Source organism: Sinorhizobium sp. KGO-5 (assembly GCF_036245905.1).
Lineage (GTDB): Bacteria > Pseudomonadota > Alphaproteobacteria > Rhizobiales > Rhizobiaceae > Sinorhizobium > Sinorhizobium meliloti_A.
On sequence record NZ_BDIZ01000001.1, the window covers coordinates 475001 to 587463 of the forward strand.

Sequence of the window (112463 nt, forward strand, 5' to 3'; positions counted from 1 at the left end):
GGGAGACCACTCTCCAAGCCTAAGTACTCGTGCATGACCGATAGCGAACAAGTACCGTGAGGGAAAGGTGAAAAGCACCCCGACAAGGGGAGTGAAATAGAACCTGAAACCGGATGCCTACAAACAGTCGGAGCCCGCAAGGGTGACGGCGTACCTTTTGTATAATGGGTCAACGACTTAGTGTGACATGCAAGCTTAAGCCGGTAGGTGTAGGCGTAGCGAAAGCGAGTCTGAACAGGGCGTTTAGTATGTCGCATTAGACCCGAAACCGAGTGATCTAGCCATGAGCAGGTTGAAGGTTGGGTAACACCAACTGGAGGACCGAACCCGCATCTGTTGCAATAGATTGGGATGACTTGTGGCTAGGGGTGAAAGGCCAATCAAACTCGGAAATAGCTGGTTCTCCGCGAAAACTATTTAGGTAGTGCGTCGACCGAATACCCTCGGGGGTAGAGCACTGGATGGGCTATGGGGACTCACCGTCTTACTGATCCTAACCAAACTCCGAATACCGAGGAGTACTAGTCGGCAGACACACGGCGGGTGCTAACGTCCGTCGTGAAAAGGGCAACAACCCTGACCTCCAGCTAAGGTCCCCAAGTCATGGCTAAGTGGGAAAGGATGTGAGGATCCCAAAACAACCAGGATGTTGGCTTAGAAGCAGCCATCATTTAAAGAAAGCGTAACAGCTCACTGGTCTAAATAAGGGTCTTTGCGCCGAAAATGTAACGGGGCTGAAGCCATGCACCGAAGCTGAGGCTTATACACTTAGGTGTATAGGGGTAGCGGAGCGTTCCGTAAGCCAGTGAAGGGATACCCGTGAGGGGTCCTGGAGGTATCGGAAGTGCGAATGTTGACATGAGTAACGATAAAGAGGGTGAGAGACCCTCTCGCCGAAAGACCAAGGGTTCCTGCTTAAAGTTAATCTGAGCAGGGTTAGCCGGCCCCTAAGACGAGGCGGACACGCGTAGTCGATGGGAACCACGTTAATATTCGTGGGCCTGGTGGTAGTGACGGATTGCTCAACTTGTCCGGACTTATTGGATTGTCCGGGCGGGGACGCGGTTCCAGGAAATAGCTCCACCGTATAGACCGTACCCGAAACCGACACAGGTGGTCAGGTAGAGTATACCAAGGCGCTTGAGAGAACTATGTTGAAGGAACTCGGCAAATTGCACGCGTAACTTCGGAAGAAGCGTGACCCTTTTCTACGCAAGTAGGATGGGGTGGCACAGACCAGGGGGTAGCGACTGTTTATCAAAAACACAGGGCTCTGCGAAGTCGCAAGACGACGTATAGGGTCTGACGCCTGCCCGGTGCTGGAAGGTTAAGAGGAGGGGTGCAAGCTCTGAATCGAAGCCCCAGTAAACGGCGGCCGTAACTATAACGGTCCTAAGGTAGCGAAATTCCTTGTCGGGTAAGTTCCGACCTGCACGAATGGCGTAACGACTTCCCCGCTGTCTCCAACATAGACTCAGTGAAATTGAATTCCCCGTGAAGATGCGGGGTTCCTGCGGTCAGACGGAAAGACCCCGTGCACCTTTACTATAGCTTTACACTGGCATTCGTGTCGGCATGTGTAGGATAGGTGGTAGGCTTTGAAGCGGGGACGCCAGTTCTCGTGGAGCCATCCTTGAAATACCACCCTTATCGTCATGGATGTCTAACCGCGGTCCGTCATCCGGATCCGGGACAGTGTATGGTGGGTAGTTTGACTGGGGCGGTCGCCTCCGAAAGAGTAACGGAGGCGCGCGATGGTGGGCTCAGAGCGGTCGGAAATCGCTCGTCGAGTGCAATGGCATAAGCCCGCCTGACTGCGAGACTGACAAGTCGAGCAGAGACGAAAGTCGGTCATAGTGATCCGGTGGTCCCGCGTGGAAGGGCCATCGCTCAACGGATAAAAGGTACGCCGGGGATAACAGGCTGATGACCCCCAAGAGTCCATATCGACGGGGTTGTTTGGCACCTCGATGTCGGCTCATCGCATCCTGGGGCTGGAGCAGGTCCCAAGGGTTTGGCTGTTCGCCAATTAAAGCGGTACGTGAGCTGGGTTCAGAACGTCGTGAGACAGTTCGGTCCCTATCTGCCGTGGGTGTAGGAATATTGACAGGATCTGTCCCTAGTACGAGAGGACCGGGATGGACATATCTCTGGTGGACCTGTTGTCCTGCCAAGGGCATAGCAGGGTAGCTATATATGGAAGGGATAACCGCTGAAGGCATCTAAGCGGGAAACCCACCTGAAAACGAGTATTCCCTTGAGAACCGTGGAAGACGACCACGTTGATAGGCCGGGTGTGGAAGTGCGGCAACGCATGAAGCTTACCGGTACTAATCGTTCGATCGGCTTGATCGTTCCCATTGCTTATGCTCATCAAAGATGAGCATCATTCTTCTGTCCTCACGCTGTCGCGATCGCAAGATCGCTGCGCTGCGGACGGCGCGCCGGACAACCGGCGGCTCGGCTCTGCCGGCTGCTGGAATGATCCGGACAAGACATCAAAAAGACGTGTTCAAAAGAAGTCGAGCGTTAAACCGCCCGCTTCACCAGCTTCTCAATTCGGTTTGCGCCCATAAGGCGCAAATCTTGCGCTTTGCCGACCTGGTGGTTCTGGCGGGGTGGCTGCACCCGTTCCCATTCCGAACACGGCCGTGAAACGCCCCAGCGCCGATGGTACTTCGTCTTAAGACGCGGGAGAGTAGGTCGCTGCCAGGTCTGCAAATCGCAAGAGAAACAAGCCGATCATCTTCTCTCACACGGCCGAAACAAAACGGCCAACAGACCGACCTTTTTACTGCGCAAAACTCGGACGGAATAACGAGATTTTGCTGCGCAAAACTCGGATAACGCGGGGTGGAGCAGCCCGGTAGCTCGTCAGGCTCATAACCTGAAGGCCGCAGGTTCAAATCCTGCCCCCGCAACCAAAATTACCTGCGATCCCTAAGAGCCCCCTCATGGGGCTTTTTTGCGTTTTTGGCGCATTTATCGAAAAAGCTTCGCCCTCTCACTCCTCTGCGACCTCTTGTGGATGCGGACGGGTCTCCGTGCCAAGCATCAATGACGAAGGCACGCAGACCTGCTCCAGGGATTCCGTCAAGCTGAATCCTGACCTCAGGTGACGGCGTAACCGCCGTCGACCGGTATGATCGTTCCCGTGATGAAGCCGGCGTGCGGGCTTGCGAGGAAAAGCGCTATGCCCTGCAGGTCCTCCGGCGTACCCCAGCGGGCCATCGGCGTTCGCGCCAGAATCGGGCCGGCGCGTGCCGGATCGTCCTGCAGCGCCTTCGTCAGTGGCGTTGCAATCCACCCGGGGGCAATGGCGTTCACCCGCACGCCCCTCGGGGCGTAGGCGATCGCCAGGGACTTGGTGAGCTGGGCGATGCCGCCCTTGGAGGCCGAATACCCCGGCACCAGCCCGCCGCCGAAGAAGCTTAGCATGGAGGCGATATTGATGATGCAGCCGTTGTTGGCCGACAGCCTGTCCAGCGATGCCTCACAGACGCGCATCGTGCCGTTCAGGTTGATGTCGACCACGGTGTCGAAGACGTCGGGATCACGCTCCTGACCCCGGCGGATGATGCCGGCGCAGTTGACGACGACATCGAGGTCTCCGAGTTCCCCAATGAAGCCCCTGATGGCATCGTTGGACCGGACATCCAGTACGTCGTAGCGAATCGTGCCGGATGGGTCGTTGCTTCGTGCCTGGGCGCATTCGGCGTCCGTTGCGCCCGTGGCGTGAACCGTTGCGCCGGCGTCACGAAAGCATTGAGCGATGGCTCTGCCGATGCCGCCTGTTCCTCCTGTCACGAGGACGGTGCGCCCTTCCGTCCAGCCGCGGGCCCATTCCGCGGTGTCAGCGGATGAACTGATCGACATAATCCGCCCCTAATCCGACCTGCTCGTAGTGAGCGCGGCACATGTCGATCTTGGTAAACACGTCCTCGTAGCCGATTTGGCTGTTGTCCTTGTCGAGATAGACCATGCAGCCCGAGATGTTGAAGAAGGTGATCATCTCGTCGCAATCCTCGGGGACGTTCAGCGTGTGGATCTCGCCGGGCGGCTCGAACACGAAAGAGCCTTCCTCCGCCACCCAGTCGTGCTCGAAGTAGTGCCATTTGCCCTTCATCACCATGCCGAAGACTGGTGCGGGGTGCACATGCCGGGACAGGATGCCCGAGCGGGTGACCTTCAGGAGGTTGCACCACTGCCCTGTCAAGGTGTTGAGAAACATCGGCCGGAAGAAGACGTCCGGGGCCTGAGGCACCCAGACGCGCGGATCGTCCGGTATCGCCTTGATGGCAATTTCCGCCGAGGCTAGCTCGTGGGTAGAGCCCTTCATGAACTTGTACATATTCCCAACCTTTCTTCAGGCTGCGCCGATCTCAGTCACGCCAAGCTTCGCGCCGCATGGGTTCGCGGTGTCAGGCGAGCCTTTCCAGCGCCCGCATGGCCATCGCATGGTCTTCCACATCCGGCAGGCCGCTGATGGCAACGGTACCTGCGATCCCGACGTTCCGGACGCGAACGGGAACGCCGCCACCGCTGGCCGCAAAGTCCGCAGCGGGGAGGCGATAGCGGGCGTGGAAATCCGTGGCATTGCGCTCGCAAAGCAGGCGCATGTAGAGCGAGCTGCGGTTGAACCGTTCGACCACCGCCCGCTTCCGGCGAGCCCACACCAGGTTGTCCGGAGAGGCTCCGGGCAGCAGCGCCGTAAAAACGGCGGTGCCATGGTGGCTGACTTCTATCGCGATCGGCAGGTTCTTCACAGAGGCCGTCTCGCGAATGGCACAGCCGAGCCGCCATGCCAGTTCATAGTCGAAGCCACCGAGCTGAACGGTCTCCTCCTCGGCGATCAGCTCTTCTATCGTCAGTGCCGCTGCCATGGCGATAATCCGGTCCTTGCATTTTTCTTTTCGGCGAAGCGGCTCGGCCGCTCCGTCGCGCCTGAGCCTTGTTGCGTCTTTCGGTCAGTCGGCCGTCTGAGCTTTGCGCCAGGCGACGTATTCGTCCTGCACCGCTTCCGTGAGCGGGTAATACTTGCGCAGATCGCCCCCCTGTGACAGGCGAAACCGGGCGAACTCTTCCCACTCGGCGTGTTCGCTCGAACGCGCGATCACTTCGACCGCAAGCGCGCCCGGCACGACAATCACCCCGTCGTCATCGGCCACGATGATGTCGCCCGGCATGACCAAAACACCGCCGCATGCCACCGGCACGTTGACCGCAAAGGGGATCAGCCCTGTCTGGGCGTGATAGTTGGGTGTCACACCCCGCACCCAGATGCCGAGATCGAGTTCCTTGGCCTTGGCGGAATCGCGGATGCAGCCGTCCACGACGATGCCCGCGCCACCACGGCCGGCCAGGAAAGTCAGCATCATCTCGCCGAATATACCGCTTGCCATGTCGCCGCGGGCGTCGACGACCACCATATCGCCGGCCTGGGCCGGATAGAGGACGTGGCGATGCAGCTGCAGTTCGGGATTGTCGTATTCGTTGGAGCCGTAAAGATCCTCGCGCTTCGGCATGCACTGCAGCGTCAGCGCCGGACCAGCTACCGAGCGGCCGTACTTCAGGGGAAGCGGCCCGCGGATCTGCGGGTCTCGGATCCCCATGAGGCTCAGTTCGCTGCTGGCGGTTGCCGTGCCGATCAGAGCCAGGGCGTCGCACAACTCACGTGCCGGTCGGTTGATGTCTTTGATTTCTGCGGGAGACTGCATGTCATGAACCTCGAAGTGGGAATTTGAAGGCGGCGATCAGACCCAGCCGCCGTCGATGATGTAGTTCTGGCTGGTGATCACCCGCGCGTCGTCGGATGCCAGGAAGAGAGCGAGCTTGGCGACATCCGCCGGCATCAGCCGTTGCTTGAGAGCCTGGCGTTCCTGACGCATGGCATCCGCCTCCGGCGTCAGCCAGAGATCCAGTTGTCGCTGCGTCATGATCCAGCCTGGCGTGACGGCGTTGACGCGGATGTTGAACGGGCCAAAGTCCCGGGCGATCGACCGGACAAGCCCGATAACGGCCGACTTGGAGGCGGTGTACAGCGCCATGCCGCCAAATCCGGCCATCCACGAGATCGAACTCATGCAGATGATCGCTCCGCCGCCTGCCGCCCTCATGTCGGGCAGCACCGCCTGCGAGGCGAAGAACTGGTGCTTGAAGTTGGTGGCGATGCGATCGTCGAAATATGCCTCTGTCACATCCTCCGTCGCATGGCGTTCGTCATGCGCGGCATTGTTGACGAGAACGGTTATCGCTCCCAGCTCAGTTCTGACGGTCTCGATGCCGGCGCGGAGCGTTTCCGTGTCGCGCAGGTCAAGGGGCACGAAGTGAACCTGGCTGCCCTGCGACGTCAAAGCATTGGCTAGAGCCGTGCCGGCCGTCTCGTCCCGATCCAGAAAACCAACCTTGGCTCCCTGCTGGGCGAAGGCTTCGACCAGCGCTGCGCCGATACCGCTTGCGCCCCCGGTAACCACGACCGTCTTTCCCTTCAGGTCCGGATAGATCGCCATCGTCACGCCGCCTCCCGGAAGTCGATGCGCTGCCCGCTCTTGCCGTCGAAAAGCTGGATACGCTCGGGGAGGAGGGAGACATGCAGGATCTCGCCGGGCTTACGCAGGATTCGTTCGCGGAAGACGCCGATGATGTCGTGGCCGGCAAGCCGCAGGAGAACTTGTGTCTCCGCGCCGGTGGGCTCGATCGTGATGATCTCGGCCGCATGCCCGTTCGCGTCGAGCAGGAGATGTTCGGGACGGATGCCGAGCTTCATCTCCCCTCCCTCGAATTCCGTCACCGGAAAGGGCAGGGCAATGCGGGTGCCGTCGTCGCCGATGAAGCCGCCGCCGCTCACCCTGCCGCCGATGACGTTCATCGCAGGGGAGCCGATGAAGCCTGCAACGAAAAGGTTTGCCGGGTAATCGTAGAGTTCGAGGGGAGATCCCACCTGCTCCACGACCCCGCCATGCATCACGACGATCTTGTCGGCCATGGTCATGGCCTCGATCTGGTCGTGAGTCACGTAGACGGTCGTCGTATTGAGCCGATGGTGGTTCTGCTTGATCTCCGACCGCATCTGCACCCGCAGCTTCGCGTCGAGGTTGGACAGCGGCTCGTCGAAGAGGAAGACTTCCGGATTGCGCACCATGGCGCGGCCCATGGCGACGCGCTGGCGCTGCCCACCGGACAGCTGACGCGGGTAGCGGTCGAGATAGTCGACGAGGTTGAGCATGGCCGCAACCTTGGCGACCCGGCTGCGGATCTCCTCCTTGGGCGCGCGGGCAAGCTTCAGCGAGAAGCCCATGTTCTGCTCGACCGTCATGTGCGGGTAGAGCGCATAGCTCTGGAAGACCATGGCGATGTCGCGCTCCTTCGGCTGAAGGGAATTGACGACGCGGTCGCCGATGGAGATTTCTCCTGCCGAGATGTCCTCGAGCCCGGCCAGCATGCGCAGCAAGGTCGACTTGCCGCAGCCGGACGGGCCGACGAGAACCACGAATTCGCCGTCGGCTATGTCGATTGACACGCCATGCAGCACCTCCAGGGCGCCATAGGATTTCCGAACGTTGTTGATCGATACCGGTGCCAATTGCAGTCTCCTGTCAGGGCGTCTCAATCATCCCAGCGGGGTGATTTGGCCGGATTGATATGCCGTGCGGAGCGGTCCAGCATGCGGATCCGCGCGATCTCGTCGGCGGTGAGGTTCACGTCTTGCGATGCGAAGTTGTTTCTCAGATTTTCAAGGCTGGAGGAGGCAGGGATGACGGCGTGGCCTTCCGCCATGAGGAAGGCCAGCGCGACGGCAGCGGCAGTGACGCCGTGGGTCTCGGCGATGGCCTTCAGCAGCGGGTCGTCGTTGACGGCTCCCTTGTAGAGGGGCTGGTAGGCAGTCAGCGCCAGTCCCTTGCTGCGGCAGTGGTTCACGAGCCGTGGTGCCTGCAGGTAAGGGTGGATCTCGACCTGATCCGTGGTGATCGTATTCTCGCCCAGAAGAGCGAAGGCCTTGTCGAGGAGAGCGATCGGGAAGTTGGAGACGCCGATATGGCGGGTCCATCCGCGTTGCCGTGCTTCGGCCAGCGCCAGCATGTAGTCGTCGAACGGCACCTCATCATTCTGGGATGGCCAGTGAATAAGCAGCAGGTCGACCTGGTCGGTACCGATCGTCTCGAGGCTCTTCTCGACGCTCGGCAGGAAATCGGCTTTCGACAGATTGGTGTCTGCAACCTTGGTGGTGACGAAGAAGTCGGATCGCGGCAGCCCGGAACGGCGGATGGCTTCGCCGACGCTGCTTTCGGTATCATAGCTTTGGGCCGTATCGATGTGGCGATAGCCGATCTCGATCGCCGACAGGATCGCCCGGATGCCCGCGTCGCCCGTGCGTCCGAATGTACCGAGGCCAAGTTGGGGGATAGGGGAGGTATAGGTCATTGCATTCCTCTCTCAGCCCTTTGTCGCGCCGGCGGTCAGGCCACCGACAAAGAGCCGCTGCATGGATAGAAACAGGATGGCAATCGGCAGGGTCATCACCACGGAGGCTGCCATGACGGCGCCCCAGTCGGTGTTGAACTCCGTCGAGAACTCCGCAAGCCCGATGGGCAGCGTCTTCACCGAGGAGTCGGTGGCAAAGCAGAGCGCGAAGATGAACTCGTTCCAGGTCGTGACGAAGGCGTAGACCATGACGGAGGCGAGACCGGGCAAGGAGAGGGGAAGCGTGATGCGGAAGAGGCACTCCAGGCGGCTGGCGCCGTCGATGATCGCTGCTTCCTCCAGTTCGACGGGAATGTTCTTGAAGTAGCTGGTGAGCATCCACACCGACAGCGGGAGCGTGATGATCATGTAGACGAGGATCAGGCCCCAGTAGGTGTTGACCAGATTCAGCACCCGAAGCGTGACGAACAGGGGCACGATGATGGCGGCCGTCGGCAGGAGCTGGCCCACCAGCACGAAGGACTGGAGAAGCGGCTTTCCCTTGAAGTTGAAGCGGGCAAAGCCGTAGGAAGCAAAGATCGCGAGCACCAGCGCGAGTGCCGTTGATCCGACGGAGATGACGATGCTGTTGAGGAAGTAGCGCGGGATGTTCGATTCAAACAGGACTGTGCGATAGTTATCCCATGTGGGGGCCGCGGGCCACCAGATCGGCGGAACCGTGTAGAGCTCGCGCAGCGTCTTCACCGAAGACAATACCATCCACCAGAAGGGGAACAGGCAGACCAGGACCAGCAGAACCGAACCGAAGAGGATCAGCCAGCCCGGCAGGCCTGGGCGCTTGAGGGTCTGAAGCTTGTTCAACGCGCTTCCTCCGGGTTGGAGGCCAGCGTCCGGATGTAGATGAACACAACCACGATCGCGACAGCAAAGAACATGACGGAAAGGGCCGCCGCCTGTCCGAACTGGACGCTCTCAAAGGCTGTCCTGAAGATCTGGATCGGTGTGATCAAGGTCCGGTTCGCCGGTCCTCCGCGGGTAATGGCATAGATAATGGTGATGTGGTTCAAGGCCCAGATGACCAGGAGAAGCGTGACCGCGACGATCACCGTCCGAACCTGGGGCAGCATGACGTAGCGGACCTCTTCCCAGAAGCTTGCCCCATCGATGCGGGCCGCTTCGTAGAGATCGTTGGAAATGGACTGCAGCCCGGCCAGGACCATGATGGCGACGAAGGGAAACATCTTCCAGATGTTGATCGCGATCATCACCGGCATCACGGTGCTGCCGTTCGTCAGCCAGCCGACCGGCTCGTCGATCAGACCAGGGCTCGTGAGCATGTAGTTGATGATGCCGAACTCCGTGTGGAGCATCCATGCCCAGGTGGTTGCGGCAACGATGCCCGGCACCACCCACGGCACCAGGGTCACAGAGCGGACGACGGCCCTGCCGCGAAAGTTCTGGTTCAGCAGGATTGCCGTCAGGACGCCGAGGATGACCTGAAAGACGATGGACCCGAACACCCACCAGAGGGTGTTCCAGAATGCCGTCGGCGTGGCGCGCGCGGACAGAATGCGCCGGAAGTTGTCCAGCCCGACATAATTTCCGGCATTGTCCGTGACGCTCAGCAGCCCGGTATAGGCGACCGGATAAGCGATCAGCATGCCCAGCACCATGAGCGCGGGTAAAACGAACAGGTACCCAGTGGATTGTTTCTGCATCCGATTTCATTCCTGATTACAGGACGGGAAGGCGCCGGCAGGATGCCGAGCGCCTTCCGGACGGGAGGGATCTAAAGAAGCCCTTCGATTTCTTCGGCGGCGCCATCCATGGCGGTCTTGACGTCCTCGTCGCCGAGGAGGATGCGCTGGATCCCATCGAAATAGGCCTGGGATATCTGGACCCAGTTCGGATGGGCCGGCACGGGCCGTCCGAACGGGAGCATTTCCTTGAAGACCTGCAGGATCGGGTCGTTGAAGCGTTCGGCTTCCATAGCAGACAGGCGGGCGGGGAAGGTGTCGGTCAGAACGGCCTGGTTCTCCGCCTCGGCAAGGAAGCCCAGGAGCTTCTTCGCGTCGTCGGGGTTCTTCGCCTCGCTAGGAATGACAAAGCTCCACCCCCCGAGGATCGCTGCCGTCTTCCCGTTGTCGGGATGGGGAACAGGGATTACGCCGATGTCGATATTGGGGTTTTCCTTGCGGATAGACTGGATATCGAACTGACCGGACTGATACATCGACACCGTCTCGGCGATGAACAGCCGGCGGTTGGCGGTGCCGTCATTCTCGAGCGTCGACGACGGCGAAATGCCTTCCTTCAGGAAGTCGGTGTAGAAGGTCACGGCTTCGATGGATTCCGGGCTGTTGACCAGGACCTGCTTGCCGTCATCCGAGATGATGCCGCCACCCAGCATCCACATGAAGGGCAAGGACCGGAAGATGGTGTTGCCGACTTCTCCGCCGCCCGTGATCGCAAAGCCGGACTTCCCGTTGGTCGTCAGTTTCTTGGCAGCGTCCTTGAAGGCGGTCCACGTGGTCGGCGGGTTTTCGGGATCGAGACCGGCCGCCTTGTAGTCGCCCTTGTTGATGATCACGGCATGGGTTTCGATCCGGTATGGAATGCCCCACAGCTTGCCATTCCAAGTGTCGTATCCCAGGGCGGCGGGAATGTAGTCCTCGCGATCGGTCAACACCTCGTCGACGGGCAGGACCAGGTTATTTTGAGCGTAGCCATTCACCCAGCCATGCTGCACGTCGATGACGTCCGGCGCAGCTCCCGACTGCAGGGCCGTCAGGATGCGCTGCGGCAATCCGTCGGTGGTGGTGATTTCAAGTTTCACTGTCACGTCCGGATTGGCAGCCTGAAATTTCTCCACGAGATCCCGGGCGCGGGCCTCGTTGAAGTTCGGCGTCCACCAGACCACTTCGCCAGCCCAAGCACCGGCCGACATGGCCAGAAACGACGCTGTTGCGGCCATCGCCAGCTTCATAGTCAACGTTTTCATGTTTACCTCCCAACTGAATCCGTTGTCTGTTTTCCAGCCGTGTGGCTGGAATGATCTATTCCGCAGCCGCCGAGGGTTCCTCGGCCCGATGGCCGGCGGATCCGGAAGAGCTTCTGGTCAAGGCGTCTGCGTGTGCGACAAGCGCCTTCATGTAGCCGATCGTGTAGGCATGTCCGGCGTGCCATGGGGCCGGGCACTCGAGTTCCGGAACGTGATCAGGAACCAGGATCCCGTCGTATCCTTCCTCGTGGAGCACGCGCACGATGCGGGCCATGTCGACGTCACCGTCGTCCACGAAGGTCTCCACGTAGTTCGGCACCTTTCCGCGGACATTGCGGAAGTGGACATAGGCGATGGCGTTTCGACGGGCAAAGCGGCGGGTCGCCTCATAGACGTCGCCATCGGGCATTTCCGCCAACGAGCCGACGCAGAATTCCAGCGCATTGGCCGGGCTCTCTACGAGCGAAAGAAGCCGGTCGTACTTGGCGTGGCTGTTGACCAGCCGCGCGGTGCCGCGCAGGCGTTCGACGGGCGGATCGTCCGGATGCGCGGCCAACCGGACGCGAGATTCTTCCGCTACCGGTAAAAGCTTCTCCAGGAACCAATGAAGCCGCGACCAAAGTGTGGCCTCGTCAACCGTCTGAGGCTTTGCCCCGGGAACGGCCAGGCGGTAGCGCATGTTGCCGACCATGCCGTCGGGGACAGGGCTTTCAGCGTCGAATTCATCGATGGCGAAGACGGCCGTCACCGCATTGCCGCGCGCCACCGGCTTGCGCTGCCATCCCCACACGCCGGCGATGGAAAAATTATATCCGAGAACAGGTATGCCAAGACGCCCCATGTTCCTGACGAGGTCCTGAAGGTCCTGCATCTGCGCATCCTTCTTCGGACCGTCGAGCAGAATGTCGGACCAGAAGTTGGGCGAGATGTTCTCGAGGGCGGCGACCCTGAGGTTGTGTCGCGAGAGCATCGCCACCAGGTCCGTCAGGCGATCATAGGACCACAGAGGCGCATCGATGCATTCGCCGTTGATCGGGCCGACGACGCCACCCGCGGCATAGGCGCTCGCGTCCGCGTTCCGTCCATAGTCGGTGAGGTGGACGACGACGTCTTCCACTCCGAGCTGACTGGCGAAACGGGCACCCGCTTCGCTCAGAAGCGGCCCATACAATGAGATTCCGACCTTCAAGCAGCTCTCCCCCCGTTGCTGCTTAAGTGAGTTCATATTTGAACTGCACTTGTTCTAAATATAACTATGTGGCGAAGGGGAGCCGGTGTCAACTCCCTTTCCCGTGACTTCTATTCGCTTTCGTCCGCCGCGAATGTGTGAGCGCCCGTCGCTACGCCGGTCGTGTTCATGGACCCATCGAAGAGCGGAACATTGGTTGGCTGATAGGCAAAGCGCTCGCAGGCTTCCTCGATCAGTTCGACGCCGAGACCCGGCGCTGTGGGCGCCAGAATTGCCCCTTTGTCGAACTGCAGGGTTTCCCGGACGAGTTCCTTGCGCCAGGGGACATCCATCGATACGGTCTCGAAGACCGAGAAATTCGGCATGGCGAGCGAGGCGTGCAGCGTCATGGCGTTCATGATCGGCCCGACGGGATTGTGAGGCGCGACAGGAATGAGATGCGTGTGCGCCAGATGCGCAACTCGTTTCGTCTCGCCCATCCCGCCGGCGTGCGACACGTCGGGCTGCAGGATATCGACAGCCTTCTTGGACAGGGCCTCGAGAAATTTCCCCGGTTCGTACCAGCGTTCGCCGGCAGCGATCGGCACCGGGCTGGCGGCACGCACTTCTGCCAGCGCATCGATGTTTTCCGGCGGCGTCGGCTCTTCGACCCACGTCAGATCGAAGGGTGCCAGTGCCCGGCACATGGCAATCGCCGTCGGGACATTGAGGCGGCCGTGGACGTCGAGCATCAGATTGACGTCGGGCCCCACCGCATCTCGGACGGCCTCGACAATCTCAATCGTCTGGCGTCGCTGCCGACGGTCCATTTCAAGATCCGCGGTATCGAAAGGATCCCATTTCAGGGCCCGGTACCCCATAGCGACTGCCTTGCGGGCATTGGCGGCGTATTCCTCGGGCTTTGTTGCACCGAAGAACCAGTGGTTGGCGTAGCATTCGACACGATCACGGAATTTGCCGCCGAGCAGTTCGAAGACAGGAACGCCGAGCGCTTTGCCCTTGATGTCGAGGAGGGCGGCCTCGATGCCACCGAGCGCCGTGCGGAAGACGGCGCCCGTTCGCCAGTAGCTGTCCCTGTGGAGCTGTTCGATGATGGCATCCACGGCAAAGGGATCGCGGCCGACGAGGACCCGTTCCAGCTCTTCCAGAGCCGCGACGACGGTCTTCGTCTTCCATTCCAGGGTTGCCTCGCCGACGCCCTCGATCCCGTCGTCGGTGTAGAGCTTGACGAAAACGAAGTTCGTCCTCTGGGCGTTCGCGACAAATACTTTCTGGGCCGTGATCTTCATGGGCGGTTCCTGCCGGGTTGGGCCAAGGCTTCCTGCAGCATGGCGCGATAATCCTCCGCCGACGGAGGAAGAGGATTGGTGGCGTGGCTGTGATCGGCAAGCGCCCGCTCGATGACCCAGTCGAAACATCCTGGGGTGACGCCCATGGCCGCCAGGCCGGCGGGCATGTTCAGTCGGCGGTTCAAGGGTTCCAATTCGCCAGGCACGTCGGCGTCTGCCGGAAGTCCCATGGCTGCCCGCAACCTGTTCAGCTTGTCACCGACCGCGGGAGCATTGAAGCGTACGACGATCGGCATGAGGATGGCGTTCAGCGTGCCATGATGAAGTCTGGGCTCTTTCAGGCCGCCAAGCGCATGGCTGAGCGAATGGACGGCGCCGAGACCCTTCTGGAAAGCCAGACCGCCATGGAGTGCTCCGAGCATGACCTCGCTGCGGGCTGTGATATCGCCCGGCACGGCGAACGCCTGGGGAAGATTTCTCCAGATGCGGCCCGCGCCATCCAGCGCGATCGCTTCCGCGGTCGGATTGAAGCGCGGCGAAAACAGGGTTTCGATGCAGTGGGAAAGGCCATCAAGTCCCGTCGCCGCGGTGAGGGCCGGTGGCAGACCGAGCGTGAGCAGCGGGTCGCAGATGGCGCGCCGCGGGATGAGGTGCGGACTGATGAAACCAAGCTTGCGGCCGTCGTCCAGGGTGAGCAGTGCCGCGCGCCCGACCTCTGCGCCGGTGCCGGCCGTTGTCGGGATGGCAATGACCGGCGCGACGGTTGGTCGGATGCGCTCTACGCCGCCGTAGATGGCGGCGTACTGCTCCAGCGATCCCTCATGCGTTGCCAGGAGCGCGACGCCCTTTGCCAGGTCGATCGGCGAGCCGCCGCCGAGGGCGATCACGCCGTCGCAAGAACGCGCGCGATAGACCTCGAGCGCATCGGAGACGGCAGCTTCCGTCGGGTTCGAGGGCGTCTCGAGATAGGAGGCGGTCACCTCAGGCGTCAAAGCCTGCACCTTGTCGGCCAGCCCCGAGAAGGCCAGGCCCTGGTCGGAAATGAAGAGCGGCCGAGATATTCCGAGCTCAGCCATGGCTGCGGGGAGGCCTTTCAGCTCTCCCGGGCCAAAATCGATCGCCGTCAGATAGTTGATCCTGGGCATGATCAGTTCCCCCGGAGGCGGGCAATCGCCTTCGCCTGCATTCCGTCCGAGGCCATCTCCATAAGCTCAATGCGATGCCCGTCCGGGTCCACGATCCAAGTCTGCCAATTGCCGTCGGCGCCCTGGACCTTCGGTCGGAAGAGCGGAATTTCAGCGGCTTCAAGCTCGCGGACGGTCTGATCTATGCTCGGGACGGAAAGACACATGTGGTTGTATCCCACGGCCTCCGCTCCTGGAGCGTCTCCGCCCCGGCCCTCCGGAAAGACCTCAAGATATTGATCGTCGGTGATGCGCAGATAGACCAGCCAGAGGCGCCCGTCGCGGTCGAGGCGCAGAAGCTCCGAAAAGCCCAGCTTGTTGATGTAGAAATCGAGGGTGCGGTCGATATCCTGCACCCTTATGGCGACATGGGTAATTGCGGAAACGGTCAGCATTCTGAGCCCCTGTACTTGGCCAATGAGGGAGGGTGCTGGTGGTTTTCATTTCGCTGGGGTGTTTTGTCGCCGTGCGGGTGCACTTTCGCGGCATGTCAGCGTGAAACCGAATTCGGACGTCCGCCTCCTTCGGCTATCCAAATATGAACTTTGACAGTTCATATATGTATGCTAATGACGGACTGAGTTTTGTCAACAGGGCAGGTGCCGATGAGCGAAGCCGCAGAAGATGGCGTGAGCAAGCACACGATCCCGGTCATAGACCGGATGATGGATGTGCTGTGCGAGATCGAACGCAAGGACAGGGGACTTTCGATCAGCGAATTGACGGAGGCGCTCAAGCTTCCCCGAACGACCATCTACCGGATTCTCAACTCGCTGCAGCAACATGACATTGTCTACCGTGATGACACGGGCAGCTATCACCTGGGACGCCGGCTGCTGTCGCTTGCAGCCCATGTCGGCGTCCGGGCGACGGAGTTCGACCTTGCCGCCCTCTGCCAGCCGTATCTCGACAAGCTGGCCGCCGAACTGGGCGAGGGGGTCAAGCTGAGCATCCTCGATCAGGAGGGAATCCTTGTTCTCGCGACAGCCCAGGGCAAGCGGGAGTATGCCCTGACAGTGGCGCCGGGGCAGCGCATGCCCATCCATGCCGGCGCGGCGAGCAAGCTGCTGCTCGCCTATCTGCCGCCAGAAGACCTGGATTACTGGCTCGCGCGTCCGCTCGTTGCCTTCACCGCTAAGACCATCACGGATCCCAAACGGCTGCGCAGCGAACTTGCCCGCATCAGGCGCCTCGGATGGGCGCAGGACAAGGGGGAGAACGCCCCCAGCATCCAGGCTTTCGCAACGCCGGTGTTCACGCGCAGCGGCAGGATGCTGGCGGCGGTCAGCGTGCCGTTCCTGGCCGGCACCCAGCCCAGCCGCATGGAGGAGATCCGCCTGGCTGCGATAGAGACCGCCAAGGCCATCAGTGCCGTCATTCCAGTCTGAATTGTGCCTTGGGGGGAGCCCGCATGAAAATCGTCGACATCAAATGTGCCGTCATCGGCAAGAGCCCGATCGTCCGGATCGTTTCGGACGAAGGCATATCGGGCTTCGCCCAGGCGGAAACCTGGAAGCCCTACCTGAAGCCGCACATCATGGCCTTCCGCGATGCGCTGATCGGTGAAGACCCCACCCTCGTGGAGAGGGTGATGCTGAAGATTCGCCAGAGAGGCGGGTTCAAGCCCTGGGGGAGTGCCGTCAGCGTCATCGAAATGGCGCTCTGGGACCTTGCCGGAAAGGCGGCGGGCCTGCCCGTCCACAAGCTGCTTGGTGGGAAGGTGCGTGACCGGGTGCGGGTCTACAACGGCTCGATGCGATTTCCCTTCGCCGGCCATGAACCGCAGGATTATGCCGACGACATCGCGAAGATGATGGCCCTGCCGGAGGGCTTCACCATCATCAAGCAGCCGATCGGCTTTCATTCGCCGATGAAGCGCGAAGTGCCGAACTTCTACTATGGGGAGCCGAGCGCCAGCCCCTTTCACGGCGCTCTCGATCGGGGTCCAGTCACGGAAAAAGGCCTCAAGCATCTCGTAGACTGCGTAGCGGCCATGAAGGAGGTGGCTGGCGACACGGTGGGGCTGGCGCTGGACTGCGGACCGGGCTGGATGCTGGCGGACGCGATCCGTCTGGCGCGGATGCTCGAACCCTTCAACCTCCTGTGGCTCGAGGATCTCCTGTCGGGGGACTACACGCCCTGGGTCAATGCGGGCGTCTACAGGGAACTCACCCGATGCTCGACGACGCCTATTCATACCGGGGAGCAGATCTATCTGCGCCAGAACTTCAAGGACCTGATCGAATCCCACGCCGTTCACGTGATCGGACCGGACCCCGCCGACGTAGGGGGAATCGCTGAACTGAAATGGATCGCGGAATACGCGGATCTGCATGGCATCACCGTAGCCCCCCATGGGACCGCGAACGGGCTGCTGGGGCTGGCGGCCCTGGTCCAGGTTTCTGCGACCCTCCCCGCCAATTTCATCGCCTTTGAATACACGACGGCGGATCCGGAGTGGTGGACGGATCTGGTCGATGGGTTCCCGGCTCCGATCGTGACCAACGGCATGATCGACGTTCCGGATCGGCCGGGCATGGGCGTGGAGATCATCGCCGACCGCGCCAAAGCCTACCTGTCGCCGGAAGACCACGCCTTTTTCGATTGAGGAGCAGACCGATGCACAAGATCGGTATTCTAGGCGCGGCCGGCATCGCGCCGCGATCCATCATTCAGCCAGCGCGTCGTCGTGACGACTGCGTCATCGATGCGGTCGCCTCCCGGCGTCGCGCCGCTGTCGAGGACTATGCGCGGCTGCATGGGATCACGAAGGGTTATTCAAGCTATGACGAGCTCCTGTCGGATCCGGACATCACCATCATCTACAATGCTCTGCCGCCGGCCGCGCATGCCGAGTGGTCGATCAAGGCGCTGAAGGCCGGCAAGCATGTGCTCTGCGAAAAACCTCTGGCGATGACGGCCGACGAGGCGGAGGTGATGGTCGAGGCAGCCGGGACTGCCGGGAGAGTGCTGGCCGAAGCGTTCCACGACCGTTACCATCCCGTCTTCCTGCATCTTCTTGCGCGCAAGGCATCGCGAGCGCTCGGGGAGATCCGCGCGTTGCGGGCGGAATTCCATGTCGATATCCCGTTCGATCCGCACAACATCCGGCACGACCCGGCGCAGGGTGGCGGAGCCATGATGGATCTCGGATGCTATCCGCTGCACTGGCTGCGCAGCTTCATGGGCCAGGAGCCCGAGATCCTCTCCGCGCATGCCGAGCTTACGCCGCTGAACGTCGATCAGCGGATGGAGGTGGCGATGCGCTTTGCAGGCGGGGTTGAAGCGCAACTGGTTGCTGACATCGCCAGCCCGCCGTTTCGGGGATTGCTTCGGGTCGAGGGCGAGTTCACGTTAGCTGCCGGCACCACCTACGACTACCAACTGGCTGCATTCGTGGACGCGGTAAACAATGGGGCTTCGCTGCCGACAGGCGGCCAGGATGCCATCGGCAACATGAAGGCGCTGGACGCGATCTATATTGCCTCCGGGCTTCGCGCAAGTTAGCGCGGCTGATACTGATGTTGCCTGCCACGTCGCGTTTAAGGTCGAGTTACGGCGGCTGTCTGCAGGGTCGCTTTCAGCATAGCAATACGGGGCGTTCAATCCTTCCGTAGTGCAGCCCCGAGGACCGCCACTTTCCATCTATTTGCCCGGTTGAGCGCCCGGAAGGTTATGGTTAGGTTCGGGGCATGGGGATGCTCAAGGATATCGGCGGACTGGCGGCATTGACGGCGCGCCTTCTTGCGCGTTTCTGGCCGCAGCTTCTGCTTGCCGCGACGCTCGGATATATCGCGCGTGTCCTGCTCCTCGAGGCTGCGGTCGGCGTCGGCCTGAAAACCCCCCTTGGCGGAATGGTAACGCTGTCGCTTGTCGTCCTCGTCAAGCTGCTGGTCGTCATTGCGATGTTCGCGATCCTGCGTCCCGGCCTGCCGGTGCTCGCCGCGTTGCGCGGCGTGGCGCCAGCTGCCGGCTCGACGAAGAAGGAACGGCAGTTGAATCGCCTTCTGGTGATTGCCTCCGCAGCCATCTTGCCGTTCTTCGCCTATTACGCCGCGTGGGGCTTCCTCGGCGACACGGTGCGCGAGTATTCGCGTCTCGCCCTGGATCGGGTGGCGCTGGGAGAACGGTTACAGATTTTCGAGCTCCTGCGCTCGCGCAGCCTGATTGCGGCGATCCTCGCCTGCTGGTTCGTGCGATGGCTTGCCAAGCGCGCCAACGGGCGCCTGCAGTTGCCGTGGCTGCGTTTCGTCATCGTGGCGGCGGACGCGAGCTGGATCTTCATCGGGCTCTATGCGCTGGACAGATGGAAGGACGACTTCATAAGCTGGCTCGGCGCGGGCGCGTTTCTCGATGCGGTGGAAGCCGGCATCGCCGGATTTTCCATGGAAGCACACGCGGCAGCGGGCGGCACTGCGGTGGAGTTCCAGGAACCTGGATTCGTCACGCAGGCGCAGGAACTGTTCTTCTACGCCCTCCTGCCGCTCGTCTGGCTCGTAATGGCTGCCATCGTCTATGGCTACGACGTTTCGGCAAAACCCGTCGCCGCTCCGTCGCCGCCCGCTCGCGCCACCACGCTACGCAAATGGCTGGCCGATTTCGCCGCCCACTTCCTCGGAGGCTATCGGACCCGCTACCGGCCGGTCTGGGCCTGCCTGCGCACGGTGCTCGGCGCCGGTCTCGGGACGTTGCTCGCCTTCGTCGTGCTTTACCGCGCCACCAGCTGGCTCCCCGCCTGGGCGTGGTACGGCGCAACCCGTCATCTCGGCCCGCACGACCTCGAAACCTGGCAGCGGATAGGCGACGTCCTGGCCGTTCTCGTCGGCAGTCCGACCGAGCTCGACGGCGGAATCCTTTTCGGTCCGGTGCGGATCGCCCTGCTGGCCGCCATGCTGGAATACGCAATGTCCCGATCCGGCGAAGCCGGCGACGCGCAGGCTTATGGTACCCGGAAAAGCGTTATTTCAAGAGAATCGGAGGCGAGCCGGTCAGGGCAAGCGACAGGGTGAACCCGTCTGCCTGCCGCGGCACGAGAAAGAGCTCGACCACGCGAAGCGACGCCTCGCCGGCCTCACCGATCGTCAGCGTCGTGCATTGCGGCCTGTCGGCAATTGCCGGATCAGCCTGGCGTAAAAGACGGCCGGGCAGCGGCAGCGGGTCCCAGCGGCGGCCAGCGCCATCCGTCAGCGAGAGCGCGCAGGGCAAGGCCTGCTTCAAGACGTCCGCTGCCTGGACCGAGACGTCGATTTCCGCCAGCATGAGGCTCGTGTCCGGCAAGGTTCCCGGCAGGCGGCGCAGCGATGTGAGCCGCCAGCTGCCGCCGGCGCCTTGCCCGCTGCCGTCGCGCTCGACGGTCACAGGTGGTTGCATGCGCGGTTGCAGCCATGCGGCGAATTCGCCCCGGGACCCGACGAGGACCGCGAGCGGCACGGCGGCGAGCAGCGATACGAGGCTGATCCAGTAGCTCGTTCTCTCCCGTGACGAAGCCGGTGCGCTCATTGCTGAAACTCCAGCGACCAGGGCATGATGCGGCCGCCGCGTGCAAGGGTGAGGGACTCGTGCCTGCTTTCCGGCGGCACGCTGTCCATGGCGATCTCCACCTGCTCGGACAGGGGAGTCAGCGCGGTCTCGGCGACCAGCAGTGTACCGCCCTCGATCTGGTCCTCGGGCAGCTCGAATATCAGCAGAACCGGGCGTGGAATCCCGGGCTCCAGGCGCTCGGCACCCAACAGCCCGAGCGAACTGCCGATGCGCGTGCTCATGGCAAAGCGCAGGCCGGAAGGGCCGCGCCACGCAGCCGAGGTCAGCGATACCGATCGGTCTTGCGCCTTCGCCGCCGCTTCGACGACAAGCCATTTTCCGGAGGTGGTGTAGGTACGCGGCTCGCCGAAATGCGAAGCGACCAGTTGGCGGGCGAGATGCACCTTGGCGACCCCGAAGACGAAGCGTTCGGCCTGCGCCGGTTTTCCCTGCGCGGCCGGCACCGCCACGGGCGACAGGATTTCGCTGTAGGAGGGCGCCGAGTGCTGCATGCCGTAGAGCGCCGCCGTCGCCAGGAGCAGGGCGACGATATTTGCGAAGGCCTTCATTGCCTTGCCCTCGCCGCTTCCTGCTCAACAGTCAGGGACACCACCGCCACCGGATCACCGTCGAACCAGTTGGAGGCGCCATAGAGATTGTCGCGTTTCTTGTAGATCTGGCTCCCGATCAGCAGGTTCAGCTCACGCGGCGGCATTTCCCCCGCCGGCCATTCCCATACGGCGGTCAAACTCTCCGGCATGCCCGGGTGCAGGCCGGGGCTGAACGCCTTGTCCCGTGTCAAATAGAAGGTGGGGGAAGCAAGTTTCGCCTCCAGGCCGGCAAAGGTGAGCAGTTTCGCCGGCAGGTGGGCGGTCGCCGCCGAGCGGTTGCCGGCCTCGAAATCGACAAGCAGGAAAGTTTTCGGCTCGGGCGGTCTCCTGCCGGAAGGGGGGACATCGCTCACGCGGGCTCCGGCGATCGTCACATGCCATCGCCCGGTATCGACCGTCTCGCCCGGCCCGGCGGCGCGCAGGGGTTCGGGATTGGCGGCGCGATAGATCGCCGCTCCGTAGGAGATCGCACTGGCCGCCAGAGTGCCGATACTGGCGGCGGCCAGCGCAATGAGCCGTTGCCGGTAGCTCCGTCGTTGCTCGTCCATCGCGACACCCGATCCGCAGCCGTTCACAAGTCGACCCAAGCCCGCGGAGAAAGCTAGAACAATTTTCGCCAAGGCGCCACGTTCTCGATTCGATCCCGCTGCCCAATCGGAATTCAACGCACGCTAGCATGATCTGTGCCCGATTCGGTCACCACGGCGTCCATCCGGATGTCATGCGCCTGAGGATAAATAGTCCTTATCCTCGACTGTGCGAAACCAACGCCCAGCACGCGGCGCGTCGCCGCCATTGCCGCCAGTGTCCGGTCGTAATAGCCCCCGCCATAACCAAGCCGATAGCACGACGGATCAAAGCCCACGACCGGGGCGACGACGATATCGGGGGTGCATGAAACAGGCTTGGCCGGGACGGGTATGTTCCAGATACCACGGACGAGTTTGTCGCCTGGCCGCCAGATGCGAAACTCCAGAGGCTGTCCTTTTTCGACCACGACCGGGAGCGCACATCGGCCGCCGTCATCGGCTATTTGCCGCATCAGCGGTCTGAGATCGGGCTCACCCCGAAACGGCCAGTAGACGCTGACCACACGCCCGCGCACCTGTCCGATCTCGGCAAGTAGACGGCTGACGATCTGCGCTTCGCAAGCGGCCCGAAGGTCGGGAGATATGGCCAGGCGTTGCGCGATGAGGCGAGCCCGTTCGCTTGTCCGCCACCGCCTGACATCGGCACAGATCGACCGGTCGGATGTCAGGCCCGCATAGGCCGGGTCGAGTTCGTGCATCAAGCAGGGTGGCGACGCAAAAGTCGGCGGAATATCATCGTCGATGTCCATCCCTGTCTACCTCCTCAATCGATCTTCGCTCAACAGGCGCCCAATCCAAGTTCAAGTCCTTCCAGAAGATCGTCAATGTGTTCCAGCCCGATCGAAAGTCTGAGAAGCTCGTCGCGAATACCCGCGCTCTCTCTGGCTTCAGCCCCCATGTCGAGATGGGTCATGGTGGCCGGATGAGCTACGAGACTTTCGACCCCTCCAAGCGACTCGGCCAATGTGAAGCAGCGAACATGTGCCAGGAACCGCCGAACGGCGGGAACGCCCCCTTCAAGTTCGAAACTCATCATGGCGCCGAAGCCGCGCTGCTGCCGTCTTGCGACTTCGTGGTCTGCGTGATCCGGAAGCCCCGCGTAGTGGACGTGCCGCACCGCAGGATGGGCGTCGAGATATTCGGCGATCGTCATGGCGCTGCGTTCTTGGCTGGACATTCGCGCAAACAACGTTCTCAGCCCGCGCAAAGTCAACCAGGCATCGAAAGGTGCAGCGACTGCCCCGGTGACGTTGGCCCAGCGCTTGAGATCACGTGCCTCCTGTGGCTCGGCAGCGATCACCGCACCGGCGATGACGTCCGAATGCCCGTTCAGGAATTTGGTCGCCGAGTGAATGGCGTAATCGGCTCCGAGAGAAAGGGGCTGCTGGAGAGCGGGGGAGAGAAACGTGTTGTCGACGGCCACGGCGGAGCCTGCCGCCTTGGCGAGACTGGACAATCGGGCAATGTCGGTGACGCGCATCAGGGGATTGCTGGGGCTCTCGATGAGGACGAGAGCCGGAGCATCCGCTAGTGCGGCCTCGAATCCGCCGAGATCCCTCTGGTTGGTAAGCCGGAATGTGAGGTGCCCCAGATCGGCACGCGCCTTCAGCAGTCGCAATGTACCGCCATAGCAATCATGTGGTGCCAGCACGAGATCGTTTCGCCTCAAGCGCCCTAACAGGAGGTCGAGCGCGGCCATGCCGCTCGGCGTGACGACCGCGCCGGCGCCTCCCTCGAGCTTCGCAAGTGCTTGCGCCAGCAAGTCACGGGTCGGATTTCCAGAGCGGCCGTAGTCATAGGCGCGCGGCGTGTCGAAACCGGCGAACTCGTAGGTGCTGGACAAGTATAGTGGCGGCACCACGGAGCCGAATGCCGGGTCGGTCGCGACCCCGTGGGCTGCAGCCGTGGTTTCGGCTCTGTCAGAGGATTTTCGCTCGAACATCGGCAGTAGGGCCCTTCATCAGATGGCAGCAAAGCAGCGTGGCTGGTCGGGATCAGCCGAGGCACGCGGACCAGGATGGCAAGCGGGAATTCCGCTGACAAACGAATTGAATTGCTGGTTAACCGCAAATATTCTGCACTTATTTGATGAATGCGTGCCGCCGGCAGTCAGGCTGACGTGGCGACGCTATTTGCGCGGGGCGAAGATGGACATCAGCATTGCGCGTACGTTCCTCGAGGTGGTCAAGACAGGAAGTTTCGTGAATGCCGCTGCCAATCTGAACATCTCCCAGACCGCAGTCAGTGCGCGAATTCGCGTGCTCGAGGAACAACTCGACAGGCCCATGTTCATTCGGAACAAGGCCGGTGCCAGGCTGACCCCCGCCGGAGAGCAGTTTTTCCGTTTTGCGACGAGCCTGGTGCAAGTATGGGAGGCGGCGCGAACCACGGTCGCTTTGCCCCCGGGGCGCGAGGCCATGGTGACGATCGGTGCGGAGCTCAGTCTGTGGGATCCACTGTTGAAGCATTGGCTTTTTTGGATGCGCCGCGAATGCCCCAGCGTGGCCATTCGAACGTCGATCGACAGATCGGAGCGGCTGATGGAGCTCGTGCAGGACGGTTCACTTGACGCGGCGGTCCTTTATGGAGCGCCAAATCGTCCAGGCACGCTTACGGAGCTGCTTTTCGAGGAAAAACTCGTTTTCGTCCGCACGACGGCCATGCCGCAGCCGCCCGGACCGGAAGACCTCGTTGGCATCGATTGGGGAGAGGATTTTGCCGGCAGCTATAGGGCGGCTTTTCCGGGCGGTCCGAGTCCGGTGGTGGCGATCAGTTATGGGCCGCTTGCTCTCGACTACATTCTGGCAGTCGGCGGATCCGGATATTTTCGGCAGGGCTTCGTTCGGCCCTATCTTGCGGACGGCAGTCTCGAGCTCGTTCCCAACAGTCCGGAATTTGCCTACCCCGCTTATCTCGTTTCCTCAGCTAAGGCAGATCGGTCTATGCTGGATCGCATTCGGGCGGGATTGAGGGCCGCCGCATCCAGTGCCGGCGTCTGAAGCGGGTCGGAGAACTCGCGTCGGATCAAATCACCTTCACCGATAGTTGCGGCGAACAGCCGAAAGGATATCCGATGAAACCAATCAATATTTCCGAGAAGCTGGCTCTGTTTTCGAGCCATTGGGATCCGCACGTCGTGTCCGATTACAACGACAACGATGTCATGGTCGTCAAGTTTAAAGGGGAATACCCATTTCACAAGCATGAGACCACGGACGATTTCTTCTACGTCCTGGAGGGCGAAATGATTATGGACATCGAAGGGAAACCCTCTCAGGTGGTCAGAGCTGGCGAGCTGTTTGTGGTTCCGAAAGGCGTTGTGCATCGTCCCCGGGCAGAGACGGAGGTCAAGGTTCTTCTAATCGAGCCAAAGGGAGAACCCAATTCGGGTGACTCGGACCGGGCACCGGCGCCAAAAACACGCATCTAGCGCCCGGACGGCCTGGTCCTGCATATAATATCCACGGCTCGACGCCTCAGATACCCTGCCCGTTGCCCTGCATTATTTCGGACAGACCATTATGCGAGAGACTTTTGGCCAAAGTCGCGAGCAGATCGGTCTGGGATATGATGCCCACAACCTTGCCGCCGTCGTCGAGAATGACGACGGCGTGTGTCGCCCCGTCCGTCAGGCGGGGGAGCAGGCCGATCGCAGGGTCGGATGGCCTGGCGGTAGCTGCCGCGCTTATCGGCAGTTTGCTGCCGGGCTCTTTGCCGGCGAGCTCCCGCAGGCCCACCGTACCCTGAAGCTTCTCGTTCTCGTCAAGCACTGGAAGTGTACGAATGTCGTGCTTCAACAACAGGTATCGTGCATGCTCGGGGGTCGTGTCGCCGGGCACGGTTACGACGTCGCGGGACATGATGTCGGCACAAGTCAACTCTCCCCTCTGTCGGACGAGGGCCTGCAGTTCGACTTCCCTCAAGAGGGCATCGATGTCCTCCCGGCTGATATCGAGTGTTTCATTCAACCGCGCGATTGCCGAGTCTATGTCCTCGGAATTGAAGCCGACACGAAGCGCAGGTGGGGGATCCGCCGTCGCATGTGTATTCACCGGCGCAATTCCGGGTCGATGAGGATATTGGCGGCGGGCCAGCCTATGAAACACAATGCCCAATCCGACGAGGATCAGGGAGTTGATCGCAACGGGTATGAACGGGAACCAAAAACCTGAGCGCGCGACCGCGGCTCCACCGATGACAGCCGTCAGCGCGGCGGCGCCTCCTGGCGGATGAAGCGATCGCGTGAGCGACATCGCAAGAATCGCCAGAGCGACTGCGAGGCCGATGGCAAGCATCTGGTCCGTCACGATATAGGTCACGGAGACGCCGATCAGGGCGGAGATCGTGTTCCCGCCGATGATCGACCAAGGCTGCGCGAGCGGACTGGCCGGCACGGCAAAGAGCAAGACGGCAGAGGCGCCGATGGGCGCAACGATCAGCGGCAGCTGGGGGTCGTCCCCAAAAACGAACCCGCATACCAGGCCGGTGACACAAATCCCGATCAACGCTCCGATACAGCCGATCAAGCGCTCTTTCAGCGTTGCACCCGCCAGAATCGGCGAGAACAGCTTGAATCTCGGCAAACGGCCGGACTTTCGAACTTCGTGTGGCGGAGGGGGGACAATCATTCGGGAGCGTCGGATGCAGTTGCTTATTTTTCGAAGCTTATGTGCCTATAAAAAGGGCGAAGCAATAGCACGGACGGATTTCTGTGTGGTTCCAGCGACATTTCGGAAATGGGCCAGTGTGACCGGGCGCGATGACGCGGATCGAGGAGAAGTGCCTCGGCGTAGCGATCCCTATCGCATCGCGCGATGTTCGTTCGCTGCTGCGGCCCATTCCAGGAGAGGCTGGAAGTTGGCACGTAAATTGCTGCCCTAACACGACCACAGTCGGTACGGGTGCAACTTGGATTTCTTCGGCTTCTCCTCTTCTGTGCTGATTTGGCTCGCTCTAGGCTTGAGCGGCCCTGCGTTTCTTTCCGCTTTTCGCCCTGGATCCCTTAACTGGGAATCCGCGGCCGAGACGACTGTCGGAGCCGCGGTTTTCGTCGGAGCATTGGGTCTGTATCTCTCTGCCGGAAGCGTTCTTGCCGCAGCGGTCGTCTCTCTCGCAGCCCTCGCAATCGCCCCCATGTTTCGCGTGAAGAGTCGACGGTTGCCGATGCTGGCCGTTTCGATTCTCTGCCTGGGCATGTATCTCTAGAGAATTTCCTTTCTCACTTCGCGTGCGCCGGTGGAAACCATTTTCCTCACGCCGCAACGCCCGGAGGTCTACTCGGGCGGGCTCTCGCCGTCGCATTGCCCCTTGGTCCAACTTCTCATGCCCGTACGTCCGACCGATAATCTGGCCGGCTTACGTGTGCCGGCACTCGAGCTTGGGAACGGTTTCCAGCTCCAGGGAGCTGTCACGGCAAGGCCACGCCTTGATGTGCAGGGATGCAAGCCGCGCATCGGAAAACACCTATTTATCTATTCAGGAGCAAAGCATGAGCCCTCCAGATGCCGAAAAGCGCGAGAAAGTGCAGGATTCCTTGTCTTTAGATCGTCGAAGCCTCCTGCTCGGCGGCACGATGCTTGCTGCAGCTGCCGCAAGCGGTGTCACGGGCGTTGGCACTGCAAAGGCTCAGCAACAGCCGGCAGCTTCCGGCGGGAAACAGCCCAACATTCTCGTCATCTGGGGAGATGACATCGGTACCTGGAATATCAGCCACAACAATCGTGGCATGATGGGTTACAGGACCCCGAACATCGACCGGATTGCCCAGGAAGGCTTGTCGTTCACGGATTACTACGGTCAGCAAAGCTGCACAGCGGGTCGGGCCGCCTTTATCGGCGGCAACGTCCCCGTTCGCACCGGCATGACGAAGGTGGGTCTACCGGGTGCGAAGGAAGGTTGGCAAGAGAGCGACGTGACGATGGCCACCGTCCTGAAAAGCCAAGGATATGCCACGGGTCAATTCGGCAAGAACCACCAGGGCGACCGCGACGAACACCTCCCGACCAACCACGGTTTCGATGAGTTCTTCGGCAATCTGTACCACCTGAACGCCGAGGAAGAGCCTGAGAACCGCGACTATCCGAAAAGCACGGACTTTCGAAAGAATTTTGGCCCGCGCGGCGTCATCAAGGCCAGCGCGGACGGAAAGATCGAGGACACCGGGCCGCTGACGAGAAAGCGGATGGAAACGGTCGATGCCGAAACCCTCGCTGCGGCCCGGGATTTCATCTCACGTCAGCATGAGGCGCAGAAGCCGTTCTTCGTCTGGTGGAACGCCACGCGGATGCATTTTCGTACGCATGTGAAAGAGTCCAATACCGGGATATCGGGACCGAGCGGCGACGAGTACCATGACGGGATGGTCGAGCATGACATGCAGGTCGGCGAACTGCTGCAGCTTCTGGACGATCTCGGCATCGCCGAAAACACCGTCGTCATGTACTCCACCGACAATGGGCCTCACTACAATACATGGCCGGATGCCGCCACGACGCCCTTCAGAAGCGAGAAGAACTCGAACTGGGAAGGAGCCTATCGCGTTCCGACCTTTGTGCGCTGGCCCGGTCGCTTCCCGGCCGGAAAGACGTTGAACGGTATCGTCTCGCACGAGGATTGGCTGCCGACCTTCGCCGCCATCGCGGGGGCACCGGACATCAAGGAAAAACTTCTTGACGGGGTCGATCTGAACGGCCGTCATTACCGCAACTACATCGACGGCCACAACCAGCTCGATTATCTGGAAGGCAAGGTCAACGAGTCACCGCGTCGTGAGTTCTGGTACGTGAACGACGATGGTCAGGTCGTGGCGGCGCGTTACGACGATTGGAAAGTTGTCTTCCTGGAAAATCGGGGCGAAGCCTTCGGTGTCTGGCGCGAACCCTTCACCGAGCTGCGTGTGCCGCTGCTCTTTCACCTGCGCCGTGATCCCTTCGAGAAAGCGCAGCACAATTCGAACACCTACAATGATTGGTTCCTGGAGCGCGTCTTCGTCATCGTGCCGATCCAAGGCATGGCAGCGAAGTTCCTGCAGACGATGAAGGATTATCCTCCCAGCCAATCGCCTGGTTCGTTCAATCTGAGCAAGATCGAAGCTGCTTTGCGCTCAGCCGGCGGAGGCAAATAGCTAAATGAGCCAGCGACGGTCCGATCCCTTTGGCGGACCGTCGCTGGACTATTCGTCGAAGGATTTACACCGCTCGGTGGGACCGTATTGATCGACGGTACTGGGCGCGGGCTCAGCCGGATATCAGCTTCGAGAGCTGGTCGGACACCTTCAGGCCGGACGCTCTGTGAGCTGCAATCACGCTGTTGGCCATTAACATGGCGATGGTCATCGGCCCGACGCCGCCGGGGACCGGCGTAATAGCCGATGCAAAAGGTGCGCACTCCGCGAAGGCGACGTCGCCGACCAGCCTCGTCCTGTTCTCCCCCTTCTCAGGTGCGGGAACACGATTGATCCCGACATCGATGACGGTGGCGCCCGGCTTCAACCAGTCCGCTTTGACCATCTCGGGCCGGCCGACCGCAGCGATCACGATATCGGCGTTGCGGCAGATCGAAGCCAGATCGGTGGTGCGGGAATGGGCGATCGTTACGGTCGCATTGGCATTCAGCAGCAGCTGTGCCATCGGCTTGCCGAAGAGATTCGAACGACCGATGACCAGCGCATTCAGGCCGGAAAGATCGCGACCGTGTACGCGGCGCACAAAGACCATCGCGCCTGCCGGGGTGCAGGAGATCAAGCCGTTCTCCAGATCGCCGGTTGCGAGCTTTCCGGCATTGGCGACATGCAGGCCGTCGACGTCCTTTTCGGGCCGGATCGACTGAATGATGGCATCTGCGTCCAGATGTTCCGGCAAGGGCAGTTGCACGAGAATGCCATGGATGCAGTCATCGCCGTTCAGTTGATGCAGCAGGTCCGCAAGCTCCTGCTGCGTCGTTTCCTTCGGCAGCGTATGCTGGACCGAAAAGAAGCCGCACGCCTTGGCCATGCGGCTTTTTGCGCCGACATAGGCATGACTTGCGGGATCGTCGCCGACGATAATGACGGCAAGTCCGGTTTTCTTGCCCGTCTGCTGCTGCAGCTCGGCATTTGCGTCTTTTATCGCGCCGTTGATGGAAGCCGCTACGGCCTTGCCGTCGATGATCGTCGCCATGTTCGCTATCCGACAGTGGGGTTCAGCCAAATTCCAGGCCCATTCGGGCAAGGTCGTCCCAAAGACTCTCTGCAAAGCCGCGCAGCACGATGATCTCGAAGGTTTCCGCTCCGACGCGGGTGACATGGGCCGCGATATGGCCGATCAGCGTCACCGCGCACTGCCCGATCGGGAACGCGGACGGATCGAGGTCGAGCGCCGTGCCTTTCGAAAGCGCGCGATGCGCCATCTTTCCCTCGATCCGGATGCGGACGCGGCCGTGGCTCTGATCGACACCGGTGGCGCGCGGTTCGAGGGCGGCAAAGAGGCTCTTCATTTCCTGATGCGGGATAGGTGCGTCGCTGATGATGAACCACTGGTCGGGCGAAACCGGGCGCAAAGCGTGCGGAGCCGCGTCGGTGAACCTGCCGAGAAAGGGCACGATGTCCTCCTGACCCGGCCGGGCGAGAACATGGATGATCGTGCCTTCCGGAAGTGGCGAGAGCCTGAAATCGGCGAAAGCGACCGTCTGCTTGCTGCCGAGCGCCGGGCGAAGGGTTGGACGGAATTCAGACATGGAGCCTCTCGTTCTGAGGGTCGAAGAAAACCGGATTGCAGAGACGTGCAGGCGTGGATTCTCCGTGAAGGCCGCTCCAGACCAGCACCTCTTCGCCGTGACGGTTGCGGCCGTTCTTGACGAGCGCCAGCGCGATGGTGGATCCGACATGCGGAGAATAGGCGCTGGAGGTGACATAGCCCTCGTCGTTTTCGAGGGTGGCTGCCGCCCCCTTGGCGAGAATGTGCGAGCCGCTGCGGAACGACTGCAGCGGATCGAGCGGTACGAGGCCCACCAGCTGCGGCCGGTCGGGCGCAGTCAGCCCCTCCCGCTGAAGCATCGCCTTGCCGACGAAATCCGGTTTGCTGGCCGAAACCATTTTCCCGAAGCCCAGATCGGCCGGCACGACGGTCCCGTTGATCTCGTTGTGCGTCACATGGCCCTTTTCGATGCGCAGAACGCTGAGCGTCTCGACGCCGTAAGGCATGATGCCGTGATCCTTCCCCGCCTCCAGGAGTGCATCGGCGACGCTTTCCCCGTAGCCGGCCGGAACCGCAAGTTCGTAGGCGAGCTCGCCGGAGAAGGAAATGCGAAAGAGGCAGCCGTGAAGGGCGCCGCCAAACAGCGAAACCTCCTTCGCTGCAAGATACGGAAACGCCGCGTCGGATATATCCTCGTCGACGATCTTCTGCAGGATCATGCGTGCTTTCGGACCGGCAATCGCCATTTGCGCCCAGTGGTCGGTGATGGAGGCAAGACGCACGTCCAGTTCCGGCCAGAGCACCTGCGCACAGAATTCGAGGTGGTTCATGACGCCGGCCGCATAGGCGGTGGTGGTCGTCATGAAAAAGCGGTTCTCCTCGAGTCGGCTCGTCGTGCCGTCGTCGTAGATGAAGCCGTCCTCGCGCAGCATGAGCCCGTAACGCGCCTTTCCGACGGGCAGTTTGAGGAAGGCGTTGCAGTATACGCGATTGAGAAATTCGGCGGCGTCGCTTCCCGTTATCTCGATCTTGCCGAGCATCGAGACGTCACAGAGTCCGGCATTCTTCCGTACGTTCAGGACCTCTCGCTCGACGCTCTCCCGCCAGGTCCGCTCACCGTTCAGCGGGAACCAGGAGGATCGATACCAGAGACCCGTCTCGACGAAGACGGCACCGTGTTTCTTTGCCCAGTCATGAAGCGGCGACTTGCGGACCGGCTGGAAATGATGGCCCGTATGCGCGCCGGTCAGCGCACCGAAGGATACCGGCGTGTAGAAAGGGCGGAAGGTCGTCGTCCCGACCTCGGCGGGCGAGACGCCGCGTGCCTTGGCGATCAACCCGATCGCATTGACGTTCGAGAGCTTGCCCTGGTCCGTGGCCATGCCGGTGGTGGTGTAGCGCTTGGCAAGCTCGACATGGCTGTAGCCTTCGCGGACGGCCAGACCGATATCCCTGAGATGCACGTCGTTCTGGAAGTCGACGAAGGCCTTGTCCTTGACCCCGGGGATCGACCACAGCGGGGTAGGGGAATGTCTGCCTTCGTCGCCCTCGACCTTGGGAAGGGCGACCGGCGGGCAGGGCAGACCGAACTCCTTGACGATGGCTTCAGCTCGTGCGGCGCCTTCCCCGAGGCAGGCAGCGAGGCCCGTCGTCGCTGCGGCACCGCCTGCAGCCTCGAGCCCCTTCAAGCTCCCGGGCGCGAGAAACGCCGCCTTTTCCGCAGACCAGACGGGCTTGCCGCCTCGGTGGCAGGCAAGGTGGATGACCGGGTCGAAGCCGCCCGCCATGGCGAGCGCATCGACCGCGATCGTTTCCGTTCGACCGCCGTGATGAACTTCGATCGCCGAGATCGCCTTGCCGCCCTTGGTGCCGCACACGACCGCTTCCCGGACGAGGCGCGCTTTGCCGCGATAGCCGACGCCGGCCGCAGGGCGGCTGTCGACGATGGCGACAACGTCGACGCCTGCGGCTTCGAGGTCCTGCGCGAGCGCATAGCCGCTGTCGTTGGTGGTGAAGATGGCGGTCGCCCGGCCCGGGGCGACGCCGTAGCGGTTGAGATAGGCGCGCATCGCGCCTGCCATCATCACGCCCGGCCGATCGTTGCCGCCGAAGACGAGCGGGCGCTCTTCGGCACCTGTCGCAAGCAGGGCCTTTCCGGCAACGATCCGCCACAGCCTCTCGACGGGCAGATGGCTGGCGGGCTCCCGCACATGCTTCTGCACGCGCTCGACCGCGCCGAAGACGTTGCCGTCATACCAGCCGAAGGCGGTCGTCCGCATCAGGACCCGGACATTCGGCATCGACCGCAATTCGTCGCTTGCGTCGCGGGCGAAATCAGCCGCCGCCTTGCCGCCGATCGTCGCTGTATCGGACAGGAGCGAGCCGCCGGGCAGCGAGCCCTCGTCGACGAGAATGATCCGTGCGCCGGCGCGGCCGGCGGTAAGTGCAGCGGCCAGCCCCGTCGGGCCGGCGCCGATGACCAGCAGGTCGCAATGCGCCCAGCTCTTCTCATAGGCGTCGGGATCCGCTTCGTAGCTTGCCTTGCCGAGGCCGGCAGCCTTGCGGATGACCGGTTCGTAGAGCTTCTCCCAGAGCGGCGCCGGCCACATGAAAGTCTTGTAGTAGAAGCCGGCGCCGAGGAAGGGTGACAGTAGACCGTTCAGCGCACCGATATCGAAGTCGAGCGAGGGCCAGCGGTTCTGGCTCCGCGCCTCGAGGCCCTCGTAGAGCTCCTGCATGGTGGCGCGCGTGTTCGGCTCGGCGCGGCCGCCGCGGCCAACCGTGACCAGCGCGTTCGGTTCGGCGGCCCCCGCCGTCAGGATCCCGCGGGGCCGGTGGTATTTGAAGCTGCGGCCGACGAGCATCCGCCCGTTCGCAAGCAATGCCGAAGCGAGCGTGTCGCCTTCGAGGCCCTGCAGGGGGCGACCGTCGAAGGTAAAGGAGAGCGGGGCGTTGCGGTCGACGAGACCGCGTTTCGGCAAACGGTAGGAGCTCATTTGCGCGCCTCCGATCGAGAGCGGTCGGCCGCATGGTCGCACGCCGCAATCTCATGCGTCACGGTGTCCCGGGCAACGACGAGCCAGCGGCGGCACCCGGACGTGTGGTGCCAGTATTCCTCGTAGGCGCCGCGCGGGTTGTCGCGCAGATAGACGTAGTCGAACCAATCGGCCGGTTCCGCGTCAGCCGCCGGTCGCGACAGGGCCGCGCCCTTGATGGTGAATTCTTCCTTGGGTCTTCGCCCGCAATTCGGGCAGGGCACGAGGCTTGCCATTTCGGATGTTCCTTGGTGCGCGAAATCAGTGAAGGTTGGGCTGAGCGCCCTGTCCCTTTTCGTCGATGAGGAAGCCGCGCTCGAAACGGTCGAGACGAAAAGCTGCGGCGGTCTTCTGTGGCGCGCCCCGGGCGAGAAGGTGGGCGAAGCAGAATCCCGAGGCGGGAGTGGCCTTGAACCCTCCATAGCACCAGCCGGCATTCAGGTAGAGATTGTCTATCGGGGTGCGGTCGATGATCGGCGAGCCGTCCATGCTCATATCCATGATGCCGCCCCAGGAACGCAGCACGCGCACACGGGACAAGGCCGGGATCATCGCCTTGCCGGCTTCCGCCACGTGTTCCACGGTCGCGAGGTTGCCGCGCTGGGCATAGGAATTGTAGCCGTCGATATCGCCACCGAAGACCAGGCCGCCCTTGTCCGATTGCGAGACGTAGAAATGCCCGGCGCCGAACGTGACCACGCCGTCGATGAACGGCTTCAGGCCTTCCGATACGAAGGCCTGGAGCACGTGGCTCTCCAACGGCAGGCGCAGTCCGGCCATTTCGGCGACCTGCGAGGAATTGCCTGCCGCCGCCAGCGCCAGCTTTCCACAGCCGACGAAGCCGCGGTTGGTCTCGACGCCGATGACGCGCCCGTTTTCCCGCCTGATCCCGGTCACTTCGCAATTCTGGATGATGTCGACGCCGCGGCTGTCTGCGCCGCGAGCATAGCCCCAGGCGACGGCATCGTGACGCACGGTGCCGCCGCGGCGCTGCAGGAGCCCGCCCTGAATGGGGAAGCGGGCATTGTCGAAATCGAGGAAGGGCAGCATCTTGCGCACGGCCGCCCGGTCGAGAAGGTCCGCGTCCACCCCGTGCAGCCGCATCGCATTGCCGCGCCGCGTATAGGCGTCGCGCTGAGCGTCGGAATGGAAGAGGTTGAGAACGCCCCGCTGCGAGACCATGGCATTGAAGTTGAAATCCTGCTCCAGCCCCTCCCAGAGCTTCATGGAGAGCTCGTAGAACGGATTGTTGCCGGGGAGCAGGTAGTTCGAGCGGATGATGGTCGTGTTGCGGCCGACATTGCCCGAACCGATATAGTTCTTTTCCAGCACCGCGACATTGGCGATGCCGAATTCCTTTGCGAGATAGTAGGCCGTCGCCAGGCCATGGCCACCGCCGCCGACGATGATCACGTCGTAATGGGGCTTCGGGTCGGGCTGGCGCCATGCCGGCGTCCAGTTCCGGTTGCCGCGCAGACCGTTCAGGAGGATGGAAAGTGCTGAGTAGCGCATGGATGCCGCCCCAAAAGTAATCCAAGGGGGCAGGTTAACATCCCGATCCTCCGGAGACTTGCAATTTTGGGACTTTCCGATGTAGGAATCGGTCATGACAGCATCTTCCGACAGCAAGAACGTGCAGAGGATCGGATTTTTGCTGGTGCGCAATTTTGCCCTGATGAGCTACGCGTCGGCGACGGAGCCCCTGCGTGCGGCCAATCTTCTTGCCGGCCGGCCGCTCTACCAGATCGTCCCGCTTGCGCAGGGAGGAGGGACCGTCTCTTCATCCTCCGGGCTGTCGGTCGGCTGTGCGGATCTGGAGAGTGAAGCGGAAGCCTGCCATACCGTCTTCGTTTGCGCGGGCGGAGAGCCAACCGACTGGGCGGATACGTCTGCATCCCACACGACGCTCCGGCGGCTCTCGCGCCTCGGTATTCGCGTCGGCGGCATATCGAGCGGAGCCTTCGTGCTCGCCGCTGCGGGACTGCTCGACAACCGCGACTTCACCATTCACTGGGAGCACGCGCCTGCGCTGAAGGAAGCATTTCCCCATCTCAACCCGAGACATGCGCGCTTCGTGCTGGACGGTGGAATTGCCACCTGCGGCGGCGGGGTGGCGCCGCTCGACATGATGCATGCGATGATCGCCGAACGCCTGGGAACCGACTTTGCCCGCCGGGTCAGCGACTGGTATCTGCACGCGGCCGTCGCCGAGCCGGCGGCGCCGCAGCGCGGTTCGGCCGCAGAGCGGTTCGGTACCAATCATCCCGCCCTGCTTGCGGTTCTCGAGAAGATGGAAACGGCGATCGAACGGCCGCTCGACCGGACCGCCATGGCGCGTCTCGCCGGGGTGAGCCCGCGGCATCTCGACCGGCTTTTCAGGGAGCATCGCGGTGCCGGCTTTCTCGACACCTACCGGGAGATCCGGCTGCGGCACGCCCGCCGGCTCCTGCAGCAGAGCCCGCTCTCCATCCCGGAGATCGCCTACGCCACGGGCTTTTCGAGCCCCGCACATTTTTCGAATGCGTTCAAACGCCTGTTTTCGGAGACTCCGGGAAGCCTGCGCCGCCGCAACGGTTCATGAGCTGACGCTTCTGATATTGCCTAGTAAGAAAAAAATATTCTCCACAGTTGATGGTCCCGCGGCTGCGTGCTAGCATCGTTCCATGCACGAATGGAGGGACTACGCGAATGTGCGGCATTGTTGGTTTGTTTCTGAAAGACAGCAGGCTCGAGCCGCAGCTTGGCGAGCTTCTTTCGGACATGTTGATCACCATGACGGACCGTGGTCCGGACTCGGCCGGGCTGGCCATTTACGGCTCGGCTACCGAGGGGAAGGCGAAGGTGACGATCCAGTCTGCGAAGCCCGAGATTGACTTCGCAGACCTTGAACGGGACCTCGCCGAAGCAGGCGTGCCGGCACGCGTTGCCGTCAAGAGCACCCATGCGGTCGTTGGGATCGCAGCCGCCAGGCTCGCGGATGTCCGTGCCGTTCTCGCCGCGATCCGTCCGGATGTACGCATCATGGGCGCCGGCGACAGTGTCGAGATCTACAAGGAAGTCGGCCTGCCGAAGGATGTCGTCGCACGGTTCGATGTGCGCTCGATGGGCGGTTCGCATGGCATCGGCCACACCCGAATGGCTACGGAATCGGCCGTGACCACACTTGGCGCACACCCGTTTTCCACCGGGTCGGATCAGTGCCTCGTGCATAACGGATCGTTGTCGAACCATAACAATCTGCGCCGGGAACTGATCCGTGAAGGAATAGCCTTCGAGACGCAGAACGACACGGAGGTCGCTGCCGCGTACCTGACGGCGGAAATGGCCAAGGGCAAGGATCTCGGACAGGCCCTGACCGGCGCGCTCGAGGACCTCGACGGTTTCTTTACCTTCGTCGTCGGTACCAAGTCGGGCTTCGGCGTCGTGCGTGACCCGATCGCGTGCAAGCCGGCGGTCATGGCTGAAACGGATCGCTATGTCGCATTCGGTTCCGAATACCGGGCGCTGGTCAATTTGCCGGATATCGAGAGCGCGCGCATCTGGGAGCCGGAGCCCGCGACCGTTTACTTCTGGGACCATCAGAAGGCCGCCTGACGGGTATTTCGGCCCCTTTCCAAGGATTTTTCAAGTATGCCTGTTATTGATCTCGCCACCACGCCGCTGCGTGAACTCAATAGGTCCCTCCATAATATTCAGCAGGGCTCGAACGATCTGTCCTTCGAAGTCGCCAATCCGCGCGGAAGCCATGCGGTCGCTGTCGGGATCGACGGTCCCGTCGTGGTCGATGTGAACGGCTCCGTCGGCTACTATTGCGCCGGCATGAACGACGGCGGAACGGTCACGGTCCATGGCTCGGCAGGCCCGGGTGTCGCGGAAAACATGATGTCCGGCACAGTCGTCATCGAGGGCGATGCCAGCCAGTATGCGGGCGCGACCGGCCGCGGCGGCCTGCTCGTGATAAAGGGCAACGCGGCGTCGCGCTGCGGCATCTCGATGAAAGGCATCGATATCGTCGTCCATGGAAATATCGGCCATATGTCGGCTTTCATGGGCCAGTCGGGCCACCTCGTCGTGCTCGGCGACGCGGGCGATGCCTTGGGTGACAGCCTCTACGAGGCCAAGCTCTTCGTACGCGGCACGGTCAAGAGTCTCGGCGCCGATTGCATCGAGAAGGAGATGCGTCCGGAACATCTGCAAAAGCTGGCCGAGCTCCTGGAAAAGGCCGATGTCAAGGATGTCCGTCCGGAAGAGTTCAAGCGCTACGGCTCGGCCCGCAAGCTCTACAATTTCAACATCGACAACGCAGACGCGTATTAAAGGCAGGGACCAGTATGAGCTATCACAACCCCTATACCCCGCCGCGCAAGTCCGCGACTTTCGACGACTATACGCTTGCGGAAATCCGCCGTGCGGCTGCGACGGGCATTTATGACATCAGAGGCGCCGGCACCAAGCGCAAGGTTCCGCATTTCGACGATCTTCTCTTTCTCGGCGCGTCGATCTCGCGCTATCCGCTCGAAGGCTATCGCGAGAAGTGCGACACCTCGGTCGTCCTGGGAACGCGCTTCGCGAAGAAGCCGATCCATCTGAAGATTCCGATCACCATCGCCGGCATGAGCTTCGGAGCGCTTTCCGGCCCCGCCAAGGAAGCACTCGGACGCGGTGCGACGGCTTCGGGAACGTCGACCACCACCGGCGACGGAGGTATGACGGATGAGGAGCGCGGTCATTCTCAGACGCTCGTCTATCAGTATCTGCCGTCGCGTTACGGCATGAACCCGAGGGATCTGCGCCGCGCGGATGCGATCGAGGTGGTGGTCGGGCAAGGGGCCAAGCCCGGTGGCGGCGGCATGCTGCTCGGCCAGAAGATTTCCGACAGGGTCGCCAACATGCGCAACCTGCCGAAGGGCATCGACCAGCGCTCGGCCTGCCGTCATCCCGATTGGACCGGGCCGGACGATCTCGAGATCAAAATTCTCGAACTGCGCGAGATCACCGACTGGGAGAAGCCGATCTACGTCAAGGTCGGCGGTGCGCGGCCCTATTACGACACGGCGCTCGCGGTCAAAGCCGGTGCGGATGTCGTCGTGCTCGACGGCATGCAGGGCGGGACCGCGGCGACGCAGGACGTCTTCATCGAGAATGTCGGCATGCCGACGCTTGCCTGCATTCGGCCGGCCGTCCAGGCGCTCCAGGATCTCGGCATGCACCGCAAGGTACAGCTCGTCGTGTCCGGGGGTATCCGCTCCGGCGCGGACGTCGCCAAGGCGCTGGCACTTGGAGCCGACGCGGTGGCCATCGGCACCGCGGCGTTGGTCGCCATCGGCGACAACGACCCGCACTGGGAAGAAGAATACCAGAAGCTCGGCACGACGGCCGGCGCCTATGACGACTGGCACGAGGGCAAGGACCCCGCCGGCATCACGACGCAGGACCCCGAACTGATGAAGCGCCTCGACCCGGTCGCCGCCGGCCGGCGGCTGGCCAACTATCTGAAGGTGATGACGCTCGAAGCACAGACCATCGCCCGTGCCTGCGGCAAGAACCACCTCCACAATCTCGAGCCGGAGGATCTGTGCGCGCTGACGATGGAAGCCGCAGCCATGGCCCAGGTGCCGCTTGCGGGAACGAGCTGGTATCCTGGCAAAGGTACCTTTTGAATGAAAGGGTTAAGGGCCGCACTTGAGAGGGTGCGGCCCTTTCGTTTGAAATTGAGTGTCGGAATCCAAAAGGGGAACAAAGTGACACTGGATCTCTCCACATTCGCCCGGGAAAAGGGCGTCAAATATTTCATGATCAGCTACACCGATCTCTTCGGCGGGCAGCGCGCCAAACTGGTTCCCGCAGAGGCGATCGCCGACATGCAGAAGGGCGGCGCGGGCTTCGCAGGCTTTGCCACCTGGTTCGATCTCACGCCTGCACATCCCGATCTCTTCGCTCTCCCCGATGCGTCCGCGGCCATCCAACTCCCCTGGAAGAAGGATGTCGCCTGGGTGGCGGCAGACTGCGTCATGGACGACGCGCCCGTGGAACAGGCACCGCGCGTGGTGCTGAAGAAGCTCGTCGCTCAGGCCGCCCAGGAAGGTCTTCGCGTCAAGACCGGCGTCGAACCGGAGTTCTTCCTGATCTCTCCGGACGGATCGAAGATTTCCGACACGTTCGATACGGCGGAAAAGCCTTGCTATGACCAGCAGGCGATCATGCGCCGCTACGACGTGATCGCCGAAATCTGCGACTACATGCTGGAACTCGGATGGAAGCCCTACCAGAACGACCATGAGGATGCGAACGGCCAGTTCGAGATGAACTGGGAGTATGACGACGCGCTCCGGACCGCCGACAAGCATTCCTTTTTCAAGTTCATGGTGAAGTCGGTCGCCGAGAAGCACGGGCTGCGCGCGACCTTCATGCCGAAGCCGTTCAAGGGTCTGACGGGCAACGGTTGCCATTGCCACATTTCGGTCTGGGATCTGGAAGGCGAGGTGAATGCCTTTGCCGACAGCAAAGCGGAGTTCGGCCTTTCAGCCGAGGGACGCCACTTCCTGGGCGGCATCATGAAACATGCAAGCGCGCTCGCCGCGGTTACCAATCCGACGGTCAACTCCTACAAGCGGATCAACGCGCCGCGCACGATCTCCGGCGCAACCTGGGCGCCAAATTCGGTGACCTGGACCGGCAACAACCGCACCCACATGGTGCGCGTTCCCGGCCCCGGCCGTTTCGAGCTGCGCCTTCCGGACGGCGCCGTCAATCCCTACCTCCTGCAGGCGATCATCATTGCGGCCGGCCTTTCGGGCGTTCGCTCCAAGGCCGATCCCGGCCGTCACTACGACATCGACATGTACAAGGACGGCCATAAGGTAACCGACGCGCCGAAGCTTCCGCTGAACCTGCTCGACGCATTGCGGGAATACAATCGGGACGAGGAGCTGCAGGAGGCCCTGGGACGCGAGTTCTCCGCCGCCTATCTGAAGCTGAAACAGGGCGAGTGGAACACCTATTGCTCGCAATTCACCGAATGGGAGCACCAGACCACGCTCGACGTGTAGCACCAGGGCTTTTCCGTCAGCTTGAAAGAACCGGATCGTTTCGTTGTTGAAAGACAGTCAAACGATCTTGGAAACGCCTCGACCGACGTCCCGGCCGTGAGCTGCAGGTCGCTTCAGCTCTTCCGGGCCATCACCGTGCGGATGCGCGCACGGCGGTAAGCGTCGGGGATCGAAAGGGCCCAGACGAAAATGCCGCCTGCATGCCGCCCGATGAAGGAGCGGTCCGGTGGCGTCGTCATGTAGGTGATCACCGAAAAGAAAACGACGAAAAAAGCGAAGGCCAGGCCCCGAGCCGCATCGCGCAGGGCGACATGGCCGGCCCCGGGCAGCATCGTGGCCAATATCAGCACGAGATAGGGATTGATCGGCTTGGCCACGGCGGCCTCCTCAGCACTTTGAAACTGCGCACTCCCGGTCCGAAAACCGCTGAATACCTTCTGGAATCGCTCCCGCCGACGGCGGCAGCGAATAAGCAGGCTCATCGTCCGCCAGCGAGCCGCTCAGGGCCTCTGCTTCGGCGATCGTCCGGCGTATCGTCTCGGGCGCAATGGCCGTGATTGAAAACCGCGCCTGCCGCAGCAGCAGATGGGCGCCGCGTTGCCCCTGAGCCGCCTGGCGGACCAGCCGCACGCCGCGTGAAGTAATCGCGGCCTCCTTGAGCGTGAGATCGGCGAACAGCTTGCCGAACATGGCTGCGGCGCGTTCGACCTGCCGACGCGAAGCATTGCCGTCGCCGCGCATCAGGAGGGCGGCGTCGCTGGGCGGCGGGATCAACAGATGCGGCATCTCGTGCACGAGCGAGTAGAATTCGGCGCCGGTCGGCCGCGCCAGCGCACCGATCTTCGGCCTGGCACAGGGGCTGGTTTCGAGCAGGGTGAGCTTCAGCCACAGTTGCGGCAATCGTCGGCAGACCAGCGTGTCGGGGACGAGTTCGACCCGTACCTGCCGCCCGTCGTCCAGCCTGCCGGCGAGGATCGGAAAGTGATCTGCGCCGTGGGTTATGCGGGCTCCCGGAAAACGCCGCGCCGCGTCGTCCAGGAGGCCGCGGCGCGCGGTAATGGCCGCCCGATGGTCGCGGACCGCGCGAACGCTCATCCATACGCCGGAAGCTATTGCGAAGGCAGAGAAGGCAATTGTGGTGATCATACGATCGCCCTGGCTTGGTCGCCGGCTTCTGCGCGGGAAGCGCTCCGGACAGTTTCGTGAGGGTGGGCGGCGCGCGCCGAACGGGCAGTGCGCGCCCCTTGAAGGCCGGCGGCTCGCAGGCGCCGCCGGCCCGACCCGATCAATAGCCTTGTGGCTTTGGCCACGGCATCGTGAACTGATCGCCGCGGCGTACGAACTTGTAGCGCCGGAAGTGAAACCACAGCGAAGCCACGATGTAGAAGCACATCATCGCGCTGAGCTGCGTGCCGTAGCCCAGGAACACGGCGAAATAGGCGGTCGAGCACAGAATGAGCAGCACGACCGTGGGTAAAGGATGAAACGGGTGCACGTAGCCGCGCTTGATCTTGCCGAGCGGCCACTTGTTTCGGAACATCACCATGTTGAAGGTCATGAAGGTGTAGCCGAGCAGGCCCGACAGGATCGAGAAGGTCACGACCTGGTCGAGCGGGGCGCCGAGCGCGAAGATAAGCGCGATCGGGACCAGGAATACGATCGCTCGATAGGGCGTGCGGTAGACCGGATGGACGGCACCGAACCAGCTTGGCAGATAACGGTCACGGCTCATGGAGAACCAGGCGCGGGAAGCGTCATTGATGCAGCCGTTGGCGGAGGCGAGCGTGGCGAACGCCGTGCCGACGAAGAGCAGAACCATCAGTCCGGTGCTGCCGGTGACGCGGGCGGCGTCGAACAAAGGCGTGCCGGCCTGGCCGAGATATTCCCACGGCATCAGGCCGGAGCAGATATACCAGGTCATGGTGGCCGCGATCAGCAGCGTCATGATGCCGGCCATCGTGCCGTAGGGAAGCGAGCGCGCAGGAGAGCGCACCTCCTCGGCCGCCTGGCAGGTACCCTCGATACCGAGATAGTACCAGAGCCCGAAATGCAGCGATGCCACGATGCCCACCCAGCCATAGGGTAGCGGATCGGAGGTGATGGCCGAAAAATCGAGCGGCACCGCCGAGGCGCCGAACTGCACCGATACGAACAACGCCACGATTGCAAGGAAGGCGATGGCGGTGATCACCAGGTTGAAGGTCAGGGTCGCGAGCACGCCGCGATAGTTGAGCCACGCCAGGAACATGATGGCGAGAACGATGAAGGGTTGCTGGTTGAGCCCGGCCTGGCCCTGCATTCCGGCCACGGTGTCGAGCAGGAAGCCGACGGTGATGGCGTTGGCGGCTTCGAGCATGGTATAGGCCATCACAAGGAAGAGGCCGACATTGAAGGCCATCAAAGGGCCGACGATGTGCTTGGCCTGAGCGTACTGGCCGCCGGCCGCGGCGACCGTCGAAGTCACTTCCGAGTCGATCATGGCGACGCAGGTGTAGAGCAGGCCGGCCACCCAGCAGGCCAACAGGCCGGCGATCATGCCGCCTTTGCCCACTGAGAAATTCCAGCCCATATATTCGCCGACGAGCACGATGCCGACGCCGAGTGCCCAGACGTGCGCAGGCCCGAGCACCCTCAGCAGGCGCAGCCGGTCCGGCTCGGCTACGGCGGATGTAGTATCGTCCATTTGCCGTCCTCCCCTCAGATCTCGTGGCGCTCTGCCGTCGCCTCGATCTCGCCTTCGCGAGAGGAGATCAGCAGTTCGTTGTCGTACGTGGTGTCGATGCGAACGAGATCGGCGAGCATCAGCACGCCGAACAGCGCCGAAAGCGCCCAGGCCGCGTATTCGAGTATGTCCCACATGGCCGCCGCCTCCCTAGCGTCGTTTCGTGCCGAAGCGTTCTTCGATCACTTCGCGGTACTCCCTGTCGGAAAGCCGGACCACCATCACGAAGTAACCGATGACGAGCACGGCCATGACGACGAGCGAGGCCCAACTGAAGCTATAGTCGAAGCGCGCGGTGATGATGTCGTTGGCGGCCGCCGGATCGGTGATGCCGAGCGCGGCCCACTGCTGCTGCTCGGTGGCGTTCTGGCCGAGCGCTTCCCAGGTCGGATCGGCGATCGGATCGGGCACCTTGGCCGCGCCCGCAAGGCCAAGATAGAGCGGTATGTAGAGGGCTCCGATGGTCAGCACCAGCAACGTGATCACGTCGAAGATCTGGCCTGCAAAGCTCTGTTTCGGAGGTTCGTATGCCATGATACCTCCTAACGGCTTTGCGGGCGCATCTCGTCGAGATGCTTGAGATCGAGGCTGTAGATGAAGTGCTTGTCTTCTTCGTAATGGCGCAGCATGGCAATGATGGCGGCTGTGTTGAAGAGCAGCACCAGGCCGCAGGCGACCGTCAGGATGACGGCGATGGCCGGCGTTGCGATGTAGGGCCAAACGGTAAACAGCGCGAAGAGCAGGGTGCACCAGAGGACCACGACGAAGGCCGTAAGGCAGACACGGTCACGTCTGTGCATTGCATCGATACGCTGGCTGAAGCTCGCATCTTCGCCAAGCTTGCTTAGTGTCGCTTCCATTCGCTTTCCTCCTCCAATGGTTCTTCCTCCGGGTAGTTTTTCGTTCCTTATAATTTCGGTGCCGGGAGCCGGCCTTTTTCTGCTTAGAAAAAATATTTGCCTAACAGGAATGTCAGGCAAAGCGAGACCACTGTCAAGTGACGCCGTCCCGACCGAGCCGGGCCCGGGCGATCGAGCGACAGTGAGGCGGGGGGCCGATGGACGCGCGGGCGCATTCCAGCGTGTTCGCGGTCACGCCCCGTTACGCGCAACACATCGCCGGAGCAGGCATAGGCTGCAGCGAGAGTTGATCTTCTACTCAGGGCAGAATACTTCCTCGGCCGCGCGCTTATGGCGTTGTGGAAGACCCAGAAATATTTACTATCAGTAAAAACAAGGCGAGATCGGCATGGGCAGGGAAAACGCGGAAAAGCATCGGAACTCGAAGAAGAACGGCAAGGCGTCCGTGGGCGCCGACGGCGCGCGCAAGACGGCGGCAGAGTTGGCGCGTGTCACGCCGCTTACTCAGGATCCGCATGCCATCCGCGATACTCGTGAAAAGGTGCTGGAAGTCGCGATCGGTCATGAGGTGCGTGCCTTCCGCAAGAAGCTCGGCATTACAGTAGCCGACGTCGCCTCCGCGACCGATATTTCGGTCGGCATGCTGTCGAAGATCGAGAATGGCAACACATCGCCGTCGCTCACGACTTTGCAGACGCTGTCCCGGGCACTCGGCGTGCCGATCACCGCCTTCTTCCGCCGTTTCGAGGAGGAGCATAGCGCCGTGTTCGTCAAAGCGGGGGAGGGCGTCGACGTCGAGCGGCGCGGCACCCGCGCCGGCCACCAGTACAACCTCCTCGGCCATATCGGATCGAACACCTCCGGCGTCGTCGTCGAGCCTTATCTCATCACGCTGACCGAAGACTCGGACGTCTTTCCGACGTTTCAACACGATGGTCTGGAGTTCCTCTACATGCTGGAAGGCGAGGTGGTTTACCGGCATGGCAACAATCTTTACCGCATGACTCCGGGGGATAGCCTGTTCTTCGACGCCGACGCGCCGCACGGGCCGGAAGAACTGACCACGCTGCCGATCCGGTATCTGTCGATCATTTCCTATCCGCGCGGCCGCGGAGAGGACTGAGGAAAGCTTCTGCTCATCCTTTTCGCCTACGCGCGATTTCCCGCCAAGCTGCGAAAGCAAAAGTTGCCTCAGGAGAAATATATATTCCTGAAGATTGATTCCATCGATCTGCTCTGGTAGCAATTTGCGGCGTCGGCAACAGGGATGGATCGACACCCGTGCGCGCTACCAACGGCGAGGGGAGAGAAATGAAGATGCAGAATTTCGTTCTGACCGTATCCTGCAAGTCGACGCGCGGCGTGGTTGCGGCGCTATCGGGATATCTGGCCGAGCAGGGCTGCAATATCGCCGACAGCTCGCAGTTCGACGATCTGGGTACCGGCAAGTTCTTCATGCGCACCAGCTTCATCTCGGAGGAGCGGGTTGGCCTTGCGGCTCTCAAGGAAGGGCTGAAACCGATTGCCTCGAAGTTCGAGATGGAGACGGCGCTCCACGAACAGTCCGAGCGCATGAAGGTGTTGCTCATGGTGTCGCGCTTCGGCCATTGCCTGAACGATCTTCTCTACCGCTGGAAGATCGGCGCCTTGCCGATCGACATCGTCGGGGTCGTCTCCAACCACGTCGACTACCAGAAGGTGGTCGTCAACCACGACATTCCCTTCCACTGCATCAAGGTGACGAAGGAGAACAAGCCCAAGGCCGAAGCCCAGCTGATGGACGTCGTCGAGCAGACCGGCGCCGAGCTGATCGTTCTTGCCCGCTACATGCAGGTGCTTTCCGATGCGCTCTGCAAGAAGATGTCGGGGAAGATCATCAACATCCACCACTCCTTCCTGCCCTCGTTCAAGGGGGCGAACCCCTATAAACAGGCCTATGAGCGCGGCGTGAAGCTGATCGGCGCGACGGCCCATTACGTCACCGCCGATCTCGACGAGGGTCCGATCATCGAGCAGGATATCGCCCGCATCACCCATGCGCAGTCGGCCGAGGATTACGTCTCGATCGGCCGCGACGTCGAAAGCCAGGTGCTGGCCCGCGCCGTGCACGCCCATATCCACCACCGCTGCTTCATCAACGGCAACCGCGTCGTCGTCTTCCCGCCGAGCCCGGGTTCCTACGCGTCGGAACGGATGGGCTGAGGCCGATAGAGGCCGAGACCGGCTTGCTCCAACCCGCCATTACCGCCCATCGCATCAGAGGCACGCTCTGCATCGGACCCGTGATCGAAACATGGAAAAAGGCCCGCTTCGGCGGGCCTTTCGTGATCGTATGTCCGGCCGCGGAAGTGGGTCTTTCAGACATTGTCGCCTTCGGTCGATGTTCCCTGTGCCGTGCCGGCGCTGCCGGCGCCCCATTTCCAGCCACTGATCGACGGCATGTCCTCGCCGTATTTTTCGATATGGTGCCTGTGGTCGATCAGCCGCTCGTGGATCGCCTGCTTGAAATATGCGGCGCGGGCGCCGAATTGCGGCAGCCGGTCGATGACGTCCTCGACCAGATGGAACCGATCCAGATGGTTGAGCACCACCATGTCGAAGGGCGTCGTCGTCGTCCCCTCTTCCTTGTAGCCGCGGACATGCAGATTGGCATGGTTCGTACGGCGATAGGTGAGGCGGTGGATCAGCCAGGGATAGCCATGGAAGGCGAAGATGATCGGCTTGTCCTTGGTGAACAGGGCGTCGAAGTCGCGGTCCGGCAGGCCGTGCGGGTGCTCCCCCGACGGCTGCAGCTTCATCAGATTGACGACGTTGATCACCCGTACCTTCAATTCCGGCAGGTGCTCGCGCAGCAATTGCACTGCGGCGAGCGTCTCCAGCGTCGGAACATCGCCGCAGCATGCCATGACCACGTCCGGCTCGCAGCCCTTGTCGTTGCTTGCCCATTCCCAGATGCCGAGGCCTTCGGTGCAATGCTTCACCGCCTGGTCCATGGTTAGCCATTGCGGAGAGGGCTGTTTGCCGGCAACGACGACGTTGATGTAGTTGCGGCTCCTCAGGCAATGGTCCGTCACCGACAGCAGCGTATTGGCGTCCGGCGGCAGATAGACGCGGATGATGTCCGCCTTCTTGTTGACCACGTGGTCGATGAAGCCGGGATCTTGATGGCTGAAGCCGTTATGGTCCTGGCGCCAGACATGCGAGCTCAGGAAATAGTTCAAGGAAGCGATCGGGCGCCGCCACGGGATTTCGTTGCAGACCTTCAGCCATTTGGCGTGCTGGTTGAACATCGAGTCGATGATGTGAATGAAGGCTTCGTAGCAGGAAAAGAAGCCGTGGCGTCCGGTAAGCAGATAGCCTTCGAGCCAGCCCTGGCATTGATGCTCGCTCAGGACCTCCATCAGCCGCCCGTGCGGCGACAAATGGTCGTCTTCCGGATAGATGTCCGCCATGAAACAGCGATCCGTGACTTCGAGCACGTCCTGCCAGCGGTTCGAATTGTTTTCGTCCGGACTGAACAGGCGGAAGTTCCCGGACTTCAGGTTGAGCTTCATCACGTCGCGCAGATAGCTGCCCATCACGCGGGCCGACTCGGCCGTGGCCGTTCCGGGGCTCTGAACCGAAACCGCATAATCGCGGAAGTCGGGCATCTTCAGGTCGCGCAGCAACAGCCCGCCATTGGCATGCGGATTGTCGCTCATCCGGCGGCGGCCCGTTGGGGCAAGCTCCGCCAGTTCCGCCGTCAGCCGCCCTTCACCGTCGAAAAGCTCCTCCGGCCGATAGCTCTTCATCCAGCCTTCGAGGATGCGGACATGCTCCGGCTTGTCCATGTCCCCCATCGGCACCTGATGCGATCGCCAGTAACCCTCGCATTTCTTGCCGTCGATTTCGGCCGGGCAGGTCCAGCCCTTGGGTGTGCGGAAGACGATCATGGGCCAGGCAGGGCGTTTCAGATTGCCGTTGACCCGGGCGTCGGTCTGAATGCGCCTGATATCGGCAAGCGCGCTATCGAGCGCGCCCGCCAACTGCTGGTGCACGTCTGCGGGGTCATGACCTTCGACGAAAAGCGGCGCATAGCCCATGCCCTCGAAGAACTTCTGCAGCTCCTCTCTGGGAATGCGTGCGAGAAAGCAGGGATTGGCGATCTTGTATCCGTTGAGGTGCAGGATGGGCAGGACGCACCCGTCGCGCGCCGGGTTCAGGAACTTGTTGCCGTGCCAGCCGGTCGCGAGCGGACCCGTTTCGGCTTCCCCGTCGCCCACGACGCAGGCGACGATCAGCTCCGGATTGTCGAAGGCGGCACCGTAGGCATGGCTCAACGCGTAGCCGAGCTCGCCGCCCTCGTGAATGCTGCCAGGCGTTTCCGGCGCGACATGGCTCGGGATGCCGCCGGGGAAGCTGAACTGCTTGAACAGCTTCCGCAGGCCCTCGGCGTCCTGGCTGATGTCCGGATAGACCTCGCTATAGGTGCCCTCCAGATAGGCGTGGGCGACGAGCGAGGGCCCGCCATGCCCGGGCCCGATGACATACATCATCTCGAGATCGTCGCGCTTGATCACCCGGTTCAGGTGGACATAGAGCATGTTCAGGCCCGGCGACGTACCCCAATGGCCGAGAAGCCGCGGTTTGATGTGCTCCCGCTTCAGCGGCTCGCGGAGAAGCGGGTTGTCGAGCAGGTAGATCTGGCCGACGGAGAGATAGTTCGACGCCCGCCAGTAGGCGTCCATCCGCTGAAGTTCATCTGCGGAGAGCGGATTGGCGGATAATGGATCATGGCCGGAAACGTCACCTGCCGTCCTGGGGGAAGTCATGTATTCCTCCTGAAGCGAGAGCTCGGATAGCGACGGCGCAACGAGCTGCCGAAGCTGCCGCTGCAGAATCTATGGCGGTGCGGCGTCAGGGCAATGCCGAGCAGCGGCGGGGATGGAGAACCGTGCGGAACCAGTTGCCTAACCCGGCAGCTTCGCCGCCGCATGACGCCCGCCCTGATAGCGCACGCCGTCCGAAGGCGCCTCCTCACGCTCTTCAATCGCGTGCCGGTAAGGTTCGCTGCTGTCCTGCGGGCGCCAGCCGAGGAAATCCGCATGTCCGTTTGACCACCAGACGTCGCGGTTGGCGGAGACGCCGTAGAGCACCAGATGGCCGATTTTCGGGGCATCGAGAAGCCTGCGCACAAGCGCCAGGAAGTCGCGCGGGCTCAGCCAGGTGGAGAGCATGCGGCGGTTCGTGGGTTCGGCAAAGCAGCTGCCGATCCTGAGGCAGGCGGTTTCCATGCCGTATTTGTCGAAATAGAGCCGGGAAAGATCCTCGCCGAAGCACTTGCTCACGCCGTAAAGGCTGTCCGGCCGCCGCGGCGACAGATCGTCGAGCGTCTCGCCGACGGGATGGAAGCCGGTCACATGATTGGTGCTCGCAAAGAGAACGCGGTTCACGCCGGCCTTTCGCGCCGCCTCGTAGAGATTGTAGGTGCCGAGGATGTTGGCCTGAAGAAGAGCGTCGAAGTCGGACTCCACCGAGATCGCACCGAGATGCAGGATCGCATCGCAGCCGCGCACGAGTCGGTCGACCGCCTCGCGCTCGGCGAGGTCGCAATGCACGACTTCCTCGCCTTCTCCGGCGGGAGAAAGCGTGGCGACATCCGAAAGGCGCAGAACATCGGCGCAGCCCTTCAGTCCCTCGCGGGCATAGCGGCCGAGGCCGCCTGCGGCCCCGGTTATCAATAGTCGCGTCGTCATGCGTACAACCTGCTTCGCACGGATCGTGATGACTTCGGCTCCAATGACCAGTCGTCACGGTGATCAATGAATCTCGGGTTCGGGCAGCTTATGGGGCGATTGCAGGAAGGTGAAGTCGCAGCCTTCCGGTGCCTGCTGGATATTCTCCGCATGCATCTTCAGATAGCCCCTCGAATAATCGCGCTCCGGCGGCCTCCATTCGGCGAGCCGGCGTTCGATCTCGGCCTGGTCGACCTCGAGCGTGATCGTGCGGCGATCGACGTCGAGCGCGATGATGTCGCCGTTGCGGACCGCTGCCAGCGGGCCGCCGACATAGGCCTCCGGCGCCACGTGGAGGATGCAGGCGCCGTAGCTGGTGCCGCTCATCCGGGCGTCGGAAATGCGCACCATGTCGCGCACGCCCTCTTTCAAAAGCTTCTTCGGGATCGGCAGCATGCCCCATTCCGGCATGCCCGGTCCCCCGACCGGCCCGGCATTGCGCAGGATCATCACCGTGTCGGCTGTGACGTCGAGATCCTCGTCGTTCACCGCTCTCATCATAGCGTCGTAATCGTCGAAGACGAGGGCCGGGCCGCGGTGTTCGAGCAGGGCAGGGTCGGCGGCCGCGGGCTTCATCACGCAGCCCTGCGGCGCGAGGTTGCCTTTGAGAATTGCCGTGCCGCCGCGCGCGGCCACCGGCCTGTCCAGCGGGCGGATCACCTCCGGCAGATGGACCTCGGCCTCGTCGAGAGCGCCGCCGATCGTGCCGATCACATTGCGTTCTCCGGTATGCAGGAGCGGCTTCAATTGTTTCCAGAGCGCGATCAGACCGCCGGCATAGTAGAAGTCCTCCATCAGGAATTCACCGGTCGGCCGGATGTTGCAGAGAACGGGGACTTGGGCCGATACGCGGTCGAAATCATCGAGCGTCAGAGGAACGCCGCAGCGCCGCGCGATCGCGATAAGATGGATCATCGCATTGGTCGAGCCGGCCATCGCCATGTGCACCGCGAGCGCATTCTCGAATGCCTTCGCCGTCATGATGTCGGACGGCTTCAGGTCCTCGAAGACCATCTCGACGATGCGCGCGCCGGAAAGCGCGGCCATTCGCGCATGGCCGGCATCCGCCGCGGGGATGGCGGAGGCGCCGGGCAGGGAAAGCCCCAGCGTGTCGGCCAGCGCCGTCATGGTCGAGGCCGTGCCCATCGTCATGCAGGTGCCGAAGGAGCGGGCGATACCGCGCTCCATTTCGCTCCATTCGTTCTCGGTGATGCGGCCGGCTTCCTTTTCCGCCCAGTATTTCCAGACGTCCGATCCGGAACCCAGCATCCGGCCGCGATAATTGCCGCGCAGCATCGGCCCGGCCGGCACGAAGATCGTCGGCAGGTCGACCTGGATCGCTCCCATGATCGTTCCCGGCGTGGTCTTGTCGCAGCCGGCAAGCAGTACGACGCCGTCGACCGGATGCGAGCGGATGAGCTCCTCCACCTCCATCGCCAGGAAGTTGCGGTAGAGCATCGTCGTCGGCTTCACATAGGTCTCTGCCAGCGACATGGCCGGCAGCTCGATCGGGAAGCCGCCCGCCTGCCAGACGCCGCGCTTGACCTCCTCCGCCCGAGTCCTCAGATGCGCGTGGCACGGATTGATGTCGCTCCAGGTATTGATGATCGCGATGACGGGCTTGTTTGCGAGTTCCGCATGGTCGTAGCCCATCTGATAAAGGCGGGATCTGTGACCGAAGGCGCGAAGGTCCTTGACGCCGAACCAGCGAAAGCTTCGAAATTCCTCCGGCTTCTTGCGCCCGGTCATCGGCAGCCTCCTTTGCATTTGCGGGTGGGTCGGCTAGATTGCGCCTGTACAGAAAAATGACAGGTGAAGGCAGACCCTTGAACGACGTAACGTTGAAACTGAAACCGGCGCGGCGGGAGCGGCTTGCCGATGTTCTCTACGGGCAGATTCTCGAGCAGATCGCCAGCGGCCAGATGGCCGAGGGGGCCAAGCTGCCGTCCGAAGCGCATATCTGCCGCGACTTTCAGGTTTCCCGTCCGGTCGTGCGAGAGGCGCTGATGCGGCTGCAGGCCGACGGCCTCGTGGTTTCGCGCCAGGGCATCGGCACCTTCGTGAAATCGCGTCCGTCCGACAAGCTCACCAGTCTCGCCGCCTCGGCCGAGATCGCGATCTATCTCAGGGCTTTCGAGCCCCGGCTCGCGCTCGAGACGGAATGCGCGGGGCTTGCCGCGATGCGCCGGACCAAGGCTCAGCTCAACCAGATCGGCGAGGCGCTGGCGGCGCTGGAAGGCGCCTTCGCGCGCGGGGAAACCGGATGGGAAGAGGACTTCGCCTTTCACCACGCGGTAGCGGAAGCTGCGGGCAACGAACTTTTTCCACGCCTTCTGGAAGAGCTGCGTGACATTCTCAGCGGCTCGATGCGCATGGCGCTCGGCCTGACGCGGCAGGGCTCCGATGACCGCCGCCGCCGTGTCCTCGAAGAACACCGCAAGATCTACTCTGCCATTTCGGGCCAGAACCGGGATCTCGCCCGCCTTTACATGCGCTACCATCTGACGGAATCGCGCGCCCGTATCACCGGCTCCCATGGCGATCTCTGATCCGGTCATGCTCCGATCCACTTCAAGCGCTCGCCGGTAGCCCGGCTCGACCATTTGCGGACACGCTTTCCGCCTTCGGGCGACACGCTGCCGCGGCGCACCGCGCCGAGCGGCAGGCCTTCAGGGTCGCGGGTTACGAGGGGCGTTTTCATGCAGATCTCCCGGCCGGTTTCTTGTATTTTTATTTTACAAGTTGAGCGAGGGCAAGAGCAATGATAGAGCTGGCAACTGCGGCAGCGAATTCAAAAACGGGAGTTTAAGCGCCTCTGAGTACATCTTCTGGCAGCGGCCCGGGCCCATGGTGTGAAACATGTCTTTCGATTTAACATTTGAGTGTCTTCTGGATTCGCGTTGCGACGTCGCCGAAAGCCCGGTTTTCGATGAGCGCCGGAACTGCCTGTTCTTCGTCGATATCGGCCGCAGCGCCCTTCATCGCGTCGAGCTTTCGGGCGCCGGCCACGTCGAATGGACCGTCGAGGGCGGCGCCTGCAGCGCCGGCCTCGCCCGCTCCGGACGCCTCGTGCTGGCGCAGCGCGATCGCGTGGTTCTGTTCGATCCCGATGTCGGCGCGATCACCAGGGAAATCGCCGCGGTCGAGCCGGACATTGCGGATACGCGCCTCAACGACGGCAAGGTCGGACCGGACGGCGCCTTCTGGGTGGGGACGATGCACGATGTGCCCGACCGCCGGCCCGTCGCGTCGCTCTACCGCGTCTCGCCGGACGGCGCGGTGGAACGCAAGGTGGAAGGCATCGTCTGCTCCAACGGCCTTGCCTGGAGCGGCGACGGTGCCCTTCTGTTTCACTCGGATTCGCGCGGCGCCTGGGTCGACCGCTGGCAGTTCGACCCCGCAACGGGCGCGCTTTCCGGGCGCCGGCGGCTGGCAAGCCTGGACGAGGCGAGCGGCCGACCGGACGGAGCCGCAACCGACGTGGAAGCCCATTACTGGAGCGCCGGCGTGTCGGCGGGCGTCGTCAATCGCTTCTCGCCCGAAGGTCGCCTTGTCGGGGCGCATCGCTTTCCGGTGCCGGCGCCGACCATGCCCTGCTTCGCCGGAGCGGACCTGAAGACGCTTCTCGTCACGTCGCTGCGGCCAGCCGGCATCGGCGAGAAAAACCGCTCCGGCGGCATTTTCGCCGCAAGAAGTCCCGTGGCGGGTGTGGCCGTCCACCGCTTCGACGATCGCCGGATTTGAGGCTGGCGTCTGCGGTCTGATCAGCGCTCCGGAATCGGCGGCAGTTCGGGCGCATCCAGACCCCTGAAGGGATCGCGCCAGGCATCGATCTCCTCGAGCCGGTCACTCCAGCGGCAGATGTTGGGATAATCGCCAAGCGGCAGTCGGGCGGCATCGTTGAAGGGCAGAAAGCTCGCCATTCGGAAATCCGCATGGGATACGGCGTCTCCGACCAGCCAGTTCCGCCCGGAAAGCTCCATATCGAGTATCGCCGCTGCCGTACGGAACCTGCTCAGCCCCTCCTCGACCAGCTGCTGGTCGATCGGGCCGAGCCCATAGCGCTGCTTCGTGCCGCGCTCGAACTGCACCATGTCGCAAGCTCTTACGAAGTTTTCCTTGCCCCAGCTGATCCATCGGACCATGTCGGGTTCGTCGTCGCCCATGCGCCAGAAATCCGATTGCACCTTGCGGGAAAGCCGGCAGGCGATCGCGTCGGCCTCCCAAAGGCTTTTTCCGGCCTCCACGAGTATCGGCAGCGAAAGGTTGGGGTTGAGCGGCCGAAACAGCTCCGCCTGCCCCGGCGCGAAGGGTGAGGCGAATTCGAACTCAACCTCGGCTGCGAGATGGCGTGCCACCGCGACGGCAAGCCTCGGGTTGGGATTGCGGCTGTAGAACAGTTTCATCGCATGGCCCTTCCGTCGGCGCCGAAGACGTGGCAGCGCGACGGGTCGAAGTGGACGGCGAGATTGGAGCCCCGCTCGACCTTCTGCTGCCCCTCCAGCGCGACGGTCAGCTGCTGGCGATCCGGCGTGATCCCGTAGAGCATGGTTTCGCCGCCGAGATTCTCGACGATCTCGACATTGACCGAAGCGAGCTCGATACCGCCCTCGCGCGCGGAAAGATGCTCCGGCCGGATGCCGAATGTGACGTCCTGCCCCTGGGTCGCACCGTTCAGGCGACGGGGGAGGCGGATCGTTCCGCCGCAGACCTCGATCGCCGTTTCGCTTTCGGTGACGTCCGCGATCCGCGCCTTGAGGAAGTTCATCTTGGGGCTGCCGATGAAGCCGGCGACGAAGCGGTTGACGGGATTGTTGTAGAGATCGAGCGGTGCGCCCACCTGCTCGATCCGGCCGGAATTCAGGACGACGATCTTGTCGGCCATGGTCATGGCCTCCACCTGATCGTGCGTCACATAGATCATGGTGTTGCCGAGGTCCCGATGAAGCCTTGAGATCTCCACGCGCATCTGCACGCGGAGTTCGGCGTCGAGGTTGGAAAGCGGCTCGTCGAAGAGGAAGATCCGCGGCTCGCGCACGATCGCGCGGCCGATCGCCACGCGCTGCCGCTGACCGCCGGAGAGCGCCTTCGGCTTGCGGTCGAGCAGCTTTTCGATCTGCAGGATCTCGGCCGCCCGGCGCACCTTCGGCTCGATTTCGGCCTTCTTGAAGCCGGCCGTTTCGAGGCCGAAAGCGAGGTTCTTGTAGACCGACATGTGCGGATAGAGCGCATAGGACTGGAACACCATGGCAATGCCGCGCCTGGCGGGTGCCACTTCGTTCATGCGGTCGCTGTCGAGCATCAGCGTGCCGCCGGAAATCTCCTCCAATCCGGCGATCATTCTGAGCAGCGTCGACTTGCCGCAACCGGACGGACCCACGAAAACGGCGAACTCGCCGGGGTCTATGGTCAGGTCGATGCCGTGGATCACATCGAGCGCGCCGTAGCGCTTCTCGACCTTCTGAAGAACGACGCTCGTCGCCATGTCAAAGTTCCTCCCTGCGGCCCTCTATCGGGTATTCGCACGCCAATCGGCATATTTCGGGCTGTCCGGGCCGAGCGGCAACTCTATTTCGCGGCCGGTATCGGCGGATTGATAGATCGCGGTGACCAGTTCCAGCGCGCGGCGCGCATCCTGCGTCGTCACGGGCAGGGGTCCTCTGCCGCTCAGGAAATCGTGGAAATGCGCCATCTGGGTGGTGAAGCGCGGCAAGACCGGACGCCAGTCGCCGGTCACTTCGTCTATCCGCGCCTGCACTTCGTCATTTGCCGCGATGATCTTCCACGGATCCTTACCCGGCGCATAAGGTTCGTGGCTGCTCTCGAAGGTGACGTTCTCGAAATGCAGCCTTAGCCGGCTGATCTGCTCCTGAGAGCCGAGCGTACAGGAAAGCGAAACGAAGGCGCCGTTCTTCATGAGCAAGCTCGCGGAGGCGCAGTCCTCGACCTCGATGTCGTTGACCCGGGTCGCGACCCGGCCAAACACGCGCGCCACCGGGCCGAGAAGATGCAGCATCATATCGTGCAGATGCAGCGCGTGGGTGACGAGCACGCCGCCGAGCTCCGTCGCCCACTTGCCCCTCCAGGGGACGGAATAATATTCGGGCGTGCGCAGCCAGAAAGTCTCGACCGAGCCGACATAGGGCTTGCCCGCGATGCCGGCCTCGATGATGCGCTTGGCTTTCTCGATGCCGTCGCCGTAGCGATACTGGAAGATCGGCATCAGCACGCCACGTGCCTGCTTCTCGGCTTCCATGATCGCATCGACGCCCGCGAGCGATCCGGTCAGCGGCTTTTCGCAGACCACGTGCTTGCCGGCGGCAAGGGCCGCCAGCACCTGTTCGAGATGGATGCCTGGCGGGGTGCAGATGTCGATGATGTCGATTCCATCGTCGGCGAGAAGTTCCTCGAAGGAGCGGGTCCGCTGCTCGATCCCGAACTCGTCGCCCACTTCGTTCATCCGTTCCTCGTTGAGGTCGCAGAGAGCCTGGACTCGGAACTTGTCCGGGTGCGGCTGATAGCCCTCGACGATATGCGAACGCCCGATGCCGCAGCCGATGATGGCGACTGTCTTCACGCTCATGTCAGTTCCTGTCCCCGTTCTGTTCGGCGATCGCCTGCGCCTGAAGCGCAAGCTCCATGGCCTTGAAGCAGCGCTCCTGCGGCATCGCGGTTTCGGTCCTGTCGCGGATGTCGGCGAGGAACTGACGCCCGAAGGGCAGGTCGACGCGGGAGCAGTCGATATGTTCGACGCCGTTGCGGTCCGCGAGAAACAGGTGGTTGCCGCCTTCGCGCCCGGCGAGATCGACCGCCTTGCGGACCTCGATCGTTCCGGATGTGCCCACGATGAAGAGCCGGCCGTCACCCCAGGTCGGCATTCCCTCCGGGGTCAGCCAGTTCACATGGATCATGCCGGTGGCCCGCCCCGTCGCGAGGTGGATGCTGCCCGTATCCTGCAGTTCGGGAGCGTCGGGAACGCTCCGGTTGCCGACGCTCGCCGAAAGCACGGTCGCGTCGTCGACGCCGGTGAAGAACAGGAACTGCTCGCACTGGTGCGATGCGATGTCGGTCAGGATGCCGCCATAGTCCGCGCGGCGGAAGAACCAGTCGGGCCGCGTCTCGCGGCGCAGCCTGTGCGGGCCGAGGCCGACGATGTGCACCACCTCGCCGATCGCGCCGGCGGCGACGAGCTCGCCGGCCTTGACCGTGGCCGGGCTCTCGAAATGCTCCGAATAGAGGATCGAGAAGATGCGGCCCGTCTCGGCCTGGACCCGGCGCAGCTTGGCGAGCTGGTCGAAGCTCGTCATGCCCGGCTTGTCGACAAGCACGTCCTTGCCGTGCTGCATGGCACGGATCGCCAGTTCCGCGCGCTCGCTCGAAACGGCGGCCGAGACGATGAGGCCGATGCTCTCGTCCTCGAGGATTTCCTCTGCCGTCGGGATGCGCGGGGCGTCTGCGTAGACGGCGGAAAATTCCGTGGCCAGCGCATCGTCCTTCTCGTGGAAACCGGCGAGGCGGGCGCCGGCCCGAAGCAGGCAGTCGACCTGGCCGTAGATGTGATTGTGGTTGAGCCCGACGGCAGCGAAACGCAATTCGTCCATGATGATTTTCTAGCTCCGTCGCTCAGCGTTTCATGCCGGTGGTGGCGATGCCCTCGATCAGAAGGCGCTGGAAGAAGAGGAAGAAGAAGAACACCGGCACGAGCGAGAGCGTCGACATGGCGAAGAGCCCGCCCCAGTCGGAGGTGCTGCTCGAGTCGACGAAGGTCCTCAAGCCGAGCTGGATCGTGTAGCTGTTCATGTCGTTGAGGTAGATCAGCGGCCCGAAGAAATCGTCCCAGGTCCAGATGAAGGAGAAGATGGCGGCCGTCGCCAGAACGGGAAGCGATAGCGGCAGCATGATCTTCCAGTAGATGCGCCAGGCGCCGCAGCCGTCCATCATCGCCGCTTCGTCCAGTTCGCGCGGGATTCCGCGGAAGAACTGCACCATCAGGAAGATGAAGAAGGCATCGCTGGCGAGAAACTTCGGGACCACCAGCGGCAGGAATGTGTTCACCCAGCCGAGATCGAGGAAGAGGACATATTGGGGAATGAGCGTCACGTGATAGGGGATCATCATCGTGCCGAGCATGATCGCGAACCAGAAATTCCGCCCCGCGAAGCGCAGCCTTGCGAAGGCATAGGCCGCGAGCGAGCAGGCGACGACATTGCCGACGACGGTGAGCACCGCGATGACCAGCGAGTTCCAGAAGAACCGCCCGAAGCTGACGTCGAGCCCGAACCAGCCGCGCAGATAGGAGGAGAAATCAACCGAGGAGGGCCAAAGCGACGTGGAGGCGAAGATCTCGTCCTCCGGCCTGACCGATGCCGAGATCATCCACAGGAGCGGATAGATCATGGCGATCGAGGCGGCGATCAGGGCGGCGTGAACGAGGACCGATCCCACAGGGCCGCGGCGGCCCGTCGCGTCCGGCGGCGCGGCGGTTACCGAGCTCATGGTCGCGTCAGTCATCGTAGTGCACCCAGTAGCGAGAGGTGAGGAACGAGAAGGCCGTGAACAGCCCGATGATCAGCACGAGAATCCAGGCAAGCGCCGAGGCGTAGCCCATGCGGAAATTACCGAAGGCCTCCTGGTAGAGGTAAAGAGTGTAGAACAGCGTCGAATTGATCGGACCGCCGGTGCCGCCGGAAATGATGAAGGCGGGAGTGAAGGCCTTGAAGGCGTCGATCGTCTGCACGACCGCGTTGAAGAAGATCACCGGCGTCAAGAGCGGCAGCGTGATCTTGTAGAACTGACGGAACTTGGACGCCCCGTCGAGGCTCGCCGCCTCGTACATGTCCGTCGGGATCTGCCGAAGGCCCGCAAGGAAGATGATCATCGGCGATCCGAACTGCCAGACGCTCAAGACCACGAGCGTCCATATCGAATAGTCCGGGTGAGAGATCCAGCTCGGCCCCTCGATGCCGAACTGGGCCAGCAGGCTGTTGATCAGGCCGTCGCCGGCGAAGAGCTGTCGCCAGAGCACGGCGATCGCGACGCTGCCGCCAAGCAGCGACGGCAGGTAGAAGATCGCCCGATAGACGGTGAGCCCCCGGACGCCGCGGTCGAGAAGGATCGCGACGAGCAGCGCGAAGGCGAGCTTGAAGGGCACCGAAAGCACGACATAGAGAAAGGTCACCTTGATCGCCGCGGCGAATTTCGGGTCCGCCGTCGCGATGCGCACGTAATTGGCGGTGCCGATCCATTCCGGCGCGCGGATCAGGTCGAAATTGGTGAAGGAAAGATAGAGCGAGGCGATGGCGGGCCCGAGCGTCAGGCCGAAGAAGCCGATGAGCCATGGCAACAGAAACATGTAGCCGGCTCCATGGCTTGCCCATGTCCTGGCCAGGCGGCCCTGTGCGGCCGGGCGCGATGACGCGCCCGTGCCGACTGCGACAGCGGTGTCCTGCACGGCCGCCATCCTCCTTAACCTCGTGCAAGGATTTGGCTGACCTCGTTCACCAGCGTCTCGCCTCCTTGCTTGGCGTCGAGCTGACCGAAGCCGACCTGTTCGGCGACGTTGCGCAGAGCGAATTCCGCCTCGCCGGCACCGCTGGGCGGCGGCGGCGGCAGATCGCCGGCAAGCGCTCCGAGGCCCGAGACATAGTCGAGCATGGCGCGGCCGAGCTCGTCGAGCGTCGACGCCAGTTTCTCGCGTACGGCTGCCGATTCCGGTACGCCGCGCTCGACGCCCAGGATTTCGGCGGCTTTCGGGTCCTTGACGAAGAAGTTGACGTATTTTGCGCCGAGTTCCGGGTCCTTGGTCTGGGCCGAGACCGAGAAGAACATCGACGGCTTGCGATAATGGCCGCCCTTCGCATCCTTGTCGATCAGTGGATGGCTTCTCAGCGCCAGTTTGTCCTTGTTTATGCCCTGATAGGCGACGAACTGATTGGAGTGCGCGAAGGAAGCGGCCGCCTTGCCGAGCGATAGGGGGCTCGTCTCCACATTGTACTGGTCGAGCGCCTGGATGTCCGGCGGGACGCAGGCCTTGTCCTCGCGCATTTTCTGCCACATGGCGAACCATTCGGCCGCATCGTTCGCATCATAGGCGATCTTGCCGTCCGCGGTGAACAATGCCTTGCCGCGCTGGCGCAGCCAGTTTTCGAACAGCGGCTCGACCGCGCTGCCGTCGGAGAGGCCATAGAAACCCTTGCGCTTGCCGGCCTTGGTGATCTCGGCGCCCGACCGCGCCATCTCTTCCCAGGTCGTCGACGGCGTCGGAAGTTCGATGCCGGCTTCCTCGAAAGCGGCGGCATTGACCATCATCGCTGCCGAGTTGGCGCCGAGGCTGATGCCGTAGAGCTTGCCTTCGACGCTGCCGCCCTTGATCTGCACCTGGTCGAAATCCTCGACCTTGAGCACGGAACCGAGATAATCGTCGAGGGGCGCGAGCGCGCCGCGCCGGGCATATTCGACGATGTAGCGATAGTCCATCTGGATGATGTCAGGCGCATTGCGCCCGGCCACCTGGGTGGCAAGCCGCGGCCAGTAGTCGCTCCAGCCGAGGAATTCGCCGTTGATGGCGACGCCCGCGTTCTGTTCCTGGAAGAGCTGATTGACCTTGTTCGTGCGGTCGGCACGGGCCTGTGAACCCCACCAGAGCACCCGCAGCCGCGCCTCCTGCGCAAAGGCGGGCCCCAGTGCGGACATCGAAAGAAGTGCCGCCCCTCCCGCGAGTACGTTTCGCCTGCTGATCTTATGCGTCATCTGTTCCTCCTCCCTTCGGAACGCCTCCACAACGTTCCGGCCTCTTGCAACAAATAACTATTTGGTTACAAGTTATGGAGAAGCAGTGATCCTGTCAAGCAGTTGTGTGCCGAACTGTCATTGGCTTGTAAATTATTTTGACAAAGTTGCACCGAAGGCCGTTAAAGGCAAGAGGTTGCGGAGGTTGCGCGTGATGGACAAGATAAGAGGCGAGGCGAAAGGGAGGAGCGGGTCCGGGGGACGGGCGGAGCGGGCGCTTCAGCGCGACCCCGAGCGCACGCGTGCCTCGATCCTCGCCGCCGCGACCCGGGAGTTCGCCGAAAACGGCATAGGCGGCGCCCGCGTCGATTCCATCGCCGAGAGGGCCGGCATCAACAAGCGCATGCTCTACCACTACTTCGGCGACAAGGAACAGCTTTATCTCGCCGTGCTGGAAGAGGCCTATGTGGGGATAAGAACGGCGGAAAAATCCCTTAATCTCAGCGACTTGGAGCCCGAGCAGGGAATTGCCGAGCTCGCCATGTTCACCTGGGGCTACTTCCTGGAGCATCCGGAATTCCTGAGTCTCCTCGGCACCGAGAACCTGCACCGGGCTCGCTGGCTGCGTCAGTCGACGCGTCTAAAGGAGCTGCATTCGAGCTTTATAGACAAGCTCTCCGACCTTCTCCGGCGCGGCAAGGGCGAGGGGCTCTTTCGGCCCGATGTCGATCCGCTGAACCTCTATCTGACGATCGCCGCCCTCGGTTATTTCTACCTTTCCAACCAGTACACGCTCTCGACGATCTTCGGTCGCGACCTCATGGACAAGAGCAATCTCGACGTCTGGAAGCGCCATATCGTCCATGTCACGCTGGCGTCGATCCGGCGCTGATCCAGCACATGTCGTTTTTTTTGTTGACAAGTGCGATTCTCCTCTGCCACAAAGTAACCGATTAGTTACTGGCTTGGGAGGGCTGGTTCTTCCCCTCACCGGCCTCTCAGGGAGGAACGGCATGCCGCGTTTGGGTATAATATTGCACGGTGTCACCGGCCGCATGGGCTACAACCAGCATCTGGTGCGCTCGATCCTGGCCATCCGTGATCAGGGCGGGATCACGCTCCAGTCGGGCGAAAGGCTGGAGATCGATCCGATCATTGTCGGCCGCAATCGCGACAAGATGGAGCAATTGGCCAAGCGCCATGCCATCGCCCGCTGGTCGACCGATCTCGACGCGGCGCTTGCCGATCCGAACGACCAGATATTCTTCGACGCCGGCACGACGCTGATGCGTGCCGAGCTCATCGGCCGCGCGCTCGACGCCGGCAAGCACGTCTATTGCGAGAAGCCGATCTCCGACGATCTGAGGACGGCGGTCAAGCTGGCGCGGAAGGCGCGCACCTCCGGGCTCAAGCATGGGGTCGTGCAGGACAAGCTGTTCCTGCCGGGCCTTCGCAAGCTGGCCCTGCTGAGGGAGTCGGGCTTTTTCGGCAAGATCCTCTCGGTGCGGGGCGAGTTCGGCTACTGGGTGTTCGAAGGCGATTGGGGCGTTCCGGCCCAGCGGCCCTCATGGAACTACCGGAAAAAGGACGGCGGCGGCATCATCCTCGACATGCTCTGCCACTGGCGCTACGTGCTCGACAATCTCTTCGGGGAAGTGAAGGCCGTCTCCTGCCTCGGCGCGACTCATATCCCAAGCCGTATCGACGAACAGGGCCGCGCCTACGACTGCGACACCGACGACGCGGCCTATGCCACCTTCGAACTCGAAGGCGGCATCGTCGCGCATATCAATTCCTCCTGGGCGGTGCGCGTGCGGCGCGACGATCTGGTGACGTTTCAGGTCGACGGAACCCATGGTTCCGCTGTCGCCGGACTCACGAAATGCTGGACGCAGCACCGCGTCAACACCCCGAAACCGGTCTGGAATCCCGATCAGCCGCAGACGATCGATTTCTACAGGACATGGGACGAGGTGCCGGATACGCAGGCCTTCGACAACGGCTTCAAGGCGCAATGGGAAATGTTCCTGCGCCATGTGGCGGAGGACGGCCCGTGGCCCTATGGGCTCGAGGCTGGCGCCAAGGGCGTACAGCTTGCGGAACTCGGCCTCAAATCCTGGGCGGAGCGCCGCTGGCTCGACGTTCCGGAATTGGAGCTCTGAACCATGGTCAGCATCAAGCTTCCAATCGAAGGCAGGCTTGCCAGCTACGACCTCACGGGTCGGCCGGTGCCTTTCAAAAGGCGTGACGCCAAGGCCTTTTCCAGGGTCGCCTTCGCCGCCGCCCATGTGGTCGCCGACCCGCTCGCCGACAACGATCCCTGGCTGGCGCCGGCGATCGACTGGGAGCGCACGCTTGCCTTTCGTCACCGCCTCTGGGATCTCGGTCTCGGCGTTGCCGAAGCGATGGATACAGCCCAGCGCGGCATGGGCCTCGGCTGGCCGGAAGCGCGCGAACTCATCCGCCGCTCGCTTGCCGAAGCGCGCGGCCGTCAGGGCGCGCTGATCGCCTGCGGCGCCGGCACCGACCATCTGGCGCCTGGGCCGGACGTGTCGATCGACGATATTCTCCGGGCCTATGAGAGCCAGATCGAGGCGATCGAGGCAGAAGGAGGCCGGATCATACTGATGGCGAGCCGGGCGCTTGCCGCCACGGCGAAGGGCCCGGAGGACTATATCCGCGTCTACGACCGCGTTCTCACGCAGGTGAAGGAGCCGGTCATCATCCACTGGCTCGGCGAGATGTTCGATCCGGCGCTCGAAGGCTACTGGGGCAATGGCGACCACATGGCGGCGATGAAGACCTGTCTCGAGGTTCTCGAGGCGCATGCCGCAAAGGTCGACGGCATCAAGATTTCGCTCCTTTCCAAGGAGAAGGAGATCGTGATGCGGCGGCAACTGCCCAAAGCCGTGCGCATGTATACCGGCGACGACTTCAACTATGCCGAACTCATCGCCGGCGACGAGGAAGGGCATTCGGATGCGCTGCTCGGCATCTTCGACGCCATCGCGCCGGTGGCTTCGGCGGCGCTGGAAGCGCTGGGCAGCGGGCGAAACGGCGAATTCTTCGAATTGCTGGAGCCGACGGTGCCGCTCTCGCGCCACATCTTCAAGGCGCCGACGCGTTTCTACAAGACCGGCGTCGTCTTCCTTGCTTATCTGAACGGCCTTCAGGACCATTTCGTCATGATCGGCGGACAGCAGAGCGCCCGATCCCTCGTCCATCTCGCCGAGCTTTTCCGCCTTGCCGACAGAGCCGGGGTCCTGGCCGATCCGGAGCTTGCCGCCGCCCGCATGCGGCGCGTGCTCGCCGTGCACGGCGTCGAGTGAGGCTTTGCGATGACGCAAGCCCCGCGCGTCAGGCTGGCCGAAGCGGAGGTTTTCGAGCGGCCGGTCGAATTCCGTTTTCCTTTCCGCTTCGGCTCAGCGCGCGTTGCGAGCGCGCCGCAGGCCTTCGTCCGGGTGCGGGTGGAGGATGCGCGCGGCCGGTCCGCCATCGGCTGGGCGGCAGAGATGATGATGCCGAAATGGTTCGACAAGAACCCAGGTCTTTCGCCGCAGGATAATGTGGAGCAGCTGCGTGCCTCCTTGCGTCTGGCGGTCGAAGGGCTGACCTCGCTGCAGGCGCAGACCCCCTTTGGACTGCACGCGGCTGCCGAGGGTGATCACCACCGGGCGGCAGCCGGGCATGGCCTGCCAGCCCTTGTCGCCTCCTACGGCCTGGCGCTCCTTGATCGCGCCATCCTCGACGCGGTGTGCCGCATGACCGGAGCAAGCGCCGCCGAGGCGGTCAGAGGCAACCTGCCGGGCATCACCGACGCCACCGCGCCCGATCTGGGAGGCTTCGACCTTGCGCGGTTCCTCTCGCGCCTCGAACCCGGCCCGAGGCTGGCCGTTCGCCACACGATCGGCCTTGCAGACGCGCTGACGGCGGCCGATTTCGCGCCCGGGCAGCGGCTGGAGGACGGCCTGCCACAGACGCTGGAAGAGGTGATCGCCGCCTATGGCCACCGCTATTTCAAGATCAAGGTATCGGGGCGCCCGGCCGAAGACACCGAGCGTCTGCTCGCCATCGCCGCCATTCTCGACCAGGGCGTCGATGCGTATCGGGTGACGCTCGACGGCAACGAACAGTTCGAAAATGCCGATGCCGTTGCCGATCTCCTCGACCGGATCGCCGAAGAGCCGCGGCTCGAAAAATTGAGCGCCTCGGCGCTCTTCTTCGAGCAGCCGATCGCTCGCGCCGAGGCGCTGTCGAAACCGGTCACGGAAGTCGCCCGGCGGATGCCGCTCGAAATCGACGAGTCCGATGGCGATATCGGCGCGTTTCTCCGCGCTCGCGCGCTCGGTTATGCCGGCATCTCCTCGAAGTCCTGCAAAGGCTTCTACCGGGCACTCATCAACCGCGCTCGCGTGGAGATGTGGAACGCCGAAGCCGGGACCGCATGCTGTTTCATGTCCGCCGAGGACCTGACGACGCAGTCGGGCCTGGCGCTCCAGCAGGACCTCGTGCTGGCAGCGCTTGTCGGCGCCGGCCACGTCGAACGCAACGGTCACCACTATGTCGACGGCATGGCCGGCGCCCCGGCGGCAGAGCAGGCCGCCTATCTCGCCCGCCATGGCGATCTCTACGAAAGAGCTTCCGGGCGGGCGCGGCTGGCGATCCGCGGCGGCGAAATCACCTTTTCCACCGTCTTGCGGTCCGTCGGTCTCGGCTCATCCGTCGAGCCGGGCTGGGCGGCGACGGTGTCCTGAAATCGGGAGGAAAACATATGCTGGTCGAAGGGCTTTCCATCAATCTGGCGACGATCCGGGAGCAGTGCGGCTTCGCCGAAGCCGTGGATATCTGTCTAAAGCACGGCATCACGGCGATTGCGCCCTGGCGCGACCAGGTGGCGGCGGTCGGGTTCGACGAGGCCGTGCGTATCGTCCGCTCCAACGGTCTGAAGCTCACCGGGCTATGCCGCGGCGGCTTCTTTCCGGCGCCGGAAGCGTCAGGACGCGAAAAGGCGATCGACGACAACAGGCGCGCGGTGGACGAGGCAGCGGAACTCGGCGCCGATTGCCTGGTACTGGTCGTCGGCGGCCTTCCGGGAGGTTCGAAGAACATCGACGCGGCGAGGCGGATGGTTCTGGAAGGGATCGCGGCGGTGCTGCCGCATGCGCGCGCGGCCGGCGTGCCGCTTGCGATCGAGCCGCTGCATCCGATGTATGCCGCCGACCGCGCCTGCGTGAACACGCTCGGACAGGCTCTCGATATCTGCGACACCCTTGGCCCGGGCGTCGGCGTGGCGATCGACGTCTATCACGTATGGTGGGATCCCGATCTCGACGAGCAGATCGCGAGGGCCGGCAAAATGCAGGCGATCCTCGCTCATCACATCTGCGATTGGCTCGTCCCCACCAAGGACATGCTGACGGATCGCGGCATGATGGGCGACGGCGTCATCGACCTCAAGGGTATCCGGCGCCGGATCGAGGCGGCCGGCTTCCACGGGGCTCAGGAGGTCGAGATCTTCTCCGCAGACAACTGGTGGAAGCGTCCGGCCGAGGAGGTGATCGCGACCTGTGTGGAACGCTACCGGAACTGCTGCTGATATGCTGGGGCAGGATGTGTCTCCTACGAAATATGACAGGGCAAAATATGACAGGGATTGCGTGAGGGTATGATGGACAACAAGCGTCGCTTTGCGCTGGTCGGCACCGGCAACCGCGGAACCACCATGTGGGGCAGGGATCTTCTGGCCGGCTGGCGCGGCCTCGTCGATCTGGTCGCCATTGCCGATACGAACGCGCTGCGAGCCGAGCGCGCCCGCACGATGATCGCCACCAATGCGCCCGTTTACGGCAATGTCGATACCATGCTTGCCGAAACGCGCCCCGATCTCGTCATCGTCTGTACCCCGGACGACACGCATGACGATATCGTCGTGCGCGCCCTGGAGTCCGGCGCCGACGTCATCACCGAAAAGCCGATGTCGACCACGGTCGAAAAGATCCGCCGCATTCTCGACGCGGAGAAGCGGACCGGGCGGCGGGTGGACGTTTCCTTCAACTACCGCTTCGCGCCGACCGCAGCACGCATCAAGGAACTCCTCAATGCCGGCGAGATCGGCCGCGTCACCTCGGTCGATTTCCACTGGTATCTCGATACGCGCCACGGCGCCGATTATTTCCGCCGCTGGCATGCCTATACGGAACGATCGGGCAGCCTCTTCGTGCACAAGGCGACACACCATTTCGATCTCCTGAACTGGTATCTCGACAGCGATCCGGACGCGGTCAGCGCCTTTGCCGACCTGCAGATGTACGGCCGCAAGGGACCGTTTCGAGGTCCTCGCTGCAAGCTCTGTCCTCACAAGAGCGAGTGCGACTTCTACCTCGATCTCGAAGCCGATCCGTTTCTCGACTCGCTCTATGAGGAACCTTCCGAAATCGACGGCTATTTCCGCGACGGCTGCGTCTTCCGCGAGGACATCGACATCCCCGACACGATGGTCGCGAATATCCGCTACCGCAACGACGTCCACGTCTCCTATTCGCTCAACACCTTCCAGCCGATCGAGGGCCATCATATCGCCTTCAACGGTACGACGGGCAGGATCGAGCTTCGCCAGTACGAGGACCAGCCGTGGGAGACGCCGGCCGAGGACATGATCCTGCTCGTCCGCAACTTTCCCAAGGGCAAGGCGGCGATCGAACGGATCACGGTGCCGCATTTTCCCGGCGGGCACTATGGCGGCGACGACCGGCTGCGGAATACGCTCTTCGCGCCGGATGCGACGGATCCGCTTGGACAGCGCGCAGGTGCGCGGGCCGGCGCCATGTCGGTCCTTTGCGGCATTGCGGCGCTTCAGAGTTCGCGTACGGGCAAGATCGTCAGCCTGGCCGATCTGATGCCGGAATTGTTCACCGACGGGCAGGCGGAGCGCAAGCTCGCGGCGAATGCCGGGTGGACCGCGCATTTTCCCTCTTGAACCTCTAGTTGCTAGAGGACTTAGCCTGCTTCCGGTTTCGTAAGGAGCATGGAATGACAGGCATATTTCGGGAAACGAGATTCCGCGTCGATGGGATGGATTGCGCGTCCTGCGCGACCAAGATCGACACGGCCGTCAGGCGGGTTGCGGGGGTCGAGGACGTGAATGTCTCGGTGGCCGCCGGCACCATGACCGTCCGGCATGTGGCGCGCGACGATATCGGCGCCCAGGTGATGCGGAAGGTCGGCGGCCTCGGCTACGGGCTTACGCCGCTTGACGTTGCGACGGAACGGCAGCCGGCTCAGAGCGAGCACGCCTGCTGCGGCCACGGGCAAGTTGCAGGCGGCCCGCACCACGATCACGGCCATCCGACAATCCTTCCGGCAGGCACGAAGCCGTCGTCCCATTTCAGGGCGCCCTTGCCATGGTGGCGAACGGCAAAGGGCAGGCTCACGCTCGCCTGCGGCGTTGCCCTTGCCGCAGCCTATGCCATCGGCCAGTTCGTTCCCGGTACCGAGCCCTGGATTTTCATCCTCGCCATGCTCGTCGGCCTGGTGCCGATCGCGAGACGCGCGCTCATGGCAGCACTTTCCGGCACGCCTTTCTCGATCGAGATGCTGATGACCATTGCGGCAGCCGGTGCCGTCTTCATTGGCGCCGGCGAGGAAGCGGCCATGGTCGTCCTCCTGTTCCTGATCGGGGAACTGCTCGAGGGTGTTGCCGCGGGCAAGGCACGGGCGAGCATACAGGCGCTGACGGCGCTCGTGCCGAAATCGGCGCTCCTCGAAGAAAACGGCAGGACCGTGGAGGTCCCCGCCGAAAGCCTGGCCCCTGGCGCCATCGTCCTCGTCCGTCCCGGCGACCGGCTTCCCGCCGACGGTATCATCGTCTCCGGCGAGAGCGGCGTCGACGAGGCGCCGGTGACAGGCGAGAGCACGCCCGTCCTGAAGGAAGCCGGCGCGAACGTCTTTGCCGGAACCGTCAATGGTGACGGCGCGCTGCGGGTGCGCGTCACCGCCGCCGCAGCCGACAACACCATCGCGCGCGTCATCAGGCTTGTCGAAGAGGCGCAGGAGAAGAAGGCGCCGACGGAGCGTTTCATCGATCGCTTCTCCCGATATTACACGCCGGGCGTGGTGCTCGTCGCGGCATTGGTCGCGATCATCCCGCCGCTCGCCCTCGGCGGCCTGTGGCAGGACTGGATTTACAAAGGGCTCGCGCTTCTCCTGATCGGTTGCCCCTGTGCCCTCGTCATCTCCACGCCGGCCGCGATCGCCGCGAGTCTTTCGGCAGGTGCACGCCGCGGTCTTCTGATCAAGGGCGGTGCCGTCCTCGAAAATCTCGGCAGGATCACAGCCGTCGCCTTCGACAAGACCGGAACGCTCACCGAAGGCAGGCCGAAACTGACCGACATCGTCGCCTTCGGCAGATCGGAAGCGGAGGTGCTCGACTACGCCGCTGCGCTCGAACAGGGATCCAGCCATCCGCTGGCCCGTGCCGTCCTGTCGCGTGCCGAAGCCGATGGATTGGCGCTCCTTCCCGTCGAAGGCGCCCGGGCCATCGGGGGCAAGGGCGTTGCCGCTTCCGCAGACGGCGTGGAGCTTTTCCTCGGCTCGCCCGAGGCGGCCCGGGAGCGCGCACCGCTGGCGGCGGATGAACTGGCTCGGATCGAAGCCCTGCAGGATGAGGGGAAGACCGTCTCCGTGCTCGTCGTCGGCGGGAGGGCAGCCGGAGCGCTTGCCATGCGCGACGAACCGCGTGCGGATGCCGCGGCGGGCCTGAGGGCGCTCGCCGCTCAGGGGTTGCGGGTGGTGATGCTCACCGGCGACAACCGGGCGACGGCCGAGGCGATCGCCGGCCGGCTCGGGGGCATCGAGGCGCATGCAGGGCTTCTTCCCGAGGATAAGCAGCGCATCGTAAGCGGGCTCAAGGCCGAAGGCCTCGTCGTGGCGAAGGTCGGCGACGGCATCAACGACGCGCCGGCTCTGGCGGCGGCGGATGTCGGCATCGCCGTTGGCGGCGGCACCGACGTGGCGCTGGAAACGGCCGACGCGGCCAGCCTTCATGCCCGCGTCTCGGACGTCTCGGAGATGGTGAAGCTGTCACGGGTGACGATGCGCAACATTCACCAGAACATCACGATCGCACTCGGCCTCAAGGCCGTGTTCCTGGCGACCACCATTGCCGGCGTGACGGGCCTCTGGCCGGCGATCCTCGCCGATACCGGCGCGACCGTCCTGGTGACGATCAACGCATTGAGGCTGCTGCGTTAGCTGGCCGGGATTTAACCCGCGGCCTTCCGCAAGGCCCCCAAACCCTCCCCTCAAGGGGGAGGGAAGCGCCTTCACGCACCCGCGCCATGGATGCAATCTCCCTGTGTATATTCGCGCTGGACTCTCACCGGCGATCCTATGAGAGTATAAGGAGATTTCGTCGCCCAGGCTTTCGCGCCTGAAAATCGATGATAAACTTATACCAAATGGTAAAAAAATTGTCGGCACGGTTTCTGCGATGAGCCGAAGCGGGCAAAAAGGGGATCGCAGGCCAATATGAACAATATTGCCATCGAATTGCGTGGAATAGACAAGAGCTTCGGGCTGGTCCACGCCAACAGGAACATCAATCTCAAGGTTCGCAAGGGCACGATCCACGGCATCATCGGTGAAAACGGTGCCGGCAAGTCGACGCTGATGTCGATCCTCTATGGCTTCTATCAGGCCGACCACGGCGAGATCCTGGTCGACGGCAAGCCTGTTACCATTCGCGATCCGAATGCGGCGATCTCCGTCGGGATCGGCATGGTCCACCAGCACTTCATGCTGGTCGAGAACTTTACCGTGCTCGAAAACGTCATGCTCGGCGCCGAGGACAGCCAGATCCTCAACAAGGGCATCGCCAAGGCGCGGCAGGAACTGAAGCGGCTCGAGAAGGAATATGCGCTCGAGGTCAATCCGGACGCCCTGATCGAGGAGCTGCCGGTCGGCCTTCAGCAGCGCGTCGAGATATTGAAGGCGCTTTATCGAAGGGCCGATATCCTGATCCTCGACGAACCGACCGGCGTCTTGACGCCGGCCGAGGCCGATCACCTGTTTCGTATCCTCGGCCAGCTCAAGGCGCAGGGAAAGACGATCATCCTCATCACCCATAAGCTGCGCGAGATCATGGCGATCACCGACGAGGTATCGGTCATGCGGCGCGGCGAAATGGTGGCGACGCGCACGACGCGTGAAACCTCGGTCGAGGAACTGGCCGAGCTGATGGTCGGTCGGCGCGTGCTGCTTCGTGTCGAGAAGGGCGAGAGCAATCCCGTTGACGTGAAGCTCGCCGTCCAGGGGCTGACGGTCAAGGACAGCCGCGGCGTGACCATGGTCGATAACGTCTCCTTCGAGGTTCGTGCAGGCGAGATCGTCGGCATCGCCGGCGTGGCCGGCAACGGCCAGTCGGAACTGCTCGAAGCGATCGCCGGCATCCGCAAGGCCGCCTCCGGGACGGTTCTCCTCAACGGCAAGCTGGTGGACGTCACCGGGAACGCGGACCCGGCGAAACTGCGGGATCGCGGACTGGCGCATGTGCCGGAAGACCGGCATCACGTCGGGCTCGTGCTCAAGTTCGAGGAATGCGAAAACGCGATCCTCGGTTACCACCATGACCCGCGCTTCTCCAACGGCATGTTCCTGAACATCGATGCGATCCGCAAGGATGCCGAGGAGAAGATTGCCAAATATGATATTCGCCCGCCGAATGCACGGCTGAGGACGGCCAATTTCTCCGGTGGCAACCAGCAGAAGGTCGTGCTTGCGCGCGAGATGGAGCGGGATCCGGACGTCCTCATCATCGGCCAGCCGACCCGCGGAGTCGACGTCGGCGCGATCGAATTCATCCACAAGCGGATCATCGAGATGCGCGACCAGGGCAAGGCCGTTCTGCTGGTTTCGGTCGAGCTCGACGAGATACGTTCCCTTTCCGACCGCATCCTTGTGATGTTTGCCGGACGCGTTGTCGGCGAACGCAGCCCCGAGGCGACCGAAGGCGAGCTCGGCCTGCTGATGGCCGGTGTCGAAGGCCGCAAGGAGGCCGCAGAATGAGTACGCCCTATGCGAAACTCCCGGTATGGGTGGAATATGGCCTCATCCCGCTGATCAATCTTGCCGTCGCCTTCCTCGTCGCCGGCCTCGTCGTTCTCCTCGTCGGCGAAAACCCGCTCGAAGCCGCCTACCATCTCATCAACGGCGCCTTCGGCCGCGGCGAATATATCGGCTTCACGCTCTATTACGCGACGACCTTCATCTTCACCGGGCTCGCGGTGGCGGTCGCCTTTCATGCCGGTCTTTTCAACATCGGCGGCGAGGGCCAGGCCTATGTCGGCGGCATCGGCGTGGCGCTCGCCTGCCTCTGGCTCGACCAGACTATGCCCTGGTACGTGGTCTTCCCGCTCGCCATTGTCGGCTCCGCCTTCTTCGGCGCGCTCTGGGCGTTCCTGCCCGGCTGGCTGCAGGCCAAACGCGGCAGCCATATCGTCATCACCACCATCATGTTCAATTTCATCGCCTCCAGCCTGATGGTCTATCTGCTGACACGCGTACTGAAGCCGCTCGGCTCGATGGCGCCGCAGACGCGCACCTTCGCCGAAGGTGGGCAATTGCCGAAGCTCGACTGGCTGCTGTCGATCTTCGGCCTCAATATCGGCACGGCGCCGTTCAACATCTCGTTCCTCCTGGCGCTGGCGGCCGCCTTCGCGGTCTGGGTGCTGATCTGGCGCACCAGGCTCGGCTACGAGATGCGCACCATGGGCCATAGCCCGTCTGCCGCGCGCTATGCCGGTATCAGCGAAAGCCGCATCACCGTCGTCGCCATGATGATATCAGGGGGCCTTGCCGGCATGATGGCGCTGAACCCGATCATGGGCGAGCAGTTCCGCATGCAGCTGGATTTCGTGCAAGGCGCCGGCTTCGTCGGCATCGCGGTCGCGTTGATGGGGCGCTCGCATCCGGGCGGCATTATTCCCGCCGCGATCCTTTTCGGCGTGCTCTACCAGGGCGGCGCCGAGATCGCCTTCGAGATGCCTTCGATCTCCCGGGACATGATCGTCATCATCCAGGGTCTCGTGATCCTCTTTGCCGGGGCGCTCGAGAACATGTTCCGCCCGGCGATCACGCGCGCCTTCGCGATGCGCGGCCAGCGCGCGGCCGCCGTCGTGCAGACCAAGGGAGCCTGAAATGGACTTCTTCCACGTTCTCGTCGTGCTCCTGGAATCGACGATCCGCGTCTCCGTGCCGCTGGTCTTCGCAGCCCTTGCCGGCCTGTTCACCGAGCGCGCCGGCGTCTTCGACATCGGCCTGGAGGGCAAGATGCTCGGTGCGGCCTTTGCCGCCGGGGCGGCGGCAGCCGTCACGCAGTCCGTCTGGGTGGGGCTCGTTGCGGCGATCCTCGTTTCCGTGGCCCTGTCGCTCGTCCACGGCTATGCTTCGATCACCCAGCGCGGTAACCAGATCGTCTCGGGTGTGGCGATCAACTTCATCGTTGCCGGTTCCACCGTGATCCTGGGAGAGGCCTGGTTCCGGCAAGGCGGCCGCACGCCGGCGCTCGCCGAAGGCGCGCGGTTCCAGACGATCAACTTCCCCGACGCGGACATGATCCGCGAAATTCCCGTCCTCGGGCCGGTCTATGCGGACCTCCTGTCCGGCCATTTCCTGCTCACCTATCTCGCCTTCGCCATGGTGCCGATCAGCTGGTGGATTCTCTACCGCACCCGTTTCGGCCTGAGGCTGCGCGCCGTCGGCGAGAATCCGGGCGCGGTCGATACCGCTGGTATCTCGGTGATCTGGCTCAGATACCGGGCTGTCATCTGCTGCGGCATTCTCTGCGGCTTTGCCGGCGCCTATCTTTCGCTGGCGATGACGGCGGGCTTCGTCAAGGGCATGACGGCGGGCAAGGGCTATATCGCGCTTGCGGCGCTGATCTTCGCCAAATGGCGGCCGCTCAACGTCATGTTCGCCTGCCTGCTCTTCGGCTTCCTCGATGCGCTCGCGATCCGTCTGCAGGGCACGCCCTTGCCGCTTATCGGCCAGGTTCCGGTGCAGCTCATGCAGGCCCTGCCCTATATCCTCACCGTCATCCTGCTTGCCGGCTTCATCGGCAAGGCCATTCCGCCGAAGGCGGGCGGCGTACCCTATGTGAAGGAGCGCTAATCATGTCCAAGGACGAACTCTTTGTCGCGGCGCGTGAAGCCATGGCGAAGGCGCATGCGCCCTATTCCAAGTTTCCGGTCGGCGCCGCCATTCGCGCCGAGGACGGCAGGATCTATACGGGCGCAAACATCGAGAACCTGTCCTTTCCGGAGGGCTGGTGCGCCGAGACGACGGCGATCAGCCATATGGTAATGGCCGGCCAGCGCAAGATCACGGAGGTCGCGGTTGTGGCCGAGAAACTCGCGCTCTGCCCGCCCTGCGGCGGCTGCCGTCAGCGGCTTGCGGAATTTTCCGGCGCGAGCACCCGCATCTATCTTTGCGACGAAACGGGGATCAGGAAGACGCTGGCGCTCTCCGACCTGCTGCCGCACAGCTTCGAGACGGAGATTCTCGGATGACGGCGGCGGCGGACTTCCTCGGGGGCAAGCTCGGAGCGCTTGCGCCCCGCTACGGGATTGTGCTCGGTTCCGGCCTCGGCTCGCTCGTCGACGCGGTGGCGGAGCCGCTGCGCATCCCCTATGCGGAGATCCCGGGCTTTCCGGTGAGCGGCGTTTCCGGCCATGCCGGCGAGTTCGTGGCGGGCAGGATCGGCAACACTCCCGTCGCCGTGCTTTCCGGTCGTGCCCATTATTACGAACGCGGCGACGCCAGTGCCATGCGCGTGCCGATCGAGACGCTGAAGCGGATCGGCGTCGAGAACCTGATCCTCACCAATTCCGCCGGTTCGCTGCGCGAAGACATGCCGCCGGGCTCGGTCATGCGCATTGCCGATCACATCGCCTTTGCCGGCGCCAATCCGCTGATCGGCGTCGAAAGCGACGAGCGCTTCGTCGGCATGACGAATGCCTATGACGCGGCGCTGGCCATAGGGATGGAGGAGGCCGCCGAACGCCTCGGCATCCCGCTCGCGCGCGGCGTCTATATGTGGTTCTCCGGGCCGAGCTTCGAGACGCCGGCCGAAATCCGCATGGCCCGTATCCTCGGTGCCGATGCGGTCGGCATGTCCACGGTACCGGAGGTCATTCTCGCCCGGTTCTTCGGACTGAAGGTCGCCGCCGCCTCCGTCGTCACCAATTTTGCCGCCGGCATGACCGGGGCGGAACTCAGCCATGAAGAAACCAAGCAAATGGCACCGCTCGGCGGCACGCGGCTGGCGGCAATCCTGAAAGAGATGATCGCGAGCGAAGGCTGAACGGCCATGCTTCCGCAGGAAATCATACGAAAGAAAAGGGACGGCGATCGGCTTGATCCGGCGGATATCGCCGGTTTCGTCGCGGGTGTGACCGATGGCTCGGTCTCGGAAGGGCAGGCGGCCGCCTTCGCCATGGCGGTCTGGTTTTCCGGAATGAATCGCGACGAATGCGTGGCGCTGACGCTGGCGATGCGCGATTCCGGGGAAACGCTCGACTGGAGCGATCTCGCACGTCCCATCGTCGACAAGCACTCGACAGGCGGCGTCGGCGACAATGTCTCGCTGATGCTGGCACCGATCGTCGCCGCCTGCGGTGCGGCCGTGCCGATGATTTCGGGCCGGGGGCTCGGCCACACCGGCGGGACGCTCGACAAGCTCGAATCGATTCCCGGCTATGACATCCAGCCATCGCCCGAGCACTTTCGGCTGGTGGTCGATGAGGTCGGCTGCGCCATCATCGGCCAGACCGCCGATCTCGCGCCGGCCGACAAGCGCCTCTATGCGATCCGCGACGTGACGGCCACGGTCGATTCGGTGCCGCTGATCACCGCATCGATCCTTTCGAAAAAGCTCGCCGCAGGGCTCGGGTCGCTGGTCCTCGACGTCAAGCTCGGCAATGGCTCCTTCATGACGGATCCCGCCGAAACCGAAGTCCTGGCGCGTTCGCTGGTCGAGGTCGCCAATGGCGCGGGCGTGCGCACCTCTGCGCTGATCACCGACATGAACGAGCCATTGGCGGACGCGGCCGGCAACGCGCTCGAAATAGAGAGCTGCCTGGCCTATCTGCGTGGCGAGAAAGCGGGAACCCGCCTCGATCAGGTCGTGATGGCCCTGGCTGGCGAAATGCTCGTTGCAGCGGGTATTGCGGCGCATGAAGCCGAAGCCGAAGCCATGGCGCGGCGCGTCCTGGAGAGCGGGGAGGCGATGGAGCGTTTCGGCCTCATGATCCGGCGGCTCGGCGGACCTGGCGATTTCGTGGATCGCCCGGGCGCCTATCTTGCCGAGGCGCCCGCGGTCCTTGCCGTGCCGGCGGGTCGGAATGGCTATCTGGCGTCCTGCGAGACGCGCGAATTGGGAATGTCGGTCATCGCACTCGGCGGCGGGCGCACCCGCCCGGATGACCGGATCGATCATCGCGTCGGTTTTACCAGCCTGAGACCGCTCGGGACGAAAGTCGAAAAGGGCGAGCCGATCGCCTTCGTCCATGCTGCCGACCGAAGCCAGGCCGAGGCGATCGCAAAGCGGGTTGCCACGCTCTATGCGATCGCAGACGAGGAGCCGGCGCAACGGCCTGTGGTCGTTTCGAAGCTGAGAGCGGGGTGAGGAAAAGCGTGTGCGGTTTTCCGCCCGCATCCCGCGCCTTATCGGACTCGTTGACGCGATGCAGCGTCGTTTCCGAGGCGGCAGGACGGCAGACCGACAGCGCTACTTCGTTCCGTACATGCGGTCTCCCGCATCGCCGAGGCCCGGCACGATATAGCCCTTCTCGTTGAGATGGCTGTCGATCGAGGCGGTGAAGATCGGTACGTCCGGATGGGCGCCCTGGAAGTTGCGAATACCCTCCGGGGCGGCAAGGAGGCAGAGGAAGCGGATGTTCCGCGCACCGCGCTCCTTGAGCTTCTCGATGGCCGCGATCGAGGAATTGCCGGTGGCGAGCATCGGGTCGACGACGATGACGAGGCGCTCGTTGATGTTGTCCGGCGCCTTGAAGAAATATTCGACCGCCTGCAGAGTCTCGTGGTCCCGGTAGACGCCGATATGCGCAACGCGCGCCGAGGGTACCAGTTCGAGCATGCCCTCGAGCAGGCCGTTGCCGGCGCGCAGGATGGAAGCGAAGACGAGCTTCTTGCCCTCGAGCACCGGCGCGTCGGTTTCCACGAGAGGCGTCTCGATCCGTTCGGTCGTCAGCTCCAGATCGCGCGTGACCTCATAGCAGAGCAGCGTCGAGATTTCCTTGAGCAGCCGGCGGAAGCCCGCAGTCGACGTTTCCTTCTTGCGCATGATGGTCAGCTTGTGCTGCACCAGCGGATGACCGATCACCGTTACGCCGTCCATGGCTCATCTTCCCCGCGAAAATTGGCTATCCACCCTCTTTTCCATGGAAAGGGCGGGGGCCGCAAGAGTGTAGGTGGAAGTTGTGCAGCTCCGCCCGCTCATCCGCGCAACTAGACATGCAACGCGGTCAGCAACCTCTCTCGCGTGGGCTCGTCCACGAAGGCGGCTTCAATCGCGGTCTTCGTCATCCGGTCGATCTCGCTGTCGGAGAAGCCCATCGCGTGGAAGGCGATGTCGTATTCCTGCGCGAGCGACGTGTGGAAGAAGGGAGGATCGTCGGAATTGAGCGTCACGCGGACGCCGGCTTCGTAAAGCCGCCTAAGGGGATGCGAGGCAAAGTCCGGGAACACCTGAAGCGCGACATTCGAACCGGGACAGACTTCGAGCACGACGCCCTCGTCGGCAAGGCGCTTCACGAGATCGCCGTCCTCGATCGCCCTGACCCCGTGGCTGATCCGGGCCGGGCGGACATGGTCCAGCGCATCACGCACGCTGAAGGCGCCGGAAAGTTCACCCGCGTGGATGGTGAGACCGAGGCCGGCATCGCGGACGGTGTCGAAGGCGCGGGAGAATTCGGCGACGCTGTGCATGCGCTCCTCGCCGGCCAGATTGAACCCGGTCACGAGCGGATGCCGGCGCATCGCTGCATATTCGGCGGTTCTGATGACCGAGTCGGGACCGAAATGGCGGATCCCGGTGATCAGCATGCACGATTCGATGCCGGTCTTCGCCTTCGCCGCCTCCATGCCGGCGGTGAGGCCCTCGATATAGGCGTCGGCGCCGAGCCCGATCGCTTCGCCGTGGTCGGGCGAGACGATGATTTCGCTGTAGATCGTGCCCGCTTCGGCGAGCTCCGTCAGATAGGTCTCGGCGAGAAGCGCATAATCGCCCTCGGTGCGAAACAGCGAGGCGACGGCGTCGTAGCACCTTACGAAGCTGGTGAAATCCTCCCAGACATAGGCCCTGTCGCGGATGATCGCGCTGGTGTCGACGCCGTATTTGCGCGCCTGCCTCAGCGCCAGTTCAGGCGGCGTCGCGCCCTCGATATGGCAATGCAGTTCGGCTTTCTTCAGATGAGCGGTCAAATGAGGCTTCTCCCATGTGGGCCGGCGCCAATGCCGAGATGTCTTGCGACGGTTTCGCCGACATGGGCGAAGCTGTCGGCGATGCCGAAGGAGCGGCTGCGAAGCGTCGGGCCGAACATCAGCACCGGCACGCGCTCGCGCGTGTGGTCGGTGCCGCGCCAGGTCGGATCGCAGCCATGGTCGGCGGTCAGGATCACCATGTCGCCGGGTTTCAGCCGGCGGTCGAGATCGGGCAGGCGTGCATCGAAGGCTTCGAGCGCGGCGGCATAGCCGGGCACGTCGCGGCGATGGCCGTAGAGCATGTCGAAGTCGACGAAATTGGTGAAGACGAGCGCCCCGTCTTCGGCCTCTTCGATGGCTTCCAGACTGGCGTCGAACAGAGCCATGTTGCCGTTGGCCTTGGTAAGCCTGGTCACACCCTGATGGGCGAAGATGTCGCCGATCTTGCCGATCGCGTGCACCGTGCGCCCGGTCTCCTGCAGCCGGTCGAGAACGGTCGGCTCGGGCGGCGGCACCGAATAGTCGCGACGGTTGCCCGTGCGCGTGAAGTTGCCCGGGTCGCTGCCGACGAAGGGCCGTGCGATGACGCGGCCGATATTGTAGTCGTCGACGAGCCGGCGGACGACCTCGCAGAGGTTCAGCAGGCGCTCCAGCCCGAAGGTCTGTTCATGAGCGGCGATCTGGAAGACGGAATCGGACGAGGTGTAGCAGATCGGCTTGCCGCTCCGCATATGCTCTTCGCCGTGGCGGGCGATGATGTCGGTACCCGAAGCATGGCAGTTGCCGAGAATGCCGGGCACATCGCCCTCGCGACAGATCGCTTCGACCAGTTCGGGAGGGAAGGCGTCGCCTTCGGCCGGAAAATAGCCCCAGTCGAAGGTCACCGGTGTGCCGGCGATTTCCCAATGACCGGACGGCGTGTCCTTGCCGCGCGAGACTTCGCTTGCAGCGCCGTAGATCCCGTAGACGCGTTCCGGGAGCGCCATGCCGGCGGGCAGCCGCCCGGTCGCGAGCCGCGCCGCATGCATGAGGCCGAGCGCCGACATGTTGGGCAGATGAAGCGGCCCTTCCCGCAGACCCGCCCGGTCGGCCGCTCCCGCCGCGCAGAATTCCGCGATATGTCCGAGCGTATCGGCGCCGAGATCGCCGAAAGCCTCTGCGTCCGGCGCATTGCCGATGCCGAAGGAATCGAGGACGAAAAGGAACGCACGCGCCATGAAACACCCTGACTGATCCCGAGCGCGAGCGCGATAAGCGGCGAGCCGGTGCCATTAAGATTTTCGCGGCCGTCGCCGCACAATCCGGCAGAAATAGCGCGCCGCCTTTTCCATTGCAATTGATGCATGCCGTCCAGGACCCAGGCGGCGTGAGTACCGGGAGGGAAGCCTCAGCAATCGGTGCAGTTGATGGTCGTGCCGAAGCGCTGGCGGTAGTAGGAGGTCCTGGACAGCGGGATCGTGCCGCCGGCGTCCGAGCCGAACAGGGAAAGCTGGTGGTTGACGACGAGTTCGGTGCGCACGACGAAGGCATTCACCGCGTCGAGATCCGCCGGAACGCTGACCACGGAATTGACCGCATAGGGAACCGTCGCACCGTCGCTCGCGTCCGACCAGCCCCGGGACCAGGCGACCTTGCCTTCGGTCGTGCCGTTCACCTGGATACCGGTGATCTTGAGGTCGTAGTCGGAGCCGTCATAGGGCACCAGCATGTTTTTTGCGACGTTGCGCATGTCGTCCAGAAAGGCCTTGGTCACCTGCTGCTCCTGGGTGACGATGTCGCTCACCGCACTCGAGGCCCGCCCGACCTTGCGCGCCACGGTGAAGCCGAGCGAAAGCTCGAAAGCGCCGATATACGCCGCGATCAGAAGCGGCGCGACAATGGCGAATTCCACGGCACCGGCGCCGCGCCGGTCCCGCAACAGTCCGTGGAAGACCCCCCACAGCTGCCGTTTGCATGCAGGAAGGCGTTCCATGGCGGCCTCAATAGTTTTCGTTGCGGAAGGTGGCGGTCGAGACCATCAGATAGTCGCGCGGCATGCTGTCGCCGGCGGGTCTGAGTTTGGTCACCAGGGGACGAACGAGATCGGTGATCACGGTCCAGCGGTAATAGGCGCGCACCATGGTGTAGTCGTTCGGGCCGCCGGGTGCGAACGTAAAGCCGCTGGTGTCGAGATCGGAGCCGATCCGCGGCACGGCTTCCGGAAAGACACTGAGATCGGCGGGAAGCTTGCGGACGTCGAGATAGAGTTTCGAGGCTTGCGTCGCCTCGGTCGCCGAGCAGGTCATCATAATCGCGATTTCCTCGCAGAAGGCCTGGCGGAACTGGGTTTCTGTCGTGAAGCCGGGCTTGCCGGTATCGGTAGTGATTTCACCCGTGCGGATTTTCCGCGCCAGCGTATCGGTCGCATTGGCCAGCAGTTGCTCGCCGGCAAAAGCGACGAATGTCTCGATCGAGGCGAAGACGACGATGAAGAAGGGCAGTGCAAGGATCGCGAATTCGATCGCCGTCGCACCTTTCCGGTCGCCGATGAAGCGCCGAAACAGGCCGCGCGGGGAGCGAGCCCGGGGAGTGGATGCTTTCTCGTCGATCGACATCGCGCCGTTCCATCATGTCAACTGGTTGGCGCAAAATACACGGCGACTGTTGAAGATTCGTTTTCGAGGACCCGGAGAATTTTAGTGGTTCTGAAGCTGAGGGCGGAAGGGCCCCTCATCCCGCTGCCGCGACCTTCTCCCCGCACGCGGGGAGAAGGGACAAGCGGCTCGCTTTGCGGCTCAAGTCCCCTCTCCCCGCGCGCGGGGAAGGGTTAGGGTGAGGGCAGGGCGAATTTCCCGGTCTTAATTGCCGCTCGAAGCCGAGGCCTGCCGTTCCGCACGCTCGCAATTGGGCGTGCAGGAGAGAACGGTGCGGACGGTCTGTTTATAGACGCGCACCGTGTTGCCCTCGTCGATCGATACGAGGATGCGCTCGTCGACCATGGCGTTGCCGTCCTGGTCGAGAATGACGAGATTGGTGGTGCCGAAATTGCGCCCGGTCAGCACGATGGTCTTCGCATCCGCCACGGTCGCGTCCGCAACCTCCGCATTGCCGATGATCACCTTGCTGACGGGCCGGTCGAGCTTCAGCACACGGGCGTGGTCCATATAGACGCGCATCATTTCTTCAGCTGCGCGGGCGCCGCCCGGTGCGGCGATCGCCAGAAGTGCAGTCGTTGCAAGCAGTGCGGCCCGTGGGGTCGCTGAGGGCGTGTTCATGGCGCGTCCTGACGGTCTATCTGCCGCATCTTGGCGCCTTTTGGTGAATGAATGGTTACGCCGATGCGGCGCAATTTAAGGCATCCATTTTCCGCACATTTACCCAGGAAAAAGCGAGTTTCCTTTAACCTCACGATAACCGGTTTCCTTAAGCGGAAAGCAATTAGCCCCCGCTAAATTCAGGGTATCCGATCAACGGCAACAGTTTGACGGACGTGCTGAACAACAAGTGAAGTTTGAGGAGAATAGTCATGAAGACCATTTTTGCACGCCTGATGAAGGATGAGTCCGGCGCAACCGCAATCGAATACGGCCTGATCGCAGCTCTGATTTCGGTGGCGCTGATCACCGGTGCCACGACGCTCGGCGGCGCACTAGACACGCAGTTCGATAACCTGAGTACGTTCCTTAACGTCGATCGGGCCGGAGAATAATCGAGCCGCGAATATGTCGGGCCGTCTTCGTCCGAAGGCGGCCTTTTCTTTGCCGTAGCCAGGTGGAAGCTAAACGAAGACAAGAGGAACTTGGATGGTCGACGCAGCCATCTTACTGCTTTTTCCATTTCTTCTCGCACTGGCGGCGTTCTCAGATTTACTTACGATGAGAATTCCCAATCATGTTTCGGCGGTCCTCTTTGTCTCATTTCTTCTGATAGGGCCCCTTATGGGCTTTAATCTTGCGCAGATAGGCCTCCATATCGCCGCGGCGGCTGCTGTCTTTGCCGTCTGCTTCTGCCTTTTTGCTGCAAACGTGATGGGGGGAGGGGACGCGAAGCTCTTGACTGCCAGTGCCATCTGGTTCGGCTTCAACGCCTCGCTCGTTGCTTTCCTTTTGTATGTCTCGGTTTTCGGCGGGCTGTTGACACTGCTCGTCCTGTTCTTGCGCAGCCAAGAGAACCTGATCCTTGCCGCCCGCATCCCGGTTCCGCGCCTGCTGCTGACTGCGAACAAAATTCCTTACGGCATCGCCATCGCTTGCGGCGGATTTGCTGCCTATCCCTCGTCACCCCTGATGCAGGCCGCCTTTGCGCAGCTTCCCTGACACGCCTCCACCTCAAGGCTGGAGCGTAGCCTTCCGTTAACCATCTGCATAAGCATTCCATTAACCATAATTACACCAATTCCTGATCAACCTGATCCCGGGCAATTCTTGGGGGTTTGGGGCGATCATGAAACCGGTGCGCATTATCATTCTGGCGGTGGCCGTCGGCTCGGCTGCCTTGGCCGGGCTGTTGGCGATGAAGCTCACCCGCGCGCCCGCCCCGCAGACGGCGGAACCCGTCATCGAGCAGGCACCAACCATCAATGTGCTGGTCGCCGGTAAAAGCCTGCCGGTCGGCTCCCGTCTCGGTGCCGATTCCATCCATTGGAAGGCCTGGCCGAAGGATGGTGTCGCCGAGGGCATGATAACGGAGGAAAACCGTCCCGCCGCCGTCGAAGATCTTGCCGGCGCCGTCGTCCGCCTGCCGATCTTCACCGGCGAGCCGGTCCGCCAGGAAAAGATCGCCGACGCATCGAACCGGATCATGTCGTCGCTGCTGCCCGCCGGAAAACGCGCCGTCGCCACGGAGATCACGGTTGCGACCGGGGCGGGCGGCTTCATCCTGCCGAACGATCGTGTCGACGTGATCATGGTGCGCAAGTCCGACGGGGATTTCTATCTGACCGAAACGGTGCTGAGCAATGTCCGTGTGCTGGCGATCGACCAGCAGATCGAGGAGAAGGAAGACGGCTCTAAAGCGGTCGTCGGTACGACCGCGACGCTGGAGCTGACGCCGGATCAATCGAAGGTCATGACGGTCGCGCAGCAGATGGCGGACCGCATCTCGCTGGCTCTGCGCAGCGTCGCCGACGCGCAAGAGCCGGATACCACGGCAGCCGATTACCTCCTCAACGGCGACGGCCGGCCGAGCATTCAGGTCATCAAGTCGGGCTCCATCGTCAAGGGCGACGGTGTGGCCCTCCAGAACCAGAAGTAAGGCGGGGCGCAAGGTGAAACCGATCGCAAAAAAGTTTCGGGCGTCTGTCGCAGCCGGCCTTTCCTTCTGCCTGACCTTTTCGGGTATGGCGCTGCCGACCCTCCCGGCCGCCGAGGCCGCCTCCTCCTCGGTGGTGAGGATCGTCGATAGCGGCCCCGGCGCCCGCAAGACAATCAATCTCGGTCTCAACAAGGCGGTCGTCGTGGATCTGCCGAGCGACGCCCACGACATCCTCGTCGCCGATCCCTCGCTCGCCGATGCGATCACCCGCACCTCGCGCCGCATCTATCTCTTCGGCAAGTCCGTCGGCCAGACGAACATCTTCGTCTTCGGCCCGGGCGGCGAGGAGATCGTCAGCCTGGAGGTCGCCGTAGAGCGCGACGTCGCCGGTCTCGAATCCAATTTGCGTCGCTTCATTCCCGATGCGGATATCAATGTCGAAATCATCTCGGACAACGTGGTGCTGACAGGCACGGTGCGCACGCCGCTCGACTCGACCAGGGCCGTCGATCTCGCACGCGCTTTCCTGAAGGGCGGCGAGGCCACCACGCGCAACATCACCGCCCAGGGCAATAACGGCGATGCCGATATCTTCGCCGAGGATCGCCAGAGCTCGCAGATCGTCAATCTGCTGACGATCGAGGGCGACGACCAGGTGACGCTGAAGGTCACCGTCGCCGAGGTCAGCCGCCAGGTGCTGAAGCAGCTCGGCTTCAACGGCCGCGTCTCCGATGGCGAAAGCGGCATCAGCTTCCGTAATCCGGCCAATCTCGGCGACGCCATCGGCGTCGGTACGAACGCCCTTATCAAGGGCTCGATCGGTCCCACCACCATTTCGAGCTACATTAACGCGATGGAACAGGCCGGCGTCATGCGCACGCTCGCCGAGCCGAGTCTTACGGCGATTTCCGGCCAGGAGGCGAAGTTCTACGTGGGGGGCGAATTCCGGCTCGCCGGCGTGCAGGAGGTCTCGACCGATGACGAGACCGGCCAAACCACGGTCGAGCGTGAGGTCAACGACGTGGAATACGGCATCCGGCTGAACTTCAAGCCGGTCGTTCTCGGCCCCGGCCGCATCAGCCTCCAGATCGAGACCGATGTCTCGGAGCCGACCTATGAGGGCTCGGTGGTCACCGGCAACAGCATGACGGCTATTCCCGGGCAGACCTTCCTCGGCATCCGCCGGCGCGAGGCCTCGACCAGCGTCGAACTGCCGTCCGGCGGCTCGATCGTTATCGCCGGCCTCGTCCAGGACAATATCCGCCAGGCGATGTCGGGCCTGCCCGCCGCCTCGAAAATCCCGATCCTCGGCACGCTGTTCCGCAGCAAGGATTTCCAGCGCAGCGAGACGGAACTCGTCATCATCGCCACGCCCTATCTCGTAAGGCCGGTTGCCCGCAGCGCGATCTCGCGCCCGGACGACAACTTCAATCCGGCGAACGATCTCGAAAGCTTTTTCCTCGGCCGCGTCAATCGGATCTATGGACGCCCCGAGGCTCAGCCGCCGGCCGGCCGCTATCACGGCAATGTCGGTTTCATCTACAAATAGGCCGGCCATGAAGAAGCGAAGCGCAGCTCGAAACAGTCCCGAAAGGCAGCCTCCGATGGCCCTGAACCGCTTTCCGTATCGCCTGGCCCTGGGCGCGCTCGTCGGCCTGCTGCTGGCTGGCTGCGCCAACAAGGACAGGCTCGCGACCGGTGCTCTTCCGGACGATTACCGCACCCGCCACCCGATCGTGCTGACGGAGGGCGAGCGGACGATCGACATTCCCGTCGCCTCGGGCGACACGCGGCTCACCCAAGGGACCCGCGACGTCATCCGCGGCTTTGCCGCCGAATATCGGAATGCGTCGAGCGGCGTCATCCAGATCATGCTGCCGCGCGGATCGGTGAACGGCCATGCCGCGCAGATCGTCCGCAAGGATATTCGTCGCGTGTTGGCAGCGGGCGGCGTGTCACCGAAGAAGATGATCGAAACCACCTATGACGCCTCCGTGACGGGCGATGCCGCACCGATCCGCCTGAGCTATGTCGCGATAACGGCGCAGACCGCACCCTGCGGCGCGTGGCCGGAAGATCTGGCGCTGAACACGCTGGAAAACCGCAACTACTACAATTTCGGCTGTGCCACCCAGTCCAATCTCGCCGCTCAGATCGCCAATCCGACGGATCTCGTCGGCCCGCGCCAGATGTCGCCGATCGACGCCGAGCAGCGGGGCCAGGTGATCGACAGCTGGCGCGGCACGGAAAAGGGCGACGGCGGAACCACGATCGTCTTCAACTGAAACGGGCCTTCAAGGAAAAGCGATGAACGCGATTGAATACACGATCGAAAGCGGCGCTGCCGGCGATTGGCCCGCGGACGGGTCGCGCCCCGGCGACCTCGAACAGCTCCGGCCCCTGCCGCGCATCTCGATCCACGCCTTCTGCGAAAGCGAAGCGGTGCAGCGACTCATGGAGCGTTGCGGCCAGGACCGCCGTATGGCGAAGGTCAGCCTTCGCATCACCGGTGGCGGCATCGCCGCCGCCGCGACCACTTTTACCAGCGTCTCGACGCCCAATCTGATCATTCTCGAAACCGCGGCCGAGACCGGCTCGCTGCTTTCGGAGCTGGCGCCGCTCGCGGAGGTCTGCGATCCGAGCACCAAGGTCATCGTCATCGGCCGCCATAACGACATCGCTCTCTATCGCGAGCTGATCCGCAACGGCATTTCCGAATATATGGTCGCGCCGGTCGGGATGGCGGATATGCTGAGCGCCGTCTCGGCGATCTTCGTGGATCCGGAGGCGGAGCCGCTCGGACGCAGCCTTGCCTTCATCGGCGCGAAGGGCGGCTGCGGCTCGTCGGTCATCGCCCATAATTGCGCCTGGGGCATTTCCAATCTTTTCTCGACCGAGACGATCCTTGCCGATCTCGATCTGCCCTACGGAACCGCCAATATCGACTTCGATCAGGACCCCCCGCAGGGGATCGCCGAGGCGGTATTCGCACCGGATCGGCTGGACGAGGTCTTTCTCGACCGGCTCCTGACCAGATGCTCCGATCATCTGTCGCTGCTCGCCGCCCCCTCCATGCTCGACCGCGCCTATGACTTCGAGACGGGTGCGTTTCAGCCGATCCTGGAAGTCCTCCAGCGCAGCGCGCCCGTATCCGTTCTGGACCTGCCGCATGGCTGGACCGACTGGACCCGCTCTGTGCTTTCCGCGGCCGACGAGGTGGTCATCACCGCCGCCCCGGACCTGGCAAGCCTCAGAAACGCGAAGAACCTGCTCGATGCCTTGAAGAAGTTGAGGCCGAACGACAAGGCACCGCATCTCGTGCTCAACCAGGTGGGCGTGCCCAAGCGTCCGGAGATCGCTCCCGATGAGTTCTGCGCGTCGCTGGAGATCGAAGCCGCAGCGATCATTCCGTTCGATGCGGTCCTCTTCGGCAATGCCTCCAACAGCGGACGCATGATCGGGGAGGTCGACCGGAAGTCGCCGGCCGCCGAGACCTTCTCCCAGCTGTCCCACCTCTTGACCGGGCGCACCACCGTCAAGAAGGCCAGACGGGGCGGCCTCGGCAAGGTTCTGGCGAAGCTCGGCAGGCGGCGGTAGCGGACTATTTCCGATCCCGCACCCGAAGGGGCGGGGATCGATGAAGCAACTGGAATGAAGTGATGTTTGGCAAACGCGGAAATGAAGGTTCTGGCAAGGGTGGTGCGCGCGGCTTCTCGCCAGCGCCCCCGATGCCCGCCGTCCAGCTGGTACCGGTGGAGCGTGCCGCCGCGCCCGTTCTCGGCGAAACGATCGCTGCGCCATCCCGCCCGCAAGCGGCAGCGCCGCCTCAGCGGCGCCGAGCGCCGAGGGCGGAAGATTATTACGACACGAAATCGCAGGTCTTCTCCGCGCTGATCGATACGATCGATCTGTCGCAGCTCTCCAAGCTCGATATCGAGAGCGCCCGCGAGGAAATCCGCGACATCGTCAACGATATCATCACCATCAAGAACTTCGCGATGTCGATCTCCGAGCAGGAGGAACTGCTCGACGACATCTGCAACGACGTGCTCGGCTACGGACCGCTGGAACCATTGCTCGCGCGCGATGACATCGCCGACATTATGGTCAACGGCGCCGGGCAAACCTTCATCGAAGTGGGCGGCAAGGTCGAGGAATCGGAGATCCGGTTCCGCGACAACGGGCAACTGCTGTCGATCTGCCAGCGCATCGTCAGTCAGGTAGGCCGCCGCGTCGACGAATCGAGCCCGATCTGCGATGCGCGTCTGCCGGACGGGTCACGCGTCAACGTCATCGCGCCGCCGCTCGCGATCGACGGTACGGCGCTCACCATCCGCAAGTTCAAGAAGGACAAGCTGACGCTGGAGCAGCTGGTGCGCTTCGGATCGATCACGCCCGAGGCGGCCGTCCTGCTGCAGATCATCGGCCGCGTCCGCTGCAACATCGTCATTTCCGGCGGCACCGGCTCCGGCAAGACGACGCTGCTCAACTGCCTGACGCGCTATATCGACAGCACCGAGCGGATCATTACCTGCGAGGATTCGGCCGAATTGCAACTGCAGCAGCCGCATGTCGTCCGGCTCGAGACGCGCCCGCCGAACATCGAGGGCGAGGGCGAGATCACCATGCGCGACCTCGTGAAGAACTGTCTGCGCATGCGCCCGGAGCGCATCATCGTCGGTGAAGTGCGCGGCCCGGAAGTCTTCGACCTGCTGCAGGCGATGAACACCGGCCATGACGGTTCGATGGGAACGATCCACGCAAATACCCCGCGCGAATGCCTGAGCCGCATGGAATCGATGATCGCCATGGGCGGCTATACCCTGCCGGCCAGGACCGTTCGCGAGATCATCTCCGGCTCGGTGGACGTGATCATCCAGGCCTCGCGCCTGCGGGACGGATCGCGCCGGATCACCCACATCACCGAAGTCACCGGCATGGAAGGCGACGTGATCATCACCCAGGACCTGATGCGCTACGAGATCGACGGCGAGGACGCCAATGGCCGCATCGTCGGCCGCCATGTCTCCACCGGCATCGGCCGGCCGCATTTCTGGGACCGGGCCCGTTACTTCAACGAGGACAAGCGGCTCGCTGCGACCCTCGACGCGATGGAAAAGCAATAGGCGAAACGGCTGCGGTCCCGCCGCTCCGAGTAAAGGACAGACCGAGCGATGTTCGGCATAGACATCACCGTCCTGGGACTGGCCGGCCTCGTCGCCCTGGCGGCGGCAGCACTCGCCTATGGTGTGCTCTATCCCCGTATCGAGACCGAGAAAAAGGCGGAGGGCCGCCTGCGCCGGGTCAGCGCCTCGGAGACGGACCGCACCAAGATCAAGGCGGCGCGCGACCGCGTCAACGAGATGTCGAAGCGTCGCAAATCCGTTCAGGATTCGCTGAAGGACCTCGAGAAGAAGCAGCAGGAAAAATCCGCCAATGCGGCGCCTTCGATGAAGAAGCGTTTGCTGCAGGCCGGCCTTTCGATATCGATCGCGCAGTTCTATCTGTTCAGTGCGCTTTTCGGGTTGCTCGCCTTCCTTGTCGTCCTCCTGGCAGGGGCCGGACTGATCATTGCCGCAGGCGTTGGCCTGATAGGCGCGGCCGGCCTGCCGCGGTGGATCGTCGGCTCCATGGTCAAACGCCGTTGCAGAAAGTTTCTCGACGAGTTTCCGAACTCGCTCGATGTCATGGTCCGGTCGATCAAGTCGGGGCTGCCGCTGAACGACGCCTTGCGGCTGATCGCGAGCGACGGGCAGGAGCCGGTCAGGACCGAATTCCGCCGTGTCGTCGAATCCCAGCAGGTGGGTCTCAACGTTCCCGAAGCCTGCGCCCGCATGATTCACAGCATCCCGCTGCCGGAAGTCAACTTCTTCGCGATCGTCATCGCCATTCAGGCGCAGGCGGGCGGCAATCTGTCCGAGGCGCTCGGTAATCTCTCCAAGGTCCTGCGCGAACGCAGGAAGATGAAGGCGAAGGTCAGCGCGCTGTCGATGGAGGCCAAGGCGTCCGCCTGCATCATCGGCGCGCTGCCCTTCATCGTCGCAACCCTCGTCTATCTGACTTCGCCGGACTACATGATGATTCTCTTCACCGACCCGCGCGGCCACATCATCATGGGCGCTTCCGCCGTTTGGATGAGCATCGGCATCTGGGTAATGCGCAACATGATCAACTTCGACATCTGAGGATCCCGTGGCCGGCTGGATAGAGACGCTTACCGATCTGAACATCATCGTCGCGGCGCTCGTCTCGATGGCCGTGCTCGCCACGTTCTATTCGCTCGTGGCGCCCTTGCTCGAAAGGGGAGACCTCACGAAGCGGATGAAGTCGGTCGCCACCGAACGGGAGCAGATCCGCGCCCGGGAGCGCGCCCGGCTCAATGCCGAGGCGACGACCGGCAGGGCAAGCCTCAGGGCACAGCACAACACCTCGGTCCGGGAGATCGTCGAGCGGCTGAACCTCAGAAAGGCTCTGGTGGACGACAACACCGTCAACCGCCTGAAGACGGCCGGCTATCGCTCGCAGAACGCGCTCAACACCTTCCTCTTCGCCCGCTTCTGCTTGCCGTTCCTGTTTCTGACCGTTGCGGTTCTCTATATTTTCGTGCTCGGAAATTTCGCCGACAAGCCGATCATGGTCAGGGTGTCCTTCGCCATCGGATTCGCCTATGTCGGCTTCTACGCGCCGAACATCTTCATCGCCAATGCGATCTCCAAGCGCCAGCAGTCCATTCGCCGCGCCTGGCCGGACGCGCTCGATCTCCTGCTCATCTGCGTCGAATCCGGCGTCTCGATGGAACTCGCCATGCGCCGCGTCGCCGACGAGATAGCCGTGCAGTCGCAACCGCTGGCGGAGGAACTGGTGCTGACGACCGCGGAACTCTCCTTCCTGCCCGAAAGGCGCATCGCGCTCGAAAATCTCGGCCTGCGCACGGGTCTCGATGAGGTGAAATCGGTGACGCAGGCGCTGATCCAGGCCGACCGCTACGGCACGCCCGTCGCTCAGGCGCTGCGCGTTCTGGCGCAGGAGAGCCGCGACCAGCGCATGACCGCCGCCGAGAAAAAGGCGGCCGCACTGCCGCCGAAGCTGACGGTGCCGATGATCCTGTTCTTCCTGCCGGTCCTCGTCGCCGTCATTCTCGGCCCCGCCGGGATACAGGTGGCGGACAAGTTTTAGGATGGAAAGGCAAAAGTGGCCTACCCGCCCTTGAAAGGGACTGCCGCCTTTACCGGCTGTACTGCCTCACCCTAGCCCCTCTCCCCGCGGAGAGAGGGGACTCGGAGAGGGCGGCATATCCCTTCTCCCCGCCTGCGGGGAGAAGGTCGCGGCAGCGGGATGAGGGGCGCGTGCCGCCACCCCGGCGGGCGGCGGTGCCGGCCGATCGACCTTCAATCCGCCTTCGCCTCATCCGCCTTTGCCAGCTGCTTCCACGCGCCCTGCTGAGACAGCATGGAGCGAAGATAGGCGACGTTGGCCTCCGCCTGCTCGGCTGTCAGTTCCTGGCGGGCGATGGCTTCCGCTTCCTGAAAGCGGCCCTGCAGGCCGACGGCAAGCGCGAGGTTCTGGCGCACGCTGCTGCCGGCATCCGGTTGGCTCGCCGCGGATTTGAGGTAGGTCTCGGCCGTCCGCAGATCCTTCGAGAGCAGATAGGACATGCCCAGATTGGAAAAGACCGAGGGCTCGTTGGGCTTGAGGTCCAGAGCCTCGCGATAGCGCAGCCGTGCCTCGGCGGAACGGCCGAGCTGGTCGAGGATGGCGCCTTCCGCGGATTTCAGCTTCCAGTCGGGCCGGTCCGGCGTCTGGGCCCGGCTGATCGTTGCGAGCGCCTGTTCCAGCTGACCCGCTGCGGCCTGGGCCTTGCCGTAGGCTCCGAGCACCTCGCGATCCGCCGGATGGTAGATCGCCACCTGTTGCATGACGGCAAGCGCCTGTTCGTTGCGGCCCGTCATGCGCAGGAGATTGGCGTAGTTGAGCCCGGCCTCCCGGTCCTTCGGATTGCGCTCATAGGCCTTGCCGATGCGTTCGGCGGCGGCAGCGAGTTCGGTCGCGTTCATCGACTGCGCCGGCCTCGTGAGCTTCGGGATCGATCCGGTCGTCAGCTCCTTCCTGCCCTGTTGTCCGGCGCAGGCGGAGAGCGACAGCGCCACCATCGCAACGGCAACCCCCGTTGCGAGGCGGCACAGGGATAAGGAAAAAGTGTCTTGCATCGTCATCGAAGCCCCAGCCATCCAGTCCTGCACCGGAACTCCAGACAAAAGCGGCGCAACTTTCACTCCAGCAATAATCTGTTAACCCTAACGGAGCGTTAATCGCACCTGTTCGCATCCGCCAGTCGAGGATTCAAATGGCTCCCTATCAGTTTATCGAGCGGCCATCGCCGTTCAACACCAGCAACGGCAAGACGCTGCCGATCTTTGCGGTGACGCCCGCGCATATCGAGACGGGGAGCATCGATCCGATCGCGCTCGATTGGGCGAAGAAGGCCGGCTTCAAGGCGGAATCCGGCGCGGTGCTGCTGATCCCCTCGGCCGATGGTCATCTCGGAGGCGCGCTGTTCGGGCTCGGCGCCAACCCGTCCGACACGCCCTTCCTGACCGGCAAGCTCGCCCGGGCGCTCCCGGCCGGCAAATGGCACATCGAAACGGCGCCGCTCACCGCCAATCGGCTGGCTCTCGGCTACGGCCTCGGGTCCTACCGCTTCGAGCGCTACAAACCCTCGAAGACGGACGCGCCGACGCTGCTCATTCCGGCCGATTCGGATGCGACCGATATCAAGCGGCAGCTCGCCGGCGTTTTCCTGGCGCGCGACCTGATCAACACCCCGACCAACGATATGGGACCGGAAGCGCTGGAAGCCGCATTCCGGGCGCTGGCCGCCCATTACAAGGCCGACGTCTCGGTGATTTCCGGCGAAGCCCTGCTGACCGAGAACTTCCCGCTCGTCCACACGGTCGGCCGCGCCAGCGCCGAAGCGCCGCGGCTGCTCGAAATGCGCTGGGGCAGGAAGGGCCACCGGCAGGTGACGCTCGTCGGCAAGGGCGTCTGCTTCGACACCGGCGGGCTGGACATCAAACCGGCGTCCTCGATGCTGCTCATGAAGAAGGACATGGGGGGCGCTGCGAACGTCATGGGCCTTGCGCTGATGATCATGGATGCAAAGCTCAAGGTGGATCTGCGCGTGATCATTCCCGTGGTCGAGAATTCGATCTCGGCGAATGCCTTCCGTCCCGGCGACATCTACAAGAGCCGCAAGGGCCTGACCGTGCAGATCGACAACACCGACGCGGAGGGACGGCTGATCCTCGCCGATGCTCTCGCCTATGCGGACGAGGAGAAGACGGACCTCGTCATCGACATGGCGACCCTGACGGGCGCCGCCCGCGTGGCGCTGGGGCCGGACCTGCCGCCTTTCTTCACCGACGACGATGACCTCGCCCATGATCTTGCCGAAGCGAGCCTGACCGTGGACGATCCGGTCTGGCGGATGCCGCTCTACAGGGGCTATGACAAGGATGTTTCCGCCCGCATCGCCGATCTCACCAACGCCCCCTCGGGCGGCATGGCCGGCTCGATCACGGCGGCGCTGTTCCTCAAGCGTTTCGTGACGAACGCGAAAAGCTGGGTCCATTTCGACATCTTCGGCTGGGCACAGTCCGAGCGCCCGCATTCGCCGATCGGCGGTGAAGCTCAGGCGATCCGGGCGCTTTATCATCACATCGGCAGTATAGCGGGGTAGCCGTTCGCGCAATCGAGCCGTAAAGAAACGCTTGCGTAACGATCGCGGGCTATGCTCCCGGACTCGTGATCCACGCAGGAGTTTCCTTTGCCGGTCGAACTTACCCCTTCTCAGGCGCTGGGGCTCTGGCATGCCGTGTCGCTCGAACAGGTGCGCGTCGACAGCCGCGATCTGACCTTGCGCCAGATGGCGATCCTGTTACAGATTTACCTGGTGCCGCCGCCCCATACGGTGCGCGGCCTCGCCGCGGCGCTCGGGGTGACGAAGCCGGTGATCACGCGCGCGCTCGACACCATGGGTGCGCTCGGCCTCGTCGACCGGATCCGCGACGAGCGCGACAGGCGCAACGTCATCATCAAGCGCACCGTCGAGGGCGCGCTTTATCTTGAAAAGTTCGGCGATCTGATCATCGATCAGGGCCGGAAAATGTGAGCTTATCCATGTCCGAGGTCCTCGACCGCCGCCTGAATGCCTATCGCGAGGATCTCGCGGAGGAACGCCTGCGCGGCATGGTCGAGGCAAAGCGTTTCGTGGAAGGCACGCCGGCGGCCGTATCCGTGCCGGTGACGCCGCTGCGGGCGCGGCCCGAGGCCGGCTGCGGTACGGATACGGAGCTTCTCTATGGCGAGACGGTGCGCGTGCTCGACGTCGCCGACGGATGGGCGTGGGTGAAGTCCGACCTCGACGGCTATGTCGGCTACGTACCGGAGGATGTGGTGCAGCCCCCGCAAGCGCCGGCGACGCACCTCGTGGCGGTGCCGAGGACCTTCGTCTATCGCGGCGCGGATCTGCGCTTTCCCCAGGCCTTTGCCCTTTCCATGGGAAGCCGGATCGCCGTCGCCGGTGAGGCCGAGACGCGCGGCACGCGCTATTTTCTGCTGGATGGCGGGCTGGCGATCGTCGCCGATCACTGCATCCCCGCAACCGGCGCGCTTAAGGATGATTATGTCGCAATCGCGACCCGCTTTCTCGAAACGCCCTATCTCTGGGGCGGCCGCTCCGGCTTCGGCATAGACTGTTCCGGCCTCGTGCAACTCGCGATGCAGATGGCGGGGCGCAATGCGCCGCGCGATTCCGACATGCAGGCAAGCGGACTCGGCCGCCTCATCGAGCGCGAAGATCTCACGCGCGGCGACCTCGTCTTCTGGAAGGGCCATGTGGCGATCATGGAAGACGAGAAGACCCTGGTGCATGCCAACGGACACACGATGACGGTGGCGCGCGAAGGTCTCGAAGACGCCATCCGGCGCATCGCGTGGCTCTACGCCCAGCCGACGGGATACCGTAGGCCCTGATCCCTGGATCGTCCGGCTCTTGAGCCGCGGCCGCCCCTCATCCGCCTGCCGGCACCTTCTCCCGCTTGCGGGAGAAGGGAATCGCGGATTCGCCTTCGCACCATCTCCACACGCAGGCGCGCCGTGGCGCACGTCCCCTCTCCCCGCATGCGGGGAGAGTGTTAGGGTGAGGGGCTGTCGCTGCGCGCCGCGCAATCAATAGCCGGCTACCTTATCCACCACATGCTCGAGGGGCAGCCCGCGCTCGAAGCGCGCGATCTGGTGCTCCACATGCACAAAGAGCGCCCTGACGTCGGAAGAAGCGGCGACATGCGGCGTCACATAGACATCCGGCATGTCCCAGAAGCGGCTTTCCGGGGAGAGCGGCTCCTGTTCGAAGACGTCGAGCGATGCGCCTCCGAGAACACCGGAATCGAGGCAGTCCAGAATGTCGGCCTCGACCTGACTGCCGCCACGGCCGGCATTGATGAAAACGGGCGCTCCGAACGGCCCCTTCCGGCTGAGCTTGGCGAAGAGGGCGGCGTTGAAGATACCCCTGGTATCCGGCGTCAGCGGCAGCAGGCCGACGAGAAAATCCGTCCTGCCGAGAAATGCGTCCAGTCCGGCGGCGTCGTAGGTCTCTACACCCTCGACCACCCGTTTGCTTCGCGACCAGCCGATCACCTTGAAGCCCATCACGGCGAGCTTGCGGGCGGAGTCCTGGCCGAGCACGCCCATGCCCATGATGCCGACCGTCACGTCGGCTGCTTCCGGCTGGCTGAGGTCACGCCATTCGTGCTTCTTCGCCAGCGCATCGTAGGCGCGGTGCTGGCGAAGATGCAGGAGGCACTGCATCACCACCCACTCGCTCATCCGCGTTGTCAGCGACCGGTCGACGAAGCGCACCAGCGGCACGTCGGGCAGGCCCGGCAGCGTCAGCACGTGGTCGACGCCGGCGCCGCCGGAAAAGACCACCTTGAGGTCGGGGGCGCGGGAGAAGAGGTCGGGCGCGGATTTCCAGACCACCGCATAGTCGATGCCGGAGAGGTCGCGCCCCTGATGCGCCGGGTCGGCGAGATCGATCACCTCGCGGCCGGGAAAGGCGCCCGCAAGGGCGGCTTCGACCTCCTCGGGGATGAATTTCAGGTCGACGATTACGGGGCTTTTGGCGGACATGACGCAACTCTACTGATGAATGGCGGCGAGATTGACCGCTTCGAGGTTGAAGGCGGCGGCCATCAGCGCCTTGGTATAATCTTCCGCCGGCGCCTCGAAGATGCGCTCGGCGGGTCCCTGTTCCACGACCTTGCCGAGCCGCATGACGATCACTTCGTTCGCGAGCGCGCGCACGACCCTGAGGTCATGGCTGATGAAGAGATAGGCGAGATTGTGCTTGCGCTGGAGATCGCGCAGGAGATCGACCACCTGGGCCTGCACGCTCATGTCGAGGGCGGAGGTCGGCTCGTCCAGCATGACGAACTGAGGTTTCAGCACCATCGCCCGGGCGATCGCGATGCGCTGGCGCTGGCCGCCGGAAAATTCGTGCGGATAGCGCCAGCGCGTCGCGGGATCGAGGCCGACCTCTTCCAGTGCTGCGGCGACGCGCTGATCGCGCTCGCCGTCCGTCAGCGCCTTCTCGTGGATCTTCAAACCCTCGCCGATAATATCGGCGATCGACATGCGCGGGCTCAGCGATCCGTAAGGGTCCTGAAACACCACCTGCATCCGGTTTCTGAGCGGCCGCATCTCGCGGAAACTGTAGGCGTCGATGTCTTGCCCTACGAAGGCGATGCGGCCCTTGGACGAGATCAGTCGCGTCAGCGCAAGGCCGAGCGTCGTCTTGCCGGAACCGGACTCGCCGACCACGCCCAGCGTCTGGCCGGCGCGGAGCGTCAGGTCGATGCCGTCCACCGCCTTGACGTGGTCGACCACCCGGCGCAGGAAGCCCGCCTTGATGGGAAACCAGACTTTCATGTCCTTGGCTTCGATCACGATCGGCCTGGAGGCGTCCGAGGGGGGCGGTTCGCCCCGCGGTTCGGAGGCAAGCAGGTGGCGGGTATAGGCGTGCTGCGGATTGGCGAAGATCTCGGCGGTCGGTCCGGTCTCGACGATCTTGCCCTTGGTCATGACGCAGACCCGATCGGCGATCTTGCGGACGATGCCGAGGTCGTGGGTGATGAACAGCATGGACATGCCGTGCTCGTCCTTGAGCGACTTCAAAAGCTCGAGGATCTGCGCCTGCACCGTGACGTCGAGCGCCGTCGTCGGCTCGTCGGCGATCAAGAGCTCCGGCCGGTTGGCGAGAGCCATGGCTATCATCACGCGCTGGCGCTGGCCGCCCGAAAGCTGATGCGGGTAGGCGCCGAGCCGCTTCTCCGCTTCGCGAATGCCGACCTGCTCGAGGAGCTCCAGCGTTCTCGCGCGGGCGGCCGCACCCTTGAGTTGCTGATGGATATCCAGGATTTCGCTGATCTGCTGCTCGATCGTGTGCAGCGGATTGAGCGATGTCATCGGCTCCTGAAAGATCATGGTGACGTCGTTGCCGCGGACATGCCTGAGCTCGTCGTCACTCGCCTTCAGGAGATCCTTCCCGTTGAAGAGGATTTCGCCGCTCGGATGGCTTGCGGCGGGGTAGGGCAGGAGCTTCAGGATCGAGTTGGCGGAGACGGATTTGCCCGAGCCGGACTCTCCGACCAGCGCCACGGTCTCGCCGCGCCTGATGTCGAAGGAGATGCGGTCGACAGCAAGCGACGTTTCGCCGCCCTGGTGGAAGGCGACGGAGAGGTCGCGCACGGAAAGGAGGGTATCTGTCATCGTCGCGCTCACCGGAACGTCTTTCTCGGGTCGAAGGCGTCGCGCGTCGCCTCGCCGACGAAGATCAAAAGCGACAGCATGATCGACATGGCGAAGAAGGCGGTCAGACCCAGCCAGGGCGCCTGCAGGTTGGACTTGCCCTGCGCGATCATCTCGCCGAGCGACGGGGAACCCGGAGGCATGCCGAAGCCGAGAAAGTCGAGCGAGGTGAGCGTGGTGATCGAGCCCGAAAGAATGAAGGGCAGGAAGGTGAGCGTCGCCACCATCGCGTTCGGCAGCAGGTGACGGTACATGATGGTGCCGTTGCCGACGCCGAGCGCGCGCGCCGCGTTGACATATTCGAAATTGCGGGCGCGCAGGAATTCGGCCCTGACGACGCCGACGAAACCGACCCAGGAAAAGAGCAGCATGATGCCGAGCAGGATGAAGAAGCCCGGCGGCAGGATGGCGGCGATGATGAGCAGGATGTAGAGCACCGGCATCGACGACCAGATCTCGATGAAGCGCTGCATGAGCAGATCGGTCCAGCCGCCGAAATAACCCTGCACGGCACCGGCCGAAACCCCGATCACCGCCGAGGCGATGGTCAGCGCGAGACCGAATAGGACCGAGATGCGAAAACCGTAGATCATCCGCGCCATCACGTCGCGGGCCTGGTCGTCGGTGCCGAGCCAGTTCAGGTTGCCGGCTATGCATCCGGGGTCGTGGACCCCTTGCGGATAGGCGGAGCAGCGCTCTTCTTCGCTCATCAGCCAGAAAGGGGGCGTCGGCGCCGAATGGGGGATGCTGGAGTTGACCGTCTGGTAGGAATAGCGGATCGGCGGCCAGACCATCCAGCCGTTCGCCTCGATCTCGTCGCGGACGAAATCGGACCGATAGTCGGTCTCGGCGAGGAAGCCGCCGAATTTCTCTTCCGGATAATCGATCAGCACCGGAACCAGGATCTCGCCCTTGTAGGAGGCGAGGATCGGCTTGTCGTTGGCGATGAATTCCGCAAACAGACTGAGGCCGAAGAGGAGAAGGAAGAGCCAGAGAGACCAGTAGCCGCGGCGGTTGGCCTTGAAATTCTGCCAGCGGCGGCGCCCGATCGGCGTGAGCCAGCCCTTTTCCGGCGCGCCGGCATAGGCGGTAGCGGTGCTCATCAGACGTCCCTCCGCTCGAAATCGATGCGCGGGTCGACCCAGGTGTAGATGAGGTCCGAGACGAGGCTGACGACAAGGCCCATCAGCGAATAGATGAAGAGGGTTGCGAAGACGATGGGATAGTCGCGTTTTACGACCGCGTCATAGCCGAGCCGCCCCAGCCCATCGAGCGAGAATATGTATTCGATGAGCAGCGACCCGGTGAAGAAGGCGGAGATGAAGGCGCCGGGAAAGCCCGCAATGATGATCAGCATCGCATTGCGGAACACATGTCCGTAGAGAACGCGCCGCTCGGTCAGGCCCTTGGCCCGCGCCGTCGTCACATATTGTTTCTTGATCTCGTCGATGAAGGAATTCTTGGTGAGCAGCGTCGTGGTCGCGAAGGCGGAGAGCAGAAGCGTGATCAGCGGCAGCGTCATGTGCCAGAAATAATCGAGGATCTTCTCGTACCAGGGAAGCTGGTCGAAATTGTCGGAGACGAGGCCCCGCAAGGGGAACCAGTCGAAGAAGGATCCGCCCGCAAAAAGCACGATCAGGAGAATGCCGAAGAGGAAACTCGGCACCGCATAGCCGACGATGATGATGCCGGAGGTCCAGACGTCGAAGGTGGAACCGTCGGAGACCGCCTTCCTGATGCCGAGCGGGATCGAGATCGCATAGGAAAAGATCAGGATCCAGACCCCGAGCGAGATCGAAACCGGCATTTTCTGGATGATGAGGTCGATGACCGGCGTATTGCGGAAGAAGCTCTCGCCGAAGTCGAAGCGGATATAGTCCCACATCATCGTGACGAAGCGCTCGAGCGGCGGCTTGTCGAAGCCGAACTGCTTTTCGAGCTTGGCGATGAAATCGGGATCGAGCCCTTGCGCCCCGCGATACTGCCCGCCGTCGCCACCGCCGCTGGGCACGAGGTCGCCGGCATTGCCGGAAAGCCTGTCGGAGCCGGCCGCGTTGGTGAGGTCGGAGATCACCTGCTCCACCGGCCCGCCCGGCGCGAACTGCACCACGGCGAAGGAGATTGCCATGATGCCGACGATCGTCGGGATCATCAGCAGAAGCCGGCGCAGGATATAGGCACCCATCAGGCGAACCTCGGCAGAGTGGCGCCGCCGATCGTCGCGATCCGCGAGGCTCTGGCTTGCCGTTTATGTCGTCTCAATGGCCCAACTCCCTGGCGTGGTCGAATCCGCCGGCTCGTTTCCGTATTTGAGTGATTCGGTATCCGCATTTGGAATCGACCGGAGCCCCGAGCGCAAGTGCTTCATTTGCCGACGGCACTCTTGAACCACCATACGTCGGGGAAGCCGATGGAGTATTTCGGTAGTTCCGCGGGGCGCTCGAACTTGTCCCAATAGGCGATGTTCGCCTTGAGCTTGTAATAAAGCGGTACGACGTAGTTGTGCGCGAGGAGCACGCGATCAAGCGCTTTGGTGGCAGCGACGAGCGTTTCCCGGTCCTCGGCGAAGATCACGCGTTGGATCAACTTGTCGACGCCCGGGTCGGCGATGCCTGCATAGTTTCGCGAGCCTTCGCGCGAGGCGGCGCTGGATCCCCAATAGTCGGCCTGCTCGTTGCCCGGGCTCAGGGTCTGGCCCCAGACCTGCCAGGTCATATCGTAGTCGAAGGTCCGCTCACGATTTGTATATTGCGAGGCATCGACCGTGCGTACGCGCGCCTCGATGCCGATTTTTCTGAGGTTCTGGGCGTAGGGCAGGGCAGCGCGCTCCAGTGCGGGACTGCTCAAAAGGATCTCGAAGGAAAAGGGCCGGCCCGTTGCCGTATCGACCATGCGATTGCCCTTGAGCTCGAAACCGGCCTGCTTCAGGAGTTCGATCGCCTTGCGCAGGTTGGCGCGCGCCTGCTGTGGCGTGCCGTTTACAGGGTTTGCATAGGGAGTGGTGAACACTTCCGGCGGAACGAGGTCTTTCACCTCGTTCAGGATTTCGAGTTCCTTGCCTTGCGGCAGCCCGGAGGAGGCAAGTTCGGTACCGAAGAAAAAGCTGTCGACGCGCTGATACTGGTTGAAGAAAACGGTGCGATTTAACTCTTCGAAGTCCAGCGCATAGTTCAGGGCCTGCCGTACCCTCTCGTCGTCGAAGGGCTTGCGACGCATGTTGGGGACCATGGCCTGCATCACGCCAGTCGCGCGGAAGGGGTTAGGCACTTCCTCGCGCTTTACCTTTCCTTCCTTCGCGGCCGGAAAATCGAAGCCGGTCACCCAGCGCACGGCCTGATTTTCGACCCAGTAGTCGACGTTGCCGGAGCGGAAGGCTTCGAATTCGACATCGCGATCGCCGAAAAAGGAATAGGTGATCGAGTCGAAATTGTTCTGGCCGACATTGACGTTGAGCGAGGCGCCCCAATAGTCCGGCCGCCGTTCATAGCGGATCGTGCTGCCGGGAGAGAAGGATGCGATGCGATAGGGACCGGAACCCATGACCGGTTCCAGTGTCGTCCGTGATATGTCGCGCGGCTTGCCGTCCGCTCCCGTGCCTTCCCACCAGTGCTTCGGCACAACCAGAATCTGCCCCAGAATGAGCGGCAGTTCGTGGTTGTTCTTTTCGTCGAAACGGAAGGTGACGTCGCGGTCGCCGGTTTTCTCCGCCGCAACCACGTGCCGGTAGTAGCTCTGGTAGAGCGGATTCAATTCCTTAGCCCGTTCGAAGCTGAAGACGACGTCTTCGGGCGTGACGGGCTTTCCGTCGGCCCATTTCGCTTCCTGCCGCAGACGGAAGGTTGCCGAGGAGATATCGTCGGGGAAGGATACGCCTTCCGCGAGAAGTCCGTAGGCGGTGGAAATTTCATCGTCGGCCGACTTCAGGAGCGTGTCGAAGACGAGCCCCAGCCCGACAGCGACTTCCCCTTTGACGAGAAGCGGATTGAAGGTATCGAAGGTGCCCGCTTGCGAAAGCCTGACGTCGCCGCCCTTTGGTGCGTCGGGGTTTACATAGCTGAAATGCTCGAAGCCGGGCGCATATTTGAGCTTGTCGACGAGCGACAGGCCGTGATGCCAGGTTGGTTCCTGCGCGTGTCCGGTTTGCGGCAGTAGGAAGGAGATTGCCAGACATGCGGCCACGAGGTTCGTTCTTACAGTACCGCCAAAATCCAGCATGCCAGCCGTTTCTCCTTTAGTTACCGCTGATCCTCCCGATGAGAATAGGCGAAATCAGGGCGATTGACAGGACCTGCCAAAAAACAGGCTGATTTCTTCGGTCACATCCCGGTGAGTCGCAAGCTTGATGCAACTGCGGCGAATCGGGATAGGAGAGGTCGGCGGCTTCCGCTGCAAGATCATGGGGAATGGAATGAGATTTGATGCGCGGGTTGCGCTTCGGCGCTGCGGTTCGACCGTCCTGGCTCTGATCATGGGGGTGAGCCTCGTCTCCGCCGAGGCGGCTGCAAACGACGCTCCCCCGGCCAAGGAACTCTTCGGCGCCAAGGACTTGCCGATGCAGGCGGCGCCGGCTTCGTTCGGCTTCTACTCCAAGGGCTGCCTTGCCGGCGGGGTCGCCATCCCCACCGACGGCCCGACTTGGCAAGCGATGCGCCTGTCGCGAAACCGCCGCTGGGGGCATCCCGCGATGATCGCTCTGATCGAGCGCTTCTCCCACGATGCCGTCGAGAAGATCGGCTGGCCCGGCCTTCTGCTCGGCGACATCTCGCAGCCGCGCGGCGGACCCATGCTTTCGGGTCACGCTTCGCATCAGATCGGGCTCGATGCGGATATCTGGTTGACGCCGATGCCGCAGCGGACGCTGAGCTACCAGGAGCGGGAGACGATTTCCGCGACGTCCATGCTCGACAAGAGCAAGTTTCTGACGGTCGATCCCTCCATCTGGACACCCTCTCACGCCCGGCTGATCATGATGGCGGCGAGCTATCCGCAGGTCGAGCGGGTCTTCGTCAACCCGGCCATCAAGAAAAAGCTATGTGAAACCTGGAAGGGCGACCGCTCGGCGCTCGGCAAGGTCCGGCCGATCTACGGCCACGACTATCATTTCCACATCCGGATCAAATGCCCTGAAGGCTCCAAGGGCTGCAAGGACCAGGCCGTGGTTCCGGCGGGTGACGGCTGCGACAAGTCGCTCGCCTGGTGGTTCACGGACGAGCCCTGGGCAAAGCCGACCCAAAAGCCGGCCGCGAAGCCGCAGAAGCCGAAATTCGCGACTCTCGCCGATCTGCCGAAGGCCTGCGCCCTCGTGCTGAACGGTCCGGCACCCGCTTCGGAACAGGAGGCGACCTACGGAACGGCCTATCGTGCTCCTGCCGCCATTCCGGCTGCCGCGACCAGCATAGAGGCCGTAATCAGCGCGGCAGGCGAAGGGTTGCCCGCGAACATTCCCGTACCCTTGCCGCGGCCGGGCCTGCAGTAGCGCCATTGCAATTTGCCGATGCTCATGTATAGGCGTTCAATCGATTTAAATCGGTTCGCATGAGTGTGCCTGCTGCATCTGTGCGCCATGAACCTTGCCGGGGGGCTCTCGCATGGCAGATCGGAAATGTCTCGCCCTGATCGCCCATGATCAGAAGAAGGATGACCTCGCGTCTTTTGCCAAGGCGAACGAGGCGGTCCTCTCCAAGTGGAAGATCGTCGCCACGGGGACGACCGGCGCACGTGTCCTCGACGTGTGTCCGGCGCTCGACATCGTCCGGTTGAAGAGCGGTCCGCTCGGCGGCGACCAGCAGATCGGCGCGCTGATCGCCACGGGGGACGTGGACTGCCTGATCTTCTTCGTCGATCCGTTGACGGCCATGCCGCACGACGTCGACGTCAAGGCACTGATGCGGCTCGCGATCGTCTATGACATCCCTATGGCGCTCAACCGCGCGACTGCCGAGCAGTTGATCGACTTCAGGCGCAACTGATACATAAACCCCGGACATTCACGCCGCGATCAGGACGGACCTCTGCCATGCCCAATGCGAGTGAACTCAGCTTTCCCTTCCCGATCCTGATCGGCGACATCGGCGGCACCAATGCCCGGTTCGCATTGCTCATCGACGCCTACGGCGAACCGAAGCAGCTTGCCCCGATCAGAACGGGCGATTTCGCCACGATCGAGGAGGCGATGCAGAAAAGCATCCTCGACAAGACCTCCGTCCAGCCGCGCTCGGCGATCCTCGCCGTAGCCGGGCCGATCAAGGGCGACGAGATACCGCTGACGAATGCCGGCTGGGTGATTCGCCCGAAGGACATGCTGGCCAGCCTCGGACTGGAGGACGTGCTGGTCATCAACGACTTCGAGGCCCAGGCGCTAGCCATTGCCGCGCCGGCCGATCAGGATGTCGTTCAGATTGGCGGCGGCGCCGTCCGGCCCTTCCATTCGCGCGTCGTGCTCGGCCCGGGTACCGGTCTGGGCGTCGCTGGACTGGTCTATGCGCAGCATACCTGGATACCCGTGCCCGGCGAGGGCGGCCATGTCGATATTGGCCCCCGAACGGAGCGCGACTTCCGGATCTGGCCCTTCCTCGAACCGATCGAGGGACGTATGGCCGGCGAGCAGATCCTGTGCGGCCGCGGCATCATGAATCTCTATCGCGCGGTGTGCGCGGCCAATGGCGAGGAAGCGGTTCTTGCGGATCAGGCGGCCGTGACGACGAGCGCCCTGTCCGGCGCCGATGCGGCCGCGGTCGAAACCGTGTCGCTCTTTGCCACCTATCTCGGGCGCGTTGCCGGCGACATGGCGCTGATCTTCATGGCGCGCGGCGGGGTGTTCCTTGCCGGCGGCATTTCGCAAAAAATACTGCCGGCACTGACGAAGCCCGAATTTCGCGCGGCCTTCGAGGACAAGGCGCCGCATTCGGCGTTGATGCGGACGATTCCGACCTTCGCCGTCATTCACCCCATGGCGGCGCTCTCCGGCCTCGCGGCCTTTGCCCGCACGCCGAGGGACTTCGGTGTTGCAATGGAGGGACGCCGCTGGAGAAGGTGACGCTGCGCCCGGCGCAGAGACTCGCCAAAACGGCAGCAAAGCACTATAGAGCCCCCGAAAGCGATGCCGGGGTGCGGTACGCGAGCGGGCTCAGGGAAGACGGGCTTATTGAACGCCAAGGATAGAAACAAGCGCGCAGTCGATTCCGAAACGATCACGGGAATCCTCAGGCGCGTCATCGCCGAGAACGGCCGCGACCACATTCGTGGCTATGCTTTCGCAATCGCATGCCTTGTCGTGGTGGCGGCGACGACCGGCTTCACCGCCTGGATCATGGAGGCGGTCGTCAACGAGGCCTTCGCCAACAGGCGCGCCGACATCGTGCTCCTGATCTGCGGTGCGATCTTCGCCGCCTTCGTTCTCAGGGGGCTTGCGACCTACGGGCAGGCGGTCGCCCTTTCCAAGATCGGCAACAACATCGTGGCGCGCTATCAGCGCCGGCTTTATGCGCATCTGATGGCGCTCAGCGTCGGCTATTTCCACGAGCACCGCTCGGCTCAGCTCGCCGCCAAAGTCAGCCAGAACGTCAGCGGCATCCGCGACGTGCTCAACATGACGGTCACGTCCGTCGCCCGCGACCTCCTGACGCTGATCGGCCTGGTCGTGGTCATGTTCAGCAAGGACTGGCTCCTGTCGCTGATCGTCTTCTTCGTCGCGCCGCCATTGCTCCTCGGGCTCCGCTACATTTCCAGACGCCTGCGCCTGGCGACGCGCGAAGCCGTCGAGGTCAACAGCCGGGTACTCGGCGCCATGCAGGAGACCATCCAGGGCATCACCATCGTCAAGGCCTTCACGATGGAGAACGAATTGCGGCGCAAGGTCGAGTCGATCATCGACCGTGCCGAGAACCGGGCAAATCGCATCGCGCGCCTGAGCGAGCGCACGGCGCCGATGACCGAGACCTTCGCGGGACTGGCGATCTCCAGCGTGCTTGCCTATGCGGCCTTCCGCACGATCTATCACAACGTGCCGCCCGGAGCGTTCTTCGCCTTCGTCACCGCCCTGCTCATGGCCTATGATCCGGCTCGCCGTCTCGCGCGCCTGCAGGTTTCGCTGGAACGCGCGGCCGTCAATGCCCGCATGATCTACGAGATCCTCGATACGGTACCGCACCAGCGCGACCGTCCGGACGCCACCGAGCTGAGGCTCGGCGAGGCGACCGTCGAATTGCGCGACGTGCGCTTCGCCTATGGCACCGGCGACGAGATACTCAAAGGCGTCAGCTTCCGTGCGGAGGGCGGCAAGACCACCGCTCTCGTCGGCCCCTCGGGCGCCGGCAAGTCGACGATCATCAGCCTGATCCCGCGCTTCTACGATCCGATGTCCGGCGAGATCCTGATCGACGGCCAGAATATCGCCGGCGTCACCAAGCAATCGCTTCGGGCCGGCCTCGCCTATGTCTCGCAGCAGCCCTATCTCTTCGAAGGCTCGATCCGCGACAACATCCGCTACGGCCGGCCCGATGCGACCGATGCCGAGATCGAGGAAGCCGCGCGGCTGGCCTATGCGCATGATTTCATTCTGGCGCAGCCGCAGGGCTACGATACGCCCGTCGGCGAGCATGGTGTGACGCTTTCCGGCGGCCAGCGTCAGCGCCTGTCGATCGCCCGCGCACTCGTCCGCAACGCGCCCGTCCTGCTGCTGGACGAGGCGACGTCGGCGCTCGACACCGAGTCGGAAGCCGCCGTCCAGAAGGCGCTCGAAGAGGCGATGAGCGGCCGCACCGTCATCGTCATCGCGCACAGGCTTTCCACCGTCGTCAACGCCGACAAGATCGTCGTCATGAAGGAGGGCACCGTCGTCGAGGAGGGCTCCCATGAGGAGCTTGCGCGGCGTCCGGACGGTCTTTACGCTCGCCTCCACAATCTCCAGGGCAGCGGAGCGGATACGGTCGCCGAGGCCCAGATCCTGTAACACAAGGGAATTTCAGATGAACGAAACGGACATGAAGCTCGTTGTGGTCGGCGCGGCCGGCCGTATGGGCCAGACATTGATCCGGATCATTCACGAGACGGCCGGGGTGCGCCTTCATGCCGCGATCGAGCGGACCGGATCGCCGTTTATCGGCCGGGATGCCGGCGAGCTTGCCGGTGTCGGCCCGATGGGGGTCGCGGTTACCGACAAGCCGCTCGAAGCCTTTGTCGAGGCCGAGGGCGTCCTCGACTTCACGGCGCCCGCCGCCACGGTGGAATTCGCCGGCCTTGCGGCGCAGGCACGCATCGTCCACGTGATCGGCACGACCGGCTGCTCGGCGGATGACGAGGCGAAGATCCGCGCCGCCGCCCGTCATGCCCGCGTCGTCAAGTCGGGCAATATGAGCCTCGGCGTCAACCTTCTCGGCGTGCTTACGGAAAAGGCGGCGCGTGCGCTTCCGGCCCGGGGTTGGGACATAGAGATCCTCGAAATGCACCACAAGCACAAGGTCGATGCGCCCTCGGGCACAGCGCTGCTTCTTGGCGAAGCGGCGGCCAAGGGGCGCGGAATCGGTCTTGCGGATCACTCCGTGCGGGTCCGCGACGGCCACACCGGTGCGCGGCCCGAAGGGTCAATCGGTTTTGCGACGCTTCGCGGCGGCTCCGTCATCGGCGAGCACTCGGTTGTGATTGCCGGAGAGGGTGAGATTGTCACGCTTTCGCACAGCGCGACCGACCGCTCCATCTTCGCCCGCGGCGCCGTCGCTGCCGCCCTCTGGGGCCGGAGCCAAAAGCCCGGCCTTTACTCAATGCTCGACGTTCTCGGGCTCCACTGACATCCGATAGTTCACAATGAGGAAATCGAAATGAGCGGCACCCTCGTCCTTGTCCGGCACGGCCAGAGCGACTGGAACCTGAAGAACCTCTTCACCGGCTGGCGCGATCCCGACCTCACCGAGCTCGGCATCGAGGAGGCAAAGGCCGGCGGCAAGGCGCTTGCCGATTACGGCATCAAGTTCGACATCGCATTCACCTCCGTCCTCATCCGGGCCCAGCGTACCTGCCAGCTCGTCCTCGACGCCGTCGGCCAGTCATCGCTCGAAACGGTCCGCGACCAAGCCTTGAACGAGCGCGACTACGGCGACCTCTCCGGTCTCAACAAGGACGATGCCCGGGCGAAATGGGGCGAAGAACAGGTCCATATCTGGCGCCGCTCCTACGACGTGCCGCCGCCCGGCGGCGAGAGCCTGCGCGACACCGGCGCGCGCGTCTGGCCCTATTACCTGACCGACATCCTGCCGCGCGTGCTTTCGGGCGAGAAGGTGCTCGTCGCCGCCCATGGCAACTCGCTACGCTCCCTCGTCATGGTGCTGGACAAGCTGACCAAGGAGCAGATCCTCAAGCTCAATCTCGCGACCGGAGTGCCGATGGTCTACAAGCTGAACGCGGATTCGACGGTCGCTTCGAAGGAAGTGCTCGGGGATATGTCCGGGGCGCATTGAGGGCGCTTGATGGCAGGGGTTTTAACCCCTCCCCACAAGGGGCAGGGGTTTGGGAGGGGCCTGTTTCCTACCCCATCATACCAGGAATGCTCCCTTCAAGCCTTCCCGGCCTCCCAGCCCAGGATCGCGCGCTTGCGCGTCAGGCCCCAGTGATAGCCGGTGAGATCGCCGGTCTTGCCGAGCGCACGGTGGCAGGGGACGACGAAGGAGATCGGGTTGCGCCCCACCGCGGCGCCGACCGCACGCGAGGCCGTCGGCTGGCCGAGGTTTTCGGCGATCTTGGAATAGGTCGTGGCCTTGCCGAGCGGAATCTGCAGCAGGGTCTGCCATACGCGGATCTGGAAATCCGAACCGATCAGAAAAATCCGGAGCGGCTCTTCCGCGCACCAGCGGTCGGGGTCGAAAATGCGTGCCGCATAGCGCGCCGTCGCCGCGCTGTCCTCGACATAGGCGGCGTTCGGCCACCGGGCGGCCATGTCTTCGAAGCTCGCGCGCTCCTCGCCCGAATCGGCGAAGGCAAGGCCGGCGAGGCCGCGGTCGGTCACCATCACCAGGGCCGTGCCGAAGGGCGAGGGGTGAAAGCCGTAGCGGATGGTGAGGCCGGCGCCGCGCGCCTTCCACTCGCCGGGCGACATCGCCTCATGGGTGACGAAAAGATCGTGCAGCCGGCTCGGGCCTGACAGACCGACCTCGATGCTGGTCTCGAGCAAGGGCATGTCTTCCTGGCGCAGGAGCCGCTTGGCATGATCGAGGGTGACCGCCTGCAGGAAGGCCTTCGGCGAAAGCCCGGCCCAACGTGTGAAGACCTTCTGGAGCTGTGTCGGCGACTGGCCGAGGTGCCGGGCGAGCGACTCGAGCGACGGCTGCTCGCGATAGTCTTCGGTCAGCATCGCGATCACACGCCTGACCGTGTCGTAGTCGGTGCCTTCCGGGGTGATGTCGGTGGGAATGGATGTAACGACGTTCATGATCATCTCCTTGTGCCACAGATAATCATGCAGGCGATGCTATAACCACCCGATTCTTGTCGGCCGACCGGCTCAACGCGACCTGGCGGTCGCCAGCGCCCGGGCGAAGGCGACGGCGAAGGTTTCGCGGTCGTCGCGGTTGAGGAAGGAGCCGATATCGGTCTGCCGGCCGCCGCCACTGATCTTCATCGACACGATGCCGATCTCCTGATGACGCTTGATGCTGAAGCGCGCCCAGAAGGTGTTGAAGCGGTGCTCGATCATCCTTCCCGAGGGCGCGAACTTCCTGATCGACACGTCGGTGCGCGAAACGCTGACCTCCTCGCGGGCCCGCGCAGTGTGGTAGTTGAGCCAGAAGGCACCGAAGAGCAGGATGAAATCGAGGCCGAAGAAAAAGACGACCGGCCAGGCGCCGATGACCAGAAACACAACGATGTGCATCAGGCTCATGATGCCGGCGATCATCAGGAAAATCTTGAGGCCCCTATGTCCCAGCGAGCGGTAGGGGGTGAGTTCGGCCGCAAAGATCGGCTCGTCATCGATGTTTGGCGCAGCGTTGCCTTTGATCATGACCCTTGACTATAGATGCAGCATGAAAAACGTGAAGCTCAAATCGCCACCACAAGCGCCGAAGCCGGCGAAAGCGACAACGCGCCGCACGGGGCCGCGCAGTGCCTACCGCAGGGCGGAAGTCGAGGAAATCTTCCGCCGATTTTCGGTGCAGCGTCCGGAACCGAAGGGCGAGCTCGAGCACGTCAATCCGTTCACGCTCGTCGTGGCGGTCGCTCTCTCGGCGCAGGCGACGGATGCCGGCGTCAACAAGGCGACCCGGCAGCTCTTCGCTGTCGCCGATACGCCGGAAAAGATGCTGGCGCTCGGCGAGGAACGGGTTCGCGATTATATCAAGACGATCGGCCTCTACCGCAACAAGGCGAAAAACGTCATCGCTCTCTCCGAGAAGCTCATCACCGACTTCGGCGGCGAGGTGCCGCGCACGCGCGAGGAGCTCGTGACGCTGCCCGGCGTCGGGCGAAAGACCGCCAATGTCGTGCTCTCCATGGCCTTCGGTCAGCCGACGATGGCCGTCGACACCCATATCTTCCGCATCGCCAACCGTATCCGTCTTGCCCCGGGCAAGACGCCGGACGAGGTGGAGGCCCACCTCCTGCGGGTGATCCCGGAGCACTATCTGCTCCATGCCCATCACTGGCTGATCCTGCACGGCCGCTACGTCTGCAAGGCGCGCCGGCCGGAATGCGAGCGCTGCGTGATAGCGGACCTCTGCAAATCGCCGGAAAAGACCTGCGACATCCCGGCGCCGCTCGTGGAATTGCCGCCGCAAGCGATCTCGCTCGCCGCTCATTGAGCGATCAGGCGATCGATCAGCCTGTCGATGGCGTAGGCATAGTCGGCCCGTGCGGCGCCCGCATCGATCTCGAGCGCAGCGCGGTCGAAGGCGGCCGATAACAGGAATGCCATCGCCTTGACAGTCTTCTCCTCCAGACGGTGCGGAGCCATGGCGGCAGCGAGGCCTTCCTCCAGCGTTCTGCCGCCATGGGCGGCGTCGAGAGCCGCCATTTCGGTGACGCCCAGCACGGCCGGCCCGTCGAGCAACAGCAGGCGTACCCTGCCCGGAACGGCCATGGCGTCGAAATAGCCCGCCGCTCCTGCAAGGAGTGCCTCACGGGGTGGGAGGGGAGCACCGGCCAATTGCTCGATCGTCGCCGCGACGTCGCGTGCTTCCCGTTCTACGATCGCCCGAAACAGCGCCTTCTTGTCCTCGAAGTGATGATAGAGCGCGCCGCGCGTGAGCCCGGCTGCGGCAACGATGTCCGGCGTCGCCGTTTCGGCGTAGCCTCTGGAGACGAAGAGCGCGCGTGCGGCATCAAGGATCGCCGTGCGGGTTGCATCGGAGCGTTCCCGGTTGGAGCGTCTTGGTTCTTTCTGTTGCATACATGCAGCCTGTATGTTATTGACCGGATACATGCAGATTGTATGTTATGGAAAAATGGAGGAAAAGATGAAATCGACAAGCTATTATCCGGTGATCATGACGCAGGACGTTCGGCAGACGGCGGATTTCTACGTCAAGCATCTAGGCTTCGAGGCGCTTTTCGTGAGCGATTGGTACATGCACCTCCAGTCGACCGAAAACGATCATGTGACGCTCGCGGTTCTCGATTACCGTCATGAGACGGTGCCCGAACGGCACCGGGCACCGGTGCAGGGCCTGCTCCTGAATTTCGAGGTGGAAGATCCCGATCGGCTCTATGACACGATGCGTGAAGCGGGCCTGCCCATCCTCAAGCCGATCTGCGACGAAGACTTCGGCCAGCGTCATTTCATCACGGCCGATCCGAACGGCGTGATGATCGACATCATTAAACCGATCCCGCCAAGCGCCGAGTTCGCCGCCGCCTATGACGCAAAGGCGCTGCCGACGTGATCGTCGGCATCCCCGAATTCCGCTGCATGCGGGAGCCTTCCCGCATTTGAAGAAGCGCATAACGCTGTTGCGTCTTCCAAATGGCCGGAAAACCGCTATTAACGAACACCGGTCACCAAGGAAACCCGGACGGAGTTCATGGCAAAATACGACGTTCTGACGATCGGCAACGCGATCGTCGATATCATTGCGCGCTGCGATGACAGCTTTCTCGAAGAAAACGGCATCATCAAGGGCGCGATGAACCTCATCAATGCCGATCGCGCCGAACTGCTCTATTCGAGAATGGGACCGGCGGTCGAAGCCTCCGGCGGCAGCGCCGGCAATACGGCGGCAGGCGTCGCGAGCCTCGGCGGCCGCGCCGCCTATTTCGGCAAGGTCGCCGACGACCAGCTCGGCGAAATCTTCACCCATGATATCCGCGCACAGGGCGTCCATTTTCAGACGAAGCCGCTCGACGGCCATCCCCCGACGGCCCGCTCGATGATTTTCGTGACCGAGGACGGCGAGCGCTCGATGAACACCTATCTCGGCGCCTGCGTCGAGCTCGGCCCGGAGGACGTCGAGGACGACGTCGTCGCCCAGTCGAAGGTCACCTATTTCGAAGGCTATCTGTGGGACCCGCCACGTGCCAAGGATGCGATCCGCGAAGCGGCGCGCATCGCCCACGCCCATGGGCGGGAAACGGCGATGACGCTGTCCGACAGTTTCTGCGTGCATCGCTACCGGAGCGAGTTTCTCGAACTCATGCGCTCGGGCACGGTCGATATCGTTTTCGCCAACCGGCAGGAGGCGCTCGCGCTTTACGAGACCGAGGACTTCGATCGCGCGCTCGAGCTGCTGGCCAAGGACTGCAAGCTTGCGGCGGTCACGCTCAGCGAGGAAGGCTCCGTCGTCGTGCGCGGCGCTGAGCGGGTACGCGTCGGCGCGAGCGTTCTGGAGCAGGTGGTCGACACCACCGGCGCCGGCGATCTCTATGCCGCCGGCTTCCTCTTCGGCTATACCAGCGGCCGCTCGCTCGAGGAGTGCAGCAGGCTCGGCAATCTGGCAGCCGGTATCGTCATAGGTCAGATCGGCCCGCGGCCGCTGGTCTCGCTTGCAACCGCTGCCCGGCAGGCAGCTCTCGTCTGAGGCGCCCGTCCCACCGGCCAATCGAAAGCCCGCGTTCATGCTCATCATCTTGGGAGGCTTGCCCGGATCCGGGAAGACGACGATTGCTCGCGCTTTGGCGAAGCGATTGCGCGCGGTGCATGTGCGCGTCGATACGATCGAGCAATGCATCCGGGTTTCGGGCGGTCCGGGCTCCGACGTCGGGGCCGCAGGATATGTAGCGGCCTACGGGGTGGCTGAAGACAACCTCAC

The 112463-nt window shown here is 63.1% G+C and carries 108 protein-coding genes, 1 tRNA gene, 2 rRNA genes and 1 pseudogene (2 of these 112 running past the window's edge); 55 read left to right on the forward strand and 57 right to left on the reverse strand.

Features of this window, described 5'->3' with window-relative positions:
- The 3 genes from BHD07_RS02185 to BHD07_RS02195 all read left to right on the forward strand — a co-directional run.
- Positions 1-2355, forward strand: a 23S ribosomal RNA gene (locus BHD07_RS02185) (it extends 508 nt beyond the left edge of the window).
- Between the two features lie 245 nt (positions 2356-2600).
- Positions 2601-2715, forward strand: a 5S ribosomal RNA gene (rrf, locus tag BHD07_RS02190).
- A 132-nt stretch (positions 2716-2847) separates the two neighbouring features.
- Positions 2848-2924, forward strand: a tRNA-Met gene (locus tag BHD07_RS02195).
- A gap of 187 nt (positions 2925-3111) precedes the next feature.
- Here the strand turns inward: BHD07_RS02195 and BHD07_RS02200 are convergent.
- From BHD07_RS02200 to BHD07_RS02265, 14 genes are all read right to left on the reverse strand, one after another.
- On the reverse strand, positions 3112-3876 hold the full coding sequence (locus BHD07_RS02200) for an SDR family NAD(P)-dependent oxidoreductase (protein ID WP_100669984.1): 765 nt from the start codon (positions 3874-3876) through the stop codon (positions 3112-3114).
- A complete protein-coding gene (locus tag BHD07_RS02205; protein ID WP_234819191.1) occupies positions 3854-4351 on the reverse strand; it encodes a 2,4'-dihydroxyacetophenone dioxygenase family protein in 498 nt (165 codons plus the stop codon). The genes BHD07_RS02200 and BHD07_RS02205 overlap by 23 nt, the downstream gene beginning before the upstream one ends.
- Positions 4352-4421: 70 nt before the next feature.
- Positions 4422-4883 carry a heme-degrading domain-containing protein gene (locus BHD07_RS02210; protein ID WP_100669983.1) on the reverse strand — a complete coding sequence of 154 codons (462 nt, stop codon included), beginning with the start codon at positions 4881-4883 and terminating at the stop codon, positions 4422-4424.
- Positions 4884-4967: 84 nt separating this feature from the next.
- Positions 4968-5717 carry a ribonuclease activity regulator RraA gene (locus tag BHD07_RS02215; RefSeq protein WP_100669982.1) on the reverse strand — a complete coding sequence of 250 codons (750 nt, stop codon included), beginning with the start codon at positions 5715-5717 and terminating at the stop codon, positions 4968-4970.
- Positions 5718-5753: 36 nt separating this feature from the next.
- The gene (locus tag BHD07_RS02220) at positions 5754-6509 is read right to left on the reverse strand and encodes an SDR family NAD(P)-dependent oxidoreductase (RefSeq protein ID WP_100669981.1); all 756 of its coding nucleotides are present in this window, start codon (positions 6507-6509) and stop codon (positions 5754-5756) included.
- 2 nt (positions 6510-6511) lie between these two features.
- On the reverse strand, positions 6512-7582 hold the full coding sequence (locus BHD07_RS02225) for an ABC transporter ATP-binding protein (RefSeq protein ID WP_338277428.1): 1071 nt from the start codon (positions 7580-7582) through the stop codon (positions 6512-6514).
- Positions 7583-7605: 23 nt separating this feature from the next.
- The gene (locus BHD07_RS02230; RefSeq protein WP_100669979.1) at positions 7606-8421 is read right to left on the reverse strand and encodes an aldo/keto reductase; all 816 of its coding nucleotides are present in this window, start codon (positions 8419-8421) and stop codon (positions 7606-7608) included.
- Positions 8422-8433: 12 nt separating this feature from the next.
- Positions 8434-9282, reverse strand: coding sequence for a carbohydrate ABC transporter permease (locus tag BHD07_RS02235; protein ID WP_100669978.1), 849 nt, complete (start codon positions 9280-9282; stop codon positions 8434-8436).
- Positions 9279-10139, reverse strand: a complete 861-nt coding sequence (locus BHD07_RS02240; RefSeq protein WP_100669977.1) for a carbohydrate ABC transporter permease — start codon at positions 10137-10139, stop codon at positions 9279-9281. Before BHD07_RS02240 ends, BHD07_RS02235 begins: the two co-directional genes overlap by 4 nt.
- 71 nt (positions 10140-10210) lie before the next feature.
- Positions 10211-11422 carry an ABC transporter substrate-binding protein gene (locus tag BHD07_RS02245; RefSeq protein ID WP_100669976.1) on the reverse strand — a complete coding sequence of 404 codons (1212 nt, stop codon included), beginning with the start codon at positions 11420-11422 and terminating at the stop codon, positions 10211-10213.
- A 55-nt stretch (positions 11423-11477) separates the two neighbouring features.
- Positions 11478-12611, reverse strand: coding sequence for a mannonate dehydratase (locus BHD07_RS02250; RefSeq protein WP_198516602.1), 1134 nt, complete (start codon positions 12609-12611; stop codon positions 11478-11480).
- Between the two features lie 110 nt (positions 12612-12721).
- Positions 12722-13900 (reverse strand): mandelate racemase/muconate lactonizing enzyme family protein, encoded by a 1179-nt coding sequence (locus tag BHD07_RS02255; protein WP_100669974.1) that lies wholly within the window; start codon positions 13898-13900, stop codon positions 12722-12724.
- Positions 13897-15045 carry an iron-containing alcohol dehydrogenase gene (locus BHD07_RS02260; RefSeq protein WP_100669973.1) on the reverse strand — a complete coding sequence of 383 codons (1149 nt, stop codon included), beginning with the start codon at positions 15043-15045 and terminating at the stop codon, positions 13897-13899. The genes BHD07_RS02255 and BHD07_RS02260 overlap by 4 nt, the downstream gene beginning before the upstream one ends.
- Positions 15046-15047: 2 nt before the next feature.
- A complete protein-coding gene (locus BHD07_RS02265) occupies positions 15048-15479 on the reverse strand; it encodes a VOC family protein (protein ID WP_100669972.1) in 432 nt (143 codons plus the stop codon).
- A 210-nt stretch (positions 15480-15689) separates the two neighbouring features.
- On the opposite strand from BHD07_RS02265, the gene BHD07_RS02270 reads away from it, so the two are divergent.
- From BHD07_RS02270 to BHD07_RS02285, 4 genes are all read left to right on the forward strand, one after another.
- The gene (locus tag BHD07_RS02270) at positions 15690-16472 is read left to right on the forward strand and encodes an IclR family transcriptional regulator (protein WP_100669971.1); all 783 of its coding nucleotides are present in this window, start codon (positions 15690-15692) and stop codon (positions 16470-16472) included.
- Positions 16473-16495: 23 nt separating this feature from the next.
- On the forward strand, positions 16496-17692 hold the full coding sequence (locus BHD07_RS02275; RefSeq protein ID WP_100669970.1) for a mandelate racemase/muconate lactonizing enzyme family protein: 1197 nt from the start codon (positions 16496-16498) through the stop codon (positions 17690-17692).
- Between the two features lie 11 nt (positions 17693-17703).
- Entirely contained in the window at positions 17704-18591 is an 888-nt protein-coding gene (locus BHD07_RS02280) for a Gfo/Idh/MocA family protein (protein WP_338277439.1), read from the forward strand.
- Positions 18592-18776: 185 nt separating this feature from the next.
- Positions 18777-20093, forward strand: a complete 1317-nt coding sequence (locus tag BHD07_RS02285; protein ID WP_198516601.1) for a hypothetical protein — start codon at positions 18777-18779, stop codon at positions 20091-20093.
- Here BHD07_RS02285 and BHD07_RS02290 read toward each other — a convergent pair.
- The 5 genes from BHD07_RS02290 to metB form a co-directional block, all read right to left on the reverse strand.
- The gene (locus tag BHD07_RS02290; RefSeq protein WP_100669968.1) at positions 20044-20583 is read right to left on the reverse strand and encodes a hypothetical protein; all 540 of its coding nucleotides are present in this window, start codon (positions 20581-20583) and stop codon (positions 20044-20046) included. The two genes, BHD07_RS02285 and BHD07_RS02290, sit on opposite strands and share 50 nt — an antisense overlap.
- Positions 20580-21173 (reverse strand): hypothetical protein, encoded by a 594-nt coding sequence (locus BHD07_RS02295; protein ID WP_100669967.1) that lies wholly within the window; start codon positions 21171-21173, stop codon positions 20580-20582. The genes BHD07_RS02290 and BHD07_RS02295 overlap by 4 nt, the downstream gene beginning before the upstream one ends.
- A complete protein-coding gene (locus tag BHD07_RS02300) occupies positions 21170-21802 on the reverse strand; it encodes a hypothetical protein (protein WP_100669966.1) in 633 nt (210 codons plus the stop codon). Before BHD07_RS02300 ends, BHD07_RS02295 begins: the two co-directional genes overlap by 4 nt.
- Before the next feature lie 74 nt (positions 21803-21876).
- Positions 21877-22554, reverse strand: coding sequence for a 5-formyltetrahydrofolate cyclo-ligase (locus BHD07_RS02305; protein ID WP_100669965.1), 678 nt, complete (start codon positions 22552-22554; stop codon positions 21877-21879).
- Positions 22555-22583: 29 nt separating this feature from the next.
- Positions 22584-23747 carry a cystathionine gamma-synthase gene (gene metB, locus BHD07_RS02310; RefSeq protein ID WP_100669964.1) on the reverse strand — a complete coding sequence of 388 codons (1164 nt, stop codon included), beginning with the start codon at positions 23745-23747 and terminating at the stop codon, positions 22584-22586.
- 205 nt (positions 23748-23952) lie between these two features.
- On the opposite strand from metB, the gene BHD07_RS02315 reads away from it, so the two are divergent.
- Both BHD07_RS02315 and BHD07_RS02320 read left to right on the forward strand, forming a co-directional pair.
- Positions 23953-24804, forward strand: a complete 852-nt coding sequence (locus BHD07_RS02315; RefSeq protein ID WP_100669963.1) for a LysR family transcriptional regulator — start codon at positions 23953-23955, stop codon at positions 24802-24804.
- Positions 24805-24878: 74 nt separating this feature from the next.
- A complete protein-coding gene (locus BHD07_RS02320; protein ID WP_100669962.1) occupies positions 24879-25235 on the forward strand; it encodes a cupin domain-containing protein in 357 nt (118 codons plus the stop codon).
- Between the two features lie 46 nt (positions 25236-25281).
- Here BHD07_RS02320 and BHD07_RS02325 read toward each other — a convergent pair whose 3' ends face one another.
- Entirely contained in the window at positions 25282-26433 is a 1152-nt protein-coding gene (locus BHD07_RS02325; protein WP_275597058.1) for a CBS domain-containing protein, read from the reverse strand.
- Between the two features lie 280 nt (positions 26434-26713).
- Between BHD07_RS02325 and BHD07_RS02330 the strand changes: the two genes are divergently transcribed.
- Positions 26714-27010, forward strand: a complete 297-nt coding sequence (locus BHD07_RS02330) for a hypothetical protein (RefSeq protein WP_100669960.1) — start codon at positions 26714-26716, stop codon at positions 27008-27010.
- A 367-nt stretch (positions 27011-27377) separates the two neighbouring features.
- Positions 27378-28928, forward strand: coding sequence for an arylsulfatase (locus tag BHD07_RS02335; protein ID WP_375341882.1), 1551 nt, complete (start codon positions 27378-27380; stop codon positions 28926-28928).
- Between the two features lie 112 nt (positions 28929-29040).
- Here the strand turns inward: BHD07_RS02335 and folD are convergent, their stop codons facing one another.
- The 5 genes from folD to BHD07_RS02360 are packed head-to-tail and all read right to left on the reverse strand — an operon-like array spanning position 29041 to position 35024.
- Positions 29041-29961: a bifunctional methylenetetrahydrofolate dehydrogenase/methenyltetrahydrofolate cyclohydrolase FolD gene (folD, locus tag BHD07_RS02340; protein WP_100669958.1), complete on the reverse strand. Its 921-nt coding sequence runs from the start codon at positions 29959-29961 to the stop codon at positions 29041-29043.
- Positions 29962-29983: 22 nt separating this feature from the next.
- On the reverse strand, positions 29984-30517 hold the full coding sequence (locus BHD07_RS02345) for a sarcosine oxidase subunit gamma family protein (RefSeq protein ID WP_100669957.1): 534 nt from the start codon (positions 30515-30517) through the stop codon (positions 29984-29986).
- Positions 30510-33473 (reverse strand): sarcosine oxidase subunit alpha, encoded by a 2964-nt coding sequence (locus tag BHD07_RS02350; RefSeq protein WP_338277450.1) that lies wholly within the window; start codon positions 33471-33473, stop codon positions 30510-30512. The genes BHD07_RS02345 and BHD07_RS02350 overlap by 8 nt, the downstream gene beginning before the upstream one ends.
- Positions 33470-33748 carry a sarcosine oxidase subunit delta family protein gene (locus BHD07_RS02355; protein ID WP_100669955.1) on the reverse strand — a complete coding sequence of 93 codons (279 nt, stop codon included), beginning with the start codon at positions 33746-33748 and terminating at the stop codon, positions 33470-33472. Before BHD07_RS02355 ends, BHD07_RS02350 begins: the two co-directional genes overlap by 4 nt.
- 25 nt (positions 33749-33773) lie before the next feature.
- On the reverse strand, positions 33774-35024 hold the full coding sequence (locus tag BHD07_RS02360) for a sarcosine oxidase subunit beta (RefSeq protein WP_275597055.1): 1251 nt from the start codon (positions 35022-35024) through the stop codon (positions 33774-33776).
- A 94-nt stretch (positions 35025-35118) separates the two neighbouring features.
- Between BHD07_RS02360 and BHD07_RS02365 the strand changes: the two genes are divergently transcribed.
- The 5 genes from BHD07_RS02365 (at position 35119) to glnT (ending at position 40561) form a co-directional block, all read left to right on the forward strand.
- Positions 35119-36093, forward strand: a complete 975-nt coding sequence (locus BHD07_RS02365; protein ID WP_338277453.1) for a GlxA family transcriptional regulator — start codon at positions 35119-35121, stop codon at positions 36091-36093.
- A gap of 107 nt (positions 36094-36200) precedes the next feature.
- Positions 36201-37106, forward strand: a complete 906-nt coding sequence (locus BHD07_RS02370; protein ID WP_100669953.1) for a class II glutamine amidotransferase — start codon at positions 36201-36203, stop codon at positions 37104-37106.
- A gap of 36 nt (positions 37107-37142) precedes the next feature.
- Positions 37143-37829 carry a GXGXG domain-containing protein gene (locus tag BHD07_RS02375; protein WP_018099597.1) on the forward strand — a complete coding sequence of 229 codons (687 nt, stop codon included), beginning with the start codon at positions 37143-37145 and terminating at the stop codon, positions 37827-37829.
- A 14-nt stretch (positions 37830-37843) separates the two neighbouring features.
- Positions 37844-39172 (forward strand): FMN-binding glutamate synthase family protein, encoded by a 1329-nt coding sequence (locus BHD07_RS02380; protein WP_018099596.1) that lies wholly within the window; start codon positions 37844-37846, stop codon positions 39170-39172.
- Positions 39173-39253: 81 nt separating this feature from the next.
- Positions 39254-40561, forward strand: a complete 1308-nt coding sequence (glnT, locus tag BHD07_RS02385) for a type III glutamate--ammonia ligase (protein WP_018099595.1) — start codon at positions 39254-39256, stop codon at positions 40559-40561.
- A gap of 113 nt (positions 40562-40674) precedes the next feature.
- Here glnT and BHD07_RS02390 read toward each other — a convergent pair whose 3' ends face one another.
- The 6 genes and pseudogenes from BHD07_RS02390 to BHD07_RS02415 all read right to left on the reverse strand — a co-directional run bounded on the left by BHD07_RS02390 (position 40675) and on the right by BHD07_RS02415 (position 44143).
- Positions 40675-40938: a hypothetical protein gene (locus BHD07_RS02390; protein WP_100669952.1), complete on the reverse strand. Its 264-nt coding sequence runs from the start codon at positions 40936-40938 to the stop codon at positions 40675-40677.
- Between the two features lie 27 nt (positions 40939-40965).
- Positions 40966-41707, reverse strand: a pseudogene (locus tag BHD07_RS02395) (hypothetical protein); the annotation flags it as partial.
- 139 nt (positions 41708-41846) lie between these two features.
- Complete coding sequence (locus BHD07_RS02400) at positions 41847-43244, reverse strand: APC family permease (RefSeq protein WP_018099594.1); 1398 nt, start codon at positions 43242-43244, stop codon at positions 41847-41849.
- A 14-nt stretch (positions 43245-43258) separates the two neighbouring features.
- Entirely contained in the window at positions 43259-43420 is a 162-nt protein-coding gene (locus BHD07_RS02405; protein ID WP_003532521.1) for a hypothetical protein, read from the reverse strand.
- 13 nt (positions 43421-43433) lie between these two features.
- Entirely contained in the window at positions 43434-43817 is a 384-nt protein-coding gene (locus BHD07_RS02410; RefSeq protein ID WP_100669950.1) for a hypothetical protein, read from the reverse strand.
- An 8-nt stretch (positions 43818-43825) separates the two neighbouring features.
- Complete coding sequence (locus BHD07_RS02415; RefSeq protein WP_100669949.1) at positions 43826-44143, reverse strand: hypothetical protein; 318 nt, start codon at positions 44141-44143, stop codon at positions 43826-43828.
- A gap of 388 nt (positions 44144-44531) precedes the next feature.
- Here BHD07_RS02415 and BHD07_RS02420 point away from each other — a divergent pair, with 388 nt between their 5' ends.
- Positions 44532-45266, forward strand: a complete 735-nt coding sequence (locus BHD07_RS02420; protein ID WP_100669948.1) for a helix-turn-helix domain-containing protein — start codon at positions 44532-44534, stop codon at positions 45264-45266.
- A 194-nt stretch (positions 45267-45460) separates the two neighbouring features.
- Positions 45461-46345 carry a formyltetrahydrofolate deformylase gene (gene purU, locus BHD07_RS02425; protein WP_338279298.1) on the forward strand — a complete coding sequence of 295 codons (885 nt, stop codon included), beginning with the start codon at positions 45461-45463 and terminating at the stop codon, positions 46343-46345.
- Between the two features lie 155 nt (positions 46346-46500).
- Here purU and BHD07_RS02430 read toward each other — a convergent pair whose 3' ends face one another.
- The 3 genes from BHD07_RS02430 to araD all read right to left on the reverse strand — a co-directional run bounded on the left by BHD07_RS02430 (position 46501) and on the right by araD (position 51666).
- Positions 46501-48954, reverse strand: a complete 2454-nt coding sequence (locus tag BHD07_RS02430) for a phosphoketolase family protein (protein WP_338277467.1) — start codon at positions 48952-48954, stop codon at positions 46501-46503.
- A gap of 138 nt (positions 48955-49092) precedes the next feature.
- Complete coding sequence (locus tag BHD07_RS02435; RefSeq protein ID WP_100669946.1) at positions 49093-49878, reverse strand: NAD-dependent epimerase/dehydratase family protein; 786 nt, start codon at positions 49876-49878, stop codon at positions 49093-49095.
- A gap of 63 nt (positions 49879-49941) precedes the next feature.
- Positions 49942-51666, reverse strand: a complete 1725-nt coding sequence (gene araD, locus BHD07_RS02440; protein WP_100669945.1) for an L-arabinonate dehydratase — start codon at positions 51664-51666, stop codon at positions 49942-49944.
- 77 nt (positions 51667-51743) lie between these two features.
- On the opposite strand from araD, the gene BHD07_RS02445 reads away from it, so the two are divergent.
- Positions 51744-52466: a FadR/GntR family transcriptional regulator gene (locus BHD07_RS02445; protein ID WP_100669944.1), complete on the forward strand. Its 723-nt coding sequence runs from the start codon at positions 51744-51746 to the stop codon at positions 52464-52466.
- Between the two features lie 5 nt (positions 52467-52471).
- Here BHD07_RS02445 and BHD07_RS02450 read toward each other — a convergent pair whose 3' ends face one another.
- Complete coding sequence (locus BHD07_RS02450) at positions 52472-52618, reverse strand: hypothetical protein (RefSeq protein ID WP_157813651.1); 147 nt, start codon at positions 52616-52618, stop codon at positions 52472-52474.
- Positions 52619-52776: 158 nt separating this feature from the next.
- Between BHD07_RS02450 and BHD07_RS02455 the strand changes: the two genes are divergently transcribed.
- A complete protein-coding gene (locus BHD07_RS02455) occupies positions 52777-53661 on the forward strand; it encodes an SMP-30/gluconolactonase/LRE family protein (RefSeq protein ID WP_338277475.1) in 885 nt (294 codons plus the stop codon).
- 20 nt (positions 53662-53681) lie between these two features.
- Here the strand turns inward: BHD07_RS02455 and BHD07_RS02460 are convergent, their stop codons facing one another.
- From BHD07_RS02460 to BHD07_RS02490, 7 genes are read right to left on the reverse strand one after another with little or no spacing between them, the layout of a single operon-like run.
- Positions 53682-54323 carry a glutathione S-transferase family protein gene (locus BHD07_RS02460; RefSeq protein WP_100669942.1) on the reverse strand — a complete coding sequence of 214 codons (642 nt, stop codon included), beginning with the start codon at positions 54321-54323 and terminating at the stop codon, positions 53682-53684.
- On the reverse strand, positions 54320-55402 hold the full coding sequence (locus BHD07_RS02465) for an ABC transporter ATP-binding protein (RefSeq protein ID WP_018093746.1): 1083 nt from the start codon (positions 55400-55402) through the stop codon (positions 54320-54322). Before BHD07_RS02465 ends, BHD07_RS02460 begins: the two co-directional genes overlap by 4 nt.
- 24 nt (positions 55403-55426) lie before the next feature.
- Entirely contained in the window at positions 55427-56500 is a 1074-nt protein-coding gene (locus BHD07_RS02470; RefSeq protein WP_100669941.1) for a Gfo/Idh/MocA family protein, read from the reverse strand.
- 1 nt (position 56501) lies between these two features.
- On the reverse strand, positions 56502-57518 hold the full coding sequence (locus BHD07_RS02475) for a Gfo/Idh/MocA family protein (protein WP_100669940.1): 1017 nt from the start codon (positions 57516-57518) through the stop codon (positions 56502-56504).
- A 22-nt stretch (positions 57519-57540) separates the two neighbouring features.
- The gene (locus tag BHD07_RS02480; RefSeq protein ID WP_338277479.1) at positions 57541-58428 is read right to left on the reverse strand and encodes a carbohydrate ABC transporter permease; all 888 of its coding nucleotides are present in this window, start codon (positions 58426-58428) and stop codon (positions 57541-57543) included.
- Positions 58421-59377 carry a carbohydrate ABC transporter permease gene (locus BHD07_RS02485; protein WP_018093750.1) on the reverse strand — a complete coding sequence of 319 codons (957 nt, stop codon included), beginning with the start codon at positions 59375-59377 and terminating at the stop codon, positions 58421-58423. Before BHD07_RS02485 ends, BHD07_RS02480 begins: the two co-directional genes overlap by 8 nt.
- Before the next feature lie 5 nt (positions 59378-59382).
- Positions 59383-60666 carry an ABC transporter substrate-binding protein gene (locus tag BHD07_RS02490; RefSeq protein WP_100669938.1) on the reverse strand — a complete coding sequence of 428 codons (1284 nt, stop codon included), beginning with the start codon at positions 60664-60666 and terminating at the stop codon, positions 59383-59385.
- 193 nt (positions 60667-60859) lie between these two features.
- Here BHD07_RS02490 and BHD07_RS02495 point away from each other — a divergent pair, with 193 nt between their 5' ends.
- From BHD07_RS02495 to deoA, 13 genes are all read left to right on the forward strand, one after another.
- Positions 60860-61537 carry a TetR/AcrR family transcriptional regulator gene (locus BHD07_RS02495; protein WP_100669937.1) on the forward strand — a complete coding sequence of 226 codons (678 nt, stop codon included), beginning with the start codon at positions 60860-60862 and terminating at the stop codon, positions 61535-61537.
- 121 nt (positions 61538-61658) lie between these two features.
- A complete protein-coding gene (locus tag BHD07_RS02500; protein ID WP_100669936.1) occupies positions 61659-62807 on the forward strand; it encodes a Gfo/Idh/MocA family protein in 1149 nt (382 codons plus the stop codon).
- Between the two features lie 3 nt (positions 62808-62810).
- Positions 62811-63974: a dihydrodipicolinate synthase family protein gene (locus tag BHD07_RS02505; protein WP_100669935.1), complete on the forward strand. Its 1164-nt coding sequence runs from the start codon at positions 62811-62813 to the stop codon at positions 63972-63974.
- A 9-nt stretch (positions 63975-63983) separates the two neighbouring features.
- Entirely contained in the window at positions 63984-65399 is a 1416-nt protein-coding gene (locus BHD07_RS02510; protein ID WP_100669934.1) for an enolase C-terminal domain-like protein, read from the forward strand.
- 17 nt (positions 65400-65416) lie between these two features.
- The gene (locus tag BHD07_RS02515) at positions 65417-66241 is read left to right on the forward strand and encodes a sugar phosphate isomerase/epimerase family protein (RefSeq protein WP_338277483.1); all 825 of its coding nucleotides are present in this window, start codon (positions 65417-65419) and stop codon (positions 66239-66241) included.
- Positions 66242-66313: 72 nt separating this feature from the next.
- A complete protein-coding gene (locus BHD07_RS02520; RefSeq protein WP_338277485.1) occupies positions 66314-67621 on the forward strand; it encodes a Gfo/Idh/MocA family protein in 1308 nt (435 codons plus the stop codon).
- A gap of 53 nt (positions 67622-67674) precedes the next feature.
- Entirely contained in the window at positions 67675-69894 is a 2220-nt protein-coding gene (locus BHD07_RS02525) for a heavy metal translocating P-type ATPase (protein ID WP_338277487.1), read from the forward strand.
- A gap of 276 nt (positions 69895-70170) precedes the next feature.
- Positions 70171-71706 carry an ABC transporter ATP-binding protein gene (locus BHD07_RS02530; protein ID WP_338277489.1) on the forward strand — a complete coding sequence of 512 codons (1536 nt, stop codon included), beginning with the start codon at positions 70171-70173 and terminating at the stop codon, positions 71704-71706.
- Positions 71703-72836 carry an ABC transporter permease gene (locus BHD07_RS02535; RefSeq protein ID WP_127708786.1) on the forward strand — a complete coding sequence of 378 codons (1134 nt, stop codon included), beginning with the start codon at positions 71703-71705 and terminating at the stop codon, positions 72834-72836. Before BHD07_RS02530 ends, BHD07_RS02535 begins: the two co-directional genes overlap by 4 nt.
- Before the next feature lies 1 nt (position 72837).
- Positions 72838-73809 (forward strand): ABC transporter permease, encoded by a 972-nt coding sequence (locus BHD07_RS02540; protein WP_018093761.1) that lies wholly within the window; start codon positions 72838-72840, stop codon positions 73807-73809.
- Between the two features lie 2 nt (positions 73810-73811).
- Positions 73812-74207, forward strand: coding sequence for a cytidine deaminase (locus BHD07_RS02545; RefSeq protein ID WP_003536146.1), 396 nt, complete (start codon positions 73812-73814; stop codon positions 74205-74207).
- Positions 74204-75001 (forward strand): purine-nucleoside phosphorylase, encoded by a 798-nt coding sequence (locus BHD07_RS02550; protein WP_338277495.1) that lies wholly within the window; start codon positions 74204-74206, stop codon positions 74999-75001. The genes BHD07_RS02545 and BHD07_RS02550 overlap by 4 nt, the downstream gene beginning before the upstream one ends.
- 6 nt (positions 75002-75007) lie before the next feature.
- Positions 75008-76324 carry a thymidine phosphorylase gene (deoA, locus tag BHD07_RS02555; RefSeq protein WP_338277496.1) on the forward strand — a complete coding sequence of 439 codons (1317 nt, stop codon included), beginning with the start codon at positions 75008-75010 and terminating at the stop codon, positions 76322-76324.
- Between the two features lie 102 nt (positions 76325-76426).
- Here the strand turns inward: deoA and upp are convergent, their stop codons facing one another.
- The 6 genes from upp to BHD07_RS02585 all read right to left on the reverse strand — a co-directional run bounded on the left by upp (position 76427) and on the right by BHD07_RS02585 (position 81395).
- Positions 76427-77056: a uracil phosphoribosyltransferase gene (upp, locus tag BHD07_RS02560; RefSeq protein WP_018093764.1), complete on the reverse strand. Its 630-nt coding sequence runs from the start codon at positions 77054-77056 to the stop codon at positions 76427-76429.
- 110 nt (positions 77057-77166) lie between these two features.
- The gene (locus BHD07_RS02565; RefSeq protein WP_338277499.1) at positions 77167-78141 is read right to left on the reverse strand and encodes an adenosine deaminase; all 975 of its coding nucleotides are present in this window, start codon (positions 78139-78141) and stop codon (positions 77167-77169) included.
- The gene (locus tag BHD07_RS02570) at positions 78138-79358 is read right to left on the reverse strand and encodes a phosphopentomutase (RefSeq protein WP_338277501.1); all 1221 of its coding nucleotides are present in this window, start codon (positions 79356-79358) and stop codon (positions 78138-78140) included. The genes BHD07_RS02565 and BHD07_RS02570 overlap by 4 nt, the downstream gene beginning before the upstream one ends.
- 170 nt (positions 79359-79528) lie before the next feature.
- A complete protein-coding gene (locus BHD07_RS02575) occupies positions 79529-80113 on the reverse strand; it encodes a TadE/TadG family type IV pilus assembly protein (RefSeq protein WP_338277503.1) in 585 nt (194 codons plus the stop codon).
- Positions 80114-80120: 7 nt separating this feature from the next.
- A complete protein-coding gene (locus tag BHD07_RS02580) occupies positions 80121-80735 on the reverse strand; it encodes a TadE/TadG family type IV pilus assembly protein (RefSeq protein WP_275597031.1) in 615 nt (204 codons plus the stop codon).
- Between the two features lie 243 nt (positions 80736-80978).
- Positions 80979-81395 carry a pilus assembly protein N-terminal domain-containing protein gene (locus BHD07_RS02585; RefSeq protein WP_127708773.1) on the reverse strand — a complete coding sequence of 139 codons (417 nt, stop codon included), beginning with the start codon at positions 81393-81395 and terminating at the stop codon, positions 80979-80981.
- 251 nt (positions 81396-81646) lie between these two features.
- Between BHD07_RS02585 and BHD07_RS02590 the strand changes: the two genes are divergently transcribed.
- From BHD07_RS02590 to BHD07_RS02630, 9 genes are all read left to right on the forward strand, one after another.
- The gene (locus BHD07_RS02590; protein WP_324762651.1) at positions 81647-81829 is read left to right on the forward strand and encodes a Flp family type IVb pilin; all 183 of its coding nucleotides are present in this window, start codon (positions 81647-81649) and stop codon (positions 81827-81829) included.
- Positions 81830-81923: 94 nt separating this feature from the next.
- On the forward strand, positions 81924-82436 hold the full coding sequence (locus BHD07_RS02595; protein ID WP_338277508.1) for an A24 family peptidase: 513 nt from the start codon (positions 81924-81926) through the stop codon (positions 82434-82436).
- 127 nt (positions 82437-82563) lie between these two features.
- Positions 82564-83373 carry a Flp pilus assembly protein CpaB gene (cpaB, locus tag BHD07_RS02600; RefSeq protein WP_275597028.1) on the forward strand — a complete coding sequence of 270 codons (810 nt, stop codon included), beginning with the start codon at positions 82564-82566 and terminating at the stop codon, positions 83371-83373.
- A 13-nt stretch (positions 83374-83386) separates the two neighbouring features.
- A complete protein-coding gene (locus tag BHD07_RS02605; RefSeq protein WP_338277510.1) occupies positions 83387-84922 on the forward strand; it encodes a type II and III secretion system protein family protein in 1536 nt (511 codons plus the stop codon).
- A 55-nt stretch (positions 84923-84977) separates the two neighbouring features.
- A complete protein-coding gene (locus BHD07_RS02610) occupies positions 84978-85658 on the forward strand; it encodes a CpaD family pilus assembly protein (protein WP_275597026.1) in 681 nt (226 codons plus the stop codon).
- Between the two features lie 22 nt (positions 85659-85680).
- Positions 85681-86970, forward strand: a complete 1290-nt coding sequence (locus tag BHD07_RS02615; protein ID WP_338277513.1) for an AAA family ATPase — start codon at positions 85681-85683, stop codon at positions 86968-86970.
- 62 nt (positions 86971-87032) lie between these two features.
- Positions 87033-88499, forward strand: coding sequence for a CpaF family protein (locus BHD07_RS02620; RefSeq protein ID WP_018093777.1), 1467 nt, complete (start codon positions 87033-87035; stop codon positions 88497-88499).
- 48 nt (positions 88500-88547) lie between these two features.
- Entirely contained in the window at positions 88548-89558 is a 1011-nt protein-coding gene (locus BHD07_RS02625) for a type II secretion system F family protein (RefSeq protein WP_018093778.1), read from the forward strand.
- Between the two features lie 7 nt (positions 89559-89565).
- Entirely contained in the window at positions 89566-90549 is a 984-nt protein-coding gene (locus tag BHD07_RS02630) for a type II secretion system F family protein (RefSeq protein WP_100669914.1), read from the forward strand.
- Positions 90550-90761: 212 nt separating this feature from the next.
- On the opposite strand, the gene BHD07_RS02635 is transcribed toward BHD07_RS02630, so the two are convergent.
- Positions 90762-91586, reverse strand: a complete 825-nt coding sequence (locus BHD07_RS02635; protein ID WP_338277515.1) for a tetratricopeptide repeat protein — start codon at positions 91584-91586, stop codon at positions 90762-90764.
- Positions 91587-91717: 131 nt separating this feature from the next.
- Between BHD07_RS02635 and BHD07_RS02640 the strand changes: the two genes are divergently transcribed.
- From BHD07_RS02640 to BHD07_RS02650, 3 genes are all read left to right on the forward strand, one after another.
- Positions 91718-93109, forward strand: coding sequence for a leucyl aminopeptidase family protein (locus tag BHD07_RS02640; protein WP_338277517.1), 1392 nt, complete (start codon positions 91718-91720; stop codon positions 93107-93109).
- A gap of 87 nt (positions 93110-93196) precedes the next feature.
- Positions 93197-93541 (forward strand): MarR family transcriptional regulator, encoded by a 345-nt coding sequence (locus BHD07_RS02645; RefSeq protein ID WP_018093782.1) that lies wholly within the window; start codon positions 93197-93199, stop codon positions 93539-93541.
- Between the two features lie 8 nt (positions 93542-93549).
- Positions 93550-94404, forward strand: a complete 855-nt coding sequence (locus BHD07_RS02650; protein ID WP_338277519.1) for a C40 family peptidase — start codon at positions 93550-93552, stop codon at positions 94402-94404.
- 195 nt (positions 94405-94599) lie between these two features.
- On the opposite strand, the gene BHD07_RS02655 is transcribed toward BHD07_RS02650, so the two are convergent.
- From BHD07_RS02655 to BHD07_RS02675, 5 genes are all read right to left on the reverse strand, one after another.
- On the reverse strand, positions 94600-95559 hold the full coding sequence (locus BHD07_RS02655) for a 2-hydroxyacid dehydrogenase (protein WP_338277521.1): 960 nt from the start codon (positions 95557-95559) through the stop codon (positions 94600-94602).
- Between the two features lie 9 nt (positions 95560-95568).
- Positions 95569-97197, reverse strand: coding sequence for an ABC transporter ATP-binding protein (locus BHD07_RS02660; RefSeq protein WP_338277523.1), 1629 nt, complete (start codon positions 97195-97197; stop codon positions 95569-95571).
- Between the two features lie 8 nt (positions 97198-97205).
- Positions 97206-98339 (reverse strand): ABC transporter permease, encoded by a 1134-nt coding sequence (locus BHD07_RS02665; RefSeq protein WP_338277525.1) that lies wholly within the window; start codon positions 98337-98339, stop codon positions 97206-97208.
- Positions 98339-99421 (reverse strand): microcin C ABC transporter permease YejB, encoded by a 1083-nt coding sequence (locus BHD07_RS02670; RefSeq protein WP_275597015.1) that lies wholly within the window; start codon positions 99419-99421, stop codon positions 98339-98341. The genes BHD07_RS02665 and BHD07_RS02670 overlap by 1 nt, the downstream gene beginning before the upstream one ends.
- 179 nt (positions 99422-99600) lie before the next feature.
- Positions 99601-101451: an extracellular solute-binding protein gene (locus tag BHD07_RS02675; protein ID WP_100669908.1), complete on the reverse strand. Its 1851-nt coding sequence runs from the start codon at positions 101449-101451 to the stop codon at positions 99601-99603.
- 193 nt (positions 101452-101644) lie between these two features.
- Here BHD07_RS02675 and mepA point away from each other — a divergent pair, with 193 nt between their 5' ends.
- From mepA to BHD07_RS02705, 6 genes are all read left to right on the forward strand, one after another.
- Complete coding sequence (gene mepA / locus BHD07_RS02680) at positions 101645-102712, forward strand: penicillin-insensitive murein endopeptidase (protein WP_338277528.1); 1068 nt, start codon at positions 101645-101647, stop codon at positions 102710-102712.
- A 112-nt stretch (positions 102713-102824) separates the two neighbouring features.
- Positions 102825-103205 carry a methylglyoxal synthase gene (locus tag BHD07_RS02685; RefSeq protein ID WP_275597014.1) on the forward strand — a complete coding sequence of 127 codons (381 nt, stop codon included), beginning with the start codon at positions 102825-102827 and terminating at the stop codon, positions 103203-103205.
- A 47-nt stretch (positions 103206-103252) separates the two neighbouring features.
- Complete coding sequence (locus BHD07_RS02690) at positions 103253-104272, forward strand: glucokinase (protein ID WP_275597013.1); 1020 nt, start codon at positions 103253-103255, stop codon at positions 104270-104272.
- 108 nt (positions 104273-104380) lie between these two features.
- Entirely contained in the window at positions 104381-106186 is a 1806-nt protein-coding gene (locus BHD07_RS02695) for an ABC transporter ATP-binding protein (RefSeq protein WP_100669905.1), read from the forward strand.
- Positions 106187-106202: 16 nt separating this feature from the next.
- On the forward strand, positions 106203-107021 hold the full coding sequence (dapB, locus tag BHD07_RS02700; RefSeq protein ID WP_338277531.1) for a 4-hydroxy-tetrahydrodipicolinate reductase: 819 nt from the start codon (positions 106203-106205) through the stop codon (positions 107019-107021).
- Between the two features lie 30 nt (positions 107022-107051).
- A complete protein-coding gene (locus tag BHD07_RS02705; RefSeq protein WP_018093794.1) occupies positions 107052-107687 on the forward strand; it encodes a 2,3-bisphosphoglycerate-dependent phosphoglycerate mutase in 636 nt (211 codons plus the stop codon).
- 95 nt (positions 107688-107782) lie between these two features.
- On the opposite strand, the gene BHD07_RS02710 is transcribed toward BHD07_RS02705, so the two are convergent.
- Both BHD07_RS02710 and BHD07_RS02715 read right to left on the reverse strand, forming a co-directional pair.
- Positions 107783-108655: a methylated-DNA--[protein]-cysteine S-methyltransferase gene (locus tag BHD07_RS02710; RefSeq protein ID WP_100669903.1), complete on the reverse strand. Its 873-nt coding sequence runs from the start codon at positions 108653-108655 to the stop codon at positions 107783-107785.
- 72 nt (positions 108656-108727) lie between these two features.
- Positions 108728-109225 carry a DUF2244 domain-containing protein gene (locus tag BHD07_RS02715; protein ID WP_338277534.1) on the reverse strand — a complete coding sequence of 166 codons (498 nt, stop codon included), beginning with the start codon at positions 109223-109225 and terminating at the stop codon, positions 108728-108730.
- 22 nt (positions 109226-109247) lie between these two features.
- On the opposite strand from BHD07_RS02715, the gene nth reads away from it, so the two are divergent.
- A complete protein-coding gene (gene nth / locus BHD07_RS02720) occupies positions 109248-110021 on the forward strand; it encodes an endonuclease III (protein WP_338277536.1) in 774 nt (257 codons plus the stop codon).
- Here the strand turns inward: nth and BHD07_RS02725 are convergent.
- Positions 110015-110608 carry a TetR/AcrR family transcriptional regulator gene (locus tag BHD07_RS02725; protein WP_018093798.1) on the reverse strand — a complete coding sequence of 198 codons (594 nt, stop codon included), beginning with the start codon at positions 110606-110608 and terminating at the stop codon, positions 110015-110017. The genes nth and BHD07_RS02725 overlap by 7 nt on opposite strands.
- 67 nt (positions 110609-110675) lie before the next feature.
- On the opposite strand from BHD07_RS02725, the gene BHD07_RS02730 reads away from it, so the two are divergent.
- The 3 genes from BHD07_RS02730 to BHD07_RS02740 form a co-directional block, all read left to right on the forward strand.
- Positions 110676-111101, forward strand: a complete 426-nt coding sequence (locus BHD07_RS02730; protein ID WP_338277540.1) for a VOC family protein — start codon at positions 110676-110678, stop codon at positions 111099-111101.
- 138 nt (positions 111102-111239) lie between these two features.
- Positions 111240-112232 (forward strand): adenosine kinase, encoded by a 993-nt coding sequence (locus BHD07_RS02735; RefSeq protein WP_100669899.1) that lies wholly within the window; start codon positions 111240-111242, stop codon positions 112230-112232.
- Between the two features lie 37 nt (positions 112233-112269).
- On the forward strand, positions 112270-112463 hold the 5' end (the start) of the coding sequence (locus BHD07_RS02740; RefSeq protein WP_338277543.1) for an AAA family ATPase. Its footprint extends 322 nt past the window's final position; 194 of the gene's 516 nt are visible here — the first part of the coding sequence; it begins with the start codon at positions 112270-112272; its stop codon lies off the right edge, out of view.

Excerpts from the sequence above, each read along its gene's own strand:
- BHD07_RS02735 (WP_100669899.1), top strand. The coding sequence starts at position 111,240 with ATGGCAAAATACGACGTTCTGACGATCGGCAACGCGATCGTCGATATC.
- araD (WP_100669945.1), bottom strand. The coding sequence starts at position 51,666 with ATGACCGGGCGCAAGAAGCCGGAGGAATTTCGAAGCTTTCGCTGGTTC.
- BHD07_RS02505 (WP_100669935.1), top strand. The coding sequence starts at position 62,811 with ATGGTCAGCATCAAGCTTCCAATCGAAGGCAGGCTTGCCAGCTACGAC.
- BHD07_RS02430 (WP_338277467.1), bottom strand. The coding sequence starts at position 48,954 with ATGACTTCCCCCAGGACGGCAGGTGACGTTTCCGGCCATGATCCATTA.
- BHD07_RS02345 (WP_100669957.1), bottom strand. The coding sequence starts at position 30,517 with ATGTCTGAATTCCGTCCAACCCTTCGCCCGGCGCTCGGCAGCAAGCAG.
- nth (WP_338277536.1), top strand. The coding sequence starts at position 109,248 with ATGAAAAACGTGAAGCTCAAATCGCCACCACAAGCGCCGAAGCCGGCG.
- BHD07_RS02290 (WP_100669968.1), bottom strand. The coding sequence starts at position 20,583 with ATGAGCGCACCGGCTTCGTCACGGGAGAGAACGAGCTACTGGATCAGC.
- BHD07_RS02230 (WP_100669979.1), bottom strand. The coding sequence starts at position 8,421 with ATGACCTATACCTCCCCTATCCCCCAACTTGGCCTCGGTACATTCGGA.
- BHD07_RS02465 (WP_018093746.1), bottom strand. The coding sequence starts at position 55,402 with ATGGCGACGAGCGTCGTTCTTCAGAAGGTCGAGAAGCGCTACGGCGCG.
- BHD07_RS02690 (WP_275597013.1), top strand. The coding sequence starts at position 103,253 with ATGCCCAATGCGAGTGAACTCAGCTTTCCCTTCCCGATCCTGATCGGC.
- BHD07_RS02515 (WP_338277483.1), top strand. The coding sequence starts at position 65,417 with ATGCTGGTCGAAGGGCTTTCCATCAATCTGGCGACGATCCGGGAGCAG.
- BHD07_RS02415 (WP_100669949.1), bottom strand. The coding sequence starts at position 44,143 with ATGGAAGCGACACTAAGCAAGCTTGGCGAAGATGCGAGCTTCAGCCAG.
- upp (WP_018093764.1), bottom strand. The coding sequence starts at position 77,056 with ATGGACGGCGTAACGGTGATCGGTCATCCGCTGGTGCAGCACAAGCTG.
- BHD07_RS02675 (WP_100669908.1), bottom strand. The coding sequence starts at position 101,451 with ATGCTGGATTTTGGCGGTACTGTAAGAACGAACCTCGTGGCCGCATGT.
- BHD07_RS02665 (WP_338277525.1), bottom strand. The coding sequence starts at position 98,339 with ATGAGCACCGCTACCGCCTATGCCGGCGCGCCGGAAAAGGGCTGGCTC.
- BHD07_RS02405 (WP_003532521.1), bottom strand. The coding sequence starts at position 43,420 with ATGTGGGACATACTCGAATACGCGGCCTGGGCGCTTTCGGCGCTGTTC.
- BHD07_RS02490 (WP_100669938.1), bottom strand. The coding sequence starts at position 60,666 with ATGACGCATAAGATCAGCAGGCGAAACGTACTCGCGGGAGGGGCGGCA.
- purU (WP_338279298.1), top strand. The coding sequence starts at position 45,461 with ATGCAGAATTTCGTTCTGACCGTATCCTGCAAGTCGACGCGCGGCGTG.
- BHD07_RS02595 (WP_338277508.1), top strand. The coding sequence starts at position 81,924 with ATGGTCGACGCAGCCATCTTACTGCTTTTTCCATTTCTTCTCGCACTG.
- BHD07_RS02710 (WP_100669903.1), bottom strand. The coding sequence starts at position 108,655 with ATGAACGTCGTTACATCCATTCCCACCGACATCACCCCGGAAGGCACC.
- BHD07_RS02475 (WP_100669940.1), bottom strand. The coding sequence starts at position 57,518 with ATGGACGAATTGCGTTTCGCTGCCGTCGGGCTCAACCACAATCACATC.
- BHD07_RS02485 (WP_018093750.1), bottom strand. The coding sequence starts at position 59,377 with ATGGCGGCCGTGCAGGACACCGCTGTCGCAGTCGGCACGGGCGCGTCA.
- BHD07_RS02660 (WP_338277523.1), bottom strand. The coding sequence starts at position 97,197 with ATGACAGATACCCTCCTTTCCGTGCGCGACCTCTCCGTCGCCTTCCAC.
- BHD07_RS02400 (WP_018099594.1), bottom strand. The coding sequence starts at position 43,244 with ATGGACGATACTACATCCGCCGTAGCCGAGCCGGACCGGCTGCGCCTG.
- BHD07_RS02275 (WP_100669970.1), top strand. The coding sequence starts at position 16,496 with ATGAAAATCGTCGACATCAAATGTGCCGTCATCGGCAAGAGCCCGATC.
- BHD07_RS02535 (WP_127708786.1), top strand. The coding sequence starts at position 71,703 with ATGAGTACGCCCTATGCGAAACTCCCGGTATGGGTGGAATATGGCCTC.
- BHD07_RS02215 (WP_100669982.1), bottom strand. The coding sequence starts at position 5,717 with ATGCAGTCTCCCGCAGAAATCAAAGACATCAACCGACCGGCACGTGAG.
- BHD07_RS02460 (WP_100669942.1), bottom strand. The coding sequence starts at position 54,323 with ATGAAACTGTTCTACAGCCGCAATCCCAACCCGAGGCTTGCCGTCGCG.
- BHD07_RS02590 (WP_324762651.1), top strand. The coding sequence starts at position 81,647 with ATGAAGACCATTTTTGCACGCCTGATGAAGGATGAGTCCGGCGCAACC.
- BHD07_RS02685 (WP_275597014.1), top strand. The coding sequence starts at position 102,825 with ATGGCAGATCGGAAATGTCTCGCCCTGATCGCCCATGATCAGAAGAAG.
- BHD07_RS02550 (WP_338277495.1), top strand. The coding sequence starts at position 74,204 with ATGACGGCGGCGGCGGACTTCCTCGGGGGCAAGCTCGGAGCGCTTGCG.
- BHD07_RS02610 (WP_275597026.1), top strand. The coding sequence starts at position 84,978 with ATGGCCCTGAACCGCTTTCCGTATCGCCTGGCCCTGGGCGCGCTCGTC.
- cpaB (WP_275597028.1), top strand. The coding sequence starts at position 82,564 with ATGAAACCGGTGCGCATTATCATTCTGGCGGTGGCCGTCGGCTCGGCT.
- BHD07_RS02585 (WP_127708773.1), bottom strand. The coding sequence starts at position 81,395 with ATGAACACGCCCTCAGCGACCCCACGGGCCGCACTGCTTGCAACGACT.
- BHD07_RS02580 (WP_275597031.1), bottom strand. The coding sequence starts at position 80,735 with ATGTCGATCGACGAGAAAGCATCCACTCCCCGGGCTCGCTCCCCGCGC.
- deoA (WP_338277496.1), top strand. The coding sequence starts at position 75,008 with ATGCTTCCGCAGGAAATCATACGAAAGAAAAGGGACGGCGATCGGCTT.
- BHD07_RS02640 (WP_338277517.1), top strand. The coding sequence starts at position 91,718 with ATGGCTCCCTATCAGTTTATCGAGCGGCCATCGCCGTTCAACACCAGC.
- BHD07_RS02325 (WP_275597058.1), bottom strand. The coding sequence starts at position 26,433 with ATGATTGTCCCCCCTCCGCCACACGAAGTTCGAAAGTCCGGCCGTTTG.
- BHD07_RS02530 (WP_338277489.1), top strand. The coding sequence starts at position 70,171 with ATGAACAATATTGCCATCGAATTGCGTGGAATAGACAAGAGCTTCGGG.
- BHD07_RS02520 (WP_338277485.1), top strand. The coding sequence starts at position 66,314 with ATGGACAACAAGCGTCGCTTTGCGCTGGTCGGCACCGGCAACCGCGGA.
- BHD07_RS02305 (WP_100669965.1), bottom strand. The coding sequence starts at position 22,554 with ATGGACATCGACGATGATATTCCGCCGACTTTTGCGTCGCCACCCTGC.
- BHD07_RS02635 (WP_338277515.1), bottom strand. The coding sequence starts at position 91,586 with ATGACGATGCAAGACACTTTTTCCTTATCCCTGTGCCGCCTCGCAACG.
- BHD07_RS02295 (WP_100669967.1), bottom strand. The coding sequence starts at position 21,173 with ATGAAGGCCTTCGCAAATATCGTCGCCCTGCTCCTGGCGACGGCGGCG.
- BHD07_RS02350 (WP_338277450.1), bottom strand. The coding sequence starts at position 33,473 with ATGAGCTCCTACCGTTTGCCGAAACGCGGTCTCGTCGACCGCAACGCC.
- BHD07_RS02480 (WP_338277479.1), bottom strand. The coding sequence starts at position 58,428 with ATGACTGACGCGACCATGAGCTCGGTAACCGCCGCGCCGCCGGACGCG.
- BHD07_RS02655 (WP_338277521.1), bottom strand. The coding sequence starts at position 95,559 with ATGTCCGCCAAAAGCCCCGTAATCGTCGACCTGAAATTCATCCCCGAG.
- mepA (WP_338277528.1), top strand. The coding sequence starts at position 101,645 with ATGAGATTTGATGCGCGGGTTGCGCTTCGGCGCTGCGGTTCGACCGTC.
- BHD07_RS02705 (WP_018093794.1), top strand. The coding sequence starts at position 107,052 with ATGAGCGGCACCCTCGTCCTTGTCCGGCACGGCCAGAGCGACTGGAAC.
- BHD07_RS02435 (WP_100669946.1), bottom strand. The coding sequence starts at position 49,878 with ATGACGACGCGACTATTGATAACCGGGGCCGCAGGCGGCCTCGGCCGC.
- BHD07_RS02365 (WP_338277453.1), top strand. The coding sequence starts at position 35,119 with ATGACAGCATCTTCCGACAGCAAGAACGTGCAGAGGATCGGATTTTTG.
- BHD07_RS02265 (WP_100669972.1), bottom strand. The coding sequence starts at position 15,479 with ATGCTGACCGTTTCCGCAATTACCCATGTCGCCATAAGGGTGCAGGAT.
- BHD07_RS02370 (WP_100669953.1), top strand. The coding sequence starts at position 36,201 with ATGTGCGGCATTGTTGGTTTGTTTCTGAAAGACAGCAGGCTCGAGCCG.
- BHD07_RS02725 (WP_018093798.1), bottom strand. The coding sequence starts at position 110,608 with ATGCAACAGAAAGAACCAAGACGCTCCAACCGGGAACGCTCCGATGCA.
- BHD07_RS02470 (WP_100669941.1), bottom strand. The coding sequence starts at position 56,500 with ATGAGCGTGAAGACAGTCGCCATCATCGGCTGCGGCATCGGGCGTTCG.
- BHD07_RS02545 (WP_003536146.1), top strand. The coding sequence starts at position 73,812 with ATGTCCAAGGACGAACTCTTTGTCGCGGCGCGTGAAGCCATGGCGAAG.
- BHD07_RS02270 (WP_100669971.1), top strand. The coding sequence starts at position 15,690 with ATGAGCGAAGCCGCAGAAGATGGCGTGAGCAAGCACACGATCCCGGTC.
- BHD07_RS02375 (WP_018099597.1), top strand. The coding sequence starts at position 37,143 with ATGCCTGTTATTGATCTCGCCACCACGCCGCTGCGTGAACTCAATAGG.
- BHD07_RS02620 (WP_018093777.1), top strand. The coding sequence starts at position 87,033 with ATGTTTGGCAAACGCGGAAATGAAGGTTCTGGCAAGGGTGGTGCGCGC.
- BHD07_RS02200 (WP_100669984.1), bottom strand. The coding sequence starts at position 3,876 with ATGTCGATCAGTTCATCCGCTGACACCGCGGAATGGGCCCGCGGCTGG.
- BHD07_RS02625 (WP_018093778.1), top strand. The coding sequence starts at position 88,548 with ATGTTCGGCATAGACATCACCGTCCTGGGACTGGCCGGCCTCGTCGCC.
- BHD07_RS02245 (WP_100669976.1), bottom strand. The coding sequence starts at position 11,422 with ATGAAAACGTTGACTATGAAGCTGGCGATGGCCGCAACAGCGTCGTTT.
- BHD07_RS02255 (WP_100669974.1), bottom strand. The coding sequence starts at position 13,900 with ATGAAGATCACGGCCCAGAAAGTATTTGTCGCGAACGCCCAGAGGACG.
- BHD07_RS02450 (WP_157813651.1), bottom strand. The coding sequence starts at position 52,618 with ATGAAAACGCCCCTCGTAACCCGCGACCCTGAAGGCCTGCCGCTCGGC.
- BHD07_RS02575 (WP_338277503.1), bottom strand. The coding sequence starts at position 80,113 with ATGGAACGCCTTCCTGCATGCAAACGGCAGCTGTGGGGGGTCTTCCAC.
- BHD07_RS02360 (WP_275597055.1), bottom strand. The coding sequence starts at position 35,024 with ATGCGCTACTCAGCACTTTCCATCCTCCTGAACGGTCTGCGCGGCAAC.
- BHD07_RS02730 (WP_338277540.1), top strand. The coding sequence starts at position 110,676 with ATGAAATCGACAAGCTATTATCCGGTGATCATGACGCAGGACGTTCGG.
- BHD07_RS02495 (WP_100669937.1), top strand. The coding sequence starts at position 60,860 with ATGGACAAGATAAGAGGCGAGGCGAAAGGGAGGAGCGGGTCCGGGGGA.
- BHD07_RS02205 (WP_234819191.1), bottom strand. The coding sequence starts at position 4,351 with ATGTACAAGTTCATGAAGGGCTCTACCCACGAGCTAGCCTCGGCGGAA.
- BHD07_RS02285 (WP_198516601.1), top strand. The coding sequence starts at position 18,777 with ATGGGGATGCTCAAGGATATCGGCGGACTGGCGGCATTGACGGCGCGC.
- BHD07_RS02355 (WP_100669955.1), bottom strand. The coding sequence starts at position 33,748 with ATGGCAAGCCTCGTGCCCTGCCCGAATTGCGGGCGAAGACCCAAGGAA.
- metB (WP_100669964.1), bottom strand. The coding sequence starts at position 23,747 with ATGTTCGAGCGAAAATCCTCTGACAGAGCCGAAACCACGGCTGCAGCC.
- folD (WP_100669958.1), bottom strand. The coding sequence starts at position 29,961 with ATGGCGACGATCATCGACGGCAAGGCCGTAGCGGCTTCCATCAACGGC.
- BHD07_RS02260 (WP_100669973.1), bottom strand. The coding sequence starts at position 15,045 with ATGCCCAGGATCAACTATCTGACGGCGATCGATTTTGGCCCGGGAGAG.
- BHD07_RS02500 (WP_100669936.1), top strand. The coding sequence starts at position 61,659 with ATGCCGCGTTTGGGTATAATATTGCACGGTGTCACCGGCCGCATGGGC.
- BHD07_RS02240 (WP_100669977.1), bottom strand. The coding sequence starts at position 10,139 with ATGCAGAAACAATCCACTGGGTACCTGTTCGTTTTACCCGCGCTCATG.
- BHD07_RS02280 (WP_338277439.1), top strand. The coding sequence starts at position 17,704 with ATGCACAAGATCGGTATTCTAGGCGCGGCCGGCATCGCGCCGCGATCC.
- BHD07_RS02650 (WP_338277519.1), top strand. The coding sequence starts at position 93,550 with ATGTCCGAGGTCCTCGACCGCCGCCTGAATGCCTATCGCGAGGATCTC.
- BHD07_RS02525 (WP_338277487.1), top strand. The coding sequence starts at position 67,675 with ATGACAGGCATATTTCGGGAAACGAGATTCCGCGTCGATGGGATGGAT.
- BHD07_RS02210 (WP_100669983.1), bottom strand. The coding sequence starts at position 4,883 with ATGGCAGCGGCACTGACGATAGAAGAGCTGATCGCCGAGGAGGAGACC.
- BHD07_RS02670 (WP_275597015.1), bottom strand. The coding sequence starts at position 99,421 with ATGGGTGCCTATATCCTGCGCCGGCTTCTGCTGATGATCCCGACGATC.
- BHD07_RS02410 (WP_100669950.1), bottom strand. The coding sequence starts at position 43,817 with ATGGCATACGAACCTCCGAAACAGAGCTTTGCAGGCCAGATCTTCGAC.
- BHD07_RS02455 (WP_338277475.1), top strand. The coding sequence starts at position 52,777 with ATGTCTTTCGATTTAACATTTGAGTGTCTTCTGGATTCGCGTTGCGAC.
- BHD07_RS02510 (WP_100669934.1), top strand. The coding sequence starts at position 63,984 with ATGACGCAAGCCCCGCGCGTCAGGCTGGCCGAAGCGGAGGTTTTCGAG.
- BHD07_RS02420 (WP_100669948.1), top strand. The coding sequence starts at position 44,532 with ATGGGCAGGGAAAACGCGGAAAAGCATCGGAACTCGAAGAAGAACGGC.
- BHD07_RS02540 (WP_018093761.1), top strand. The coding sequence starts at position 72,838 with ATGGACTTCTTCCACGTTCTCGTCGTGCTCCTGGAATCGACGATCCGC.
- BHD07_RS02615 (WP_338277513.1), top strand. The coding sequence starts at position 85,681 with ATGAACGCGATTGAATACACGATCGAAAGCGGCGCTGCCGGCGATTGG.
- BHD07_RS02220 (WP_100669981.1), bottom strand. The coding sequence starts at position 6,509 with ATGGCGATCTATCCGGACCTGAAGGGAAAGACGGTCGTGGTTACCGGG.
- dapB (WP_338277531.1), top strand. The coding sequence starts at position 106,203 with ATGAACGAAACGGACATGAAGCTCGTTGTGGTCGGCGCGGCCGGCCGT.
- BHD07_RS02715 (WP_338277534.1), bottom strand. The coding sequence starts at position 109,225 with ATGATCAAAGGCAACGCTGCGCCAAACATCGATGACGAGCCGATCTTT.
- BHD07_RS02335 (WP_375341882.1), top strand. The coding sequence starts at position 27,378 with ATGCTTGCTGCAGCTGCCGCAAGCGGTGTCACGGGCGTTGGCACTGCA.
- BHD07_RS02380 (WP_018099596.1), top strand. The coding sequence starts at position 37,844 with ATGAGCTATCACAACCCCTATACCCCGCCGCGCAAGTCCGCGACTTTC.
- BHD07_RS02570 (WP_338277501.1), bottom strand. The coding sequence starts at position 79,358 with ATGGCGCGTGCGTTCCTTTTCGTCCTCGATTCCTTCGGCATCGGCAAT.
- BHD07_RS02320 (WP_100669962.1), top strand. The coding sequence starts at position 24,879 with ATGAAACCAATCAATATTTCCGAGAAGCTGGCTCTGTTTTCGAGCCAT.
- BHD07_RS02315 (WP_100669963.1), top strand. The coding sequence starts at position 23,953 with ATGGACATCAGCATTGCGCGTACGTTCCTCGAGGTGGTCAAGACAGGA.